This window comes from Arthrobacter sp. AIWTK1 (assembly GCF_056680535.1).
The window spans coordinates 4,203,442-4,315,499 of record NZ_CM155287.1; the positions used below are offsets into that span (position 1 = coordinate 4,203,442).

The window sequence follows — 112,058 nt, forward strand, 5'->3', positions numbered from 1 at the left end:
CATGGTTTTCGATGACCAAACCGGTGACAGCCACTGCCGCCCTGCGGCTATCCGACCAAGGGCTCCTGGACCTGCACGCACCCGTGCACGAATACCTGCCCTGGCTGCGCGCGCCCGGCCCGGCCCAGCCCACCGTGTGGCAGCTGCTCAGCCATTCGGCGGGGCTGGGCAATCCGCTGCCCGTGAGATGGATTCACCCCGCAGGCACAACGGGGCCGGACCAGGAACAGCTGCTGCGGGAACTGATGGCCAGGCGCCGCGCGTTCCGCTACCGGGTGGGAGGCGCCGGGCACTACTCAAACGTCGGCTACCTTGTGGCTGCGCAGGTCGTCAGCCAGGTGTCCGGCGAACCGTTCACAAGCTACGTCCAGCGCGAGATCCTCGGGCCGCTGGGGATGGATTCGACCGGCTTCTCCTATCCGCCGGCGCGTCCGGCGGCCACCGGCTACGTCCGCATCCGCCGCGGGCTCGCGCCTGTGCTGGCACGAATCCTCCCGCCAGGGACGCTGGGGCCACGGCACGGCGACTACTCGTCACTCACCCCGTTCCTGGTTGATGGCGCGGGCTACGGCGGCCTGGTGGGAACCGTACTGGACGCGGCCGAGTTTGCCCGGCTGCACCTCAATGACGGGCTGGCCGCGGCTCCCGGAACCACAGCCCCCGGGACTGCCGCCGGCCCCGCAGGGAACCGCGTCCTGCAGGAAGCCACGGCGCGCGCGATGCGCGACATCCAGGTCAAAGGAAAGCAGTTTGACCACTCTGCAGGCTGGTTCCGAAAGCACACAAGAGGGCCTCACGGTTCCTACGTTGAGCACTTCGGCACCGGGCTGGGGTTTTGGAACATCATGCGCCTCTACCCGGAACGGGGCAGGGCAATCGTGCTCATGTCCAACAGTTCCACGAGCTACGACTACGCCTCCCTGTTTTCCCTCATCCTGCGCATACCCTGGACCTGAGCGGGCGCGGACCCGAGCCGGCGCGGCGGCCCCCTTGCGCGCTCCCGTGCCTAGCTCTGCTTGACCAGGGCCGCCTCCACGTTGATCTTGACCTTGTCGCTGACCAGCAGGCCGCCGGCTTCGAGGGCCGCGTTCCACGTCAGTCCGAACTCCTTGCGGCTGATCTCGGCCTCGGCGCTGAATCCCGCCCTGGTGGCGCCAAACGGATCAACCGCCACGCCGGTGAATTCCACTTCGAGTTCCACAGGCTTGGTGATGCCGCGGATGGTGAGGTCGCCGGTGACCGTGTAGTCCTCGCCGGCGCCTTCGATCCCCGTGGCCCGGAAAGTCATCTCGGGATACTGCTCGACGTCGAAGAAGTCCGCTCCGCGTACGTGGGCATCACGGTTCGCGTCGCCGGAGTCGAAGCTCGCCGTCTTCACGGTGGCGTGCAGGCTGGAGGCCGCCAGGGACGTGCCCACGTGCGCCTCCGCCGAGGCGTCGGTGAAGCGGCCGCGGACTTTGCTGATGCCGGCATGGCGGACGGTGAAGCCGATCTCGCTGTGGGACATGTCGATTGTCCAGATGCCGGGGGTAATACCTTGGGGCAGAGTCACAACGGGTCTCCTTTGACTCGGTTGGCGGGCCTGGCCCGCCGGTTCTTCGGGGTGGTCCCCAGCTGAATGCTAGCGAACACCCTCAGCCACGGCTAGCCTCCGCACCCGGCACCTCAGCCGGGGCTGTAGCCGCAGACGCAGCCCACTTCGGCTGCCAGCCGATGGCCGGGGCGATGTGGCGGGCAATGTTACCCAGGAGTTTGGCGTTGAAGTCCACGCCCAACTGGTTGGGGACGGTGAGGAGCAGGGTATCGGCAGCCTGCACCGCGGCGTCTGCCGCCAGTTCCTCGGCGATCGCCTCCGGCTCGCCCACGTAGCTCTTCCCGAACCGTGCCACCAGCCCGTCGATGATTCCCACCTGGTCCCGCTTCTCCCGCAGGGCGCTGAGCCCGAAGTACCGGCGGTCCTCGTCGTCGACGATGGGCAGGACGCTGCGGCTGACCGAAACCCGCGGCGTGTGCTGGTGGCCGGCGTCGGCCCAGGCCCTGCGGAACATGCTGATCTGCTCCGCCTGCAGCTCGTCGAACGGCACACCGGTGTCTTCGGTCAGCAGGGTGGAGCTCATCAGGTTCATGCCCTGTTCAGCGGTCCACACCGCAGTGGCGCGGGATCCGGCACCCCACCAGATCCGGCGGGCAAGATCCGGCGAGTTCGGCTGGACCGGCAGCTTGCCGGGTCCGCCGCCATAGCGGGGATCCGATTCAGCCACTCCGGCGCCGGTAATGGCGTGGCGGAACAAGGCGGTGTGCCGGCGGGCCATATCCGCCGGGCTCTCGCCGTCGGCCGGAACATGGCCGAACACGGCGGCGCCGTCCCGGGCCGGTTCGGGTGAACCGCGGCTGACGCCAAGCTGCAGCCTCCCGCCGCTGATCAGGTCCGTGGCGGATGCTTCCTCCGCCATGTACAGCGGGTTCTCGTACCGCATGTCGATCACGCCGGTGCCCATTTCGATCCTGCTGGTGCGGGCGGCGATGGCGGCCAGCAGCGGAAACGGGGACGCATGCTGGCGGGCAAAGTGGTGCACGCGGAAATAAGCGCCGTCGATCCCCAGTTCCTCAGCTGCCACCGCCAGGTCGATGCCCTGCAGCAGGGCGTCCCGGGCCGTGCGGGTCCGGGACCCTTCAACGTTGCCCCAGTGGCCGAAGGAAAGAAATCCGATGCGCTTCATGCCTGCGGCAACAAGAACCGCGCGCCATCCATTCCGGCTGAAGCCGTGCATTCCGGTGGAAGGGTGTTACGCCTTCGCTGCCAGCACGAACGCCCTGATCTTCGCCAGGTCCTTTACTCCGCGGGAGCTTTCGACGCCGGAGGAGACATCCACTCCCCACGCACCGGCTTCCTTCGCGGCCCGGGCGACGTTAGCGGGGTCGAGGCCCCCTGCCAGCAGCCAGTTCCGGCCGGCCAGCCCTTTGGCCTGTACCGAGGCGTAGTCCCAGGCCTCGCCGGAGCCCGGAACGGCGGCGTCGATCAGCAGCAGTTCCTCGCCCCAGCTGCCGAATGCTTCCGGGGAGGCACCCATGGTGACGGCCCGGATCACCTTCATGCCGGCGTCGTGCGCTGCTGTGACGTCCTGCGGGGTGCGGTCCCCGTGGAGCTGGATCCAGTCCAGGCCGGCGTCACGGGCGACGGCGATAGCATCCGCCACCGCCTCGTGGCGGAACACGCCCACTGCCGGGGTGCCGGCCGGAACCTCGGCAAGGAGCTCCCGCGCGCGGGCAGGCGTGACCTCGCGCGGGCTCTTGGTCAGGACAAAGCCGACGGCGTCCGCACCGGCGCCGGCCGCTTCCCGGACTGACTCCGGCGTACTCAGCCCACATACCTTGACGAACATCCTTGGCTCCTCCTGCCGTATTTCCTCCACCTGACGTTAGCAAGCCCAAGAGTCCTCACGGACACCGCTTCCCCGACGTCACCGCCGCCGCGGCCCGGCGTCAGGCCGCTAGGCTGGGCGGATGGAGATCATCCGCTATGCAGAACTCAGGGCCGAACCGTGGCGCAACAAGGGCGGGGTCACCCGCGAACTGGCCAGCCATCCGAAGGCTGCCTCCGCCCAGGACGGCGCGTGGGACTGGCGGGTGAGCATCGCCGAGGTGTCCAAGGCCGGCGCGTTCTCCGTTTTTCCCGGCATGGACCGCGTGCTCACCGTGATCGAAGGCGAACTCCTCCTGCTGACGGTTGACGGCGCCGAACACCCGCTGGAGAAGTACCGGCCGTTCCGGTTTTCCGGCGACGCCGACACGGCCAGCGCACTGCCCACGGGCGACATCCGCGACCTCAACGTGATTACCCGGAACGGTGCCTTCAAGGGGTACACGTCCATCATCGAACTCTCCAAGAAGCGCGCCCACCCCGTCTTCGAAGGCCAGCTGGGCATCCTGCTGCAGGGCCAGGCCACGGTCACCCCCGGCACCGCCGGCGGCGGGGACGCGCCCGACGACGGCGAAGCACCGGAAGCAGCTGAAGCTTCCGGCGAGCCGGAAACGCTGGGCCGCTATGACGCCGTCGTCGGTTCCGACTCCGGTACGCCGGAAATCCTGGGCCGCGGCTTCCTGGCCGTCGTGTCGATCGACCGGGTGACCGGCTAGACCGGGTTACAGGCTGGCGGCCGACGCCTGCAGGTCCTCGCGCTGCGCCGGCTGTCCGTTCGGGGCGAGCGCAGCGGCTATCACCACCGAACTGGCCGAGGCCCACGCCTGCGGACGGCAGCTCGCGGGGAACGGCACGGGGGTGCGCATGGTGTCCGAGCCGTGTCCGCCGAAGAGCTCCGGCAGCCGCCAGTCGTTGGCTTCGGCCACGTGCAGCAGTCCGGCGGCGAGCTGCGCGGCTTCATCCGGGAAGCCGTCCGCCAGCATTCCGTTGATGATCAGGGCCGTGTCGTGGCTCCAGACCGCGCCGGCGTGGTACCGGGTGGGCCAGTAGCCCCCGTTGGTGGTGGACAGGGTCCGGACGCCGTAGCCGGAGAACATGGTGGGGTCCATGACCCTGCGCACCACAATCCGCTGTTCCTCTTTGTTGAGGATTCCGGTGCCGAGCAGGTGCCCCATGTTGGAGGTCACGCCGTCCACCGGGCGCTTGTCGGCATCCAGGGCGAGCGCGGGGTAGGGACCCAGCTCGTCTTGGCACCAGAACTGCGCCCGGAAGCGCTCGGCCATGCCGGCCGCGTAGTCACGCCATTCCTGTGCCCCCGGTCGCCCGAAGGCGTCCAGGATCTCGGCGCCCACCACAGCGGCCTCGTAGGCGTAAGCCTGGACCTCGGCCAGCGCAATCGGCCCCTTCGCCAGCGAACCGTCGTGCCAGCGGATGGCGTCGCCGGAGTCCTTCCAGCCCTGGTTCACCAGGCCCTGGCCGGAGGCGTCAAGGTATTCCAGGAAGCCGTCGCCGTCGAGGTCGCCGTGGTCCCTGAGCCATTCGAGGGCGTCCTGGAGGTTGGGCAGGAGTTCCTCCACCTCGGCATCCGGCATGCCGGCTTTCCAGGCATCATGCAGGAGGCAGATCCAGAGCGGGGTGGCGTCGATGGTGCCGTAGTACACCGGCGGCAGGCGCAGTGCCTGCCCGCTCTCGGCCATGGTCAGGACGGTCCGGCGGACCTCGTGCAGGATCTTGCCCGGCTGGACGGCCGTGGTGTGGTCCGTCTCCGTGCCCTGCCTGCCGGCGAGCGCGCGGAGCGTTCCGCCGGCAATGTCCGTGTTGATGGGCAGCAGCATGCGCGCCGCGATGATGGAATCGCGGCCGAACATGGTGAAGAACCACGGGGCGCCGGCCGCCAGGAACGTGTCATGCGGATGTGAGTGGTGGGCCAGGCGCAGGCTGTTGAGGTCGCTGACGGACCGTTCCAGGAGACGGTTGAGCCGGGGATCGTTTGAGGCCGGAGCAACGATGGGCTCCCCGTCCGCGGCGAGCATCGGGGAATCCTCGTCCGTCAGGTCCACCGCCCAGGCCAGCTCCACGGGCACTCCGGGAAGCACCTCAACGGCCCAGTCGATGGTCACCGTGCTGCCATGGATGCTGACGGTTCCGTTGTCCGCCGTGAGAGCCAGGGTGGTGTCCTTGTCCCGCCAGGACCAGGTGGTCCCCTGCGGCTCCACCGGGGCGTCGCCACGCATACCCTGCTTGATGGTCTCCATCGTGGTGTTGTCCGCGCCAAGGGTCAGCCGGACCGTCAGCGACACCGGCTCCCGCATGGCCGATTCAAGGCGCAACGTCTCAGCCACCCGGCCGGAGCAACCGGTGAGGGTTTCGGTGTCCCCGCCGGGACGGATGCGGCCGGAATCTGCTGTGCGCGTGCGCACCAGGGAGAGCAGGGGGTCCGCTACTTCGGCGTCGGCACGCACAAAGTAGATGTAGTCGGTTTCCTTGGAGGAACGCAGCTGCGTGGACACCCACTCCGGTTCCCGCCCGTCCACCGTGAGGACTGCGGTTTTGAGCACGCGGTCATCGCCACAGTAGATCCCCTGCGCGCCGGCGTGACGGATCTGGCCATGGGCGTCGGACCATGCCTGGATGGGGGCGCTGAAAACGCCGGAGAGATTGTGCAGGTATGGCTGTTCAGAGGCCACGGTGAAACAACTCCTGTGCTGCTGGATGTGGGTGCGGAGGCTGGTGTCCGCAGTACCGGGCGTGAACCTGGGCGCGGAAAATTTGATCGATCAAATTTGTGCGGTTAAATCGTCTCACACGTTAGTCTGTGAGGGAAAAGTCCGCCATGCCGCGGCCTTGCCGGGACGCCCGCCGGCCACTGCCTGCATGCCAACCGCCCAATACCCTCGCCCTAAGGAGTTCCCGCTTGTCCCGGCCCACCCTCGCCAGCCTGGCCAGCGAACTTGCCGTGTCACGGCAGACCATCTCCAACGTGCTGAATGCGCCGCACAAGGTCAAGCCCGCCACCCGGGCGCGCGTCCAGGCGGCCATCGCCGCGGCCGGCTACCGGCCCAGTGCGGCCGCCCGCCAACTGCGCACCCAGCGCTCCATGAACCTCGGCATGCGGCTCCTTCCCGCCACGGACGGCATCAACGGCGCCGTCCTGGACCGCTTCCTGCACGCGCTCACGGAAGCAGCCCAGTCGGCCGGCTACCGGCTCACGCTGTTCTGCGCCGACTCGGACGGCGACGAAATCCGCCAGTACGAGGAACTTCTGGACGTCGCCGGGCTGGACGGATTCATCCTCACCTCCAGCACCCCAAACGACGCACGGACACGGTGGCTGCAGGAACGCGGCACGCCCTTCGCCGTTTTCGGCCGGCCCTGGGACGCCGCCGGGCACCCGGCCGCGGCAGCCCACCCGTGGGTGGATGTGGACGGGGCTGCCGGGACGACGGCGGCCGTAGAGATGCTGCTGGCCCAGGGCCACTCGAGGATCGGATTCCTGGGCTGGTTCACGGGTGATGCCGTGGGCGCGGACCGCCGCCGCGGCTGGGAGCGCGCCATGGCTACGGCAGGCTACGGCAAGGATGTGCGCGGCCTCGGGGTGGAAGCGCAGGACACCGTTGCCGGCGGCGCGTCCGGCGCAGCACTGCTCGTCTCACGGGGAGCCACGGCCATGGTCTGTTCCAGCGACTCACTGGCCCTGGGCGCCATGGAGAAGCTCCGGGAATTACGGGCTGGCAGTTCCGTTTCCGGGCAGGCCGCGGAACCGGTCGCCGGACAGGCTGCCGGGCTGAATGGCCCAGGCGGCCTGGCCGCCGTCGTGGGCTTTGACAACACTCCCGTGGCTGCCGCGCTGGGACTCTCCAGCGTCGCCCAGCCCGTGGAGGAGGCCGCGCGGCACATCATCCGCGTGCTGGCCTACGAGCTGGCGGGAGGCGGCTCCCTTGCCGCGACGGACGCCGTCGGAGTTGACGCCGGAGCCGCCCCTGCAGCCCCCGCCCCGCCGGAAAGGCAGCTCCTCCTTGCGCCGCACGTGGTGGAACGGATTCCGCTGCCGCTGGCAGCAACCGGCAGCAGCCAAGGCCCCACGGCGGCGCCATCCACGCAGCCCCGGTGAGCTTGGCCACCAACGGTGGTCCCCCGCCGTCGGGCGTTGCTACGCTGGGAGCAAGGTTTCCCTCCCGACCTCCGGACGACGGTTCAGTACCCGGCACGCGACAAGACTGGCCAAAGGATCTGTCATGTCGTGGTTAATCCTCATCCTTTCCGGGGCGCTCGAGGCCGTGTGGGCCGCAGCGCTGCACCGGACGTCGCAGGCCACGGGCCGCCGGCGTGTGCTGCCCGCGGCGGTCTTCCTCGTATCAGTCATCGCCAGCACCGGCGGCCTCGCCGTCGCGATGCAATCCATCCCGACAGGTACCGCCTACGCGGTCTGGGTGGGTGTCGGCGTCGTACTGACCTCCGCCTACGCGATGGTCACCAAAGTGGAACGCGCGACGGCGGCGCGGCTGCTGCTGCTCGCCGGTATCGCCGCGTGCGTGGTGGGCCTGAAGGTGGTGGCGTAATGACCAGGAATGCCATTGCCTGGCTAATCCTCCTCGCTTCCGCCGTACTGGAGGCCGTCTGGGCCACTGCCCTGGGACTGTCCGACGGATTCTCGCGGGCGCTGCCGACTGCCGTCTTCGCCGTTACCGCAACACTGAGCATGGCGGGACTGGGAGTGGCCGTGAAGTCAATCCCGCTCGGGACCGCCTACGCCGTCTGGGTGGGCATCGGCGCCGCCCTGACCGTGGGCTGGGCCATGGCCACCGGCGTTGAGCCCGCCAGCCCGCTGAAGCTGCTGTTCATTGCCGGGATCGTGGGCTGCGCGGCGGGGCTGAAGCTGCTGCCGCAGGACCGGTAGAGCCGCGCACCACCAGGTCGGACGCCAGGACCACCGGCGAGCGGCTGGAATGTTCCCCGGCAATTTCGGCCGCCAGGGCATGGACGGCGGCGTGCGCGATTGCGGCCACAGGCTGCCGGAGCGTGGTCAGCGGCGGATTGGTGAGCGCCATCAGCGGAGAGTCGTCGAAGCCCACGATGGACACATCATCAGGCACGCGCAGCCCCCTGGCACGGGCCGCCCGGATGGCACCGAGGGCCATGACATCGGAAGCACACACAATGGCCGTGTGCCCGGAGTCCAAAAGCTCATTCGCCGCGCTCTGGCCGCCTTCCACGGTGAACATGCTGGTGGCCGTGTGCGGTTGCGGGTCCTCGGCGCCCAGGTACTCGGCAAGGGCGGAGCGGAACCCGGCCAGCTTCTGCCTGCTGGGGATGAAGCGGTGCGGGCCGATCGCCAGCCCCATCTTCCGGTGGCCCAGGCTGGCAAGATGCTGCACCGCGGTGCTGATTGCCGCGGCGTCGTCATTGGACACTGAGGCGGCGGCCAGTTCCGGGCGGGCGCCGTTGACCAGGACGAACGGGATGCCCCGGCCGCGCAGCCGGTGGTAGCGCTCCAGGCTGGCCTGTCCGTCAGCGTGCGAGCTGCAGATGAAAATGATCCCGGACGCCTCCTGCGCCACGAGCATTTCGATGTATTCGTCCTCGGAGCGTCCCCCGCCCGGCAAGGCGCACAACACCGGGATGAAGTCCTCCTGGGACAGCTGGGAAACCATAGCCTGCGCGATTGCCGGAAAGATCGGATTGGTCAGGTCCGGGACGATGATCCCCACCTGGCCCTTGGTGGTGCTCCGGGCACGGTCCGGCCGCTCGTAGCCAAGGTCGTCCATCGCGGCAAGAACCGCCTGCCGCACCTCGCGCGACACGCCTTTCCGGCCGTTGACCACGCGGGACACGGTGGCGATGCTGACGCCAACCTTCCGGGCGAGGTCCTCCAGCTTCGGCCGCTCCGGGGAGGCAGGTTCCGCGGAGGAAGGTTCCGGGGAGGCAGGTTCCGCGCGGCCCGCTGTCGTGCTCATATGGCTCCTTCACCGGAACAGCCGTCCGGACGTCATGGTGCTCCCAGTCTACGTAAATAGCACGTCACTTTTCATGAAAACAGGACGCAAAATTTTCCGTAAATGGTTGACGTGCGTCACAAGCGGTCCCTAGGCTCATCGGTATCCCCGCTCACCGCCGATGCCGTTCTGGGGCATTGCCAAGGAAGGTCTCCCATGATTCGCCACTCCCGCCCGCCCGGGTCCCCGCCCGCCCTCAGCAGGAAACTCCTGGCGGCGCTGGCCGCAGCCTGCGTCACCCCCCTCACCCTCGGCGGCCTCGCCCTCCCCGCGTTTGCGGACCACACCGCCACTCCGGGGGCGGTGGCGCTCGTCGGATCGCTGCAGTCCGAAGTCGGCTGCCCGGGCGACTGGCAGCCCGAGTGCACCGCCAGCAGGCTGCTGCCGGTGGAAGGGTCGGCAACCCTCTTCCGGGCCACCTTTGATGTCCCCGCCGGCACCTACGCCATGAAGGTCGCCCTCAACAATTCGTGGGACGAGAACTACGGCGCAGGAGGAGTGGCCGGTGGCGGCGACATCGTCCTCAACGCGCCGGGAGGACCGGTGACGTTCACCTACGATCACGCCACCCACGCCCTCTCTGACGACGTCCCGGACGCGCCGGGCGCGGACGCCGGGGCGCACTGGCTGACAGCGGACACCTTCGCCTGGAAGGCCCCCGTAGCCGAGGGTACGAGCTACCGGCTCTACAGCGCCCCCGACGGCGGCCTGGCGCTTGCAGACGGACAGGTCACCGGCGGTTCCGCCCTTCCCCTCGAACTCGAGGCCACGGGGTTGGATGCCGGCCTCGCGGCCAAGTATCCGCACCTGGCGGGCCTTGCCTCCCTGCGGTTGACGGAAGCCGGCGCACGCCAGGCCAGGGAACTGCTCAAAGGCCAGCTGCTGGTGGCCGCGATCGGCCCGGACGGCAAGGTCACAGCCACCACCGGGGTCCAGGTCCCCGGTGTCCTGGACTCGCTCTACCCCGGAGCCGCGAAAGCAGGAACTCGGCCTGACCTGGAAGGGCAAGCGGCCCGAGCTTTCGCTGTGGGCACCCACGGCCCGCAGCGTCACCGTCCACACCTACGCCTCAGGTAGCGGCGGCCAACCCGTGGCCAGCACGCCCATGAAGCCCGCCAGGGACGGTGTGTGGTCCGTCGCCGGGGACAAGGACTGGAACGGCGCCTACTACCTGTACGAAGTGGAGGTGTTCGTCCCGGAAACCGGCAAGGTTGAGCGGAACCTGGTCACGGACCCCTACAGCGTTGGCCTTTCCGCCAACTCCGAACGCAGCCTCTTCGTGGATCTGGATGACAAGTCGCTGGCGCCGGCCGGCTGGGCCAAACTTCAGAAGCCCGCGCTCAGCAAACCGGAGGACCTCTCCCTCTACGAACTGCACGTGCGCGACTTTTCCATCACCGACGACTCCGTTCCGGCCGAGCACCGCGGCACCTACAAAGCGTTCACGGACACCGGCAGCAACGGCATGAAGCGCATCAAGGAACTGGCGGACGCCGGGATGAACGCGGTCCACCTGCTGCCCGTCAACGACATCGGCACCATCGAGGAGCGCCGCAGCGAGCAGCGCGAACCGCTCTGTGACCTCGCCGCCCTTCCCGCCGACTCGGAAGAACAGCAGGCCTGCGTGGCCGGGACTGCAGCCAGGGACGGCTTCAACTGGGGTTACGATCCCCTGCACTACACAACCCCGGAAGGCTCCTACTCCACCAACCCGGACGGACCCACCAGGATCACGGAATTCCGCGGGATGGTGGCCGCCCTGAACACCACCGGCGCGCGGGTGATCCAGGACGTTGTCTACAACCACACGTCCAGCGCCGGCCAGTCCGGGAGCAACAACCTCGACCGGATCGTCCCGGGCTACTACCACCGGCTGAACGCCGTCACCGGATCCCTGGAGACATCCACGTGCTGCGCCAACACCGCCACCGAGAACACCATGATGGGCAAGCTTATGGTCGACTCGCTGGTGACGCTGGCCAAAACCTACAAGCTGGACGGTTTCCGCTTCGACCTCATGGGGCACCACTCAAAGCAGAACATGCTGGACGTGAGGGCAGCCCTCGACAAGCTGACGCTGCCCAAGGACGGCGTGGACGGCAAGAACATCACCCTGTACGGCGAGGGCTGGAACTTCGGCGAGGTGGCCAACAACGCCCGGTTCGTCCAGGCCACCCAGGCGAACATGGCCGGGACCGGCATCGGCACGTTCAACGACCGCCTGCGCGACGCCGTCCGCGGCGGAGGCCCGTTCGACCCCGACCCGCGGGTCCAGGGGTTTGCCTCCGGCCTGTTCACGGATCCCAACAATTCCCCGGCCAACGGCACCCCCGAACAGCAGAAAGCCGCCCTTCTCCTCGCCCAGGACCTGGTGAAGGTGGGCCTGACCGGCAACCTGAAGGACTACTCCTTCGTTGACCGCACCGGCGCCACCGTCAAGGGTTCGGACGTGCCGTACAACGGCGCCCCGGCCGGGTACACCAGCGATCCGCAGGAAGCCGTCACCTATGTGGAGGCCCACGACAATGAGACGCTGTTCGACGCCCTCGCCCTGAAGTTGCCGCAGGACACTGTCATGGCCGCCCGCACACGGATGCAGACCCTCGCGCTCAGCACCACGGCCTTCGGCCAGGGGATCTCCTTCTGGCACGCGGGCGGCGAATCGCTGCGCAGCAAGTCCCTGGACAGGAACAGCTACGATTCCGGCGATTGGTTCAACGTCCTGGACCATACGGATGCCACCAACGGCTTCGGCCGCGGCCTGCCGCCAAAGCCTGACAACGAGGACAAGTACGGCTACATGCGCCCGCTGCTGGCAGATCCGGCCCAGAAGCCGGCTTCCACGGACATGGCAGAAGCCCGTCAACGGGCCGAGGAGCTGCTGCAGATCCGCAAGAGCACGCCGTTGTTCCACCTGGGAGACGCCGGGCTGGTCCAGCAGAAGGTGTCTTTCCCGGCAGGCGGCCCGGCACAGACGCCGGGCGTTGTGGTGATGCGCATTGACGACTCCGTCGGCACGGACGTGGACAAGAACCTGCGCGGACTTGTGGTGGTGTTCAACGCCTCGGATGAGGCCACCAGCCAGACCGTGTCCGGCACGGCAGGTTCCGCCTATGCCCTGCACCCGGTGCAGGCAGGCGGCGTCGATTCCGTGGTCAAGGCCGCCGCATATGACGCGCAGTCGGGGACCTTCACCGTCCCCGCCCGCACCGTGGCGGTATTCCAGGCCAAGTAAGCAACGGGCAGGGCGACGCGAAACGGGTGAGGACCAGCACCGGATTAGGCTGGTGGCCATGGCAACTTCACCGGTGGACCCGAGCCCTGCCCCGCAGCCGGACGCCGCCGCGCTCCGGCATCCCGAGGTGGCGGCGGCCGTGGCGGACCTGCGCAGCCGCCTGGCGTCCGGGAACCGGACGCTGCTCGGCATCACGGGCGCGCCGGGGTCCGGTAAATCGACCTTTGCGGCCGCCCTGCACACGCTCTTCGGCCCGGAACTGGCCGTGGTGGTGCCGATGGACGGCTTCCACCTGGGCAACGCGATCATCGACGGCACGCCGCTGCGGCAGCGCAAGGGGGCGATAGACACGTTCGACGCCGGCGGTTACCTTTCGCTGCTGCAGCGGCTCGCGCGGCGGGATGAGCCGGTGGTCTACGCACCGGATTTCCGGCGGGAAATCGACGAGCCGGTGGCGGCCTCCATCGCTGTTCAGGCCGATGTGCCGCTGGTGATCACCGAAGGGAACTACCTGCTGGCGGACCACCCGGTGTGGCGGCGGGTCCGCGCGCAGCTGGACGAGGTCTGGTTCATGGATACTCCCCCGGGACTTCGCCTCGAACGGCTGGTGGACCGGCATGTGCACTTCGGCATGGACCGGCCGGCCGCGGAGCAATGGGCCGCCGGCTCCGACGAAGCCAACGCGCGGCTGATCGAAGCCACCCGCCCGGCCGCAGACCGGATCATCCCCTGGTCCTAGGAAATGGGCCCAGGAATACCGGCCTTCCCGCTGGAGTTCATGGCTAGGACGGCACTTCCCGGAATACACAAAGCAGCGAAATGGAGACTCCCATGGCAACGGCATCCGCAGCATCAGTCCACCTCGGCGACGGCCTGAACGTCAGCCCCCTGGGGTTCGGCGGCATGGCCCTCACCCCGGTCTATGGCGAAGTGGACCAGGGCGAGGCCCTGCGGACCCTGCACCATGCGGTGGATGCGGGCGTCAGCTTCATCGACACGGCGGACATCTACGGCGGCGGCAGCAACGAGGAACTGATTTCGCAGCTGCTCAAGGAGCGCCGGGACGACGTACAACTGGCCACCAAGTTCGGACTGGTGGGCACGCCCAGCAAGGGCTACACCGACATCCGGGGCGACGGCCCCTACATCCGGCAGGCGGTGGAAGCCAGCCTCCGCCGGCTGGGCACCGACACCATTGACCTGTACTACATGCACCGCCGCGACCTCCGCGTTCCGATTGTGGAAACCGTGGAGGCCATGGCGGCGCTGGTGCAGCAAGGCAAGGTGCGGCACCTCGGCCTGTCGGAAGTGACGGCCGAGGAGTTGCGGGAAGCCAGCAGCGTCCACCCGATCGCTGCGGTCCAGAGTGAATGGTCCATCTGGAGCCGCGATGTGGAACGCAACGTTGTTCCTGCGGCGGCCGCGCTCGGGGTGGGGTTTGTGCCTTATTCGCCGCTGGGCCGGGGATTCCTCACCGGCACAGTGGACGCTTCGAAGCTCGGGAGCGGCGACTTCCGCCGCAACATCCCCCGCTTCGCCGCGGATGCGGCGGATGCCAACCAGGGGGTGGTGGCCGCGGTTCAGGCGGTCGCAGCCGAGCTCACCGTCGCCGGCGAGCCGGCGACTCCTGCCCAGGTAGCTCTGGCCTGGCTGTTTGCCCAAGGCAAAAAGCTTGGCCTGCCCGTGGTTCCCATCCCGGGCACGCGCAAGGCGGAACGGATCGACGAGAACCTGGGTGCACTGTCGCTCAACTTCACCAGTGCGCAACTGGAGAAGCTCGACGCCGCCGCGGACGCCGTCGTCGGCTCCCGCTCTGCGGACCCCACGTGGGTGTCCCAGGGCCGCGAATAGTGTTTCCGTAGACTGAAGCCCATGGATTCCCTCATTCACGACCTGCGTGACATCACCATCCGCCGGATTTCTGTCAGCGAGATGGACAACAACGTTTATCTGCTCACGGCCAAGGCTTCCGGCGCGCAGCTCCTGATCGATGCGGCCGATGATCTGGCCGCCATCCAGCGGCTGCTTGCCGATGCCGCCGCGGATACCTCCGCGGCGCCAAAGCTGGCACTGATTGCCACCACCCACCAGCACTGGGACCATGTCCGTGCGCTGCCGGGCCTGGTGGCGGCCACCGGAGTGAAGACCGCGGCCGGGACGGATGACGCCCCGGAACTGCCGGTGAAGGTGGATGTGCTGCTGGATCACGGCGACGTCGGCAACTTCGACGGGTTCGACGTGACGGCGGTGCACCTTCGGGGACACACGCCGGGGTCGGTGGCGCTGGTGTACCAGGGCCCCGAAGGGCCTGCGCACATCTTCTCCGGCGACTCGCTGTTCCCGGGAGGCGTGGGCAACACCCAGAACGATCCGGAACGCTTCAACCAGCTCATCACAGATGTGAGCGAGCGGCTGTTCGACGTGTATCCGGATGACACCGTGGTGCACCCGGGCCACGGGAAGCCCACCACCCTCGGCGCGGAGCGCCCGCACCTTGAGGAGTGGCGCGCCCGCGGCTGGTAGGACCAAAAAACCTCATCGAGTGCTCCAGAAACGCCGTTATGAACCTTCTAAACGGCGGTTGCGGGGGCCCACGCCGGCAGGGTCCCCTGGCCGAGCTTGCGAGGCTAGGGTGCCGGTTGCGGAGCACTCGATGGTGGTTAAGCGGGCTTTTTAGCGGCTGCGGCGTTCGTTCGACGCCGGAGCCGACGCGCGGCGGGGTCCGCCGCTGCGTGCCGGACGGCCTTCGCCGGAGCGGCCGTTGCCGCCGCCGGAGTAGGATCCGCCCGAGGTTCCGCCCGTGTTGGAGGACCAGACCGCAGCGTTGCCGCCGGACTTGCTGCCGGCAGCGGCGCGCTGGCCCGTTGCCGGACGTCCGCTCCGCTGGCCGCCGGTTGCGCCGCCGGTGCGGGGCGCACCACCGCTGCGGGGTGCCCCGCTGCGCGGTGCACTGGTGCGGGTTGCGCCGCCGCGGGCATCGCCACGGCTGTCGGACGTACGTGCGTCAGATCCGCGGCCGGCCGATGCACGGCCACCTGCCGCGGGAACATCGTTGTGGTGCGAGTAGGCTGTGGCGCGGCCGCGGCCCCGGGCGTTGCGGCGCTCGGCGCGCTCGGCATCGGCGCGGTCCTGGTTCTTCTCCGCCACGCGCTCAGCGGCGTTGCGGGCAGCGGCCTGGCCTTCATAGGCCACGGCGCGGCGCTCGGAACGCGGAAGATCCGTGCGCGGAGCCTCGGCCGAAACCCGTCCGCGTCCGCCACGTCCGCCGCGGCCACCCGTAGTGGGTGCAGCCTGGCGGCGGGCGCGCTTGCGCTCGGCGTTGGCACCGGTGGACGTGCCGCCGCCGTGCTGCGCGGCCTTGGCGGCGAGCAGTGCGGCGCGGGTGCGCGGGTCGATCTTGTCGGCCATTTCGCCCACCAGTTCGGCGACCAGCGGTGAGTTGGCGGTGACGCGCTCGAAGTTGACCTCTACGCCGGCAGCCTTCATGAGCTTCTTGACGTCGGACTGCTGCTCCGGAAGGGTCAGCGTGACCACGGTGCCGTCGGAACCTGCGCGGGCCGTACGGCCTGAGCGGTGCAGGTACGCCTTGTGCTCCGTGGGCGGGTCGACGTGGATCACCAGTTCGACGTCGTCCACGTGGACGCCGCGGGCGGCGACGTCGGTGGCCACCAGGACGCGGACGTCGCCGGAGGAGAACTCGGCGAGGTTGCGGTCACGGGCGTTCTGCGAGAGGTTGCCGTGCAGGTCGACGGCGGGGATGCCGGCGTCGGTCAGGGTCTTGGCAAGCTTGCGGGCGTGGTGTTTGGTGCGCATGAAGAGCACGCGGCGGCCGGCACCCGAGGCGAGCTCAACGATCAGCTGCTTCTTGACGGTCTGGTCGTTGACGACGAGCACGTGGTGTTCCATGGTGGTCACCGCGGCCTGCGGATCGTCCACGGAGTGGGTCAGCGGGTTGGACAGGTAGCGCTGGACGATCTTGTCCACGCCGTTGTCCAGGGTTGCGGAGAAGAGCAGGCGCTGGCCCTGGCTGGGAGTCATGTCCATGAGCTTCTTGACCACCGGAAGGAAGCCGAGGTCGGCCATGTGGTCGGCCTCATCGAGCACGGTGACCTCGACGGCTTCGAGGGTCAGGATGCGCTGGCGGATCAGGTCCTCCAGGCGGCCCGGGCAGGCGATGACGATGTCGACGCCGGCGCGCAGCGCCTTCTCCTGGCGGGCCTGGGAGATGCCGCCGTAGACCACGGTGGTGTTCAGGCCCATGGCCTTGGCCATCGGCTCGATGGTGGCGTTGATCTGGGTGGCCAGCTCGCGGGTCGGCGCAAGGACCAGGCCCATCGGGCGGCCGGGCTTGCGGAAGTGCTTGGCTTCCCGCTCAGCGAGTCGTGCTACAAGCGGGATGGCGAAGGCGATGGTCTTGCCGGAGCCGGTGCGGCCGCGGCCCAGGACGTCGCGTCCGGCCAGGGTGTCCGGGAGGGTCTTGACCTGGATGGGGAACGGCTCGGTGATTCCCTGGGCGGTGAGGGTGTCGGCAAGTTCTTTGGGCGTGCCGAGGGCAGCAAAAGTAGTCATGTGTTTCAAAGGTCTTTCAGGCGGTATCCGTGCGGATATCGGCCCCCGGTGCCGGTTGGCCCAGGGGTTCGCCGAAGAAAAGTCAGGTGATCAACCGGGCTGCTGCAAACCTTGCGGTAGCGGCGGCCGGGACCAAATAGAACGCGTTCATCGACGCAGGATGTGCCTCTCACATGAAAAAAACCCACTCCCTGCCGGACAAATCCTTCGGGGAATCCGGTTGATGAACCGAATCAAAGTGGGCATCACTGCACATCAAGTTCCACCAGTCTAGCATCCGCACGACTCGGTCCCGTGTTCGGTGCGGCCCCGGCACGGCCACGCCCGCCTCAAGTGTGAGGCGGCTCATACAAAGTCCCGCGTGAGGATTGCCGTACGGGTTGCGTCTTACTGATGTCGGCACCACCGCGGTGCCTGCATCAGATGACCAGGAGTGATTGTTGTGACGACCCAGACCCAGGCCAAGACCCCCGCCGATCTGACCAAGCCCCAGGCCCCCGCCGCACCGGCAGCTCCCGCCACGCAGCTCAAGAACGCCGGCAAGGACGGCCGCGGCGCCACCACGGTTGCCGACGGCGTAGTGGCCAAGATCGCGGGCATCGCCATCCAGGAGATCGACGGCGTCTATGCCCTCGGCGGCGGCGCGGCCCGTGCCATCGGATCCCTGCGCGAGCGCGTGGGCCAGAAGGACCTCACCCAGGGCGTCAACGTGGAAGTGGGCCAGACGCAGGTGGCTGTGGACGTGACGCTGGTGGCGGAGTACCCGCACGCTTTGCAGAAGGTGGCAGTTGATGCCCGCGACGCCGTCTACACCGCCATCGAGGACCTCGTCGGCATGGAGGTCACCGAGGTCAACGTCACCATCACGGACATCCACGTCCCGTCCGACGACGACGACCAGGATGACCCCGCCGACCGCCGCGAATCGCGGGTAGCTTGAGCCCCGCAGTCGCCGGAGCCGCCATCGGAGCCGTCCTCGCGGTGGTGGCCCTGGCCTTCGGCTTCTGGGGCTTCCTCCTCACAGCCCTCCTGATGAGTGCGGGCGCGGCCGCGGGGCGTGCTGCGGAAGGCAGGCTGGACCTGCACGGAGTCCTGGACGCCCTGCGCGGCAAGCGCTCATCGTTGTGAGCGCCGGACTGACGCGCCCCCAGGGAACGCAGCCCCGGGGAACGCAGTCCCAGGGAACGCACCCCCGGCAGTCGCGGACGGGCCACACCAGGATCACGTCCAGGGCGCTGACGCAGGCCGTTGAGGCTGTCGCCGCGCAGGCCTTCGGACTTCCGCCCGGCACTGTCAAGGCAAAGCTGCGGGACGACGGCGGTCTGCTCGCCATCACGGTGGCGGTTCCGCTGCCCGTGCCGCCCCTCCTGGACCTGGTGGCAGCGGACCCTGCCGCGGACGAACGTGCTGAGCCCGCTATGCCCACCGTGTTTGAACAGTCGGACACGGCCAGGGCAGCCATCATCAAGCACACCGGTGCGGTCACCGGAACGGCAGTCCGCCGCGTGGACATCCGGCTGACGGATTCCCACCGGGCCGGCGGAAAGGCGCTGCCATGAGCGGAAAACTCCACATCAGCCGGACGGTCCGCCGGGAAATGCATTCCTCGCGCGCCGCCGCTTCCGCAGCCACGGCAACCGCTGCCGCCGGGCTCCTGCTGTGGCTGGCACTCGAAACCGCCCTGTCCGCGGTGGGGCAGCAGCCCCTTATCGTGCGGCCGCCGGATGCGGGAAGATGGCTCGCTGGCACCGCGGACTCCGCGGCCCCGTCCCTGCTGACTGCCGCCGGCGCCGGGCTCGGCCTTGCCGGACTGTTATTCCTGGCGCTTGCTGTCGCACCCGGACGGCGGCCGCGTCACGCGCTTGGCAGCGACCGGGCAGCCATCGTCGCGGACCACGAAGTCATCGCCGCGGCGATATCCCGGGCCGCGCGCCGGCAAGCGGGCGTCGCACCGGGCCAGGTCTCCACCACCGTCGGCAGCCGGACCGTGAACGTCACCGTCCACCCGACGTCGGGCATCCCGGTCGACGCTGACGCCGTCAAAGCGGCGGTCGACGTCGAAATCGGTACGTACGTGCTGCCCCGCCGGATGCGGAGCAACATCCGCGTCTCCACCAAGGGGGTGGTCGGCCAATGAGCGGAACACACCGCGGCCTGAACCGCTTCCTCCTCGCGCTGACCGGACTGATGCTGCTCGCGGCCGGTGCCCTCGGCGTGGCTGCCGGGACCCTTCCCGGAGTTGCCGCGCACTGGGCTGCGACCGGGCGGGACGCCTGGGGCCGGACCCGCGATCTCCTGGCGTCCGCCCCGCTGCCGGACGGCATCACCAGCTGGTGGACGATTGCCGCCGTCGGCGTCCTGCTGCTGGGGGTGGCACTGATGGTCGGCTGGCTGGCCTCCCAGGGCGGCGGCCGCACCAATGTTGTGGCGGAAACGCCCGACGCCGGCCAGGGAACCACCACCGTGGAAACGGGCCTGGTATCCGGGCTGGTCACCGAAGCATTGGCGGGCAACCGCCTGGTGCTGGCCGTATCCGTCACAGCGTGGCGGATCCGGGGCGGCGCCGGGAAGCAACCCGCGGTAAGAATCAGCATCCAGGCCCGCCATGGCGCCTGTCCTCGGGAGCTCGCGGACACCGTCGAACAGCTCGTCTCCGGACTGGACCGGTTGCTGGGCCATCCGTTTCCCGTCCTGGTTCGAATCACTGCCGGGACCAGGACGCGCCTGGCCCGGCCCGACCGCGCCCGCTGACAGCCACACCCGCACCACCACTTGAACCGAAGATCACCCGGCACCGGGAACATACCGGAACCATCACGAAAGGACATCCCATGGGACTCGAAGGCAAAGGCCGCAACACCGTCATCAACCACCTCGGCGGTGCCAAGGAGCAGGCCGGCCGGCTGACCGGCAACGAGGACCTGCAGCGCGAAGGCCAGGCGGACCAGGCCCGGGCGAAGCTCGGCGAGGCCGCCGAAGCCGCCAAGGACGCAGCAGCCGACATCGGCGGGAGCATCAAGGCAGCGGCACAGCAGCTCAAGGACGGCCTCGGCAAGGGCTAAGCGAAACGGCCAAACCCCTGGTGAGAGCCACCCCGCCTCAAACCCGCCGCGCCGGAGAGGAAAGCAGAATCAATTGGACGGTCCAACATCCGTGCCGCATGGCCTGGAACTCGTTCCGGACGCCATCCTTGCCGGGCGCGCCTCTGACGGGGACACCGCCGCTTTTGAAGCCCTGGCCCGCCGGTACGGGCCCCAGATGCGGGCATGCGCCCGCCGGATCACCGGGTCATACGCGGACGCCGATGACGTGGTCCAGGAGTCGCTGATGCAGGCGTGGAAGCAGCTGGACACGCTGCGGGACAACGGAGCGGTGAAGGGCTGGCTGCTGCGGATCACGGGAAACCGCAGCATCGACCATCTGCGGCGGCGGAAGGTCCACCCGGAGCTGGACGCGGAACCTGAAGCGGCAGCCGATGGCGCAGGCAACCACCACAATCCCGAATCGGCGGCAGTCAACGGATCCCGGGTAGCCGCCCTGAGGGCAGCACTGGCCCGGCTCCCGGAAGAGCAGCGCCGCTGCTGGGTCCTGAAGGAGTTCGGCGACCAGAGCTATGAGGAGATCGCGTCTGCCTTGAACATCAGTTCAGACAGCGTCCGTGGCCGGCTGGCGCGGGCGCGGGTCACGCTGGCCCGCGAAATGGAGGAGTGGCGATGAGCATCCCGGACAGGAACCTCGAATGCGGGCACAGCCTCGAAGAGCTCAGCACCTACCTGGACACCGGTGACATCCCCGATCCCCAGCACCTGGCGGAATGCCCGGACTGCCAAGCGGCACTCGCCTCCCTTCGCAACCTCAAAGTCCTGGGCACCGAATTCCTCGGCGAGGAAATCGCGGCTGCGGGCAAGGGGACGGACGACTGGATGCAGGCGATCCTGGACAACCTGCGCCTTGAGGTGCGTCCCGGCCGCACCATTCCGCTGCGGCCGGAGCACCCCGGGGACACCCTGTCCGAAACAGAGGGCGCCATTACGGCGCTGGTCCGCGCAGTGGGAGACTCGATCGCAGGGATTGCCGTGGGCAAGTGCCGGATCCGCGGGGATGTCACAGTTCCCGGCGCTCCGGTGACAGTGGAGGTCCAGCTGGCTGTGCTCTACGGCCACCCCATGCTCGGAAGGGCCGACGAACTGCGTGAACACCTCGCCGCCGCACTCGCCCGCCACACGGAACTGAACGTCGCGGCGATCGACCTGGCGGTTTCTGACGTCCTGCAGCCGCGTCCGGCCACGCCGCCCACCCCGGAGGAGCCCCAGCCATGAACCAGCCCCTGCCCGCGGCCGACGAACTCTATGAGGTCATCCGTTCCGTGGACGGCGTCACCGCCGTATATCCTGCCCGCCCGGCGTGGCAGAACATTGCCGGTGCAGCGCTGAGCGCAGTTACCGGCGTTCAGCTCCCGCCCGTCCTGGTCCTGCCAGGCGCGGAGGCGACCGGGGCACTGCCATGCGCGGAGGCGCTCGGCACGACGGCGGAGGCGCTCGGGGCACTGCCAGGCGCGGAGGCGCCCGGCACGACGGCGGAGGTCAGGACCCGGATCGGCGTCAGCTCCGCGCACCGGGCTCCGGACGTCTGCCGGGACGTGGCGGCAGCCGTCCGCCGGCACCTCGATCCGCTGACCGTCACCGTGGACGTGCAGGTCGCCGCAATCTCCGGTCCCCTGCCGATGCCCCGGTAGCCGCTCCCCCGCAGCCCACGCCTCCCCATCAGTGTTACGCCCAACAACGGACTACAGTTGATGCCTTGAGGCTCGACGTTTGTCGAGCCTCAAGCGCCACGGACTGCGGCCTTTCCGCGTCCCCGGGAGACGACGACAGGGAGGCCCCGCCATCGCCGGACAGCCCGCCACCGCGCCGGGGCACGCCCTTTCCCGCCGTGTGAGCCGTCGGCCGGCCGGAGCTTCCCGCCCCCGAAAGCCCGGGGTCCCGCCCCGCAGCACCGGGGGCACCCATGCGCCGGAGGGGCTTCCAGCCGGCCCTAGTCTTAATCCGCACCCCAACTGTTACCTACGTCACACCTGTGGCGGCTCCGTGCGGACGGCGGCGCAGCACCCTGCCCCACGGCAGTCCGCCTGCGACGCAGTTCGTCTGAGACAAGGAAAGAAGCACTGATGTCTGAACGCACCACCACGGTTGCCAGGAACACTGCAACAGAACCCGCCAGCGGAGGCCACAGCAAAGAACCGCACCTCGCCCGGGCATTGGGCAACCGCCACATCCAGCTGCTGGCCATTGGCGGCGCCATCGGCACCGGATTGTTCATGGGCTCCGGCAAGACGATCTCCCTCGCCGGCCCGTCCGTCATCTTCGTCTACATGATCATCGGCTCCATGCTGTTCTTCGTGATGCGCGCCATGGGCGAAATCCTGCTCTCCAACTTGAATTACAAGTCCTTCAGCGACTTTGCCGGAGACCTGCTGGGCCCGTGGGCCGGGTTCTTCACCGGCTGGTCCTACTGGTTCTTCTGGGTTGTCACCGGAGTGGCGGACATCGTGGCAATTGCCGGCTATGTGGACAAGCTGGCACCCGGCACGCCGCTGTGGATCCCCGCGCTCATCACCCCGGTGGTGCTGATCCTGCTGAACCTTCCCACGGTCAAGGCCTTCGGTGAAGCCGAATTCTGGTTCGCGATCATCAAGGTGGTTGCCATCCTGGCGCTGATCGGCACGGGCATCGTGATGATCGCCACGAACTTCACCTCCCCCAACGGCGCGGTGGCCAGCCTCGCCAACATCTGGAACGACGGCGGCATGTTCCCGCACGGCATGTTCGGTTTCATCCTCGGCTTCCAGATCGCCATCTTCGCCTTCGCCGGCATTGAACTGGTGGGCACGGCGGCAGCTGAAACCAAGGACCCGGAGAAGAACCTTCCGCGGGCCATCAACTCCATCCCCATCCGCGTCCTGCTCTTCTACGTGGGCGCCCTGGTGGTCATCATGGCGGTCAACCCGTGGCGGACCATCGACGCCGCCAGCAGCCCGTTCATCGGTATGTTCACTCTGGCCGGCCTGGGCATCGCGGCCGTGGTCATCAACCTGGTGGTCCTCACCTCGGCGGCTTCCAGTGCCAACTCCGGCATCTACTCCACTTCGCGCATGGTCTACGGCCTGGCCCAGGACGGCAACGCCCCGAAGGCCTTCGGCAAGCTGAGCATCCGCAAGGTTCCGCAGAACGCCCTGCTGTTCTCCTGCATCTTCCTGCTAGCCGGCCTGGTGCTGCTCTACTCGGGTGACTCCGTCATCGGTGCGTTCACGGTGGTCACCTCGGTTGCCTCCGTGCTAACCATGTTCGTCTGGTCCATGATCCTGGTCAGCTACATCATGTTCCGCCGCCGCCGGCCCGAACTCCACGCCGCGTCCGCCTTCAAGATGCCTGGCGGCGCCTTCATGCCGTACGTGGTGCTGGCGTTCTTTGTGTTCATGCTCGTGGCCCTTGCCCAGGCTGAGGACACCCGGCTTGCCTTGGTGGTGGCTCCCCTGTGGTTCCTGATCCTGGGCGCCGCCTGGTACTTCAACCGCAAGACGCCGCTCCAGCAGGCCCGGATCGTGGAGTGGCAGGCCGAGTCGGATTCGGACAAGGCAAAAGTCAACGCCCTGAGCTAAGACCTTTTACGCCCCGCAACCCGCGGCGAAACAACCACAGCGACGACGGCGATGGCGGCCGTGAGGGCGAAGACTCCTGCGAAGGAGATGCCCGAAACCCCGCCCGCCGTCGTCGTTGCCGTGTTAGCTGCCGACAACGCACCGAACACGATCCCGGTGGTGGCCAGGGCCAAAGCTCCGCCGAGGGAGTCGGCAATGGACATGGCCGAGCTGTTGAACCCCTCAGTGTCCGGCGTGGACATGGCCAGGGTCATGACGCTCAGGCGCGGATACATCAGTCCCATGCCGCCGCCGGCGGAAATCCAGCCGGCAAGCGCGACGGCGGCGGGCCAGCCCAGGAGCGTGGTCACCAGGGCAACGACGACGGCGGCAAGCACCATCGCTGACCCGATCTTCATGGCGCGGACATGGCTGAGCCTGCCGCCCAGCCGGCCCTGGACCGCGGACGCTCCGGCCCACGCGAGGGCGCCGCCGGTAAGGGTCAGGCCGGCGAACGTCGGCGAAAAGGAGTACCGCTCCACCAGCAGGTACGGAAGGTAGACCTCCGCTCCAAAGAACGCGGCGGAGACCAGCCCCCGGGCCAGGATGACGCTCGGCAGCCCCCGCCGGGCAAGCAGGGTGCCGCGGGGCACCAGCGGGCGTACCGCCACCAGTGCAATCACGACGGCGGCCGCCGCCAGGTAAGCTCCGGCTCCCGGGACCTGCGCCGACAGGTTCAGGCCCAAAACGGCCAGCGCCGCCAGGGCGGCCCACGCGAGCCGGCCGTAGGACCACCGCTGCGGGCCACTGGTTCCCTCCGGTGTGCCGGCTTCGGCAGGGGTGGCATTGGCAGGGTCATGGTGCAGCCCGCGCAGCGCGGGAACAATCATCAGGAGCGCCGGCACCACCAGGCCCACCACGCCCAGGAACACCCAGTGCCAGCTTGCCGCCTGGGCCACAATTCCGGCCGCGAACGGGCCCACCAGGGACGGAACCACCCAGGCCGCGGAAAACGCGGCGAAAATCTTCGGGTGCAGCGCCGGCGGGTATACCCGCGCCACCACAACGTACAGGGCCACGGTCATGGCTCCGCCGCCCAGGCCCTGCACCAGCCGTCCGCCCACCAGGGCAAGCATGCTTCCTGCCGTTCCGGCGATCAGCAGCCCCAGCACGAACAGGGCCACGGAGGCGTACAGCGGACCCACCGGTCCACGGCGGTCGGACCAGTTGCCGGACGCCACCATGCCGATCACACCGGTCGCGAGGGGCCCGGCGAAGGCCAGGGCGTACAAGGCGGCGCCGTCCAGCTCGCGGCTGACCAGCGGCATGATGGTGGTCACGGCCAGGGACTCGAAGGCAGCCAGGAACACCAGGGCGCACGCGCCGGCCGTTACCAGCAGGTAGTGGCGGTGGAGGATGCCGGCCGTCTCGGGGGCGGCGGCAGGGGCGCTTCGTTGCACGGCGGGAGCCTGATCAGTCGTCATGGATGGTGCCTGCCATTAAACACCCCGGGCCGCGTTGTTCGGGGTCATCCTGAACAACACGGCCTGGGGTGCGTGCCGGCAATCCGGCCCGACGATCTTGTGCGTTATCTTTTGTCGCCCCGTCTTTAGGGGGCTGCTGCCACAGTGTCCCCGGAGACAGGTTCCGCGTTGCTGTCGTCCTGATCCTTTTGCACAGCCGGCCGGCCACTTGACCTCGCGGCAAGTGGAACGAACAGGAAGGCCAGGGCGGCGATGATGCCCGGGATCGCGAAGAACAGGAAGTTCATCTCCACCGGAAGTTTGAGGGTCAGGAGAATGCCTCCAAACGTCGGCCCGACGATGGCCCCCATCCGGCCGACGCCAGATGCCAGCCCGATCGCCGTCGAGCGCATGAAGGACGGGTAGTACTGGGACACGAAGGAATACGAGATGTTCTGTGCTCCCATCGTGCAGGCGCCGGTGAGGGCCACCAGCAGCAGCAGGACCACCATGTTGTCGGCGAACCCGAGAAGGGTCAGCGAGACGGCGGAGATCACGAACATGGGGACGAGCACCCGCTTCACACCCCAGGTGTCCGCGAGCTTTCCGAGCAGCAGGGTGCCGACGATGGCCCCCACGTTCAGGACGATCATGAACGTCAGGCTGGAACCCAGGGCATACCCTGCCTCGACCATCAGCTTGGGGAGCCAGATGGTCAGGCCGTTGACCATGAGCAGGCACATGAAGAAGGCAACCCAGATCATGAGCGTCCCGAGCGCGCGGCGGTTCTTGAACAGCGCACCCACTGGGCTGCCCGGTTCCTTCTCCTGGACTCCGGTGAACTCCGTGGACGGTCCCGGCGCCGCCGCGGGGTTGACCTTGGACAGGGCGGAGCTCAGGGCCGCGAACTGCTTCTTTTCCAGCAGTACCGCGGGGGAGTCGAGGAAATACTTCATCATGAACGGCAGGCAGAGCAGAGGAAGTACGGCAACCCAGTACACGCTCTGCCAGCCGAATGCCGGAAGCAGGAGCATCGCAACGAAGGCCGCCAGGATGCCGCCCACCGAGAAGAAGCACATCACGATCGCTACCAGGGTGTTGGCGCGGTTCTTCGGCGCGTAGTCGGTCAGCATGGCGATGACACTGGGCAGGATGCCGCCAATTCCGAGGCCGCCCAGGATGCGCAGGACCGAGAATTCGACCGGTCCCGGGGCGAATCCGCTCAGCGCGGTTGCGGCGCTGAAGATAATGATGCTGGCCGTGAGGACCTTCTTCCGGCCGAACCGGTCCGCCAGGATCCCGAACAGGATGGCGCCGACCATCATCCCGACGGGGCCGTAGCTGCCAATGGCTCCCGCCTCGACGGGCCCCAGGGACCACTGTTTCATCAGGACGGGCAGCACCGATCCGTAGACCACCAGGTCGTACATGTCGAAGGTGATGATGAAGCAGGCCCAGAACAACATTCCGGCGTGGAAGCGGTTGAACCGCGCTCCGCCGATGAATTCCCTGATGTTGACCGTCGTCATGGCAATTGGCTTTCCGGTGTTGTGCTCTTTGCGGTGAACGGCAGGACCAGCCGGGAGTGGTGGGCGGCGTCGCGATAGATCTTGTGCGTGACGGGCCGGCCCACCGGCAGGTGGAAGGCGTCCGGCGGCAGCAGCGCATTGTGCTCATCGGCCAACGGCTCGGCGTTGGACAGCTCCACCGTCAGCTTGTGGCCCGGCATGAACGTGTTCGCGAACGGATAGAGGCGCAGCACGTATTCCTCGACCGTCCCCGGCTCCACCGGCACGGAACGGGTGTGCGGGTGGTACGGGTTGCCCTCGGTGGTGCGGTCGTCCAGTTCTCGGTGCGAAGCCTTGAGGTAGCCGCTGGTGATGAGCTGGCGCTTGCCGTTGGGCGCGTAGTCCCAGAGCCGCAGGATGAAGTTGGTGTCCGGCTGGTCAATCTCCGCGAAGATGTGGGCGGCACCGGCGCCGATCATCTCCGTTGCCTCCTCGAAGGGCGGAGTTGACCAGCTGACGATCTCCACTTTGTCGGTCACGGTCAGCGGCGCCTGGTAGAAGCCGTCCGGGGCGGCATATTCCACACCCATCGGCTCCGGCTCGGTGGACAGCGCGTGGCGCGGGCGCAGGTAGAGGGACGTGTACTCCACGTCCTTTGGCGGCCACTGGTCCGCGGTGACCACCTCGCGGGAGCCCTCCACGAAAACGCTCACGGCGGGTTCGTCCATGACGCCGTTGTCGATGCCCTTGATCCAGTAGTCGTACCACCGGAACATCTTGTCGTGCTCCTCGATGAAGGGGCGCGACTGCATCGGCGGGTACGGGCCGATGTCCAGTTTCTTGGGGCCCTTGAGCTCGTTGAACAGCTCGATGGTGCCGTCCAGGGTCCAGCCTCGGCCCTGGTCGAGCTGCAGCCACACCGGAATGTCGATGTTCGGTGCCAGCGTGATCGGGTTGCGCTCCTCGTACCACTCCCCGTCCAGCTCGTTCATGACGATGTCGAACCAGGCTTCATGGTTCTTCGGGTAGTTCAGGACGTGGACCAGGTTCGGCCAGGCGGCCACGTCAGGGTCCTGCAGCCGCTTCTCAACGAGCTTCTTCAGCTCGCCGGGCGGGTACTTCTCGATCATGCGGGACTTCACGTTATCCGTGAACGCCCAGCCGGAGTCGCCGCCGCGGCCTTCGCGGGCGGCACGGGGCATGAACCACATGACGCCGCCGTGGTAGGTGGTCTCGTAGAAGTCGTAGTGGCCGCCCGAGACGAAGATCGCCTTCAGGTGCGGCGGGCGCTCGGCTGCGGCCAGCACCTGCATGGAGCCGAAGTAGGAGATGCCCACCATGCCGACGCTGCCGTCGCACCACGGCTGCTCGGCGACCCACTCGATGAAGTCATATACGTCCTCGCCCAGCGAGACGCCGCCGGCGTTGTAGTTGCCGATGTGCTCACCGCCGGAGTGGCCGGAGCCGCGCAGGTCACCGATGACGTGGACGTAGTCCTCCTTGACGATGCGCGCAATGTCGCCGGCCTCGATGCAGCCGTCCCACATCGGGCTGGGCCGCCGCTGCGGCGGGGTGGTGAGTGCCAGCGCCTGCAGTTCCTTGCCGTAAGGGCTCAGGGCAACCAGCGCCGGGCGCGGCTTGTCATCGGTGCCCTGGTAGGCGTCGGCGGCGAGCTCGACGCCGTCGCGCATCGGGACCCGGAGGTCCTTGCGAACGGCAATCTTTTCCCCACCGGCATTGAGTAACTGGAAGTCATCCATGAGTTCTTATCTCCTCATCTTCGGTCAAGTGGTCCAACGTCGTGCGGTAGCCGTGGAGCGTCGTGAAGAACGGGGACGGCTCCAGGGTGGGGTCGGCGTCGTAATTAAGCGCCTCGGCAACGCGGGCGAAAGGCGAGTACGGCGAGTCCGTGTCCTGCAGTCCGGCAGCCAGGCAGCCGCAGGCAGCATCCTTAACGCGGGCCTCGACTTCCAGGCTCCCTTGGAGCGCTTCCCGGGCCTGCCCGGCGTCGAGCTCCACGCCGTAGGGCGTGCCGTCCGCGCGGCGGTACGGGTGCCCCAGGTAGAGGTGCCGCGGACGGATCTCATCGCTGAGGTACTGCAGGCTGGAGCGGTAGCCGGCCGGGTCCACAAATCCCGGGAAGCCGTTGGCCGCACCGTGGACCTGGACGGCGTCGCCGACGAACACGTCGTTTTGGCCGTCAATGACATAGGCGACGGACCCGCGGGTGTGCCCCGGAATCGAGTGGACCGAGACGGTGACGTCACCCCCGAGGGAGATGGTCTCACCGCCCCTGACGATCATGGTCGGCTCCATCTCGCCCGAGATGACGGCGTTCGTGGCCGCCGTCAGCTTCGCCTCACCCTCGGGGTCGTGCAGGTACTGCGCACGTCCGGAAAGGTATTCGTCCACGTGGGCCCGGCGCGAGCGGAGCATCGGCGCGTCGGCCTCGTGGATCACCACCTGCGCACGCCGTCCGGTGAGCTCCCACAGGGCGTACGCGCCGCCGATGTGGTCGATGTGTCCGTGGGTCAGGAAGATCCACCGGACGTCCTCGATCCGGCGGCCGATCGCCTCCAGTGCCGGCACCATGCCCTCTGCGGGCGAGGACGCGATCCCGGTGTCCACGATGGCGGGCTCCGGGGCGTCGATGAAGAAGCTGTAAAGGCCGAACCGCCCCCACGGGGAGACGATGGGATGGACAGCAACCGGCGCCGTCATTGCCCGGCCCTCGCGTTCAGGAATTCACCCGTCTCCTCGAACGCCCGGTAGAACTCCGGGATCCAGGCGAAGTTCTGGACAAAACCGTGGTTGGCCCCCTCGTAGCGGCTGACCGTTGCGTCCACGCCGGCCTCGTTGAGGCGCCGGCCGTAGAGTTCGCCTTCATCCCGCAGGGGGTCGTGCTCGGCCGTGATCACCAGGGCTGCGGGCAGTCCGGCGAGGTCCCCGCGCTTGATGGGCGAGACGAGGGGGTCCGCCGGGTCCGCCCCGTTCTCGAGATAGAAGGAGTTGAACGGCTTCAAGCCTGCTGTCTCCAGCCCGTACCCCTCAGCGTTCTCCCGCAGCGAGGGATAACGGTCGACGTCGAAGTCCAGGTCCAGCGACGGGTAGAACAGCACCTGGTGGGTGATCCGGTTGAACCCGTCGTCGTGGGCTTTCGCGGCGACGGCGGCGACAAAGTTGCCGCCCGAGCTGTCACCGGCGATAGCGAGGTTCTTCCCGTCCCAGCCCAGGCTGCTCCCCTGTTCGGCGGCCCAGCGGACCACGCCGTAGCAGTCGTCGAGGCCTGCCGGGAAGACGGCATCGGGGGCCAGGCGGTAGCCCACCGAGATGACCTTGTGGCCGGTTTCCTTGGCCAGCGACCGTGCCACGTGGTCGTGGGTGTCCAGGCTGCCCAGGAAGAACGCACCGCCGTGGAAGTAGACCAGCAGATCGTAGGAGTCCGCCTCGGCGGGCGTGTAGATGCGCACCGGCACCTCGCCCGATAGAGTCACAGCAGTGGCATCCTCGACGGCGTGCAGCGGCAGCCGCTGGTCGAGAGGGGGCACCTGGGCCGCCTCGCCGGCGCGCATGGCTTCGGGATTCAGGGGGGAACCGTCGGGTGCCGGCAGGGTGGCCAGGATTTTGGCGATTTCGGGATGGATGGTCATGGTGTCAGGCCTTCGCCGGCGCCGGTGCGCTTACGCTGGCAGGCTTCTGGGATGCGGGCTTCTGGCCCGGGAAGACGTCGTTGACTTCTTCCTCGGACCAGCCTTGGCGGGAAATGCGCTGCAGCTCATCCGTCACCGGCTTGCGGGTTGCCTGGAACAGAGCCAGCGCCTCCTTGACAGAATCGGCCTGGGCCAGCGCGTCGGCCAGGGCTCCGGCGTCCTCGATGGCGGAGTTCGCGCCCTGGCCCTGGTGGTGCAGCATGGAGTGGGCCGCATCGCCCATCAGGACTACGGAGTCGGTGTGCCAGGTGTCCACGGGGTCGATGTCGTAGACCGCGCGGATGTTCACGCTGTCCATGTCCAGGCCGCGGGCAATCGCCACGATCCGCTCGTCGAAGCCTTCCACCGTCTTCAGGAGTTCTTCCTTCGTGATCGTGGGCGCCCAGGTGCCATCCGGGTTCAGGGCGGTGATGTCGAAGGACATCTGGTTCCGGTGGCGCAGCGGTAGCAGGTAGACCTTCGTGCCCCTGCCCATGTACATCCGCAGGTTGTCGTCCGTCACCATCCCGTGGGCGTCGTCGGCGGAGATCACCACGCGGTAGGCGTGCTCGCCGGAGAACACCGGGCCCTTGGCGCTGAACAGCTGCTCACGCACCGCGGACTTGATGCCGTCGGCACCGACCACCAGGTCGGCCTCAACCGTCTCCCCGTTGGCGAAGGTCAGGACGGAGCGTCCGCCCTTGTCCTCAATCCTGTCGAGCTTGTGGCCTAGCTGGACCATGCCCTCGGGGAGCACGCCCAGGAGGGCCTCGATGAAGTCGCGGCGGTGGATGAGGTACGTCTGCTTCTCGTCGCCGAACTCCGGCCAGGTGTCCTTCGTGATCGGATCGCCGGTGGCCGTGAGGATCTCGAAGTAGTCGCTCGCCGAGCTCACCTTGGCCACCGCGTCGAAGATCCCCCACTGGCGGAAGCGGGCCATGGTGGCGGGACGCAGGCCGATGCCGGCGCCGACCTCGCCCATCTGGGGTGCCTGTTCGTAGACCGTGACGTCTGCACCCAGCAGGCTCAGGGCCTTGGCCGCGGCAGCGCCGCCGTAGCCTGCGCCGACGATGGCGATCTTGAGGTTCTTGATGTCCGAAGCCTTCATGGTTTCATCTCTTTCTTGACTGTGTAAGTTTTGGGGGTTGTCCGAGGTCAGGCGCTAAGCGACAGGAAGTCGGCCGGGTTGTCCTCGAGGAGGAGTTTGAGGGTGGCATCGTCTATGCCGGCCGCCCGCATGTCGGGGATCATGTCCTCGAAGATGTAGTTGATGGTGTGGCCCTTCACGCCCGGCCAGCCCAGCGGGCTGCAATTTGCATCGGCAGAGACCAGGAGCTTGTCCGCATAGCCCTTGTTGACGAGCTTGACGAAGTGCTCCATGCGTTCGGCGCGCTTGCGGCCCCAGAACGGCGGATCCGGCAGTTCGAGGTCGTAGCCGAAAGTGTCGAAGCCGATCCGGCCGCCCTGCTCGTAGATCCAATCGTGCGGGGTGATCGGAGCGTTGAGGCCGTCGTCGGCGTGGCCGAAGAGCACACGGTCCAGCGAGAGGCCTTCTTCGTTGAAAATGGTCACGGCCGGTTCGGGGTCGATGGCCAGGTGGGTCAGGATTGGTGCGCCCGTGACGACGGCGGCGCGGGCAGCGGCCCGGTAGATGCGCTTGTCCAGGTCGGTCATGCGTCCGCCGCGGCTGACGCCGACCTTGATGACGCCGGCCTTGGCACCCGTGTTGCCGATGCCGACGGTGATCTCGTGGATGAACACCTTCGTGAGGTAGTCCACGGTGGCGCGGGAGAAGTGGGGCAGGGCGGTGTCGCCGCCGACGAAGCCGGTGCAGGCCACGATGTGCACGCCCGTCTTCCTGGACAGGGACTTGTAGTAGTCGACGTCGCGCCCGTTGCAGATGCCCGTGGCGTCCACGAAGGTACCGCCGCCGTACTCGCGGAATTTCCGCAGCTTCGGCACGGTTTCCTCGTAGGCCTGCTCCGGCGACTTCCACCATTTGGTGTCAAGTTCGGACCCGGGCATGCCGTAGCCGATGTGTTCGTGGACCGCCACGATTTCCAGTTCTTCGGCCGGGATGGTTCCCAGCACGGTGTTGACCTTGGTCATTCGTTCACCTCAGGGTTCGAAAGCTTGTTTGTGGGTGGGCTGACGTGTGCTTAGCGCACGGTCAGCAGGTTGCGCGGGTTGTCCACGAGGATGCCCCGGGCGTCTTCTTCGCTCAGGCCGCGGGCCTTCAGGAAGGGCACGAACGTAGTCAGGACGTGGCTGTAGGGCAGGTTGTACTCCGGCAGGCCCTTTGCCACGCCGATCGAGTTGCCCGAGAGGATGATCTTGTCGGCATGGCCTGCCTCGACGAGCCCGAACACCAGTTCGGCGCGTTCGTGGTCGGTGAGGTAGTCCGCGTCGTCGTTCAGGCCAACATGGTCGATGCCCACGAAGGCTCCGCGGCCAGCCACCTGGAGGGCGGCGCCGGCAGCGTCCCTGCGGTCCAGGTCGCCGACGAGCACCCGGTCGGCACCGATCTGCTCGTCCAGGACGATGTCCAGATCGTGCAGGGCGTCGGCGCCGAAGCGGACGGAGACCGGGACGCCGGTGTCCTTGGCCGCGCGGGCGGAGCCGCGGAAGAGGCTTTCCTCGGTGGGGGTCATTCCGTCGCGGTCGGCGATGGTGGCAACGATCCCGGCGGCGGCACGGCGCTCCACCCGGGGAACCACCATCCCCTCCGTGACCTCCTTGCCGAAGAGATCGCTGAACTTCTCTGCCGGCCAGGGGGTGGGCGGGTTGGTCTGCGGCGTCAGGAAGTACCCGCCGAGCTCTTCTTCCGGGCCAAGGCCCGTGGAGGCGACGATGTGGACTCCGGTGGAGCGGGACAGGGCCTCGTAGAGCTTGAGGTCGCGGCCGTGGAACATGCCGGTGCTGTCCACGATCGTCTGCCCGCCGTTCTCGCGGAACTCTTTGAGCTTCGCGGCCAGGGCTTCGAAGATCTCCGCCCGGTCCATGGAGATATCGGGTGCGTACTGGGCTCCCGGGAGCACCGACAACAGGGCCTCATGGACCGCGACTACGCCCAGTTCAGAAGCAGGTACGGGGCCCAGGACCGTATTGACGGTTTTCCCGGCCGTGGCATGGAACGCGTCACCGGTATCGACGGGTGTGGTGTGACTCACTTGGCTTCTCCCTTGGGGATCGGGTGCTGAATGCAGGGGCTCCGCGGGAGTTCGAACGTGCCGTCGCTCCCTTGCGGTGTAGCCAGCATCACATGTTTCTTTACATCATGTCAAGGAAATAATCGGAGCGTATGGGTTTTTAGCTTCGACGCGTTCATGAAGAGGACGGTGCGTAAATGCTCTTGACACTATGTAAAACTTTAGCCCAGACTGTGGGGAGCGCCACATCTAATCCGAAACAAGGGAGTTTCATCGATGAGTCAGACCACCTCGATAGCGAGCCGCGGCTCGGTACGGGCCACCTTCGTCGCCGCCTACAGCGCGGTGACGCTGGCCCAAATCACCAACGCACTGCCCGGCGCGCTCAACGGCACCTTTGCGGTGGAATTCCACACATCGGGCGCAGGCCTGACCTGGATCGCAGGCATGTTCATGATGGGCATCGTGGTTTTTGAGCTCAGCTGGGGGCTTCTGGGCGACCTGTTCGGCCGCAAGAAGCTGCTGTACGCAGGCGCTCTGGTCAGCGTCGTCGGCTCCGTCCTGGCGGCGCTGGCGACAACCACCGAAATGATGATCGCGGCGCAGGCGGTCGGCGGCATCGGGGCGGGCATCCTCTTCCCCATTTCGCTGTCCATGATCGCGGCGATCACCCCCGATCACCGCGCCCGGGCAAAGGTGATCGCCACCTGGGCCGGGTTCCTGTCGCTTGGTGCGGTGATCTCCCCCGTGCTGGCAGGCCTGACCTCCCAGGCTTTCACCGTGGCCGGTCCCGCGGCGGGTGCGCCCAACACCTTTAGTGGCTGGCGGGTGGCTTACTACATCGCTGCCGCGATCGCCGTCGGCGTCATTATCGTCGCGGTCCGCGCGAAGGACTCCGCTGCCGCCGAGGGCCGCAAGCTGGACCTGCCCGGCCAGTTCACTCTCGCGCTTGGCCTGATCGCCGTTCTCTTTGCCACAGTGACGGCGGTCGACGCCGGTTTCGGCAGTGCCGAGGTCATCGCAAGCTACATCGTGGGCGGCGTCCTCCTGATCGCCTTCGTGATCATCGAAACACGCACCCAGCAGCCCCTGATCCACCTGGCGCTGTTCAAGAACAGCGCCTACTCGATCACAGGCGTTGTTGCCGTCACCGGCATGTTCGCCTTCCTCGCAATCGCCTTCAGCACAAGTGTCGCCGTCGGCGGGCTCGCCCTCGCCGAAGCGTGGAAGGTCGGTGTGCTGTTCATCTTCATCCAGGGCCCGGCCTTCGTCTTCATCCCGGTGGTTGGCTGGCTGATCCACCACGTGGCCCCGCGCTGGGTGCTGACCGCCGGCTTTGCCTTCATGGCCGCCTCCGGATTCTGGCTCTCGACCTTCGCCCTGGGCACGCCGGAGGCCTTCGGCGGAACTCCCTGGACCGCTTTCATTCCGCCGCTGCTGCTGCTGGGCATCGGGTTCGCGCTCACCGTCGGCTCCATCACCGCCGTCGCCATCAACACCGTCCCGCCGCAGCAGATCGGCATGGCTTCGGCAACGACCAACCTCCTGCGCGACCTGGGCTTCGCCCTGGGGCCCGTGATCGGCTCAGCCATCGCATTCGGCGTCGGCGCCACGGCCTTCGCCGGACCCCTCGCCTCGATCCTCGGCGGGGCAGGGCTGCCCGCCGACGCCGTGGCCGGACTGTCCAACGTGCCGCCGCTGGGCTACCTCTCAGGCTGGGACGGCGTGATCGCGCAGTTCACCGGCCAGGCAACGGCCGGCGGCGCACCCGCCCAGGCCGTGGACGGGATGGTCAATGCCCTCACCTCCGCGCAGCCGCAGATCCAGGGTGTGGCAGGGACCTCCCTCGGACAGGGCTTCCAGACTGTCTACCTCGCTGCCGGCGTCGCGGCGAGCCTCTCGGCTGCCCTCACCCTCTTCATCTCCGCACGTTCCTCGGCGCCCACCCCTGATGCCATCGCGGAGAGCACCGAAGCAAACGCCGAAGCCGCCGTCTAAGACTGACGGCCTCCGGCGTCGACCAATCACTTACCATCCACAAGGAGAACACCGTGACTGCACCCCTCGAATCGGACATCGACATCTGGGATGACGATATTCTTGTCGACCCGTACCCCACCTATGCCGCACTCCGCGAGCAGGCCGCCGTGGTGCACCTGCCCAAGAACGACCTGTATGTACTGACCCGTTACGACGTCATCCGCGGCGCCCTCGGTGATCCGGAAACCTTCTCGTCCACCAGCATCGGCTTCAACCCCATGGTGAACGAGGCACTGCAGGGCACCTCGCTCGCCTCCGACCCGCCCATCCACACGCAACTACGCGCCACGCTGTCACAGAACCTCACCCCGCGCGCACTCCGCGGCCTGAAGGTGATCATCGACGAAAAGGCGGACAAGCTCGTTGCAGAGCTCGCCGCCAGCGGCAGCTTCGAGGCCATCGATTCCCTGGCCCGGGCCTTCCCGATCGAAATCGTTGCAGACCTCATTGGCTTCCAGGGGCACGTCAAGGACAACATGCTCCGCTGGGGCCAGGCCGCGATGCAGGTCATCGGGCCGCTGAACCAGCGCACGCAGGAGAGCTTCCCGATCGCCGGCGAGCTCTACGGCTGGTGCTCATCGGTCACAGCCGAAGACCTGGCACCCGGCTCAATCGGCCGCGGAATCTTCGACGCCGAGACACGCGGCGACATCCCCCAGGGCTCTGCGGGACACATCATCCACCAGTACCTGGGGGCGGGCGTCGACACGACCATCGCCTCGATCGGGAACATCATTGCGCTGTTCGGCCACCACCCCGAGCAGTTCGAGCTGGTCCGGGAGAACCCGGACCTCGTCCCCGCAGCTTTCGCCGAAGTGCTGCGCTACTGGGCGCCGGTCCACATCTGGGGCCGCAAGGCAACCCGCGACGTGGAAATCGACGGAGTCACCATTCCTGCAGGCGCCCAGGTGGGCATCCTCTTCGGTGCCGGCAACCGGGACCCGCGGCACTACGAGAATCCGGACGTCTTTGACGTGAAGCGCAACCCGGTGGACCACCTGTCCTTCGGCTACGGACCCCACGGCTGCGCCGGCCAGGGCCTGGCGAAGCTGGAAGCGCATGCCATCATCGAGGCGCTTGCCCGCAGGGTGAAATCACTGACGATCTCGGATGAGGTCCGGGAGCCCAGCAACATTACGCGGAGCTTCGAGTTGCTCCAGGTCGAAAAAGTGGTGGCAGCATGAGGATCGAACTGGACCGTCCCCGCTGCGAAGGACACGGCCTGTGCGAAGAAGCCGCACCCACGCTGATGCATCTGGATGACGACGGCGAACTGGTCATCGATGTGCCGGAGGTGGACGGGGCTGACCTGGACGCCGCGAAGGCGGCGGTCAGGGTCTGCCCGGTCGCCGCGCTGCGATTGGCCGCGGCATGACGATGCGCAGGATAGTGGTGGTTGGCAACGGCATCGCCGGGCTCACGGCCTGCGACTCGTTGCGCTCGGCGGGCTTCGACGGCGAACTCACGGTCGTCGGCGCCGAGCCCCACCATCCCTACAGCCGCCCCGCCCTGTCCAAGGCCCTGCTGCATGGCGACGATGCCCTCCAGGCGCACCAGCTACCCGAGCCGACCCATGACGCCACGGAGCTGCTCGGCGTCAGTGCCACGGGCCTGGACCCCGACGCCCGGCTGGTCCGCCTGGACGGGGGCGGGGAGCTGCCGTATGACGGCCTCGTCATCGCCTCCGGCTCCCGGGCGAGGCGCCTCGCCTCCGGGCAGGGAGGAGTCGGCCAGGGAGCAGGCGGACCAGGTGCAGGAGGACCGCAACGGGACGGCTTCCCCCGGGAGCTGACCCTGCGCACCATCGAGGATGCGGTCCTGCTCAAGGAACGCGTCGCAGCACGGCCCTCGGTCATCGTGATCGGCGGCGGCCCGCTGGGCATGGAAGTTGCGTCCGGCTGCCTGCACATGGGCTGCGAAGTCACCCTCGTCTCCGACGTCAAGCCACTGTCACGCCAGCTCGGCGGCCACCTCGCGGACATCTTCACCTCCGCCGCCGTCCGGCGCGGACTGCGGGTGGTTGGCGGCGGGCAGGCCCGCCTTGTGGATCACGGTACGGGGACACGGGTTGTCCTCGCAGACGGCACGGAACTTCACGCGGATCTGGTGGTCACCGCCGTCGGGGACGAGCCGAACATTGAGTGGCTTGCCGGCTCAAACCTCCTCACCGACGGAGCCCTGCGCGTCGATTCGCGCGGCCGGGTCCGGCGGGAGATCGTGGCCGCCGGCGACGTCGCGTTCTTCCCCACCCTCCGCGGCGTGCAGCGGGTTCCCTTGTGGACGAGCGCCATCGACCAGGCCAAGGTGGCGGCCGTCGGCCTGCTGCAGGGCGACGCCGCACCCGAATTCAACTTCCAGCCCTATTTCTGGACGGAGGGCTTCGGGTTGTCACTCAAAGCGGTCGGTTTTATGCCCGTGGCAGGTGAACCCGACTTCTGCGAACCGGGCACCGGGAACGATTCGCTGCTCCTGCGCTGGGGCAACGTGGACGGTTCCGGAACCGCCGCAGCGGTCAACTACCGGATCCCGGTCCCCAAACTGCGCCGGCTGGCCGACGCGGGCCCGGCCGCGCTGCGGCCGGCGGCGCCCGCCCGGGCGGAGCCGGCCCGGGCCTGACCCCGCACACCACCGTTAGGATTGATCCATGTCGTCGTTGCGAGAAGCCCACAAGAAACTCACCCGCGACATGATTGTGGAACGCGCGCTTGAGCTCTTCACCGAGAAGGGTTACGCCGCGACCACCATCGACGAGATCGCCGCAGCGGCCGGTACCACCCGTGTGACCTTCTATGCCTACTACCCCTCACGCAGCGATCTGATGAGGGACTTCATGGCACGGGTCAACGAGGTACTGGACCGTGCGGACGGCCCGGAGAGCGGCTCCACTGCTCCGGACCTCGTTGACGTGGTGCGCGCCGGCAAGCTAGCGGGCATCCTGGCCTGGCTGGAGTCGCGGGCGGCGCTCTGGCCGGTCTTCCGCCCCTACCTCGACGTGCTCGACGAGGCCGCCGCCGTCGACCGCGAGGTGCGGGCCATGGTCGAGGGATGGCATGAGGAGGTCATTTCCGACCTGGTCCGCGGAATGCAGCTGGCCGGCCGCTTCTCGGAGGAAACACACCACATCCGCGGAACCCTCGCCTTCACATCCCTCGACTACGTGGCCACGCTCTGGACACGGCGCAAGTTTGAACCAAACCGCGAACACGCGCTGGAGGTACTGGCGGACAACTGGTACCACCTGCTCTGCGACGAAGGCTGAACCGGGCCCTCCCGCGGACGGCTCACCGTGCCTCTAGGCCTCCGGCCCCAGGCCGGCGGACGGCACAACCGCTCCGGTGGCGGTTGAATCGGGGTTGAGCATCCAGCCCACCCGCTTGGCGGCGCTCAGGACCACAACGCTTTCCGCCAGTTCGATCTCTGGGATCCGCTGCTGGAGGGCCAGCTCTGCATTCATCACCTCGGCCAGGGAGTGCAGCCACATGATGATCACAAAGTTGGTCCGCCCGGTGGTGGAAGCAGCGAGCCGGACGTTGCGAAGGCCGCGCAGCTCGGCCGCGGCGGCCTCGTGCCGGCCGGGCGGCACGTTGGCGAACCACTGGCACGTCACCGGGTAGCCGGAGTACTGCTGCGCTATCTCGCAGCGGAAGGATAGCAACTGGCTGGCCAGCACCCGGTTCAGCTGCCGCTGGACCGTGGCCGGACTGCGGCCCAGGCTGCGGGCGATCTCCGCCGCCGTGGCCCTCCCGTCCTGCGCGAGGAACGGAATCAGGTCCAGGTGGCTCTGCGGCAGCGGGGCGCCGGGGCCGGCGGCGGGCACGGAACCGGCCGCCTCAGGTCCGGCGAGCGCGCTGAGGGCGTTCTGCTGTGCCTTGCTCAGGACGTTGAGCCGCCAGGCGTAACCTCCCACGTGGAGCCGCGTGCACAGGGAGGTCCGATATTTAAGCAGGCCCGGGATCTCCTTGAACTGCGGCACCACGGAGTCGCTGAAGCGGCCCAGCGTGGGTGTGATGACGGTCAGCATCAGGTCGCGGTTGCTGGCAGCTTCCTCCACGGTGACCACCTCCGGGATGGCTGCGAGCGCCGCGGTGACGTCAGCGCGCTGACGCATTTCGCAGTCCACGTCCACCAGGGCCAGGCACATCTGCTTGGGATCGCCGATCAGGTGGGCCGTTGTCCAGGCTGCACCGGCAGCCCGCAGCCGGTCCCATCGCGCCGCCAGCGTGGTGGCGTGCACCCCCAGGATGCCGGCAGCATCGGACCAGCTGGCGCGTGGCGCGATCTGCAGGGCGTTGATCAGTTCAAGATCGTCCTCACTGACCTCCACCTCAACGCCATCCTCTCTCCACTGCGCTCTCCACTGCACGAATCCTGTCGAATCAATTGTACTTTTGATTTTTTCGAGCTATTTGCGGGGATGTGAACCAGCTCACTCCAGAATGGAGCAGGTCACTTACCAATCGTTCGGGAAAGAGGAAAATACATGTCGATCACCTCCGATGCCAGGGAACTGCAGGGCGACATCGCCCGGTTCCGCCACGAGCTGCATCGGGAACCGGAGATCGGGCTGGACCTCCCCCGGACCCAGGAAAAAGTCCTCAAGGCCTTGGAGGGCCTGCCGTTCGAAATCACCCTCGGTGAGAGCACGACGTCGGTCACTGCAGTCCTGCGCGGCGGCGCGCCGCACGCGTCGGCCGAGAAGCCCGCGGTCCTGCTCCGTGCAGATATGGACGGCCTGCCCGTCCAGGAACGTACCGGCGTGGACTTCACGTCACGCATCGACGGCGCCATGCATGCCTGCGGCCATGACCTCCACACGTCCATGCTGGCCGGTGCCGCCCGCCTCCTGGCCGACCGCCGGGATCAGCTGGCCGGCGACGTTGTCCTGATGTTCCAGCCCGGCGAAGAAGGCTTCGACGGCGCCTCCCACATGATCCGCGAAGGCGTCCTGGACGCTGCGGGCCGCCGCGTGGACGCCGCCTACGCCATGCACGTGTTCTCCGCCCTGGAACCGCACGCACAGTTCTGCACCAAGCCCGGCGTGATCCTGAGTGCCTCGGACGGACTTTTCGTCACCGTCCTGGGTGCCGGCGGCCACGGCTCCGCACCCCACTCCGCGAAGGACCCCGTCACGGCCGTGGCTGAGATGGTGACCGCACTGCAGGTGATGATCACCCGCCAGTTCAACATGTTTGATCCGGTGGTCCTTACCGTGGGCCTCCTGCAGGCCGGCACCAAGCGCAACGTCATTCCCGAATCCGCGCGCTTCGAAGCCACCGTCCGCACCTTCTCGGATGCATCCCGGGAACGGATGATGACGGCCATTCCGGTGCTGCTCAAAGGCATCGCCGCCGCCCACGGCCTGGAGGTGGATGTCGACTACCGCTCCGAATATCCGCTCAGTGTTACGGACGAGGACGAGACGAACACCGCCGAAAAGACCATCCAGGAGCTTTTTGGAGATTCGCGCCTCACCCGCTGGGCCACCCCGCTCAGCGGCTCGGAGGACTTCTCCCGGGTGATGGCGGAGGTGCCCGGAACCTTCATCGGGCTCAGCGCCGTTGCCCCGGGGGCGGACCATAGGTCCACCCCTTTCAACCATTCCCCCTACGCCACTTTCGACGACGGCGTCCTCTCCGACGGCGCAGCGCTCTACGCGGAGCTCGCTGTTTCCCGCATCGCGGCCCTTGCGGCTGCCGGCAACTGACCTTCCCACCACTTTTGGAGCATCACATGACTTCCACCGTAGGCATGCCAGCCGAGGTCCAGGTTCACAAATCGCACCTGCGGACCCTCATCGGGACGGGCATCGGCAACGCCGTTGAATGGTACGACTGGGCCATTTACGCCACCTTCTCACCATTCATCGCGAGCGCGCTGTTCAGCAAAGCGGACCCGACGTCGGCCTTCCTCGCCACCCTGGCGATCTTCGCCGTCGGCTTCGTGGCCCGCCCGTTCGGCGGTTTCGTTTTCGGCTGGATCGGTGACCGGATCGGCCGCAAGACGTCCATGACATTCGCCGTCGGCCTTGCCGCCCTCGGCAGCCTGCTGATCGGCGTTGCCCCGACTTTCGAAGCCGTGGGAGCCTTCGCATCCGTGATGCTGCTGGTGGCCCGCCTGATCCAGGGCCTGGCCCACGGCGGGGAGCTGCCGTCGTCGCAGACGTACCTGTCCGAAATGGCCCCGAAGGAAAAGCGCGGTTTCTGGGCAACGCTCATCTACACCTCGGGCACCGCGGGAATCCTGGCCGGGACCTTGCTCGGAGCCATCCTGTCCAACGTCCTCAGCCAGGGCGACATGAACTCCTGGGGCTGGCGCATCCCGTTCCTGATCGGCGGCGCCCTCGGGGTCTACGCCCTCGTGATGCGGGCACGAATGAAGGAGACCGCCGCCTTCGAAGCCGAAACTCCCACAGAGAAACACGACCCGATGTGGCCGCAGATCTGGCGGCACCGCAAGCAGGCCCTGCAGGTGATCGGCCTGACGGTGGGCCTCACCGTGAGCTACTACATCTGGGGCGTCGTGGCGCCGAGCTACGCTGCAACGACGCTGAAGATGGACCGCGGCGAAGCACTCTGGGCCGGCGTCATCGCCAACATCGTCTTCATCGCCGCCTTGCCGTTCTGGGGCAAACTGTCCGACCGCATCGGCCGCAAGCCGGTCCTGATCATGGGCTCAGCCGGAGCAGCGCTGTTGCACTTCCCTATGACCTGGCTGCTGAAGGACTCCCCCTGGCAGCTGGCCGTCACGATGTCCGTGATGCTGTTCTTCATCGCAGCCAGCGCCGCCATCGTTCCGGCTGTCTACGCCGAGCTCTTCCCCACCAAGATCCGCACGGTGGGCGTCGGCGTCCCCTACTCCATCTGCGTCGCCGTCTTTGGCGGCACCGCCCCTTACCTGCAGACCTGGCTGGGCACTGTCGGGCAAGCCAACCTGTTCAATGTCTACGCCGTGATCCTCCTGCTGGTGGGCATCGCGTTTGTGTTCACCATCCCGGAGACCAAGGGCAAGGACCTGACGCACTAGCAGTCCCGGCGGCGTCACAGGCCGGGTACGCACACCGGAAGCCCAGCGGGATCTGCGTACAATCGACCGACAGTCATCTATCAAGGGAACCATGAAGAAACTCACCACGGCCCTGCTCGCCGCCGGGCTCATCATCTCCGCTTCCGCTTGCTCCGCGCCGGCAAAACTGACCACCGCTGAAACCTGCGACCGGCTCAAGATCGTTGTGACGGATCCCAGCGCCAACGCCGGCAAGACCGGCATGGTCATCCTGGGCAACAAGCTCCGCCCCCTGGCGGGAGGCGCCTCGGACGAGATGAAGCCCGCCGTGCAGGCAATTCTGGACTACGCGGACGAGAACGCCAAGGAGAACCCCGACTCTGAAAAGGTGGCCCAGCTGCAGGCCGGGTACCAGAAGGCCGGCGCCACTTTCGGGCAGCTCTGCAACAACTAAGGAACGCCCAGGGGCGGCCGGACATGCTCCGGCCGCCCCTCACCCCTGCAGAGAATCACCCGGCCCCTTAACCCAAATGGACGGGTGCGCCGTCGGGGTCGGCGCCGGTGAACGTTTTCCGGTCGATGGTGATCAGCAGGAGCGCAATCGGGATGATCAGGATTGACACGGCCGCCGCCCCCAGGAAGACCGCCGCATAGCCGGTGGTCAGCGCCGCCATGGATGCACTTCCGACGGCGGCCGTGGCCGCCGCAGCGATGGTGCTGAAAAGGGCGATGCCCAGCGAGCCGCCGATCTGCTGGGAGGCGTTCACCAGGGCACTGGCAACGCCGGCATCGTCCTTGTCCACGCCGAAGAGGGCAAGGTTCTGCATGGGAACGAACACCATGCCCAGGCCCAGGCCCATCAGGATCAGCGCGGGCAGCATGTTCACGGCGTAACTGCCCTCGGCGGTGACCCGGGTCAGCCACAGCATGGCTGCCGCCATAAACACCGGCCCGACGGCGGTGGGAATCTTGGCGCCCAGTTTCGGCAGGTTCTTCGCCACCACAGCTGCAGTGACGATCAGCACCACAGTCATGGGCAGGGAGGCAATGCCTGCAGGGAACGGCGCGAAGCCGAGCACGATCTGGATGTAGAAGTTGATGAACAGGATGCCGCCAATGAGGACGGCGCCGGAGAGGAACGAGGCGAGGAACGCTGCCGCGCGGTTGCGCTCTGTTGCGACGCGGAGGGGCAGCAAGGGGTGTCTGACCTTCTTCTCCACCAGCACGAACAGCACCAGCAGCACCGCGCCGGCGAGGATGAAGCCCCAGGCTTCCGGGGCACCCCAGCCGTGTTCGGCGTTGGTGAAGCCATAGACAAGTGAGCCCAGGCCGAGCGCAGCGAGGACGACGCCGGGCCAGTCGTATTTGGTGGACCCTTCGGCCTTGCTTTCGCGCACCGTGAGCCAGACGCCGGTGAAGGCAATGATCGCGATGGGGATGTTGACAAAGAAGCACCACCGCCAGGACGCGTAGTCCGTCAGGTAGCCGCCCAAAAGGACGCCGATGGCTGCACCGACTCCGCTGATGGAACCAAAGATCGCGAAGGCCGTTCCGCGGTCCTTGCCGCCGGGGAACGCAACGGTCAGCAGCGCCAGCGCCGCAGGTGCCAGAAGTGCTGCGAACACACCCTGGAGGGCGCGCGCGCCGATCAGCTCCCACGACTCCTGCGCGATGCCGCCGATGAACGAAGCCACGGCGAACCCTGCGGCGGCAACGATGAAGGTCCGCTTCCGCCCCCAGAAGTCAGCAACCCGGCCGCCCAGGAGCAGGAAAGCACCAAACGCCAGCGCGTAAGCCGTCACCACCCATGACCGGGTCGAGTCGCTGATCCCCATTTCGGTCTGCAGCCGGGGGAGGGCGAGATTCACAATCGTGCCGTCCAGGACCACCATGAGTTGCGCCAGGGCGAGGAAGATCAGTGCCCACCACGCCTTCTGCGGCTTTTTCTCCTGCCGCACATGCGCAGTCGCCGTATCCAATGCCATTCCTTCACACCTTCCAATTAGTAATACTTATACAAGTATAACTAATTAACTGCTTACGCCGGCTCCCGGTGCGGTGTGGTGATGGCTACGCGGGTTCGTCGAGGATCGAAGCGAGGCGCTGGAGCACCGGAAGGCTCGCGGCGATTTGCTCTCGTTCCGCAGGGAGGAGCTTGGAGCTGGCCGCCGCCAGCGACTCCGCCCAGGCGGCTTCCAGGAGGTTCTTGATGCGCTGGGACTCTGCGGTGGGGTGAAGGGTGACGTACCGCTTATCGGCGGCGTCGCGCGTGCGGGTCACCAGGTTTCCGGTGACGAGTTCGCGCACTTGGACGCTGACGTTGCTGAATTGCCGGCCCAGGCGGTTAGCCACTTCAGCGACGTTAATACCGGGATGGCTTTCGATCACCCGGAGGATCTCGAGGAGACCGTTGGGCAAGGGGCGGACCCCGGTATTCTCATGGGACTTCCGCCGGACGTCGGCGGAGATGTCGAGGAGGGCCACGGCGAGGGCGAGATGGTCAACGACCTGCGCTTCCCCTGCACCAACATTCTCCATCCCACCAGCATAGGCGCGGGAGCCGTGCTCCAGTCCGCGGTAGCAACACACGAAGGCCGGGGCAGACCGTATCCTCATGGAACATGACAGGCGCGACACCCGCACCCGACATGACCAACAATACCCCTTGGGGTATATTGGAGTGATCCCCGGCACGAGGGGAGCCACGCGCCGGAGCCCAGAAGGATCAGCATGAACACACAGGATCGGCCGGAAGGCATGAGGCTGGACGGAGCCGCCGCGCCAGGGAAAGCCGCCACCCCGGTCCAGCCGGGCCCGGAAGATCACAGGCTTCAACGCCGCGTGGTGTCCGTCCTGGTCGGCGGCCAGATCCTCGGCGGCATCGGCATGGGCGCGACCCTGTCCCTGGGCTCCCTGCTGGCAGCCCAGCTCTCCGGTTCCAACGCATGGTCCGGAATGGCCGCCACGATGAGCACCCTGGGCGCCGCCCTCGCCGCTGTGCCCCTGGCCCGGCTGGCCCAGGCCCGCGGGCGACGGGTCTCGTTGTCCACCGGCGCCCTCATTGCCGGGACGGGCGCCGTGGTGGCCATCGCCTCCACGGCACTTGGGATCTTTCCGCTGCTCCTGCTGGGGCTCATGCTGCTCGGTTCCGGCTCCGCAGTAAATCTGCAGGCACGTTTCGCGGCGACCGATCTTGCGCTCCCCGGTTCACGTGGACGGGACCTTTCGATTGTGGTCTGGTCCACAACCATCGGAGCCGTCCTGGGACCGAATCTCTTCGGTCCCGGCGAGGCGGTGGGTGCCGTGCTCGGCCTGCCCCCGCTGACCGGCGCGTTCGCCTTTTCCGTGGCCGCCCAAGTCGCCGCCGCCGTAGTTTATGGCACGGCCCTGCGGCCGGACCCCCTGCTCACCGCGATGGCCGCGCGCGTGCCCGACCTCGAAGCACCCCAGCCCAAGAGCGGCCTGCGGATCCTGCGCAGCAACCCCAGGGCGAGGTATGCGGTGGCCGCAGTCGCCCTTAGCCACGCCACCATGGTGGCGCTCATGTCCATGACCCCCGTCCACCTGCGCGACCACGGGGCCAGCCTCACTGTGGTTGGACTGACGATCAGCCTGCACATCGCCGGCATGTACGCGCTGTCCCCCGTTTTCGGCTGGATGGCGGACAAGGCCGGCCGGCTGCGCACCATCCTCCTGGGCCAGGCCATGCTGCTGTCGTCGCTGGTGCTGGCAGGACTGGCGGCGGAATCAGGCACAGCCGTGACCGCGAGCCTGATCCTGCTGGGGCTGGGCTGGTCCGCGTCGGTGGTGGCCGGGTCCGCCCTGGTGGCCGAATCGGCGCATGTGCAGGACCGGCCGGCCATCCAGGGCGTTTCGGACCTGAGCATGAACGCAGCCGGGGCCACCGGCGGTGCGCTGGCCGGTCCGGTGCTGGCCGCCGTCGGCTATTCCGGGCTCGGCTTCCTCTCGATAGCCCTGGTCATTACCGTGATCATCTGGACCGCGCTGCAGCCGCGACGTCCCCTCCAGGACCTGGACTAGCCATGACAACCAACACCAAACCCACACACGGCATCCTCCCTGTCGCCGCAGGGACGCCCGCGGGCCACGGGCGCGTGCGCCAACTGGCTCACGTGCTCCGCAACTGGTCCAAAGCGCGCGCCGCCACGGCCATCGCCGCGGCCGGCCTCGCCGCCGTCTTCCTCGTGTCCGCCAACGGCATGATTGCCGGTGGCGGCACCGGCTGGGCGGGCTACGCCCTGGTAGCTGCTGGCTCGATCCTGGCCGGCTTCCTGGTTGGCAGCTACGTGAACGCACCGATTGGCGCGGCGGGCACCCTGTGCGATCTGCGCTGGTTCGCCCTGGGCCTCTTCGGCGCGGTGTGGGCGAGCTCGGCGAGGGAAGCCCTGCCGTCAGTCCAGATCGCCGTCGGCCTGCTGTCCGTGGGGGTCATGGCGTGGGCCCTGCACGGCCGGCTGGAGCTGGAACGCAAGGTGACGCGCGGCCGCAGCGGATCGGAAGATCCCGACGTCGACGCCTGCACCGACTGCCGCCCGCTGTTTCCCGCCAGGCCGCGGCCGCAGGACTGACGGCGCATCTTCGACAACTTGTAGAATTACCCTGAGCGAGGAGGAACAATGACGGCACGCGGCCTGCGCCTTGTACGCGGCTGGATCGGCGCCGTCGTGGCCACCTCCATCGCCGCCGGATCGCATCTCGCGGCAGGCGGGAACGCCCCCGACCTTCCGTTGCTGCTGCTGGCACTGGCCCTGTCAGGATTGGTGTGTACCGCACTGACGGGCCGCGGACTGTCCCTGTGGCGGCTCTCCTTCGGCGTAGTCCTGAGCCAGGGCCTTTTCCACTGGCTCTTCAGCGGGGCAGCGGCTGCGCACGGGTCCGGCGCTACGGACCGCGGCCACCTGGCCCACTTGTCCGTGCTGGAACCTGCCACCGGCACGATCTTCTCCTCCGCGACGGACCACGCCTCGCCGCTGATGTGGCTGGGACACGCTGGTGCCGCTGCCCTGACCGTGGCCGTCCTCCGCCACGGCGAGACCGCCGTCGTACGGCTGGTGCGGGCCATGCGCCTGCGCGTGACGGCCTTGCTCCCGCTTTTCCGTCCTTTGCCGGTACGCCCGGCCGCCCGGGCACTGCCTGCCAACCGTCCGGTCAGGCCGCTGCGCAACCTCGGCGCGCCCTTGCTGGTGATGCGCCACCGCGGGCCGCCCCTGGCTCCGCCTGCGTCCTAGCCGCCTTTCACCACAGCCAACAACACCTTTCCGCGCCGGCCCGCTACGGCCTCCCGCGACCATTCAGGAGCTCCGCCATGTCCAAAAAACTTGTCTACCCCGCCCTTTCCCTTCTCGCCGCCGCGTCCCTGGCGCTGACGGGCTGTGCTGCGCCGGCGTCCACGCCGGCACCGGCTGCCGCCGCAACCGCCCCGGCCAATGCGGCCGCCGCGCTGGCCGTCAGCCAGCCGTGGGTCAAGGCCGCCGCGTCCGGCATGACCGGCGGCTTCGGCGTCCTTAAGAACACCTCCGATGCCGACATCACCGTCACCGGTGCCTCCACCGCGGCGGCCCGGACGGTCGAGCTGCACGAAACAGCCATGGGAGCCGACGGCGCCATGCGGATGCAGGCCAAGCAGGGCGGCTTTGTGATCCCGGCCCGCGGCGAACTGAAACTGGAGCCGGGTGCCAACCACCTCATGCTGGTGGGGCTTACCGCGCCAGTCACCGCCGGCGCTGATGTCACCTTCACCCTGGAGCTGGCCGGCGGCGGCAGCTTCGAATTCACCGCCGTGGCGAAGGACTTCAGCGGCGCCAACGAGAGCTACGTCGAAGAAGAAGGGGGCGCCGGCATGTCCCACGGCCAGCCCTCCAGCACCGGGAGCGCACCCGGTTCCGCACCGTCGTCGACCTCAAAATGAGCGCCGGGGACCAGCGGCCCGCGGGTGCAACCGCGGACAGCGACGAGACGGGTGCACCGCGGAAACTGCCGCGGCGCGGACTGCTCTTCGGCGGCGCCGCCGCGGGGCTGGGGGCCCTGGCCGCAGCCGGCGCCCACCTCTCCGGCGCAGGAATTCAACAGGCGGCGAACCCCGCGGCGGCTGACCCCGCAGCCAACGTCCACGGCGGCGGGGTTGTTGCGTTCTACGGCGACCGCCAGGCAGGAATTACGACGGCGGCGCAGGCCCACGGCGTTTTCGTCGCCCTTGATTTACGGCCCGGTACGACGCGCTCCGGTGTGAGGGCGCTGCTGCGGCTGCTCAGTGACGACGCCGCGAACCTTTGCGCGGGACAACAGGCACTGGCCGACACGGAGGGCGAGCTGGCCCGGGTGCCGGCCCGGCTGACGGTGACGTTCGGTTTCGGACCGGGACTGGTTGCGGCGGTGGACCCCGCACGGGCCCCGCGCTGGCTGCAGCCGCTGCCGGCCTTCGGTGTCGACCGGCTCCGGCCCGAATTTTCCCACGGTGATCTGTTGCTTCAGATCTGTGCGGACGATCCGTTGACCGTGGCGCATGCCCAGCGGATGCTCCTCAAGGACAGCCGGAGCTTCGCGACCGTCCGCTGGGTGCAGACCGGCTTCCGGCGTGCGTATGGCAGCGAGAAGTCCGGGACCACCATGCGGAACCTCTTCGGCCAGGTGGACGGGACCTCGAACCCGGCGCCGGACAGTACGGACCACGAGCACGTGGTCTGGGGCGGAGGGGATATTCGCCCGTGGGTGGATAACGGCACCTCGGTGGTCATCCGCCGGATCGCGATGAACCTGGACAAGTGGGACGAGGTGGACCGCGTCGGCCGGGAGGAATCCATGGGCCGCCGGCTGTCCAACGGCGCACCGCTGACCGGCACCCAGGAGCACGACGAGCCGGACTTCAAGGCCGTCTCCAAACTCGGTTTCCCGGTGATTTCGGACGTCTCCCACCTGCGCCGGGCCCGGCCCGAGGACAGTTCCCAGCGGATCTTCCGGCGGGCGTACAACTACGACGCCGCACCGGGCGCCGGTGGCGTTTCGGACTCGGGGCTGATCTTCGTGTCCTTCCAGGCCGACGTGGACAGGCAGTTCACTCCCATCCAGCGCCGGCTGGATGAGATGGACATGCTCAATCAGTGGACGACGCCGGTGGGCTCAGCTGTGTTCGCCATCCCGCCGGGTTGCCGTGAGGGAGGTTTCGTCGGCGAGGGCCTGTTCGCCTGATGCCAGTCCCTAGGCAGTTACGCGGTGCGCCGCTTGAGGAACCTCACGACGGCGGCCGTTACCTTACGTGACGCCCGGTGACTTTTTGGCGCTCCGGGCCTGCACCTTGCGGGGTTTGGATGACGCCGCGAGTCACCCTGTGAACGCCGGTGAACGCAGGCGTCGCGGCCCGTTGTTCGTGCCGCCGGACGGACCGTAATCTCAGTCCAAGCGCTGGGACCGGGGCACCGGACAAGCTCCACAAGAGCAACAGGCCCGGCTGCTGGCCCATGACGGAGGGCGGCAGGAATGCCGCCTCGAGCCTCCGTCCTCCGACTGTCGTCCGGCGGCAAACCCTGTGCGGGCACGCCGCAATCGTGAAGGAATCCCCATGTCATCGCATCAAAACCCAGAAGGATCCACCCGCATCGTGGCGGGCCAAAGCACCAAACCACAAAACTCCGCAGCAAAGCGCAAGCGCGCACTCGGAATCGGCATTGCCGCGGGCCTCGTCGCCCTGATAGCCGGCGGCGCGGCAGCGGCGTCGAATCTCAACCGAAGCCCCGAGGCGCAGCCCGCGGCCGCAGCTGCCGCCGGCACGCCTGCTGCTGAGTTGAAACTGGGCTATTTCGGCAACGTCACCCACGCCGCGGCCCTGGTGGGCGTGAAGGAAGGCTTCATTGCCAAGAGCTTGGGCGGTACAAAGCTCAGCACGCAGGTATTTAACGCCGGTCCGGCCGCGATCGAAGCCCTGAACGCCGGTGCCATCGATGCCACATACATCGGCCCGAACCCGGCGATCAATTCGTTCGTGAAGAGCAAGCGCGAGTCCGTCAGCATCATCGCCGGCGCCGCGGCCGGCGGCGCGCAGCTGGTGGTGAAGCCGGAGATTGCCGCTGCGGCGGATCTGAAGGGCAAGACCCTGTCCACGCCGCAGCTCGGCGGGACCCAGGACGTGGCGCTGCGGGCCTGGCTGGCCGGCCAGGGCTACAAGACCAACACTGACGGCAGCGGCGACGTGGCCATCAACCCCACCGAGAACGCGCAGACCCTGAAGCTGTTCCAGGACGGCAAGCTCGACGGCGCGTGGCTGCCCGAGCCCTGGGCGTCCCGGCTGGTGCTGCAGGCCGGCGCGAAGGTCCTGGTGGACGAGAAGGATCTGTGGGACGGGTCGCTGACGGGCAAGCCGGGCGAGTTCCCCACCACCATTCTGATCGTTAGCAAGAAGTTCGCCGCGGACCACCCGGAAACCGTCAAAGCCCTGCTGAAGGGCCACGCCGAGTCCGTGGCCTGGCTCAACTCCGCGGCCGCCGACGAGAAGTCCACCGTTATCAACGCCGCCCTAAAGGACGCATCCGGCGCCGAGCTGAAGCCGGACGTCATCGACCGGTCCCTGAAGAACATCGTGTTCACCGTGGACCCGTTGGCCGGGGCCTACAAGAAACTGCTTGAGGACGGCGTGAAGGCCGGCACCACCAAGCAGGCTGACATCAACGGCATCTTCGACCTCGCCGCCCTGAACAGCGTCACCGCCGAAACCGGCGGCAGCAAGGTCAGCGCGGCCGGCCTCGGCAAGGACTAAGGCCGGCTGACGCCGCAGGGGGCTGAGGGGGCGGCAGGTGCCGCCCCTCAGCCGGCTAACCGCCGATGAAGCGGTCCCGCCCGGCCCGGAAACCGAATACCGCGGCGAGCGACCCCACCACCAGGAACAGCACACCCGCCGCGGCGAAGGATCCCGTGGCCTGGTGCAGTTGGCCCACCATCAGCGTGCCCGTGGAGCCGACGCCGTAGCCCACGCCCTGCATCATGCCGGACAGGTGTGCCGCCGTGTGCCCGTCCCGGGTGCGCAGCATGATCATGGTGAGCGCCACGGCCGTCAGGCTGCCCTGCCCGAGGCCCAGCAGCCCGGTCCACACCCAGATGAAGTCCAGCGGCCCGAAAATGCTCAGCGCGAACCCGCCGCCGGTCATCAGGGCCACCACCGTGTTGATGGCCCGCTGGTCGCGGAACCGTGCGGCCAGCGCCGGCGCGAACAGCGAACCGAGCATCTGCAGGACGATGGACGCGGAGACGATCAGCCCGGCCGTCCCGCCGTCCACTCCGCGTTCCCGCAGGATGGGTGCCAGCCAGGCGAACACGCTGAAGGACATCATGGCCTGCAGCACCATGAAGATGGTCACCTGCCAGGCGACCGCCGAGCGCCAGACGTTGATGCCGTCGGCAACGGCCTGGTGCCGCGGGTGCCGCTGCCGGAGCGCCAGCGGAAGGAACAACAGAAGGACGACGGCGGCGGGCAGCGCCCAGAACCACAGCGCCGCCGCCCACTCCCCCGACGCACTGAAGACCGGGTAGGTGAACCCCGCACCCAGGGCGGCCGAGGCGCAGATTGCCGTGGTGTACAGCCCGCCCATCAGGCCCAGCCGGTGCGGGAAGTCGCGCTTCACCAGGCCGGGCAGCAGCACGTTGCACAGGGCGATCGCGGCACCACAGGCCGCTGTCCCGGCCAGCAGCGCCGGAAGGTGGCCGGGACCGGGCAGCTCAACCGGGCGCAGCAGCAGGCCGGCGGTGAGCACGGCCATGGCTCCAAGCAGCACCCGCTCGGCACCGAAACGCCGTGCAAGGACCGGCGCAAGCGGGGCGAAAACGCCCAGCAGGGTCACGGGCACCGTGGTGAGGACCACCACCGCCCAGCCCGGAAGACCGGCGTCGGCCGTCACTTCGGGCAGTACCGCGGAGAAGCTGGAAAAGACGGTGCGGAGGTTCAGCCCGATCAGGACCAGGCACACGCCCAGGTAGGCCAGGGCGCGGCGGCTGCCCACCCGGGTGGGCTCCGCTGCGGGGTCGTCATCGATCTCGGCGTCCACCAGCGTTCCGGCCCGGTCGCCCGGGCCGGTGCCGCTCAGGGAGGAGTCGTGGGAGCTTTTCGGTATGGTCACGGACCCCATTCTGGCAGGCCCCGTGGCGGCTGCGGTGTCAACACATCGTCACCCTCGGCGGTCCCGTCAGCTTCGGCTCAGGATCAAGTAGCGTTCGTCGCTGATCTCCTTGCCCCACAGCGCGGGGTCTGTCAGCGGCACCACCTCGGCGTGGTGGCGGTGCCGACGCACGAGTTCACTGCATTCTGCCGACGGTATGCCGGCGCCGGTCCCCCACAGCCCTTCCACGAGCAGCAATGTCCCTGGCTCCCGTAATAGCCTCGCCCACCGGCCCAGGGCGGCATCCGGATCGGGGAGTGCCCAGAGGACGTGGCGGGCCAGCACGACGTCGCAGCTCGCCGGAGGGTACGGCGGATCCGAGGCATCACCCTGCTGGAACTCCGCCGCCGCAGGCATCCCGGCGCCAGCCGCCTTGGCAGCCTTGACCCGGGCCGCATCCACCATCCGGCCCGACAGGTCCAGGCCCCGGACGCGGTGGCACGCCTCCGCCAACAGCAAGGACAGGCTGCCGGTGCCGCAGCCCAGGTCGGCGACCTCGCTGCCGGGCAGGGGAATCAGGGGCAAAAGCAGTTCCGCCCACGCCTGGCGGACGCCGGGATCGAGCAGGCCGTGGTCTGCTTCCCGGTCGAAATCCGCCGCCTGCCCGTCCCAGTAATCGCGCGTTGCGTCATCCATGCGGACAGTCTGCCACGGACCTCGGACAGGGAAAGCCGGCCCCTACCCATGCGGGCGGACGCCGGGACTCCTCTATTCTGGAAAGGATGAGTGAATCCCCAGAAACCCCCGAGCCCTCCCCTGCCCAGTCGCCGGAGGCCGCACCGGAGCAGCCGCAGGCAACACGCCCGGTGACTCCCGGCAGCCAGGCCTCGTTCGGTACGTACGGCGGCCGACCGGTCAGTTTCGTGCGCCGCGGAACCCGGCTGCAGGGCCGCCGCCAGCAGGCCTGGGAGGAACACTCGGACCGCTGGGCCGTGGATGTCCCGCGGCACATCGCCAACACGTCGGTGCACCCGGACTACGTGTTCGACGCCGAGGCGGAGTTTGGCAGGACGGCTCCTTTGATCGTGGAGATCGGATCGGGCCTGGGCGATGCCGTCTGCCACGCCGCCGAAGAGAACCCGGACTGGGACTTCCTGGCCGTGGAGGTGTACACCCCGGGCCTCGCGAACACCATGATCAAGATCAACAGCCGCAAGCTCAGCAACGTGCGCGTCGTGGAGGCCAACGCCCCGGAAGTCCTGGCCACCATGCTGCCCGCGGGTTCGGTCAGCGAGGTGTGGGTCTTCTTCCCCGACCCGTGGCACAAGTCGCGGCACCACAAGCGCCGGCTCATCCAGCCAGAGTTCGCCGCCCTCGTTGCCACGGCGCTGAAGCCCGGCGGCCTGTTCCGGGTGGCCACCGACTGGTCCAACTACGCCGTCCATGTCCGCGATGTGATGGCCGGCTCCGCCGACTTCGTGAACCTGCACGACGGCGAGCGCAGGGGCCCGGAAAGCCCGCTCACCCAGGTGTGGCAGTCCGGCGTCGAGTCCCTGGTGGGCGGGGCGCCGGTCAAGGAGGGCCGTGCCCCGGTGAGCACCGAACACACCGGCCCCAACGAAGGCGTGGACGAAACCGGCGGCTGGGCGCCGCGCTTCGAGGGCCGCATCCGGACCAGCTTCGAAAACAAGGCCCACGAAGCAGGCCGCCTCATCTTCGATCTGTGCTACCGGCGGCTATGATGCACCATGGCCTCCGCACAGCCCGCCGCCCCGCAACGCCCGTCCGCTGATTCGCGCGGGCTGGCGGCCGGCATCACCAGCCTGGTGTGTGCTGTGCTGGCACCGGTCGCGGCCATGGTGGGCCTGTCAACGTTCATCATGGCAGCCGCCGAGCCATTGATGGCGAACGTCCCGCTGGCGGACACCAGCGGCTATTGGGCGCTGCTGACCATTCTGGTGTGCCTGCTGGCCGGTCTGGTCCTTACCTCGGTGATCACCGGAATCGTGGCGATCAAACGGTCACGACGGATGAACGCAGGGAGGATCACCGGGCTCCTGGGCCTGGCTTTTACCACCTTCAACCTGACCGGCGGCATGTGGACCTGGGCGGGCCTGGCCGGCCCCTGGCCCCTCCTCGGCTAAGTGCCGCCTCAGCTCACCCTGATGGCGCCGACCACTTCCTTGAGCAGGCCGATCCGCGGCTCGAGCTGGGGGTCGACATACGGCCAGATCACCACCACACCGATGAACCGGTCCTTCTCCCACACGCCCACAGTGGCGGCCGCTTTCGCGTCGCCCCGCTGGTCGTCATAGCCGACGACGACGGCGTAGGCGGCTTTGCCGGGGAGGTTGAGTTCGCCCTCGGTCAGCAGGCTGCCGCCGCGCTCTTCAAGGTAGTGGGATGACATGAGGTGTGCCCAGCCGTTGGCCTCTGCCGGACCTTCAACGGAGGTGTCATCCTTGATGACGGTGACGAGGACGTCCCCCAGCAGCCCGTACTGTTCGGTGTTGGGGCCGGCGGTGGAGTCGTCCAGGATCAGGGTGTGCTCGGGGAAATCGGCCGTGAAACCGAGCGGGGATTCGATGTGGACTGTCATGGCTGGTGGTTGCTCCTTCAGCGGTAACTCAATATTTGCAGGGCAGGCGCGGCGTTTGCCGGGCAGGCGGCGGAACTACAGCCGGGACAGCTTGGTGTCGTTCGGGACCTTCTGGTACGTACTGACGTTGGTGCTGACCTGGTTCTCCGTGCTGACCTTGACCTCGCCGGCCTTGACGTCGAAACCGGCCTCGCTGGACGCCGTGACCACACTGTTCACCTGGACCGTGGCCGACCCGGCCTCGTAGAGCTTCGCGGCGTCCCTGGCCGCTGCGGCGTCGTTCCCCAGGGCCACGTTCTTCATGTAGCTGTCGATCACTGCGCTGTTTTCCGGCGTGTAGTCGATGTCGATCTTGACGGTGCCCTGCGTGCCTGCGGTCACGCTGGATTCCACGCTGCCGGCTTTGACATCCATGCCCTCCTTGACGCCCTGCGCCACGGTACCTTCCATGGACAGGGACACCGAACTGAGGTTGTTCTCCTTGTCCATGTTCAGCTCCAGGCCGCCCTTGCCCGAAGCCTCGAACGTCCGGCCGTCCAGGTCCAGGTTGCCTTTCGCGGACACTTCCACGCTGCCCTTGGATGTACCGTCACTGAGGTTCTTCTCATAGGCCAGTTCCAGCTTCGCGGAGGCGGCGGCATCGGCCGAATCGGCCCCTGCCTCAAAGCTCAGCGACCCCTTGGCTTTGTCCTCGTGGCCGCTGGAGCCGTTATCCGAGGCGGCCTCGTTCAGGGTGTCCAGGATGTAGTCCGGCGGGTTGCCGGCCACGTCCTTGATATCGCCCACGCTGTCCGGCGGAAGGTCCGCGTACATCTGGTTCCGGGCCGCCATGGCTTCTTCAATGCTGTCGAAGGTGTACTCGCGGGCCACTTCGCCGGTCAGGGTGGCACCGGCGGACCCCGTAGCGTCGTTCACGCCCAGGCCCATGTTGCCGTACACCTTCACGGTGGCCGAGCCGTCCGCGTTTTCCACCACCTCGGTGCCCACCTCGGCGCCGCCGTGGACCCACAGGACGCGGGCTTCGATGGAGGCCTTGCCCGTCTCGGTGTAGACGGGGATGTCTTCCTTGGCCAGCTCCAGCAGGTGCTGCCGCGCGAGGTCCTGCGCTGAGGCCGGGATACCGCCGTCCATGGCCATCAGGTCCCTGGCTAGCGGGCCGTCCGGGCCTTCGCCCTCGATCAGGTACTTCTTGTCCGCGGCGGAGAGGCTGTCCCACCACTTGGCCTGTTCCTCGGGGCTGGCCCCGGCCATCGTGTCCAGCTGGCCCCGGAGGTCGGCGCGGTGTTCGGCAGCCTCGCGGGCAGCTTCGAGTTTTTCCTGCACCCAATTCTTTGCCTGGTCAAGCAGGCCCGGGAGCCCGCCCGTCCCCGCGCCGGTTCCGCCGGTGCCCGCCGCGGAGGATTTTTCCTGTTCCTCGGCGTGCTGGAGGAGGATCTTCGAGTTCTGCCGGAGGCTTGCCACCACCCGCTCGATGCTGGGGCGGTGGCTGCCGGTCCACTCCTGCCGGAAACGCTCGCCGTCGCCGCCTTTCCACGGGGCGTTAAGGATCTGGCTCTGCAGCGAGGTGGCCCTGGTGCTGAGCTGCGAAGCAGCTTTGTCTGCGGCCTTGGCCAAGGCGCGAAGCTGACTGACGTCAGCACCGTAAAAAGTCATGGTGTCTCCCCAGAGAGTGATGCAGGTGCGAGGTGGTGGCTGGTCCATATCGTGCCACGTTGCACCAGGGGGTGCCATGGGCATCACTCCCCATGCGGCCCCTCCGGCAGGCAGGGGCACTCCGCCCCCACCGCCGTACCTCACGTCCCGGAGCGGGAAACGGGGCAGGTCACTTCGCCCGGACGGGGAGCTGTTCCGGAGCCGGTTCCCGTGGCACGATTGGCCTCTAACACCAACGGCGGGACAAACCCGCAGCGACGAGAACTGCACGAGGATCCGGACATCAAAAAAGAACTGAGAGAAGCCGCCGGGACGGCTGAGGAAGTCACCAATTCGCGTCCGCTGGAGATCATGGCCCGGGCCGGCTTCGCCGTGAGCGGCATCCTGCATTTCCTGGTGGGTGCCATCGCCATCCGCCTGGCGATGGGCGGCGAAGGCAAGGCGGACGTCAGCGGTGCCGTGGAGGAACTCTCCGGCCAGCCGGCCGGGCCCATCCTGCTGTGGAGCAGCTTCGCCGCCTGCGTTGCGCTCGCCATCTGGCAGACCAGCGATGCGATCTTCGACTTCAGCCACCTGCCAAAGCGCGAAAAAATCGGCAAGAAACTTAAGGCAGCGGGCCAGGCCGTGGTCTTTGCCGGCTTCGCCGTTACGCTCGCCTCGTTCGCCATCGGCACCGGGAAGGACAACAGCCGGTCCACCAGCGATTTCACCATTGCGCTGATGAAAGCCCCCGGCGGGGTTGCGCTGCTGATTGCCATCGGCGCCGCGGTGGCCATCACAGGGATTGTGTATGGGATCCGCGGCGTCCGGAAGTCGTTCGAAAAGAACCTCAGGATGCCTGCCCCGGGCACCACGCGTACTGCCGTCAGTGTCCTGGGCGTGGTGGGTTACGTCGCGAAGGGCTTCGCGCTGCTGCTGGTGGGCCTGCTGATTGTCATCGCCACCATCCGGTCACACCCGGAGGAATCCACCGGGCTCGACGGCGGCCTGAAGGCCCTGCGGGACCAGCCGTTCGGGCTCTATCTGCTGGCCGCCGCCGGAATCGGCCTGATCTGCTACGGCGTCTATTCCATGATGCGGGCAAAACTGGCCAAGATGTGAGCCGCCTGCGTCCGCCCGGGCCGCCCGGGCCGCCCCGCTAGGGTGGACGCATGCCCCAGGTACGCGCCGAACGATTCATCCGACTCGATCCTGAGACCGCCTTTGCGTTCTCCCAGTCCACCGGTGACTTCCGGTTGAAGTGGGATCCCTTCATCTGGTCGCAGGGCTGGCTGGACGGCGCCCGGGCTGCCGGCAAGGGCGTGCGCACCCGGACGGTGTCGAATATGGGCATGGTGATGGTGAGCGAATACGTCTCCTTCGCACCGCCCCGGAACGTGGGCATGACCATGGTGTCCGGGCCGTGGTTCTTCGGCAACTTTGGCGGCGGGTGGCGTTTCACCCCGGCCGACGGCGGGACCCGGGCGGTCTGGAAATACACCTTTTCCTGCCGGCCGGCATGGTTGCGGCCCGCGGCTGAGCGAATCGGCAGCTGGCTGCTGGGCCGCGAGATCGAAAAGCGCATCGAGGCTTTCGCCCGGGCGTGCGAGGACCCGCAGCTCGTGGCGGAGTTCCGCAGCCTGACGCCCTAGCACCCCGCGAAGTCGCCCGAGTTCGTGGCTCCGGGCCGCGAACTGCGTGACGTCACGCCGTCGCCGGGCCGAACCCGCGAACCGGTTCCGGGGCCTCCAGGGCGGCCCGTACCCGTGCCCCGATGCCCTGCAGCCGCGCCAGGGGTTCGGTGGCGTAGACCAGGCGCACGTACCTTGGCGCCACGTCCTGGCCCCACGCCGTCATGGGGGTCGCGGCGATCCGGCCGGCAGCCAGGAGCCGCCGGGAGAGTTCCGGTGCCCTCAGCCCCAGTGCCTCGGCATCCAGCAGCATCGACCAGCCGCCCTCGGGTATCACCACGGGAAGTCCGGCCAGCTCGGCGGCAACGAGGTCGCGGCGCGACTGCCATTCCTGGACGGCGCCGGCAATTCCGTCGTCGCTGTTGGTGAGGGCAGCGAGGACCCCGGCCTGGCCAAAGCCGCTGGCCACGGTGGTGTTGTAGATCGCCGCGAGGGCCACGTCGCCCATGACCTCCGCGGGGCCGGCCGCCCAGCCGACCCGCCAGCCGATCATGCGGTAGTTCTTGGAGACCCCGCCGAGCGTGATGGTGCGCGGCGCCAGTTCGGGGAACGACGCCGGATGCCGGTACGGCAGTCCGTCGAACAGGATCCGGTCCATGGCGGCGTCGTACAGCAGCCAGCAGTCCGCGTGCTGGCAGGCGTCGCGGACGGCGCCCCACTCGGCGTCGTTGAGAACGTGGCCGGACGGCATGGACGGGCTCATCAGGAGGACGGCCCGGGTGCGGGCGGAAACCGCCGCCGCCAGCCGTGCCGGATCGAGGCGCCAGCGTCCGCCCGAAACCACGAGCGGGACGAACACGGGCACTGCCCCTGCCAGGCGAACCCTGTTGATCATGCCCGCATAGGTGGGATCCGTGAGGATCACTTCGTCGCCGTGGTCCACGGTTGCCAGGAGCACGCTCAGCATTCCGGCGAGCGCGCCGCCGGTAATCACCACCTCGGAGCGTGGATCGTAGGAAAGCCCGGTCTGCTGCCGGAGGCGGTGCGCCACGGCCTGGCGGAGGGCCAGCGTGCCGGTGAAGGGGAGCCAGCTGTTCGCGGCCTTGTTTCCGACTGCCTCGCGGGTGGCGATGATGGCCGACGGCGGCGGCGCGATGTCCGTGTCCAGGTTCTCCATGCGGAGCACGTCGGGATCACCACCGACGGCGGCTGCCACCTTGTCGATGCCAAAGGGCTGAATCCGGGCGAACCGCCCGGTCCTGCCGCGGACCATGTGCCCAGCGTCCCACCGGCCGCGGAGCGCGTCAATGGGCTCCGGACGAGCCGTCCACCATGGAAATGACGGCCACTGTCTGCTGGCCCTCGTTGCGCAGTTCCACGCTGCTGATCCGGCTGATCTGGACGGGCGTGGCCCCCGTGATCCTGGACCGGCCACCGGGCGTCGCGGACCAGCTGCACGCCCGGTCCTCGGTGCCGTCCTCGCCCTTGACCCACAGGGACAGGGTGCCCTGGGTGGGAAGGCTGGTGCCGGAAAACGAGACCTCAGTCCCCCATGCCTTCTTCATCAGGGCAAGCTGGACCTGGAGGCCGCCCGGGGCCTCCACGGAGTAGCTCGCGTCCGGCCGGGGCGGCTGGTTGACCAGTGGCGCAGCCAGCACCCCCAATGCCAGGCACGCGGCGGCTACCGCCCCGACGAATGCCACCCGCCGCCGTCGCGATTTCCGCCGCCGTACTGCCAGTTCATCCAGCAGCGCGGCGGGCTCCCCCGCGGAAGCTGCTGCCCCCAACGAAGTAGCTTCCGCGGTTGCCGCCGCGGCCGACGGCCCGGTCAGGGCGACGGCGTCGGCAACAGGCAGGGCATCCAGCAGCGCCGGCAGGCTGGCGAGTTCGTCCAGCTCCCGGCGGCAGTCGGCGCACCCTGCCAGATGCTGCTCGAACCGCAGCGCTTCAGCCGGTTCCAGGCCGCCCAGCAGGTACGCTCCCAGCAGGTGGTGCACGTCCGCGCTGCTCACCGCTGCACCCCCCTTTCGTCCAGGATGGTCCGCAGCGCCCGCACCGCGTAGAACGCACGGGACTTCACCGTCCCGGCGGGGATGTTCAGCTCCACGGCCGTTTCCGCGACAGTGCAGCGGCGGTAGTGCAGTGCCACCAGGACGTCCCGGTGTTCGGTGCTTAGCCGGAGCAGGGCCTCCTCCATCAGGACGCGGTTGAGCAGTTCGTCAACGCGTTCGCTGGCTTCCGCGGGATCCGCCACATCCCGTTCGGCCCCCTCGAGGGGACGGCGCTGGGCCTTCCGGTAGTTGTCGATCATGATGTTCCGTGCGGTGCGGAAAAGGTAGCTCCGCAGGCTGCCGGTAATCTCCGGAGCCTGCTGCCAGACGCGGAGCACGGTTTCCTGGACGACGTCCTCAGCCAGGTGCGGATCCCGGCAGGCACTCAGCACAAAGCGCCGCAGCGCCGGGCCGTGCTCCCGGTAAATCGCTGCCACGACGTCTTCATCGAGCGGCATCCCCGCCCCTCCCGCTGTTCTGATGGTGCCCTGCATGGTGTGTGCTGCCTTGCGCTGCCGCGGCGGGCCGGACGCCCGCCATTCCCCACTTATGACGCCGTCCGGCCGCAAACGGTTCACCGGTGCACACGGTACGGAGCAGCCGCTGCCATCCGTTCCGCTTGTGAACCATTCTGTTCCCTGGCACGTCGTACCGGGTAGCGCCGGCCCGCATTGATTCCCGCACCGTTTTGGCCGGCACGAATCCAAGGAGCCGAACATGAAGAAACACTGGGGCACCGGGCTGTACATTGTGGCGCTGGCCGCGGCACTCACCGCCTGTGGCGGCGGAACCGGACCTTCGACGCCCACCACTGCGGGAGGTTCGACGACGTCGGCGTCCACTCCCGCGGCAACGTCGTCGTCCCCCGTCCCCGCAGGAGCAGCCGAACTGAAGACGGCGTCATCGGCCGCCGGCCAAATCGTGGTGGACGCAAAAGGCATGAGCGTCTACTTCTTCACCAAGGACGTGAAGGACTCCGCCACCAGCGCGTGCACCGGTGCCTGCATCGCCGCATGGCCGCCTGTGCTCACGGAATCGGACGCTCCCGCTGTTGAGGGCGTCACCGGCACCGTGGCAACAATCCCGACGCCGGAGGGCAAGAAGCAGGTGACGATCAACGGCCTGCCTGTGTACTACTACGTCAAGGACAAGGCCGCAGGTGACATCACCGGCCAGGGCGTCAACGATGTCTGGTACCTGGTCAGCCCGGCGGGAGACATGGTGAAGGCCGCCGCCGGCGGCTACTAGCCGCCGGTTGACCCGGCGCCTCCCCGGCACCCGCGATCAGCGGCTCGGGGACGGAACCGGCAGCTCGGGGACGGGCAGCTCCACCGGCGGCGTGGGAACAAGCTCGGACGGATCCGGGCTCACGGGGGCAGCCGGGAGCGGTTTCCCCGTGGACAGGTGCCCCGGAACGGTTCCCGGGTCGAGGGGCTCGGGTTCCCCCGGCAGGGTGTGTCCGGGCGTGCGGGCCGTGCCCGGCGAGGGTGCGGCGGTTTCCCCTGCGCTGCCCTGACCGGATTGCCCGCCGCCGGCTGACCCGCCGTCCGCCGGCGACGGCACCGGTGAAGCGGGCGCGGGCGAACCCGGCGTCGTTCCGCCGGTCCCCGGCAACGGCTGGCCGGAAGTGTTGCCGCCGTTTCCCGGAGTCAGGGTCCCCACGAAGAAGGTCACGGCATGACCGACGTTGCCCAGGGTGTGGCGGAAGTTTTCATCGGAGGCTGCCGCAGCGGCACCTCCGGCGGCCAGGGCAGCCGCGACGGATAGGGCCGTCAGAGGCAGCCGGCGTTTGCGCCGCCGTCGGGCAGCCAGTTCATCCACGGCCGGCTGGCCAGGAGCAGGTTCGTCGGAGGCCGCAGCGGCGGCCGGCAGCGCCCTGGTGGGTGCGGCGGCGGGCAGCGCCCTGGTGGGTGCGGGAACGGCAGCTTCAGCGGGAACAGCGGGAACCGCTCTCAGCGTTGCGGCCGGCGCCATCAGCGCTTCCACCGCGGCGGACGGCCGGGGGCTGTCGGCGGCCAGTGCACGCAGTTCCAGCAGAACGGGGCCAAGATCGCCGGCGTCGTCCATGCCGGCGTCGGCCAGCAGTTCGTCGATGATCCGCTGGTTCCGGGATGAGGAGTTGTCACTCATGATGTGCCTGGCTTCCTGTTGAGGCGCGTTCCCTGAGGGCGCTGAGCGCCCGGCGATGCAACTGTTTGACTGCTCCCGGCGTCCTGCCCATGACCTCGGCGGCCTGTTCCACGGACAGGTCCGCCACCACTCTCAGGGCGAGGACTTCCTGGTGGTCCGGGCTGAGTCCCTCGAGGAGGGCTCCCGCACCGCCGCCGTCCACCTTCGCGAGCGCCAGCTCCTCGGCCGAGGCCGAGCTTCGTCCGTCGAGGTCTGACTCATAAGGACTGAGGACCGGTGTGCGCTCGTTGCGGCGGTAGTGGTCCACCATCCGCGCGTGCGCAATGGAGAAAATGAGCGACTTGGCGCCCTGAAGTCCGCCGCTCAGGCCCTTAAGCTTCGGATAGAAGGCCAGGAACACGTCCTGCGTGACCGCCTCGGGATCATCCACTCCGCGCGCCCTCAGGTAACCGAGGACGGCGCCGGAGAACTTTCGGTAGACAAGGGTGAACATCACGGCGGGGTCGGCCCCGTCCGTGTGCACGTATTCATCTGCCAAAGTGTTGAGCACCCTAAGGCTCCTCCATCCCGCGCAGCGCGGTCACATTTGTCCGAGGTTCGGAAGGCTGCGAACCTGCGCCGGTTGCACCGCGGGACTTCCGCCACAGCGAAAAGTCCCGCGGTCCACCATAGGTGCCTGTGTTACGGACGGCCAGCTGAGGTGGGCAGCTCCGGGAGCTGGGTGGGGACCTCGGCGGGGAGTTCCGGGGCTGCCGGAACCGCTGCCTGGGTGGGCAGCTCGGGGGCTTCCGGAACCTCCGGAGCCTCAACGTCGGCTGCGGCCTCGCCAGAGCCTGCACCTTCTACCTTGTTGCCCTCGGACTTGGCAGCTGCCTTGCCTTCGGCCGTCACGTCCGCGCAGTAGCCTTCGATGTTGGCTTCGCCCTCAGCGGCGATGGCCAGCGACTTGAAGCCGGTGGAGGATGCGTCCAGGCCGCCCTTGGTGAAGGCGGTGCACAGGCCGTAGGCGGCGGGGCCGGTGGCGTCCGGGCCGACGGCGGTTGCCGAGGCGTCTGCGCTGGCGTCCTCATCGGAGCCGGTTGCTGCGGCATCTGCCGAAGCGGACGGCGTGGCAGAAGCGGAAGCTTCGGCGGTGGCGTCGGCCGTGGCGGTCTCGGACACGCCGCCGACGTGCGGGGCGGGGGCGCCGAGCAGTTCGTGGGCGCTCTGCTGAACGTCAGAAGGAAGCGCTCCGGCAAAGGCGGCTGCGCCGGTGCCACCGACCGCCAGCGTACCGGCCGCCAATGCGCTCGCGGCAACCTTACTAGTGGCAAAAACAGTGAACAAGGACATGAAACCCTCCGAAAACATATACAACAGTGTCAGTAACGGCCAGGTTGGATCCGGCCACTCAAGCGGTGCGGACGAGGTCCACACTCCCCTTACATCGCTGCGGGTTCCGGAAAAGTTACGCGGTGCCCAAAATTCTTTTGCGGGCCCCGGGCGGGCAAGGGGTACCGGAGCGGCATCAGGATCAAAAGACGGGCAAGCCGACCGATCCTAGGAACGCCGCGAAGACCCGGCAGACCCGGCTGCGGCAAGCTCAAACGCAGGTGCTGTCCTGCCCGGGCTGTGAAAAGATCAAGCATGCGTCCCATGCAGCACTCCAGCAAACTCCAGAACGTCCGCTACGAACTCCGCGGACCCATCCTCCAGGCGGCGAAGGAGATGGAAGCCGAAGGGCACCGCATCCTCAAGATGAATCTTGGCGACACCGCGCCTTTCGGGCCGGAGACCCCCGAGTCGGTGGTGGTGGACATGATCCACCACCTGCGCGGGGCGCAGGGCTACAGCGATTCCAAGGGAATCTTCTCGGCGCGCACGGCCATCTCGCAGTATTACCAGACCCGCGGCCTGATGCAGATCGGCGTCGAGGACATCTTCATCGGCAACGGCGTCAGCGAACTCATTTCCATGTGCCTCCAGGCCTTCATGGAAAACGGCGACGAAATCCTCATTCCGGCCCCCGATTACCCGCTGTGGACAGCGGCCGTCACGCTGACCGGCGGCAAGCCGGTGCACTACCTGTGCGACGAGGACGAGCACTGGTGGCCGGACATGGCCGACGTCGAAGCAAAGATCACCAGGCGCACCAAGGCAATCGTGATCATCAACCCGAACAACCCCACAGGGGCCGTGTACCCGCGGCACATCCTGGAGCAGTTTGCGGCGTTGGCGCGCAAACACCATCTGGTGCTGTTCTCGGACGAGATCTACGAAAAGATCCTGTACGAGGAGGCCCGGCACATCCATACCGCCTCAGTGGCCGAGGACATCTGCGTCCTGACTTTCAGCGGCCTCTCCAAGGCCTACCGGATGCCGGGGTACCGCGCAGGCTGGGTGGCCGTCACGGGCCCGCTTGCGGCGACGCTGGCCTACCGGGAGGGCCTGGAGCTGCTGGCTTCCCTGCGCCTGTGCCCCAATGTGCCCGCCCAGCACGCGATCCAGACGTGCCTTGGCGGCTACCAGAGCATCGAGGCCCTGGTCCGGCCGGGCGGCCGTCTCCGCGAGCAGCGGGACCGCGCCCACAAGCTGCTCACGGCCATTCCCGGCGTCACGTGTGTCCCCGCGTCGGCAGCCATGTACCTGTTTCCCCGCCTCGACCCGGAGCTCTACCCCTTCAAGAGCGACGAACAGTTTGTCCTGGACCTCCTGCGTGAACAGAAAATCCTGGTCTCGCACGGCACTGCGTTCAACTGGCCCCGGCCGGACCACTTCCGCTTCGTCATCCTCCCGTCGGTGGAGGACATCGAGGAAGCAGTCCGAAGGATCGCCGCGTTCCTCGCCTCGTACCGGACCGGCGTGGAGGACTAGGAACCGCCGGGGACCAGCGACGCCGGGGTGGTCCTGCCCGCCGCGCTCTGCCGTGCCTTCTTCGATCTGTCGCGTACCAGTCCGTTGACTTGTCTCGTGGACTTAATTTAGCGTTCCCTCCACTGACAACGTTGTCTTTCTGGGAAAGGCACGCGCGATGAAGGGCGACCTCAGCACTATGCACACAACACGAAGCCTTGGCCTGCGGGCAGTCACCGCCGTGGCACTGGCAGGCCTGGCCCTTGGCGGCGCCTTGGCCGGGGCCATCCCGGCCGGAGCGTCAACCACTCCGGGTGAAGAACAGTACCGCCCGGCCGTCCATTTCTCGCCGGAGAAGAACTGGATGAACGATCCCAACGGGATGGTCTTCTACAAGGGCGTCTACCATCTCTACTACCAGCACAACCCGTCCGGGAACACCTGGGGGAACATGTCCTGGGGGCACGCGACGTCCACTGACCTGGTCCATTGGAAGGAGCAACCGCTGGCGATCCCTACGGATGACCAGCAGGACATCTTCTCCGGCAGCGTGGTGGTGGACAAGAACAACTCCTCCGGCTTCGGCACCGCGACGAATCCTCCCCTGGTGGCGATTTTTACCAGCGCCTACAAGGACGCATCCCCGCACCGCGGGCTGCAGGCGCAGTCCCTGGCGTACAGCCTGGACCAGGGCCAGACCTGGACCAAGTACGGCCAAAACCCTGTCCTCAACCGCAACTCAGCCAACTTCCGCGACCCGAAGGTCTTCTGGTACGACACCCCCGACGGTGGCTACTGGGTGATGACCGCCGTGGAGGCACTGGACCACAAGGTGCTCCTCTACAAGTCCGATAACCTCAAGGACTGGACCGAGCTGAGCTCCTTCGGGCCGGCGAACGCAACTGGGGGCCTATGGGAATGCCCTGACCTGTTTCCATTGGCCGTGGACGGAAATCCGGATAACGTCAAGTGGGTCATGGTGGTGAACATCAATCCTGGCGGCGTAGCGGGCGGTTCTGCAGGGCAGTACTTCGTGGGTGACTTTGACGGCACCGCGTTCACTGCGGACACCACAGACCCCGTGGATTCCCTCCCGGCCGGAACTCCGCTGGCCGGTTTCAACGACGGAAGTTATGGCGGCTGGACGGTCAACAACGAGCAAGGAAACTGGAAGAACGGTCCGTTTGCCATACGCCGGCACAGGGAACACTGGCAGGACAGAACCAGGTCACCGGCTATGCCGGAGCCGGCCTGGTCAATTCCTTCAACGACGGCGACTGGCCGCTGGGCTCCATGAGTTCACCGGCGTTCACGGTCGGCAGTGACTACATCAACTTCCTCGTGGGCGGCGGACAGCATCCCCGCATCTCGGACAAGCTGGATAACAATGCCCCGGCCGGGGACCTGTTGTTCAACGGCTTCGAGGTTCCGGACGGCAGCACACTGGCCGACGCCGGCTGGACCGGAACCGCGGACCTGGAGCCCGGCTTCCAGCCGGCCACGGCAGGCGGCGACTACTTTATCGGGGCCAAGCGGATCAACACCTTCGAAGCGGGCGGCGCCCCGGGTGATGACCGCCAGGGCACCCTCACGTCCCCGGCTTTCACCGTCTCCCGAAACTTCATGAGCATGCTCGTCGGCGGCGGGCAACGCGCCACTGACTCCGGGGAAGTCCTGGAAGCCCAGCTCCTGATCGATGGCAACGTTGTCAGAAGGCTCAGCGGAGACAACACCGGCTCGCTCAACTGGAAGGGCTGGGACGTTTCGGAGTTCGCCGGCCGGAGCGCACAGCTCAGGGTCGTGGACCAGGCCGCCGGTGGGTGGGGACACCTCACCCTTGACCACGTCATGCTGACCGACCAGGCGGCCATCCCCCGCTCGGACGAAACCACAGTCAACCTCGTGGTGGACGGGCAAGTAGTCCGGTCCGCCACGGGAGCCAACAGCGAAGTCCTGGACTGGGCATCGTGGAATGTCGCGGAGTTTAGGGGCCGCCAGGCCAGCATCCGGATCGTGGACAACAACCGCTTCGGCTGGGGGCACATCCTGGCCGATGAGTTCATTGCCTCGGCACAGCCGGCCCAGCCGCGGCTGCAGGCCTATGACTGGCTGGACTACGGCCGCGACTACTACGCCTCGGTTTCCTTCAGCAACATGCCCCAGAGCAAGCGGGTCATGCTCGGATGGATGAACAACTGGGATTACGCCAACCTCGTCCCCACTTCCCCTTGGCGCAGCGCCATGTCACTCCCCCGCGAAGTGGGCCTCACGCAAACGGCTGACGGGCCCCGGCTGACTCAGAAGGTGGCGAGCCAGGTGGACAAGCTGGCCGCCAAGTCTTCCTACAGTGAGAAGACGGCCCGCAGCATTGCACCGGGCGTCCACCCGCTCCCAGCCTCGGCGTCCGGCGATGTGCAAAGGATCGATGTCACGTTCGCCCCGGGAACGGCAGCCAAGTCCGGCATAACGGTCCTGGGAGACGGAACAACGTCCACTGAGATCGGCTACGACGCAGCAACCGGCGAGGTCTACGTGGACCGGAGCAATTCCGGCAACACCGGCTTCCACCCACTGTTCACGTCGGTGGACTCGGCGCCGGTGACCGTTGATGGACGCGGCAACGTGACCCTGCGGATCTACGTCGACCGCGCGTCGGTGGAGGTCTTTGCCCAGAACGGCCTGCGAACCATTACGGACCAGGTGTTTCCGGGTGCCGGCGCCGGCCAGGTGGCCCTCTTTGCCGAAGGCGGCACGGCCAGGGTCACGTCGCTCACGGTAACCCCGCTTCGGCCATCCATGTTTGCCCCCGCACTCAGTACGGGGAAGAACAGCAAGTAGTTGCACCACCCAACGGAAAGGACCGGTGCCCGCGGGATCCCCCGCGGGCACCGGTCCTCTCGCTCGCGGCCGCCTTAGTCCTGCGGCTGCAGCCAGGTCAGGACTGAACCGTCTTCTTCGATGTGGCGGACCAGCTCTCCGTTGAAAGCCGCACCGTAGTCCGCGCTGATGTGTTCCCGGAACGCGGCCTCGTCCCGGTACACCTCGAAAACGAAGTACTCCCTCGGGTTCGTCTCACGCGTGTAGGGCAGGAACAGTTCGTTGCCCGGTTCGCTGCGGACTTTCTCGGTGAGCTCGCGCATCATTTCGGCCACCCGGGCTTCGCTGCCGGGCTTGACCGTGAATTCGGCGTAAAGCGTTTTGGTCATGGTGCTCCCTTTCAAGGATGTGTTTGCATTTGGGCTCTGTTGGGCAAGGCAAAGGTGGACGAGGCCGGTTGCTCAGGACGGCGGGATCTCACCGGACCCCCGCCGGATGAGTTCCGACGGCACGATGTATGTTGTGGGGGCAATCCGGTCGCCGTCGATGCGGGCCAGCAGGCGCTCCGCAGCGAGCTTGCCTATCCGCTCCGGGTGCTGGGCAATAACGGTGATCCCCGGTTCCATCATGTCCGCCAGAGTGAAGTCGTCGAACCCCACCAGCGCCACGCGTTTGCTGGCACCCAGCTCCTTGAGCGCCCTCATCACTCCAAAAGTAACCAGGTTCTGACTGGAAAAAATGGCGGTGGGCGGGTCGTCGGAGGCCAGGAGCTCCCGTGCCGCCAGCCGCGCCGACTCCTCGTCATGCAGTCCTTCGCGGACGGGAACAGCTGACGTGGCGAGGCCGGCCCTCCCGAGTTCCTCGATGAATCCCTGCCTCCGCTCCCGCGCCGTCTGGATTTCGGTGCGGTCGCCCAGGTAGGCGAGCTTCCTGTGCCCGTGGGCCAGCAGATGAGAGGCCGCTGTAGCGGCACCGACTGCATTGTCCGTCACCACGGCATCGGCGTCGATGCCTACGGGTTCGCGGTCGATGAACACCATGGGCAGGTCCCGGGAGTGCCCCGGGATGACGTATGCCTGGCTCTTGGCAATCGGCGTCAGCACCAGGCCGTCCACCCGCCGGCCCAGGAATGCGGCGACAAGTGCTTTCTCACGCTGGGGATCGTCGTCCAGGCTGGCGGCGAACACCGCGATCCCGCGTTCAGCGAGTGAGTCCTCCAGCGCCCGGTGGATCTCTCCGCTGAATGGGTTGGACACGCTGGGCAGCAGCAGGCCTATGCTCAGCGTCTGCCGCCCGGTCCGCCGGAGGCTTCCCGCGGCCATGTCCAGCTGGTAGTTGAGCTGCTGGGAGGCCCTGAGTACCCGGAGCCGGGTGGACTCGGATACGCCCGGTTCATCGTTCATGACGCGCGACACCGTCTTGATGCCAACCCCGGCCAGCGCCGCCACATGGCGCATTGTGGGCCTGCCCTGCGTCGCCTCTGCCTGGTAACGATTAGACATCGTTGTCAAACCTCGTCCTTCATTATCGATTTATCCCTTGACTGTAACTTGTGAGCTTGGTTACATGTTCCATGACATCGTTGTCAGGCACAACTCGTGCCACGGAAACAGGAGATTCAATGTTGAGTTCCACAGCCCCACGGACCGTCGCTACCCGCTTGTTCGCCCTCGGCGCCGTCCTGACGCTCGGCACGCTCAGCCTGACGGCGTGCGGCGGAAACACCTCCTCCACCGGCTCCACCGGCGGTTCGTCGTCGGACAAGATCGGCGTCTCGCTGATCGTCAAGACCACCTCGAACCCGTTCTTCGTCTCCATGCAGGACGGCGCCAAGAAGGCCGCCGAATCCGGCGGCGTGGACCTCAAGCTGGCTGCCGGCAAGGCCGACGGCGACGAGGACACTCAGATCCAGGCCATCGAAAACGCCATCTCCAAGGGCGACAAGGGCATCTTGATCACCCCCAACGGCCCGTCCGTCGTCGACGCCCTCAAGAAGGCCAAGGACGCCGGGCTCTTCGTCATCGCACTGGACACTCCACCGGACCCGGCGGATGCGGCTGACATCACCTTCGCCACGGACAACTTCGCCGCCGGTGAACTCATCGGCAAGTGGACCGCGGCCCAGCTCGGCGGCAAGAAAGCCACCATCGCCCTCGTGGACCTCTTCGACGACAAGATTGTCTCGGTCGACTACAACCGCGACCAGGGCTTCCTCACCGGACTCGGCATCGACACCGCCGACGCGAAGAAGAACGGCGACGAGGCCAAGACCGGCAAGTACACCGGCGGCAAGGGCGGCGACTACGAGATCGTCGGCAGCCAGGCGTCCCAGGGCAACGAGGACGGCGGCCGCACGGCCATGGAAACCCTCCTCGCCAAGAACCCGAACATCAACGTTGTCTATACCATCAACGAACCTGCCGCTGCAGGCGCCTTCGAGGCACTGAAGTCCGCCGGCAAGGAAAAGGACGTCCTCATCGTCTCCATTGATGGCGGCTGCACCGGCGTCAACAACGTCAAGTCAGGTGTCATCGGCGCCACTGCACAGCAGTACCCGGTCAAAATGGCCGAACTGGGCGTGAAGGCCATTGTTGACCTGGCCAAGACCGGCAAGAAGCCCGCCAACTCCGAGGGCCTGGACTTCTACAACACCGGTGTCGAACTCGTCACTGACAAGCCGGCCGACGGCATCAAGAGCATCACCACCACCGCGGCATCCGATATCTGCTGGGGAAAGTAGCCACCCTGTTTCACTGAGTGCGGGGAGGTCGGAGCCCGTCGGGCCGCCCCGCACTTCATCTCCCGAGCTAGCTACGAGCTAGCAACCATCATCGAAGATCAGGACCTATCGTGACCCAGCAACAGACCGCCGGCCCGCCCAGCGCCGGGCATGCCGACCTGGCGGAGGAATTCCTCGACCGGCAGACGCCGCTTAGCCGGATACGCAACATCCTCCACCGTTACCCCGCCGTCAGCCCTGCCCTCGTCCTGCTCATTGCGGTGGTCGTGTTCGGACTGCTCAATGACAGGTTCCTACGGGTTGAAAACCTCTCCCTGATTACCCAGCAGGTCTCCGTCGTCGGCACCCTGGCCATCGCCCAGACCCTCATTATCCTCACGGCAGGCATCGACCTTTCCGTTGGGGCCGTCATGATCCTCTCCTCCATGGTCGTGGCCCAACTTGCCGTCAACAACGGACTCCCCGCGCCCGTCGCGCTGCTCGCAGGCCTGGTCATCGGACTCGCGGCCGGAGCCCTGAATGGGTTCCTGGTCACCAGGTTCCGGCTCCCCCCGTTCATCGTCACCCTGGGCACACTGAACATCTTCATCGCACTGACACTTCTCTACTCCAGCGGGACGACCGTGCGCGGCTCCGCAATGCCGGACATGCTGACCTGGACCGGAACCACCTTCCCGGTGGGCCCGGTGCGGATCTCCACCGGCGTCGTCGTGATGCTGCTGCTCTACATCGCCATCGCGTTCATCCTCGGCAAAACCGCCTGGGGACGGCACGTCTACGCCGTGGGCGACGACAAGGAAGCCGCCCGGCTGGCCGGTATCGCCGTAAACAAAGTCCTCATGAGCGTCTACCTCGCCGCCGGCGCCGTCCTGGCCATCGGCGCCTGGATCCAGATCGGCCGGACCAACGCCGCCAGCCCCAACGCCGGCGTGGACCTGAACCTGGACTCCATCACCGCCGTCGTCATCGGCGGAACCAGCCTCTTCGGCGGCCGCGGGTCCGTCTGGGGAACCCTTTTGGGCGCCCTGATCGTCGGTGTGTTCCGCAACGGCCTGTCGCTGGCCGGCCTGGATGTGCTCTACCAGACCCTCGCCGTGGGCGTCCTCATCATCCTCGCTGTGTCCATCGACCAGTGGATCCGAAAGGTGAAATCATGACTGCCACCCAATTCCAGCCTGCCAACACCGGGCTCCGCCAGCCCATCCTGCAGGCTAGGAACCTGGTCAAGACCTTCGGCCGCGTAGTGGGCCTGGACGGGGTCAGCCTCGACCTGTACCCCGGCGAAGTCCTGGCCATCATCGGTGACAACGGCGCCGGAAAGTCCACGCTCATCAAATGCCTCACCGGCGCCGAGATTCCGGACTCGGGCGAACTCATGGTTTCCGGCAAGCAGGTCCACTTCAAACGCCCGCAGGACGCCCGAGCGCACGGCATCGAAACGGTCTACCAGAACCTCGCGGTGTCCCCGGCACTCGACGTGGCCTCCAACCTCTTCCTGGGCCGAGAGGAACGCCTGCCCGGGCCGCTCGGCAAGATCTTCCGCGTCCTCGACACCAAAGGCATGCGCCGCAAGGCCAAGGAAGAGCTGACCCGGCTGGGCATTTCGACACTGCAGGACGTGACAGTGCCGGTGGAAAACCTTTCCGGTGGCCAGCGCCAGGCCGTCGCCGTAGCCCGGGCTGCGGCGTTCGGCTCCAAGGTGGTGGTCCTGGACGAGCCGACGGCGGCGCTCGGCGTGCGCGAATCCAACCAGGTTCTGCAACTGGTCCGGGACCTGCGGGACCGCGGGCTCCCCGTGATCCTGATCAGCCACAACATGCCGCACGTGTTCGATGTCGCGGACCGCATCCACATCCAGCGGCTAGGCAAGTGCGCGGCCACCATCACACCTCAGTCCCACAGCATGACCGACGCGGTGGCCATCATGACCGGCGCGGCCACGGCCTAACGCCCCCGCAGTATCCCCAACTCCGTCCACGAAAGAGACCAAATGTTCAACTCCGGTTCGCATCCCTCCACTGCCGAAAGCCTCGATGTCGTCGTCGTCGGCGAGGCGCTGATCGATGTCGTCAGCCGTCCCGACGGCAACGTGGAGCACCCCGGCGGCTCGCCGGCCAACGTCGCCTACGGGCTCGGTCGCCTGGGAGTCAGCGCCGGGCTGCTGACGGCAATCGGCGACGACGCCCGCGGGGCGGCGATCGAAGCCCATCTGTCCAGCGCGGGAGTGGTGCTCCTGCCGGGGGCCCGTTCCCTCGAACGCACTGCCTCGGCAACGGCCACAATTGCCGCGGACGGTTCGGCCAGCTACGTCTTCGACATTGACTGGCGGCTGAAGCCACTGGCGCCGGCCTATTTCCCGAAGGTCCTTCACACCGGCTCGATCGCCACCTTCCTGGCACCCGGCGCCGCCGCCGTCCGGACCCTGCTGGAGCAGGCACACCGGGACTGCATGGTCACCTACGACCCCAACATCAGGCCGGCCCTGCTCGGCAGCCACCGTGAAGCGAAGTCCCTCTTCGAGGAACTCGTCCCCCTGACCGACGTCGTCAAGCTCAGCGACGAAGACGCCCACTGGCTGTACCCGGGGCAGGACCTGGAGCAGACGGCGGAGAGGATCCTGGCCCTGGGTACCGGACTGGCTGTCATCACGGCCGGAGCCGAGGGGTCACTGCTCCGAGCAGCTGAGGGCAGCCTCCATATTCCGTCCGTGACCACGTCCGTAGCGGACACCATCGGCGCGGGGGACTCGTACATGGCCGCCCTGATCCTGGGGCTGCTGACCCGCGGCACCGCCGGGCTGGCCCCTTCCGTGCTTGAGGCCATCGGCCGGACAGCATCGGCGGCGGCCGCCATCACGGTAAGCCGTCCCGGCGCCAACCCCCCCACGCTCGACGAACTTCGGGCGGCGCAGGACGGGGCGGCCCAGGACCGGTCCGATCATCACGGGGCCGATCAGGACGCGGCGGCCATCGGCGTGTAGCTGAAGGACTTCAGCGTCAGCGTCCCGTCCTTGGCCAGCGCCTTCAGCCCCTTGGGTGCCCCGGCGGGGAAAACCAGTGACGATAAGGTCCGTTCGCCGCCGTTGACGAACACTTCCACAGAGCTGTAGTCCACGTAGACGGTCAGCTGGACACGGCCCTCGCGGGGTGCGGAGGCCGCCCGCCGGAGCACGCCGTAGTCGGGCGCGAGTCCGGCAGTTTCCCTGGCCGCGCCGTCCCGGGAGACGAAGGCGGTTTCCGATGCGAAGTCATAGCCCACCGTGGCGAAGACCCCGTTTTCGGCCAGCAGCTCCACCTTGGCCTCGGAGCCGTCGTCGCCCGCCGCGCGTTCGAGCGTCAGGTCGAGTCGGTACGCCCCGCCCGCCGAAGCGGGATGGCTCGTCGCGGGAAGCCCGGCTGCGCCGTCCGGCGTCAGTTTCCGGTCCTCCACGGTGGCAGTCTCCCCTTCCAGCGACTTCAACGCAGTGGTGGGCGTGGAGACGAGCGTGGGCTTTCCGGAGACTGTCTTCAGCCGGATATCCCTCACCACGGTGTCGGCGCCGCCGTGCCAGTCTTCGGTAGGCAGTTTGCGTGCGTAGGCCCAGTTGTTCAGCCAGGCGATGGCGTGGCGCGACCCCATGCGCTGGGCGTCGGTGAGCCGGGGGTCGTCCCAGGTCACTGCGGCATAGAAGTCAGAGCCGTCATCCAGCCACTGGTGCTTCTGGTCCGACGGCTCGAAGCGGGTCCCGTCCCACGTCCCGGTCCAGTAGGCGACGCCGGTGGACTTTCCCTCCTCGGCCCCGTTGGCGCTGGCAGCAAGCACCCAGGTCCTCTTGGCGGGATCGCCGTCGACGTCGAGCTGGAAGAGTTCGGGGCATTCAAGGATCCCCAGGCCCTTGCGTTCAAAGCCTGACAGGTAGCGCCACTCCTTCAGGTTGGCCGAGGCGTACAGGCCGATCTTTTCACCCTCCGCCAGGGCCATCACCCACTGGTTGTTCGCGTCATCACGGATGATCTTCGGGTCGCGCCAGTGCTGCTCCCCCGGGTTGTCCATCACGGGGTTCCCGTCGTAGGGCTTGAACGAATAGCCCTTGTCAGTGGAATAGAACAGCGACTGCCTTTGGACGCCGTCGTCCTGCTGGGTCATGACGGCGATGACGGCGCCTTTGCCGAACCCTGCTGAGTTCTCGTAATCCACCACGGCACTGCCGGTTTCAATGTCGCCCAGGCCGTTCTTGTACTTTTCAATGGCCACGCCCTCGTCTTTCCAGTGGACCAGGTCGGTGCTGGTGAGGTGGTACCACTCAGTGCCGTTCTGCTCCGGGTAGCCGGCGTTGTAGAGGTAGTAGTAGTGCCAGAGACCGTCCAGCCAGAACGGACGCTGGGGATCGTTCATCCAGTTTTCGCGCGGGGTGATGTGGTAGCTGGGCCGGTAGGAGGAGGCTCCGTCCGGCCGGGCGAACGCAGACTCCGCCGGCAGGGGCAGTTCCGGCCCGGCACCCAGGTCGGCCAGCATGGCCTCCACCGCGACAGGTGTGACACAGTCCGGGCGGGGAATGCCCGCGGCCCCTGCCCGCACTGCCTTTGCCTGTACACCGGAGTCCTGCCCGCTGGAACGGGTGAAGACGTCCTCCCCCACCCGGACGGCGGCAACCCATCCGTCGGCGCATTCAATGGCACGCAGGTCCGAGACGCCGTCGGTCCGCAACGGACGCGCCAGGTTTTCGAGGCTGCGGTCTCCTCCTGCCAGCCAGAACGAGCCATAGTGGCCGGAGTTTTTCTTGGCCTCGGCCTGGGCGTCAGCGACGTCGGCCAGTGCGTCATCCGCAGGCCCGGCCGCCTCAGGCTTCGGCCCCGAACCCACCACCATGGCCACCGCCACCAGCACGAGCGCCAAGGCAGCGGCCACCGCGGCCCACAGGGCCCGTGGCGTGAGTTTGCTGGGAAGAAACCTGAGCGACATGTCCACCGATCATCGTGATGCAGAAACGCCGGCGCCGGTATAAGCCGGCGCCGGCGTTTGTGCATGTTGGTCTGATTTCGCTCAATTTTACAGGTGGCGCACGGCCGCGTTGCCGCCGGGTGTCCTTCAGATGTCCCCCGGCGACCCGTCCGGGGTTGTGCGGGGACCCTAGGCGTCGGCCTCTTCGAACTCCACAGCGGCAACGATCTCCTTTGTTGCGGGGCTGATCATGTAGGCCTCCTCGTCCTCTTCCACCATGATGAAATCACCCCGGTCCGTGGTGAAGTGCCAAGCGAGGACGGTCTCGCCGTTGTGCTCGTAGTTGGGATCGCCCATGGTGATTTTCTGCAGCTCCTGGCCGGCGACGTCGCACAGTTCGCGGATGATCAGTTCGAACTCCGGCGCGTTCTCCAGGGCCTCCTCCGCCGCCTCGGCCTGGCGTTCGGCGAGGTTGGGGATCTGCGCCACGCGCTCGGCGATGTGCAGTTCCAACTGCTCATCGTCCAGGAGCAGCAGGCCGTCCTGGCCGCGGAGCCAGTTGGCATTGAGGGCCAGGATGTCCTCGGTCTCCAGCAGCGACTCGAAGGCGTCGTCGAGCTCTTCGAGGTCCCTGACCGCCTCCGGGGTGGCGGTCTCACCGTCGGCGTCTCCCAGCGCTTCCCCGTCGGCGTCCCCCAGCGCGTCCCCATCTGCGTCCCCGTCTAGGTAAGCGTCGGCGTCGTCCTCGGAGAGCGCGTCGAAGGCCGCGGCGGTGCGGTTGAACAGCGCCAGGTGGGCAACGGCACCCATGCCTTCCAGGCCTTCGCGGACGTAGGCGTCGATCTCTTCGCGTTCCGGAACCGTGAAGACGTACTGGGCGAAGCCTCCGGCCAGCGCCTGGGTGAGGTAGAAGTCGACGTAGTAGCTGCGCAGGGCGTTCGGCGCGATTTCCGGGGCGTCGAGGAGCTCCGCGTACATGGCGTTGACCACGGTCACGTTGGAGTCGACAACGTCCTCGTTGGCTGCCTCGGTGCTGTCGATTGCCAGGACGACGGGGTGCTTGCTGGCGGTCTGACCGGTGCTCATGGGAAATCCTCACTGCTGAAAGCGGGTGGTGCTCAGGACCCTTTCACGCTATTCGCCGGACCGGTCCGCAGGTTGAGGCGGAGTTGAACGTTGGGCGAAGTTTCAGGGCCTCTTCCGGCTCGGTAAGATGGATCAGATAACCTGCAGATTTTTGACCTGCTGAAAGTAGCGCGCACCATGCCATCCCAACCGGACGAGAGTGCGGCACTGGCAATACAGACCCCCGCGATCAACGACCGCTCCCTCGCGGCCGGACTCGCCTACGCCATGGGCAGCCGGGTCTCGGGGATCTCTTTTGATGCCGCCACCGGGCTGATGCTCGGCAAGGTCCGCGGCGGCTCGGACGCGCCCTATTCAACCACCGCGAAGCTGGTCCGCAAGGCGGGCGGCTGGAGCTGCACGGTGGGAGTGTGCAGCTGCCCGGTGCGCAAGGACTGCAAGCATGTGGCCGCGCTGCTGTTCGCGGCCGAGGACAGCCCGGCCATCCGCGTCCAGCTCCTGGCCCCGGCCGAGGCCACCCGCCTGTCCCGCGAACCCCTGGCGCAGGATATGCCGGACTGGGAGCAGGCGCTGGGCCCGCTGATTGCCCGGCCGGGAATCACCCCGTCCACCAACGGCATCCCGCTGGCGCTGCAGTTCGACATTGAAGAGCCGGCCCCGCACTTTTCCTACACCGGCCGGCGTGATCCGCTCCGCAGTGTCCGCCAGCTCAAGGCGCGCCCCGTGATCATGGGCGCCAAAGGAAAGTGGATCCGGGGCGACGTCTCCTGGAACACCCTGAGCTACCTGAATTACCGGCGTGAATGCAACGAGGCCCACGTGGAGTGGATGCAGGAATTCCTCGCGTCCCACACCGCGCTCGCCAACCGGCAGCACAATTCCACCGCGCCCTGGCTGGGGCTGAACACCTACGCCGGGAAGAACCTGTGGAGCCTGCTGGCCCAGGCCCGGAAGATCGGCGTCGCGCTGGTCCACGCCGGCAGCCAGGAGCCCGTCCGGTTCGTGGAGGAGCCGGCCTCGGTGGGGCTTAACCTGACCCGTTTCGGCATGTCCGGCGGGGAGACAGGCTCCGGTGCCGGCGCCGTTCCCGCCGTCGAACCTGCCGCCGTCGCACCTGCCGCCGCACCTGCCGCCGTCGCAACCGTGAAAACGTCCGACGACGGCGGGCTGACGCTTGCTCCCACCATCACCGTTGAAGGGGAAGTGGTTGATCCGGCGTCCGTGGGGACGATCGGCCGGCCGGCGCACGGGATCTTCCTGACGTCCGGAGCGGACGCCCTTCCCGGCACGGGCAACGGATCGATCATCACGCTGGCTCCCCTGGAAAGCGGCCTCAGCGAGGAACTCCTGACGTTCGTCACGGCCGGCAGCACCCTGCACATTCCGGCGCGGGACGAGACCCGCTTCCTCACCGGCTTCTACCCCAAGCTCAAGCAGGCAGCCCGCGTCACGGCGTCGGACGAGTCCGTGGAGCTGCCCACGCTGGCCGTGCCCACCTTGTCCCTGCTGGCCAACTACGGCGCCGACCACAAAGTCCGGCTGCACTGGGAATGGCACTACACGTCAGGGAACCTGGTCACGGCACAGCCGCTGTGGCGGCACCCGGGCGACCACGGCTACCGTGACGACCCCTCGGAGGCCCGCATCCTCGAGGCCGTGGGGCAGCCCTGGGAAGTTGTCCCCAAGCTGGGTGAATCCGCCACCGGCGGCTGGGGCACTCCGCGGCTGGCCGCCTCGGCCGAACTGAGCGGCCTGGACACCCTTGCCTTTACCGAGGAAGTGCTCCCCCGGCTCCGCAACACCCCGGACGTGGTGGTGGACACCTCAGGTGAGATCGCCGACTACCGGGAGGCCGAAGAAGCCCCCGTGGTGGCCATCTCCACCAAGGCCACGGACCAGCGAGACTGGTTCGATCTCGGGATCCAGATCTCCCTCGAAGGCCAGCCCGTTTCCTTCGCTGCCGTGTTCTCCGCCCTTGCCGCCGGCCAGACGAAGATGCTCCTGCCCAGCGGCGCCTACTTCTCGCTGGACCTTCAGGAACTCCATCAGCTGCGGGCCCTGATCGAGGAGGCCCGTTCCCTCCAGGACAACAAGGACGCGCCTCTGCAGATCAGCCGGTTCCAGGCCGGGCTCTGGGACGAACTGGCACACCTCGGCGTTGTGGACGAGCAGGCCGCCGCCTGGCGCGAGGCCGTGGGCGGGCTGCTGGAAGGCGGCATCAAGGGGCTGCCCCTGCCGGCGACCCTGAACGCCGAGCTTCGCCCGTACCAGCTGGAAGGCTTCAACTGGCTCAGCTTCCTTTACAAGCACGGGCTGGGCGGGGTGCTGGCGGACGACATGGGCCTGGGCAAAACCGTCCAGGCCCTCGCACTGGTCTGTGCTGCCAAGGAAGCCGCCGCGCCTGAGGGGACAGCGCCTGAGGGGACAGCGGCCGACGGCGCCGCACCCTTTCTCGTGGTGGCCCCCACCAGCGTGGTGGGCAACTGGGAAGCCGAAACCGCGCGGTTCGCTCCCGGACTGACCGTCCGCGCCATCGGCGAAACGTTCGCGAAGAACGGGGTGGACCCGGCCGAGGCCATGGCCGGCGCGGACATCGTGATTACCTCCTACGCCCTGTTCCGGATCGACTACGAGGCGTATGCCTCGCGGGAGTGGGCCGCCCTGGTGCTGGACGAGGCGCAGTTCGTCAAAAACCACCAGTCCAAGGCCTACCAGTGCGCGCGCAAGCTGCCGGCTGCGTTCAAGCTGGCCATCACCGGCACGCCGCTGGAAAACAACCTGATGGAATTCTGGGCGCTGACCTCGATTGTGGCGCCGGGCCTGTTCGCGAGTCCCAAGAGGTTCGCCGAGTACTACCAGAAGCCGGTGGAAAAGAACGGCGACAAGGGGCAGCTGGACAAGCTCCGCCGTCGTGTCCGTCCGCTCATGATGCGCCGCACCAAGGAACAGGTCATCCACGACCTGCCGCCCAAGCAGGAGCAGATCCTTGAGGTGGTGCTGAACCCGCGGCACCAGAAGGTGTACCAGACCCACCTGCAGCGGGAGCGCCAGAAGATCCTGGGCCTCATTGAAGACGTCAACAAGAACCGCTTCACCATTTTCCAGTCGCTCACCCTGCTCCGCCAGCTCAGCCTGGACGCATCGCTGGTGGACCCCTCCCTGTCCGGGGTCCGGTCCAGCAAGCTGGACGTGCTTTTCGAGCAGCTGGAGGACCTGGTCGCCGAGGGGCACCGGGCCCTGATTTTCAGCCAGTTCACCGGTTTCCTGGGCAAGGTCCGTGAACGGCTGATCGAGGAGAAGATCGAATTCTGCTATCTCGACGGCGGGACCCGCAACCGTTCGGACGTAGTGAACGAGTTCAAGAACGGCTCGGCCCCCGTTTTCCTGATCAGCCTGAAGGCCGGCGGCTTCGGCCTGAACCTGACCGAGGCGGACTATGTCTTCCTGCTGGATCCCTGGTGGAACCCGGCTTCCGAGGCGCAGGCGGTGGACCGTACCCACCGGATCGGCCAGGCCCGCAACGTCATGGTCTACCGGCTGGTTGCCAAGGACACCATCGAGGAAAAAGTCATGGCGTTGAAGGCCAAGAAGTCGCAGCTGTTCGCGGATGTCATGGAGGGCGATGCGCTTTCCGGCGGTTCCCTGACGGCCGAGGACCTGGCCGGCCTCTTCAACGACTGACGGGGACCGGGTCCCCGGTTCGGAACTGGCGCCGGGGGCTGCCCGTCAGCCCATGACCGGGGCCAGGGAACGTCCCGAGGACAACTGTTTCCGGGCCCAGCGGGCGAGTTTCTTGCCCTTGCCCTTCCACCAGTTGTCCTCGTCCTTGTCGTGATGCAGGCGGAAGATGATCATCACGATGACGAAGACACCCATGGCAACGTCCATCCACGACCAGAACACGGCGTCAACCAGCACGCTGACGCCCATGACGAGGACCGACGGCAGGGCCAGCGTCCGGAAGACGGTGCTGGCCACATAGCGCCGGTGGGACCTGGGCACGGACAGTGCCCGGACCATGTCAAAACAGAGACAAGCCACCACCATGGCCTGCCCCAGGGACAGGATGACCAACCCGGCCATCGATCCGGCGAACAGGGCAACGGATTCCATCCCCGCGCTCATCGGACGCCGCCCTGCATGGCAGGGCGCGGACAAGACACCATGGGAACGCACAAAACACACATGAGTAAAACCCCCAGAGACCAGAGACCAAGCTGTGAGACCAAGCTGTGGTCCATTCAAGCCGCTGGGTCCGCGGTCCGTCACGAGTAGTGTGTACTCTATTCTGCCGGCCGGGCCCTCCGGGTCCCCGCGCGGGTACTCAGTCCGGCGTCCCGCTCCCCTGCGGCGGCCCGCTCAGATCAGCATCGCTTCACGGACCTGCCCGGCGGATTCCGCTCCACCGGTGCCACGGGAGCTCACCCGGCCGGCGGCCAGCACGTAGTAGCTGTCCGCGGCGTTCAGCGCAAAGCCGATGTGCTGTTCCACCAGCAGGACCCGCATCCCGCTGCGCTGGGACAGCTTGATGATGGTTTCCTGGATTTCGGCCACGACATTGGGCTGGATCCCTTCGGTGGGCTCGTCCAGGATGAGCAGCGTGGGTTCGGTGATCAGCGCCCGGGCGATGGCAAGCTGTTGCCGCTGGCCGCCGGACAGGAGGCCGGCCCGGCGGGCCAGCAGCGGGTGCAGCGCCGGAAACATGTCCAGCGCCTCGGCCACGCGTTCCTTGGCGTTCCGGCGTCCGTCAGCCACGAGCTGGAGATTCTCCAGCGCGGTCAGCTGTCCGAACGACTGCTGGCCCTGCGGGACGTAGGCCATGCCGCGTGCCACCCGCTGGTGCGGCCGGAGGGCGGAGATGTCCTCGCCGTCCAGGGTGATGGTGCCGCGGGTGGGCTTGAGGAGCCCGACGACGGCACGCAGCAGCGTGGTCTTCCCGGCTCCGTTGTGACCCAGGATCGAAACCAGTGACCCGTCAGGGACGGTGATATCCACTCCGGAAATGACCTGGGTGCGCCCGTAACCGGTCTGCAGGTCCGTAATTTGCAGCATCAGTGCCCTTCCATTCCGGCGGTCCCGAGGTAGACTTCCTGGACTTTCTTGTCCGCCTGGACCTGTGCCACGCTGCCTTCGCTCAGGACCTTCCCCGCTGCGAGGACTGTCACGGAGGTGGCGAACTCCCGGACGAAGTCCATATCGTGTTCGATCACCAGCGTGATGCGGCTTGCGGCGATCCGGCGGAGCAGCTGCCCGGTTTCGTCACGCTCGTCCTGGCTCATTCCGGCGATGGGTTCGTCCAGGAGCAGCACATCCGAGTCCTGGACCAGCAGCATGCCGATTTCCAGCCATTGCTTCTGCCCGTGCGCCAGGGTTCCCGCCTGCTTGTCCGCGGCCTTGTCCAGCCCGATGATCTTCAGGGCTTCCTGCACGGCAGGGTCCACGCCCTTCCGCCTCCTCAGCAGCTGGCGGGCCTTCCGGGCCGGGCCGGCGGCGATGTCCAGGTTCTGCAGGACTGAGAGGTTTTCAAAGACACTGGCCGTCTGGAACGTCCGGCCCACCCCCAGCCGCGCGATCTTGTGGACTTTCCGGCCCAGGATCTCGGTGCCGGTGTGGTTCACGGACCCGGTGGCCGGAACCAGCCCGGTGATCGCATCAATGATGGTGGTCTTGCCGGCCCCGTTGGGTCCGATCAGGAACCGCAGGTCGCCCTGGGTGACGTCGAGGTTGACCTTGTCCACGGCGACGAAGCCGTCGAAGGCCACCGTAAGGTCGCGGACCTCGAGGTACTTGGGCCGGCCGTGGCGGAGGCCGCCGGCCTGTGGTTCGCCGTCGGGCAGCAGCGTGGGGGTGGTCATCGGCTTGCCCCTTCCGGGATGGTGGTTGGTGCCGTTGCGGAGTCCGGGGTCGCCGCGGGGGCAGGCGCCGTGCTGCGCTGGTCTGTCCGGCGCTGTTTCAGCTGCGAGATGAGCCGCGGCAGCGAGGCGAGGCCGCCGGGCATGAACCCGATGACCAGCACGAAGAGCAGGCCTTGGAAATAGACCCAGAACGACGGGAAGGTGGACGCCAGGCTGGTCTGCGCAATGGCTACGCTGAGGGCTCCCAGGACCGGGCCCAGGAGGGTGGCCCGGCCGCCGATTGCCACGCCGATCAGGAAGGCGATGGACGGGATGACGCCCACATCGGCCGGCGAGACGATCCCCACGATGGGTACGAACAAGGCACCGGCGATCCCCGCCATGACGGCTGCGATCACGTAGGTCACGGTCTTGATGGTGGCGGGGTCGTACCCCAGGAACCGGACCCGCTCTTCCTGGTCCCGGACCGCGACCAGGAGTTCGCCGAACCGGCTGCGCATCAGCTGCCGCGCCGCCGCCAGGGCCAGCAGCAGCACCACGGCAGCGATCGAATACAGCATGAGCTTGTTGGAGGGGTCCTTCAGGTCGAACCCGAAGAAGGACCGGAAGCCGCTGAGGCCGTTGGAGCCGCCGGTGGTTGCCTGCTGGCCGATCAGGAACACGGCGAAAGCGGCTGCCAGCGCCTGGCTGAGGATCGCGAAATAGGCGCCCTTGACCCGCCGTTTGAAGACGGCGAGCCCCAGGACGAGCGCCACCAGCCCCGGGACAAGGACGACGGCGATGAGGGTCACCACCGGGCTCCGGAACGGCTCCCACCACCCGGGCACCTCGCCGCTGCCATACAGCGACATGAAGTCCGGCACGCCGGACCCGCCGAAGAGGGAGGCGTCCGCCAGCTTGAGGTGCATGGCCATGATGTAGGCGCCGAGGCCGAAGAACACCCCCTGGCCAAGGGTCAGCATGCCGCCGCGACCCCACGCCAGTCCGATCCCCACCGCCACGATCGCGAAGCAGATGAACTTCCCCAGTAGGGCCAGGTTGAAGACCGAGAGCGCAGCGGGAGCCACCACGAGCAGCAGCACCGCGCCAGCGGCGAAGCCGGCCAGCACGGCCCACCGGGATTGCAGGAAGGTGCTCATGCCAGGCTCCTTGTCTTGAGGCTGAAGATGCCCTGCGGCCGCAGCTGCAGGAAGACCACGATCAGCACCAGGATCAGGACCTTGCCGATGCTGGCCGTCGTCGAAAACTCAAAGACGGACTGCAGCACGCCCAAGGCGAAGGCGGCGATGACGGCCCCCTTGATCTGGCCGACTCCGCCGGCCACCACCACCAGGAAGGCGTCCACGATGTAGTTGGTGCCGAGGTATGGGCTGGTGGAGCCGATCAGCGTGACGGCCACGCCCGCCACTCCGGCGAGGCCCGATCCGATGAAGAACGTCAGCTGGTCCGTGCGCCGGGTGGAGATGCCGCTGGTTTCGGCCAGGTCCCGGTTGAGGACCACCGCCCTGATGCGGCGCCCCAGCGGCGTCGCCTTCAGGATGAGGGCCAGTCCGGCCAGGCAGACCAGGGACAGCAGCAGGATGAAGAGCCGGGTGAGCGGGATGGGGGCCCCCAGCAGTTCGATGTTTCCCTGCAGCCAGGCCGGTGCCCGGACATCCACGCTCGGGGCGCCGAAGATGTCCCGGGCAGCCTGCTGCAGGATGAGGGCCACCCCGAAGGTGACCAGCAGGGTATCCAGCGGCCGGTGGTACATCCGGCGCAGGAGGACAGCCTCAAGCACCAGCCCCAGCAGGCCTCCCACGAGGAAGCCCACCGGAATGGAAACCAGCAGTGAGACGCCGGCGTCGGAGATGGTCCGCTGCACGACGAAGGCCGTGTACGCACCGGCCATCATGAACTCACCGTGGGCCATGTTGATGACCCCCATCTGGCCGAAGGTCAGCGACAGCCCCAGCGCGGCCAGCAGCAGCACCGAGCCGAGACTGAGTCCGGCAAACATCTGTCCAATCAGCAGTTCCATTCCAGCGGGCCTTTCCTCCGGGTTTCTTCAGGGTGGTGGAAGCTGCTACTTGGCCAGGTCCTTGGCCCAGTCGTAGCTGGCCAGGAACGGGTCGGGTTCCACCGCCTTGGGTGAAGACCAGACCGTGTCGATCAGGCCCTCGGAGTTGATCTTTCCGATCCGGGGGGTCTTGGTGATGTGGTTGTTCTCACCGTCCACGGTGACTGTTCCTTCGGGCGCCTCGAACGACACGCCGCCGGCCGCCGCCTGGACCTTGTCCACCTCAAAGGATCCGGCCTTTTCAACCATGGCCTTCCACAGGTACAGCGAGGTGTACGCCGCCTCCATGGGGTCGCTGGTCACACGGTCGGCGCCGAACTTGGCCTTAAACGCGGCCACGAACTTCTTGTTGGCAGGGGTATCAAGCGTCTGGTAGTAGTCCCAGGCCGTGAGCTGGCCCTTGACGTTGTCCAGTCCGACGCCGGGGACTTCCTCTTCGGCGATGGACACCGAGACCACCGGCATGGATTCGGCGGACAGGCCAACGCTCTTGTACTGCCGGAAGAAGGCCACGTTGCTGTCGCCGTTCAGGGTGTTGAAGACGGCGTCGGCTTTGGAATCGCGGACTTTGTTCACGATGGTGGAGAACTCCGTGGACCCCAGAGGGGCGTAGTCCTCGCCGAGGACCTTCATCCCGTGTGCTGCCGCGTAGGCCTGGATGATCTTGTTGGCCGTCCGGGGGAAGACGTAGTCGCTGCCCACCAGGTAGATGGATTTGGTGCCCTGCTCAGCGAGGTAGTCGAGGGCGGGGATAATCTGCTGGTTGGTGGTGGCCCCGGTGTAGAAGATGTTCTTGGAGGCTTCCAGGCCTTCATACTGCACGGGATAGAACAGCAGGGCGTCGTTGGCTTCGAAGACGGGGAGCATGGCCTTGCGGCTGGAGGAGGTCCAGCCGCCGAAGACCGCCGCCGTGCAGTCCTGCTGGATCAGCTTCCCGGCGCGTTCGGCGAATTTCGTTGGTTCGCTGGCACCGTCCTCGCTGACCACCTGAAGCTGTTTGCCCATGACGCCGCCGGCGGCGTTGATTTCCTCGGCCGCCAGGCTCAGGGAATCGAAGACGGTCTTTTCACTGATGGCCATGGTGCCGGAGAGCGAGTTGATGAATCCCACCTTGACGCTGCTGCCGGACGTGTCAACGCAGGAACTGCCGCCGCTGGCGGTGGAATTGGCGGACGCCGGGTCCGAAATCTGGCTGCCGCAGCCGGCCAGGGCGGTCACGATGGCCGCCGCGGCCAGCGGCATCAAAGCGCGCTTAGTTACTGAAACCCTCATGATTACCTGCTTCTCGCTCCGCGCTGCCTCGGGGCAGCGGCTGGTCTCCAGGGCCCTCACGTTGACCCGTGGGGCTCAATCTAGGAGCGAATTGTTTCGCCAGGCATGACGGTTCGTTTCCGCGCTATTTCACACCAGGGCCAGTCCCCCGGTGCGGCGCGGCGGCGACGGTAAGTTCGCTGACAAAATGGCGGAAACTGCGGGTGGCAAAGTTAACCTGAAGGAAACTTTTTCGCCGTCATCTTGGGATTCACGGCGACACATATCCCTAAGGAGCAACATGGCCAGTCAGCAGAACGCCGCAAGGATCCTGGTTGTCGGTGCCGGAGCCACCGGCGGATACTTTGGTGCGCGCCTGGCGCAGGGCGGCCGGGACGTGACGTTCCTGGTCCGGGAAGGGCGGGCAGCCACCCTGCGCCGGCGCGGGCTCCGCATCACGGGCCTCGGCCGGGATGACGTCATTGAACCCAGGCTGGTCACCGCGGCGGACCTTGACGGCCCGTACGACGTGGTGCTGGTTACGGTAAAGGCTTCCGCCCTGCCCCGGGCACTGGCAGATCTCGCACCGGCAGTAGGGCCGGAAACCGTCATCGTGCCATTCCTGAACGGCATGGCCCACCTGGACTCGCTGGTGGCTGCTTTCGGCGCCCGCCGGGTTCTTGGCGGGATCGTCAAGGTGGTCACCACCGTCACGGACGACGGCGACATCCTGCAGATGAATCCGCTGGCCACCCTCACTGTCGGGGAGCTGTCCGGCCCGCCGAGCGACCGTGTCCTGCGGGCTGTTGAAACCTTTACCGTGTCCGGGTTCAAGGCTTCGGCCACGGCCGATGCGCTCGCCTCGATGTGGCACAAATGGGTCTTCATCGTCGCGGCAGGGAGCGTGACCTGCCTGATGCGGGGACCCGTGGGCGCCATCGTGGCGGTGCCCGGCGGCACGGACTTCGTGCAGTCGGTGCTGGCGGAAGCCGGCGCCGTCTCGGCGGCTGCCGGCTATCCGGTGCCCGACCATGAAACCGAGGCATCCCTGGCGATGCTGACGCAGCCGGGGTCCACGTTCACGTCGTCCCTGTACCGCGACGTCGTTGCCGGCCTTCCCGGTGAGGCGGAACACCTGCTGGGCGACTTCACCCGGCGTGCACGGGTCCTCGGAGCGGACACCCCGCTGATCGACCTGGCCCTGATGCAGCTCAGGGTCCAGGCCGAAACCAGCTAGCGCCGCTCCGCCCTACTTCTTCAGGAAGGCCAGGAGTGCCTCGTTGATTTCCTTCGCGTGGGTCCAGCACATCCCGTGCGGCGCCCCCTCGATCTCCACGTAGTCTGCGTTGGGCAGTGCATCCTTGAACCGGCGGCCGGCCACGTCAATGGGCAGGATGTTGTCCGCGGTTCCGTGGACGATGAGCGCGGGGACATCGATCTTCGGGATGTCCGCCCGGAAGTCTGTCAGCCAGGTGGGCTGGGCAGCCACGGAGGCGTGCGCGGAGGACTTGCTGGCGGTGACCCAGTTGGCCCGCAGCGCTTCTTCGCTGAGGCGGCTGCCCAAGGTGTCGTCGGTGTTGAAGAAGTTCTTGAAGAACTCCGTGAAGAACGCGTAGCGGTCTTCCTTCACTGCACTCAGCAGGCCGTCGAACACGTCCTGGGGAACGCCGTCGGGGTTGTCTTCCGTCTTCAGCAGGAACGGCTCGAGGGAGCCGAGGAACACTGCCTTGGAAACCCGGTCCGAGCCGTAGGTGCTGAGGTAGCGGGCCACCTCGCCGGTGCCCATCGAGAAGCCCACCAGCACGGCATCGGTGAGGTCGAGCTCGGTGAGCAGGGTGTTAAGGTCGGCGGCAAAGGTGTCGTAGTCGTAGCCCTCGGTGGGCTGGCTGGACTTGCCGAAGCCGCGGCGGTCATAGGTGATGACCCGGTAGCCAGCCTCGAGCAGCGCGCTGGTCTGCCGTTCCCACGATGCGCCGTCCAGCGGGTAACCGTGGATGAGGACCACCGGCTGTCCCTGCCCGTGGTCCTCATAGTAGAGCTCAACGATGGTGCTGTTTTCTTTTCCGACAGAGACAAAGGCCATGAGGCGTTCCTTCCGGGACAGTGAAGACTGGCAGTAAACAGGCGTAACCATCCACTCTGTTCCGGCAGGCCTGACCTGTCAAGGCACGGGCGCGCTCCCGTCCGCGGTCACTCCGTGGGACGGGGCCGCCACACCACCACGGCCTGGGAGCGGGCGCGGGGCCGCTGGCCGCGGGCCAGGCTCACCACGTCGCCGGCTGCTCCGGCCGCGAAGATCCGCGAATCCAGGGGGCTGCGGCGGCGGCTCAGTTCCTCGGTCAATTCGGTCACCCGGCGCTGCAGGGCGGCCACCTGGTTTTCCAGCTGGAGGATCCGTTTGATGCCCTCCAGCGATACCCCTTCGTGCGAGAGCCGCTGGACCTCCCGGAGCACGTTGACGTCCCGCTGGGAGTAGCGCCGGGATTTGCCGGGCGCACGGCTGGGAGAGACGATGCCCAGGCGGTCATACTGGCGCAGCGTCTGGGGGTGCATATCCGCGAGCTCGGCCGCCACCGAGATCACGAAGATCGGCTGATCGAAATCAATGTCCACGCCCGGCTCCTCCCGCTAGTCCCAGTACGTACACGCGCGTTTCCTAGAGCCGCGCCTTGGCTGCAAGTCCGGCCCGCACGTCCTGGCCGCCGGTGGCCTCGGCGAACGCCTTGACGGCTTCTTCCGCTTCCTTGGTCAGCTTCTGCGGAACCACGACGTCGATGGTCACCAGCAGGTCGCCGGTGGCCTTCGCGTGCTTGACGCCGCGGCCCTTGACACGCAGCGTCCGTCCCGAGGGCGTCCCTGCGGGGACACGGACCTTGACCTTCTCACCGTCGATCGTGGGCACTTCAATGTCAGCGCCCAGGGCAGCTTCCGGAAAAGTGACCGGAACGTGGATGCGGAGATTGTCGCCGTCGCGCGTGTAGAAATCATGGCCTTTGACGTTGACCGTGACCATCAGGTCGCCGTTGCCGGCGGGGCCGTACTGGCCCTTGCCGCGGACGCGGACCTTCTGGCCGTCCTTGATCCCGGCCGGGACACGGACGTCGATCACGTCTCCGTCCGGCTCGCGCAGGCCGATGGTGGTGCCGCGGATGGAACCGGCGAACGAGATGGTGGTGGTGGCAGTACGGTCGGCGCCCTTCTGCGGGGCGCGCTGGAATCCGGCTCCGGAACCGGGCCCGCCGAACTGGCCGCCGAAGAGGTCGGCGAACTCCGGCGGGATGCCGCCCGAGGTGCTGTAGCCCCCGGAGTGGCGTCCGCCGCCACCGGTGAAGAGACCGCCGAAGAGGTCTTCGAATCCGGCCCCGCCGGCCGCGCCGCCCGCGCCGCCGGGAGCAAACCGTGCGCCGCCGCCCATGGCACGGATGGCGTCATACTGCTGCCGCTCATCCGGATCAGAGAGCACGGAGTACGCCTCGGAGATGTCCTTGAACTTCTTCTCCGAAGCCACGTCCCCCGCATTGGTGTCCGGGTGGTGCTGCCGCGCAAGCTTCCGGTAAGCCTTCTTGATATCGGCGTCGGAAGCGTCCTTGGCGACTCCAAGGATCTTGTAGAAGTCCTTGTCGACCCAGTCCTGGCTAGCCAATGGCGTTTCCTTTCAAATCTTTGTGCCGAGATGGCAGTTCGCGGCAATGTTCTTGCGAATCACTGCTGCGAACTGCCATCTCGATGGGGTAATGCTAAGCCGGAACTGCGACGATAACCTGTGCTGCCCGGAGGACCCGCTCGCCGGCCTTGTAGCCGGAGCGCAGGACCTGGCTGACGGTGTCGATTTCGACGTCCTGGCCGGGCTGCTGGATGAGGGCCTCGTGGATGGTCGGATCGAACTCCACGCCGGTCTCATCGATGCGCGCCAGGCCGTAGGTCTTCAGCGCGTTCTCCAGCTTGGCGGCAATCGCGGCGAACGGGCCGTCGGCCAGGTCGCCGTGCTGCCTGGCGGCGTCGACGTCGTCCAGTACCGGAAGCAGCGAGTTCAGGACGCCGACGACGGCCATCTCCCCTGCCACGGCACGGTCGCGTTCCACGCGCTTGCGGTAGTTGACGTATTCAGCCTGCAGGCGGCGGAGATCGTTCCTGAGTTCCTCCGCCTCCTCCGCGCCTACACCCTGGGCCACCGATTCCTCGGCCGGAACCTCAACGCTGTTGAGGATGTCCTCGGCCTGGGACAGTGCGTCCCCGGCGCCGGAGTGCCCGGCGGCAGCGGGTTCCTGGTCAGGGTGGCGGGCCTGGCCGGTCTTCGGATCAACCTTGCGGTTGTCGTGGATCACCGGCTTCTGCGGCTCGTTCTCCTGGCGCTCGTTCTCCCGGCTGTCGCGCGCGTGTTGCTGGCCTGCGGAAGAGTCGTGCTCTTCCTCGTTACCGTGATGCGGCATGATTACTTCTTCTCGTCTTCGTCAACGATCTCGGCGTCGACGATGTCTTCATCAGCCTTGGCGTCGCCGGCGGGTGCGCCTTCTGCCCCTGCGGCACCCGTGGCACCGTCCGGCGAACCGGCCTGTGCGTAGATGGCCTCGCCGAGCTTGCTCTGGGAAGCCTGCAGCTTCTCAAAGGCGGTCTTCACCGCGGCGTCGTCGGTGCCTTCGAGGGCCTTCTTGAGGTCGTCGACGTCGGCCTTGACCTCGGTCTTGACCTCTTCGGGCAGCTTGTCGGCGTTGTCGGCGATCAGCTTGTCCACGGAGTAGGCGAGCTGCTCGGCCGTGTTGCGGGTGTCGGTTGCCTCGCGGCGGGCCTTGTCCTCGGCTGCGTGCTCCTCGGCGTCCTTGACCATGCGGTCAATGTCTTCCTTGGAGAGCGCGGTGCCGCCGGTGATGGTCATGGACTGTTCCTTGCCGGTGCCCTTGTCCTTCGCCGAGACGTGCACGATGCCGTTGGCGTCGATGTCGAAGGTGACCTCGACCTGCGGAACGCCGCGCGGAGCCGGAGCGATGCCGGTCAGCTCGAACGTGCCCAGCGGCTTGTTGTCCCGGGTGAACTCGCGCTCGCCCTGGAAGACCTGGATCGCCACGGACGGCTGGTTGTCGTCAGCCGTGGTGAAGGTCTCTGAACGCTTGGTGGGGATGGCCGTGTTGCGCTCGATCAGGTGCGTCATGACACCGCCCTTGGTTTCGATGCCGAGGGACAGCGGGGTGACGTCGATCAGCAGCACGTCCTTGCGCTCGCCCTTCAGGACACCTGCCTGCAGTGCGGCGCCGACGGCGACGACCTCATCCGGGTTGACGCCCTTGTTGGGCTCCTTGCCGCCGGCGAGTTCCTTGACGAGCTCGTACACAGCGGGCATGCGGGTGGAACCGCCCACGAGAACGATGTGGTCGATCTCGGAGAGCTTGATGCCGGCTTCCTTGATGACGTCCTGGAACGGCTTCTTGGTGCGGTCCAGGAGGTCCTTGGTGAGGTCCTGGAACTTGGCGCGGGTGAGCTGCTCGTCCAGGTGGACCGGGCCGTCGGGGGTGACGGAGAGGTACTGGAGGGAGACGTTGGTGCTGGTGGAGGAGGAGAGTTCCTTCTTGGCCTGCTCGGCAGCTTCCCGGAGGCGCTGCAGGGCGATCTTGTCCTTGGAGAGGTCGATGCCCTTGACCTTGAGCTGGTTCAGCAGGTAGTCCACAACGCGCTGGTCCCAGTCGTCGCCGCCGAGGTGGTTGTCACCGGCGGTGGAGCGGACCTGGATGGTGGAGAAGTTGTCTTCGTCCTTGCCCACTTCCAGCAGGGAGACGTCGAACGTTCCGCCACCGAGGTCGAAGACGAGGATGAGTTCGTCTTCCTTGCCCTTGTCCAGGCCGTAAGCCAGGGCAGCGGCGGTGGGCTCGTTGACAATGCGGAGGACGTTCAGGCCTGCGATTTCGCCGGCTTCCTTGGTTGCCTGGCGCTGGGCGTCGTTGAAGTACGCGGGAACGGTGACGACGGCGTCGGTGACCTTTTCGCCCAGGTAGGACTCGGCGTCGTTCTTCAGCTTCATCAGGATACGGGCGGAGATTTCCTGCGCGGTGTACTTCTTGTCGTCAATGCCGACGGTCCAGTCGGTGCCCATGTGGCGCTTGACGGAGGCGATGGTGCGGTCGATGTTGTTGACGGCCTGGCGCTTGGCGATCTCGCCGACCAGGACTTCGCCGGACTTGGAGAACGCAACGACGGACGGCGTGGTGCGGCCACCCTCGGCGTTGGCAATAACGGTGGGCTCGCCACCTTCGAGAACGGAGACGACGGAGTTGGTAGTTCCGAGGTCGATACCTACTGCACGTGACATGTGTTGCTTCCTTCTTTCCTTGGAAACGCTGGTCGAGATTCAGGCACGCCCACTGATTGAGCGATCTACACTCAACTCTACTCAGGGGAGGAATTAAGTCAATCCAAAGTTGAGTCAACTGCGCTCAACTTAGCGGAACGCCGGTGTAATTTGGGCGCGCCAAGGGAGCGCCGAGACTCAAAAACGGCGATTTTCCGCCACACACGCCGACCCCTGGCTGCGGTTTCGCTGTGCGTGAAACCGCGGCCAGGGGTGGGTCAGGAGCCGGTTAGCGGTCAGGGAACGTCGCCGGACTCCTCGGCAGTAGCCGGCCGCCCGGCAGTATCCGGCCGCCCGGCAGTACCGGCGGTCGGCCCGGCAGTACCGGCCTTGCCGTAGTCGCCGTCCGGGTACTCGGATTCCTCGAGTGTCACCAGGTTCTCGCCCGCCGTGCCGGCCTTGCCGTAATCGCCGGCTTCGTATTCGCCTTCGACGGCGCCGGCAGGTTCCTCGACCTCCCCGGCGGTTCCGTAATCGCCTTCGGGATATTCGCCGTCGCCGACTGCCGCTTGGTCGTCGTGCGCAATTCCCGCCTTGCCGTAGTCGCCGTCGACATACTGGCCGCTGTCACCTCCGACTGCCGGCGCGGGTTCGGTGCGCTGCTTTTCCGCTTCGTCTTCGCTGTTCTGCGACATTTCGCTGTTCTCTGACACTGACGGTTCCCTCCTGGAAGCATCGGGCGCCCGGACGGGCGCAGGGGCAGTCTATCCATCCGCCCGGCGCTTCAACAGGGGTGGTCAGTTGCGCACGACCTCCAGTTCGATGGCCGCCCAGGACAGGGCAGGCAGGCTCGCGCGGACTTCGCCGCCGGCCGCCTTGACCCCCTCGAGCGGAGTCAGGCCGACGGCGCCCGGGTTGTCCTGCGTGTTGCTGATGAACCGGTCCGCGCCGTCGGGTATCCGCAGTACGTCGGCCCGGACCACCTGCCGGGCATCAAAGCCGCGGAGGACCACCTCGATGTCGGCGGCTTCCTCCAGCCCGCGGTTGGCGAGGAACAACGCGATGCGCCCGGTTTCCTCGTTCCAGGTGGCGCTGACGTCCACCAGGTCGGCGTCGCCGAATTTTGCGTTACTGTACTTGTCCGAGTCCACGGCGAGCCGGAGGATCTGCCCGTGCGCCAGCTCGGCCATGCGGGCGAAGGGATGGAAGATGGTCTGCTTCCATGCCGGGCCGTTTTCCTCGCTGAGGATGGGGGCGATCACGTTGACCAGCTGCGCCTGATTGGCGATCTTGACGCGGTCACCGTGGCGGAGGAGGGAGTTCAGGAAGGTCCCGACGACGACGGCGTCCGTCACGTTGTACTTGTCCTCGATGACGCGGGGGTGCTCCCGCCAGCCGTGCTTGCCCACCTGCTCGGGGCTGTCGGCGTCGCCGGGCCGGGTGTACCAGACGTTCCATTCGTCGAAGGAGAGGTTGATGTGCTTCCTGTGCTTGCCCTTGGCCCGGACGGCGTCCGCGGTAGCGATGACTGATTCGATGAAGTAGTCCATGTCCACGGCGCTGGCCAGGAAACTGCCGGCGTCGCCGTCGTGCTCCTGGTAGTAGGCGTGCAGCGAGACGTAGTCCACTTGCTCGTAGGTGTGGGTCAGGACGGTCTGCTCCCAGGCGCCGAACGTGGGCATGCCCGAGTTGGAGCTGCCGCAAGCCACCAGTTCGATGTCCGGGTCCACGAAGCGCATGGCCTTGGCGGCCTCCTGCGCCAGCCGGCCGTATTCCTCGGCCGTCTTGTGCCCGATCTGCCACGGTCCGTCCATCTCGTTGCCCAGGCACCACAGCTTGATGTTGAACGGATCCTCGTGTCCGTTCTTGCGGCGCAGGTCGGAGAGCCGGGTGCCGGACGGAATGTTGGCGTACTCCACCAGCTCACGGGCGGCATCGACGCCGCGGGTGCCCAGGTTGACGGCTTCCATGACCTCCACCCCGGCCTCGCGGGACCAGTCCACGAATTCGTGCAGGCCGAAGGCGTTCGTTTCCAGGGTGTGCCAGGCGCCGTCGAGCCGGCGCGGCCGCTCCGCCACGGGCCCGACGCCGTCCTCCCAGTTGTAGCCGGAGACGAAGTTGCCGCCGGGATAGCGGACCACGGTGGCGCCGAGCTCCTTGACGAGGTCCATGACGTCGCGGCGGAAGCCGCGCTTGTCCGCCCGGGGATGGCCCGGTTCGTAAATGCCGGTGTAGACGCAGCGGCCCATGTGCTCAACAAAGGATCCGAAAATCCGACGGGGAACCTCGGCTACGGTGAAGTCGCGGTCAATGGTGATGCGTGCGCGGGACATTTTTTCTCCAGTCCTGGTGGTTTGGCGGGTGGTGAAGCGGGCGGGATGAGTGGCGGTAACTAGGTGCCGGCGAGGCCGGTGGTGGCCACGCCCCTGATGATCTGGCGTTGGAAGAACAGGAACACCACAATCAGGGGAAGCGCGGCAAGCAACGCAGAGGCCATGTTCTGGGCGTACTGGATCCCGTAGGCGCTCTTGATGGTCTGCAGGCCCACCGGCAGGGTGAGCAGCGAGCTCTCGTTGGTGGCAATGAACGGCCAGAGGAAGTTGTTCCAGGCACCGATGAACACGAAGATGGCCACGGCGGCCAGGATGGGCCGGGACAGCGGCAGCACGATCGTGGTGAAGATCCGCAGTCTTCCGGCGCCGTCCATCAGTGCCGCCTCCTCGAGTTCCCGCGGGATCTGGTCGAAGAACTTCTTGAGCACGAACACCATGGGCGAGTGGATCACCTGCGGCAGGATCAGCGCCCAGTACGTGTCGATCAGGTTCAGCGACTGCATCTGCTGGAACAACGGGATGATGAGGACCGGCGGCGGAATGATGATGGAGGCCACGATCACGCCCATCAGCATCCTCTTGCCGCGGAAATCGATCCGCGAAATGGCGTAGGCCACGGACGCGGAAATCACCAGCGTGATGGCGGTGATCGCCGCGGACGTGAAGAGCGAGTTGAGCGTCCAGGTGGGGATGTTGCCGCTCTGCAGAACTTTGGCAAAGGCATCGAGGGTAAAGCCCGACGCCGGTATCCAGCCGATGGGGGTGGACGCGGCATCCGTTTCACTCTTCAGCGCGGTGACCGTGGCCCAGGCAAAGGGCACGAGCCACGCCACGGCAAGGACGGACACGACGACGGTGGCCAGGATGCGGGACAGCGGCGCCTTCGGGGGCCGGTTTGGTGCCGCTTCGGTGGAACCTTTGGGCTGGAGTGCGGGCCTGGAAAGTGTGGGGGTAGCCATGGCTAGGCGCTCCTTTTCCGTGTGATGAAGACCTGGGCCAGCGCGATGACCAGGATCAGGCCGAAGAAGATGTAGGAAATGGCTGCCGAATAACCCAGCCGGTAGCCCGTGAATCCGGCCTCGAAGACGTACTGGACGATGGACCGGGTCGCCCCGCCCGGGCCGCCCTCGGTCATCTGGTAGATCTGGTCAAAGACCTTCAGGGACGCGAGGATTTGCAGGATTACGATCATCACCGTGGTGGGGCCCAGCTGGGGAAGGCTGATGGAGAAGAACTGGCGCCATCCGCCGGCGCCGTCCAGCGAGGCCGCTTCGTAGTGTTGCTGCGGGATGTTCTGCAGCGCGGCCAGGTACAGCAGGAAGTTGAAGCCCACGGTCCACCACACCGTCGCAATCACGATGGCCCACATTGCCACGGCGGGATCGTTCAGCCACGCCACCGGCGGAATGCCCAGCTTGGCGAGCAGGTCATTGAACAGGCCAAGCTCCGGGTTGTACATCCAGGCGAAGAACAGCGACACCACCGTGGAGGCGAGCAGGAACGGGGAGAAGAAAGAGAGCCGCCACAGCCACTGCGCGGGAAGGCCCATGTTGACGAGTGCTGCCAGCGCCAGGGCGATGACCACCAGCGGCACCGTACTGATCAGCGTGAAGTACAGCGTGTTCCCCAGCGAGCGCCACATGTCCGAGTCGGCGAACGCCTCGGTGTAGTTGGCCAGGCCGATGAACCCGCCGTTGGCGCCGGTGAGGGACTTTCCGGTGAGGCTCATGACGGCTCCGGAAACCATGGGCCACACCAGGAACATCAGGAAGAAAGCCAGGAACGGGGCGGAGAAGGCCCAGCCGTGGATATTGTCACGCCTGGAACGCCGGGATCTCGCGGCGGGCGCTGTGGTGCGGGCGGTGCTCATGGGGACTCCTTTGTCACAAGCGGATTGGTGCTCACGTCGATTCTCAAGCGGGGTTCGGCGGCCTTGCCGCGCCTGGTGCTCACACCGGGTTCGGCATGGCGAGGACTGTATTGATGCGCTTCATGAAGGCATCCCAGCCGTCGGCGGCCTTGTCCCGTCCAAGGAACACGTTCTGGACGTTCTCGGCGAAATAGCCCTGGAAGTCGGACCCCGAACCGGTGAACCAGGCCTGGGGGTCGTAGTTGATGATGTCCGCCGCGTGCGCATAATCTGCCTGCGGGGTCAGCGCCGCGTACTCCTTGGACTTCACCACCGGCTGATAGGCCGGAATATGGCCGGCCTCCGCCCAGCTCAAGGAGCCTTTCAGCATGGAGGCGACGAACTGGTACACGCCGCGGCGCTTGGATTCGTCCAGCGAAGCCTGGTGCGGCAGCACGAACGAGTGCGAGTCGGCGAAGGCCGCAGGCGTCCCGAAGAGGGTGGGGATGGTGCTGGCACCGAGCGGAACACCGGCCGTTTTCATGGTGGGCAGTTCCCACACGCCGGTGAAAAGCAGCCCCGAACCCTGGCTGGCGAACTCCGCGATGGCCGTTCCGCCGTCGCCGCTTTTCGTTGAAATGGTGTTGTCCAGCAGGGACGTGATGAACTCCAGGCAGTCGATGGCCACATCCCGCTCCACCTGCGCGGGCGTCCCTGGATTCAGGACGAAGTCCGCGCCGTGCTGGCGGTAGAGCGTATAGAACAGGCGCCACATCTGCGCGCCGTCGCCCAGGTAACCGTAGGAGAGCCCGTGCTTGCCGGTCACCCGCTGCAGTTCGCGGCTCACCTCGAGGAATTGCGACGGCGATGAGATCTCCGCCAGCCGGCCATCCTTCCCCAGCACCCCGGCCTTGCCCGCCACGTCGGTGTTGTAGAGCATCACGAACGGGTGCGAGTCCAGCGCCAGCGAAAATACCTGGCCGTTGAACTGGCTCTTCTCCCAGATTCGCGGGGCGAAGTCCTCCGGACGGACCCCGAACTCCGCCAGCAGGTCCAGGTCCCAGGCATCCAGCAGTCCGCCGGGTGCATAGCCGGGCACCCTGGCCGCATGCATCACGGCCACCTCCGGCGGACGCCCGCCGGCGGAGGCCATGGCGAGCTTGGTGTAATACGGCGCACCCCAGGCGAGCACGGTGGGTTTGATCCTGAAGTCGGGATGGTCCGTGTTGACCTTGTCGATCATGGCCATCATCTTGATGCCGTCTCCGCCGGAGAGAAGGTGCCAGAAGCGGATGTCGTTCCCCGCCGCCTGGGCCGCGCCTCCGCATCCTGTCAGGCTCGCTCCGAGCGAAAGGCTGCCTGCCAGCACACCGCCCCCGAGCAGCAATTGCCTGCGGGTCATCTGCATTCGGCGTGTATCAACTTGCTTCACCGTCACTCCTTTGGACGTAGCCGTTGGAAAAAATCGCCGGCCGTCCGGCTCGTGCGGTCCCGTTGGACCGGGCCAGGCGGCTGTGGGCTGAGACACACTTTATATCGTTGTAAATTTAGATACAAGGAAAATTTGTTAGCGCTCACAAAGTGGTAGTTGCCACTCTGCTGTCCGATGCAGCAGCCGCTATTCGAGCCCGGCGATGCCGGCCAGCACCTGCAGGTGATGCTCGAACAGCGCGTCCTTCGCAGCGAACGTGTTTTCGCCATACTGGCCGAATACCTCGAAGCTGATGGCCCCGAAAAGCGACGTCCACACCAGCGCTCCCCGCGCCAGCATCCCGTCCGGAAGCCCGAGCCCCAGCTCCTCCCGGATCGACGTCAAGTCGCGGGCCAGGGGCGGAGGGATCACAGCCGGGGGCCCGGCGGCCACGGACGCGGGTTCCACCCGCACCGCGCCGGCCCGCCAGGCGGCGTCGAAGATGGCCATCAGGCTGTAGATCACCCGGGTCCCCGGCCCCGTGGTGCGCTCCGCCGGAGCCCGATACCCGGGCACGGGACTGCCGAAGAGCAGGGCATAGCGAGCGGGCTCGCGGACGGCCCAGCCGCGGACAGCGCGCCCCAGCGCATAGAAGCGCCCCGCAAAGTCCGCTTCCGCCACGCGGCCGACGGCGGCGTCCACCTCGTCCCCCAGCTCACCGTACGCGTCGATCAGCAGGAGGGTCAGCAGCTCGTCCCGGTTTTGCACGTACCGGTACACCGCGGAGGACACGACCCCCAGGTCCCTGGCCACGGCCCGAAGAGACAGCGCCGCGGCACCGTGGACAGCCAGGTGCTCCCGGCCCAGCCGGACAATGTCGGCGATGGTTTGCGCCCTAGCGCGCTCGCGCGGTGTGCGGGGCGCCGGGGTGGCGGCATCGGTAGCTGGCATGCCTCCAGCATTCCATTTTTCAGAGCGGTGTCAACAATTGAGAGCACTGCTCTTGACTTCGCCTGACGCGTGGAGCATTCTTAATTTCGAGAGCACTGCTCTCTGATCAATGAGCCCCCAAGCGAGCGCAGACTGAAGCTCCCGAGGAAAGAGAATCCAATGCCAGAACTGTATGTGGTGACCGGCGCCGGCCCCGTTGGCTGGACCGTGGCGGAGCAGCTGGCCCGCCAGGGCAAGCGAGTGCGGGTCCTGACCCGTTCCGGCAGCGGCCCGGAGCACGCGCTGATCGACAGATTGCCTGTGGACGTTTCCAACCCCGCACTGCTCGGCGAAGCGTTCGCCGGAGCGTCGGCAGTTTTCCACTGCATCCACGGCTCCGCCTATACTGCGGAGGCCTGGCTGCGGGAACTTCCGGCGGCGGAGGAGGCCGTGTTGGCGGCGGCCGGCGAGGCGGGCGCCGTCGTCGTATTTCCTGAGAGCCTTTACTCCTATAGCCGGCCGGACGCCGTGATGGCGGAGGACAGCCCGCGGGAGGCGCAGGGCGGAAAGCGCGGTGTCCGCACCGCGCTGCTGAAGGCGCGTGCAGCCTCCCCCACGAATACCGTGAGCGTGGTGGCGGGCGATTTCTTCGGCCCGCGGGTGCTGACCGCCCACGCCGGTGAACGCATGGTGCCGGCGGTGCTGGCCGGGAAGAGGATTCTGGTGATCGGCAGCGCGGACCAGCCGCACTCGTTCACCTATGTGCCGGACCTTGCCGCGGCCATGATCCGTACCGCGCAGACGCCCTCGCTGTGGAACCGGGTGTGGCACGCTCCCACCGGCCCGGCCGTCACGCAGCGCCAGCTTGCGGCGGCCTTCGCGGAAGCGGGCGGGGTGCCCGCGCCCGCAATGGGCGCAGTGCCCGGCTGGGTCCTCCGGGCCATGGGATTCTTTTCCGCCGGCACCCGGGAGCTGGCCGAGATGCTCTACCAGTTCGAGCGGCCCTTTGTGATGGATTCGCGGGCAAGCGAGGCCGCCCTGGGACTGCATCCCACTCCGCTGCCGCAAGCCGCAGCGGCAACGGTCGCGTGGTGGCAGGCCCAGGGCTGAGGCCGCAGCGCGCCTATCTGCGCGCGGCACCCTCCAGGTCGGTCTCCAGGCTGCCCTCGTCGCCGCGCGAGCCGGCGAGCGCACGCTCGTCGTCCTCCAGACGCCCCGGCTTGCCGGGCCACCAGATCCGCCGACCGAGGTCATAGGAGAGCGCCGGGACCAGCAGCGAGCGGACCAGCACGGTGTCCAGCAGGACCCCGAAGGCCACAATAAAGGCGAGCTGGACCAGGAACATGATGGGGATGACGCCCAGCGCCGCAAAGGTTGCGGCCAGGACAACGCCTGCCGACGTGATCACGCCGCCCGTCACGCCGAGGCCCCGCAGGATTCCCGGCCTGGTGCCGTGCTTGAGTGACTCCTCCCGCACCCGGCTCATCAGGAAGATGTTGTAGTCCACGCCCAGCGCCACCAGGAAGACGAAGCCGAACAGCGGCACGGTGGCATCAGCGCCCGGGAAGCCGAAGATGTTGTTGAACACCAGCGCGGAGACGCCCATGGCCGCGGCGTAGGACAGAACCACCGATGCCACCAGCAGGACCGGGGCCAGCACCGAGCGCAGCAGCAGCATGAGGATCACCAGGATGACGGCGAGGACCACGGGGATGATGACGATCAGGTCGCGCTGGGCCGTGGTGTTGGTGTCCAGTGCCGTCGCGGTCACGCCGCCCACCAGCGCGCCGTCGTCGATCTTCTTGAGGTCCTCGCGGAGCTTCACCACGACGTTCTCGGCGTCGCCGGAGTCGGCCGCGTAATTCAGGGTTGCGTTGATGAGGACCTTGCCGTCGCGGACGCCGGGCTCAGCGGGGGCGCCGGGGGCTCCCGTGATCGGCACGCTGCCCTCCGCCAGGAGGTAGGCATCGCCGACGCCGTCGGTCGCCTTGGTCTTGTCCAGTACCTCCTGCGCCTTCGCTTCGTCGGCGACGATCACTGCGGGACTGCCGGAGCCGGCGTCGAAATGGCGCGCCAAGGCATCCTGGCCGTCCACCGCGTTGGAGGCGGTGAGGATGACGTCGGTCTGCGGCACCCCGTTGGCTTTGAGCTGCAGGATGCCTGCTGAGGCCACCAGGAGCAGCAGCACCGAGGCGACCCAGACGGTCCGGGGCCGGCGGGACACCAGGGAACCGGTGGCGCGCCACAGCCCCTTCTGGCCTTCGAGGCCGGTGACGAACCGGGGTTCGCGTTCGGCCTCGGGCACCAGCTTGGGACGGAACGGCCAGAAGGCGGCGCGGCCCAGCAACGCCATCAGGGCCGGGAGCAGCGTGAGGGCCGCAAAGAGCGAACACAGGATGCCGGCTGCCGCCACCGGGCCCAGCGCCTTGTTGGAGTTGAGGTCGGAGAACAGCAGGCACAGCAGGGCGAGGATCACCGTTGCGCCGGAGGCCAGGATGGGCTCGAAGGACCCCTTCCAGGCGGTGAGGACGGCGGCGGTGCGGTTGGTGGTGTGGGTCAGTGCCTCGCGGAACCTGGCCACATACAGCAGGGCGTAGTCCGTTGCGGCGCCGATGACCAGGATGGAGAGGATGCCCTGGCTTTGGCCGCTGAGCTGGATCCAGCCGAGCTTGGCCATGCCGAAGACCAGCAGGATGGCCGCACAGAGCGCGAACACCGACGTGAAAAGCACTGCGATGGGCAGCAGTAGTGAGCGGTAGACAATCAGCAGGATGATGAACACCGCGGCGAGGGCCACGAGCAGCAGGATGCCGTCAATGCCGGCAAAGGCGCTCACCAGGTCCGCAGTCAGTCCCGCAGGACCGGTCACGAAGGTCTGCATTCCTTCCGGGGCTGACGCCTTGACCTCGTCGCGGAGCTCCTGGACGATCTCCTTGACCTCACCCGAGGAGGAAATGGGCACCACGAACTGGACCGCCTCGCCGTCCTTCGACGGGATGGGCCCGATGACCGTGCCGACCGCCTGCAGTTCCTCCAGCGTGGATTTAAGGGCGGCAGCCTCGCCCAGCTGCGCAGGCGTGAAGGCCGAATCGCTCTCGACGACGATGACGGCCGGAATCTCGTCCGAGTCCCTGAATTTTGCCTGCCAGTCCTGCGCCTCCGTGGCTTCAGCGCCGGAGGGAAGGAACGACGCCTGATCGTTGGACGACACTTCATCCAGCCGGCCGAAGGTGGGGCCACCAACACCGGCGACGGCCAGCCAGGTAAGGACTAGCAACATAGGCACCAGCCAGCGGAGCCAGAACGGGACGCGCTCCCGGGAGCGGGGTTTGGGTTTCATGGTTCCTTCTGGAGGTCGCGGACGGAGTAGAATTGGTTCCAGCATAGATTATCTCCTTCGTAGAGATAAGTGCCAGACTAGCTTGTTTTGAAAATATCCTCTCTAGCCGGAAATTGCCGCCCGGCCGGGAAGCAGTGCCGGGCCGGCGGAGCACCGGGCTGAAGTAAGATCCTCAGGACGGCGGCCGTGAAGAACAGCCCGGGAAACAGATGGAGGCAGGGATGGCAGACGACGACGCAGTCCGCACTCCCGGCGGCCCCCCGGCGCTCGTGTTGCTGCTTCAGGAGTTCACGCTGGAAGCCAACCGGTATGTGGACACAGCAGGCGGACGGAATGATATGCACCGCACGGACCTGAACGCCCTTGCCGTCATCATGCGGCATGCCGCCAAAGGCACGGTGGTCACACCCGGCGTGCTGCGGAAGGAACTCCACCTCAGCTCCCCCGCCACCACAGCATTGATCGACCGCCTGGACCAGTCCGGCCACGTGATCCGCGAGCGGCTGGGCTCCGACCGCCGGCAGGTCCAGCTCCGCATGACACCCAAGGCCTACCGCGACGGCGGCGCCATGTTCCTCCCGCTGGCCCGCCACATGGGCGCCGCGATGGCTGAATTCACCCCCGCAGAGCTTGAGGTGGCGGCACGCTTCATGGAGTCCATGACCCAGGCGACCATCCGCGCAGCCCAGGAAACGGCCGGGCCGGAAGCGTCGGGACCGGCAGCGTTGGGGCCGGAATAACCGCCCGATTTCCTCCCCTCGATTGCCGCGCATTTTCCCGCCGGAGCGGTAGCGTTTCCTTATGAGTGCGCAGCAGCCTGAAGACGTGTACACGCACGGACACCACGAGTCCGTGGTCCGCGCCCATGCCTCCCGGACCGCGGAGAATTCCGCCGCGTTCGTGCTTCCTTACCTCGCCCCGGGCACGTCCGTGCTGGATGTGGGCTGCGGGCCGGGCAGCATCACCTGCGACTTCGCCGTCCTCGTGGCACCGGGACACGTCACCGGGCTGGACCGCTCCCCGGATGTCATCGCCCACGCCGCTGCCCTTGCCTCCGAACGCGGGGTGGAGAACGTCGAGTTCGTGGCCGGGAACATCTACGACCTGGACTTCGACGACGAAACGTTCGACGTCGTCCACGCCCACCAGGTGCTCCAGCACCTGACGGATCCGGTGGAAGCCCTGCGCGAGATGCGCCGCGTGGCCAGGCCCGGGGGCATCGTGGCGGTGCGCGACGCCGACTTCCACGGCATGAGCTGGTACCCGGACATCCCGGAACTGGACGAATGGATGGAGCTGTACCAGCGCATTGCGCGCCGCAACGGCGCGGAACCCGACGCCGGGCGCCGGCTGGTCTCCTGGGCGCAAGCGGCCGGGTTTACGGACGTGGCACCCACCAGCAGCAACTGGCTGTACGCCACGGGCCAGCAGCGCCGGTGGCAGGCACGGGTGTGGGGCGAGCGCGTACTCCACTCGGCCTTCGCGGACCAGTCCCTGGAATACGGCTTCGCCAACGCCGCCGACCTGGCCAGGATTTCTGCCGGATGGCACCGCTGGGGTTCCACAGAGGACGGCTGGTTCCTAATTCCCAACGGCGAGGTCATTGCGCGGGCTTAGGTTCGACACGTCCAATTACGGGTGTGGCGTGATATCCACATAGGGCAAAATCCCGTGGATCGCGAGCAGAGCCGGCCATAGCCTCAGAGAATGATTATTCAAGCAGGTTTTGACCTCGAGATCCTGGCCCGGCCATTCATTGTCCGGGAAGGAATCGTGCTCCCCAGGCTCGTGGTGGTTGGCCTGGATGCCCACATGCAGCTGGACCGCGTAGAGGTTGTCAGTGAAGAATTCACCGGATCGCTGGAACCCCATTTCGATGCAGTCCTGGCTGCGCTGGACCCTGAATGGACAAAATACTTTGCGATCGCCCATGCCGGAACATGGACAGAGCGCGACTACTCCCCTCAGGATCCCATCCACCTTGAGGCGAAGAAGCTTGAGGGCGTGGCGGCGCAGCGCGGGTTCCGCATGATCGGGCACTTTGGCCAGGACGAAACCGGGTACATGTCTGCCGGGGCTCATCACTACTTTGACCAGTACCCCGGCCACGATGACCTTCCGTGCACCATGACTCACTGGGTGCACTCAATGTTCGGAAAATGTGACTGAGTTGCCGTGTCTGCTCGGAAGTCGCCGCACCCGTTCCCCGCTGGCCCATCCGCACCTAGGATGCAAGAAGACCACCAGCGAGGAGAATCACCATGCGCACATTGACGGCCGGCCTTTTCTACTCCGTGGACGGAGTGGTTGAAGCCCCCAACCTGTGGCAGTTCGACAGTTTCGACGACGAACTCGGCGCCGGCATGAACGAAATGATGGCCCGGGTGGACACCGGACTCCTGGGCCGGGTGGGTTACGAGCAGTGGGCGGGCTACTGGCCCGGCGCGGCGGCCGACGCCGGGTTTGGCGCATTCATCAATCCGCTGCAGAAGTTCGTGGCCTCCAGGACTCTTTCGGGCGAACTCGAGTGGCAGAATTCCCGGCTTATGGACGCCCCGCTGGAGGAGTTCGTAGCCAATCTAAAGAACACCGACGGCGGCGAGATTGCCGTGTTCGCCAGCATCTCGCTGACCCGGCAACTCCTGTTCGCGGGGCTGCTCGACTCGCTGATGCTCATGGTGCACCCGGTCATTGCCGGAAGTGGGCGGCGGCTGTTCGAGGACGGGGATCCGGTGACGCGACTGGAGCTGCAGGATTCGCAGCGGACCAGCAAGGGGAACATGATCCTCAGCTACGGCGTCCGCCCCTCAGGCCAACACCCGTAAACTGGATGGGTGCAACCCTCCCTTTGGCTGGCCCTGGCCGGCGCCGGCGTCCTGATCAGTTTCACCCCCGGAGCGGGTGCCATCAACACCATGAGCAACTCGCTGAACTCGGGCTTCCGGCGTTCCATCTGGGGGATCCTGGGGCAGCAGGCGGCGCTGGTGATCCACGTGGTGATCGTGGCACTCGGCGTCGGCGTCCTGGTGGCCAGCTCGCCGGTGGCGTTCAACGTGATCCGTTACGCCGGCGCCGCCTACCTCGTCTATCTGGGCATCCGCCAGTTCCTGCACAAGCCGGACCTGGACCAGGAGAAGGCGACCGAGCTCCGGAATGAACCGGCCGGGTCCATGTTCCGCCGGGGACTGTGGGTGAACCTGCTGAACCCCAAGGCCGTGGTCTTCTTCCTGGCCTTTATGCCGCAGTTCATCCGGCCGGAGCAGCCGCTGCTGCCCCAGTACCTGGTGCTCACCGCCACGGTTGTGGTGATCGACATTCTGGTCATGTGGTTCTTTTTCGCCGCCGCGGCCAAGTCCTTCCAGCGGTTCACGCACGATGCCCACGGGCAGAGGGTCCTGAACAGGACGTTCGGGGTGCTTTTCGTGGCCGTGGGCGTCATGCTGGCGCTGATCCACTAGGAGCGGGGCCCGCACGCCCAGGGCCGCAAGTGTCCGTTCGCGCTCAGTAACTGCGCGCTCAGTATGATTACCAGCTCCTGCGGACAGCCACCCTGACGGAGCTGGACGCCCGCTACGTGCTGCAGACCACGGACGGCCACCGTATCTACGTGCACAATTCAGCGCTGCGCCACGGTAATGCCGGGGATATTGCCCGGCTCAACCGCGGCGAAACCGTCGACGCCGCCTGCATCTATTTCCGCTGCTGGCCCCGGCTCACAACAGCCGCTCCTGAATGGGAATGGCTTAACGCACGCCTGGCGGTGGGAACCGGCGTAAGGCATCCGGACCATGTATTGATCCGGATCTTCCTCATCGACTGACGCCGGCCGTCATCGACTGAGGCAGCACGCGGCCCGGCCTGCAACGCGTCATGCGTCGCCGGCCGGGCCGCAACTGTCCGTTCGCGCTGCTCCCCCTTAAGCGGCCAGCAGCACCTCCGGGCTGCCGGCAGCCACCACCAGCTCCGGCCCGTCGGCGGAAACGATGACCTGTCCCCCGGCTGCCAGGCCTGAGCCCACCAGCAGATCGGCGATCCGGTCATCGAGTTCGCGCTGGATCACACGGCGCATCGGCCGCGCACCGTACTCGGGTTCGTAGCCCCGCTCGGCGATCCAGTCCACCGCGTCCTCGCCGACCACCAGTCCGATGCCCTGCGAGCGCAGGCGGGCTTCGGTGTCGTTCAGCATCAGGCGGACGATCTGCCGCAACTGGGCCTGGTCGAGCTTGCGGAACAGGACGATCTCGTCGATGCGGTTGAGGAACTCCGGCCGCATCGATTCACGCAGCCGCGCCAGGACGCGGTCCCGCAGGGCCTTCTCCGAGCCGAACGCGCTTCCTTCACCGGCCGCAGTGAACCCGGTGGGTCCCGCCTTGCTGGCCAGGAACTCCGAGCCGAGGTTCGAGGTCATGATGACCACCGTGTTGCGGAAGTCCACAGTGCGCCCGTGGCCGTCCGTCAGCCGCCCGTCGTCGAGAACCTGCAGGAGGAGGTTGAACACATCCGGGTGGGCCTTCTCGACCTCGTCGAGCAACACGATCGAGTACGGATTGCGCCGCACCCGCTCGGTCAGCTGCCCGGCCTCGTCGTAACCCACATACCCCGGAGGGGCACCCACGAGTCGGCTCACCGTATGCCGTTCGCCGAACTCACTCATATCGAAGCGGATCATGGAGTCCTCGCTGCCGAACAGCGATCCCGCCAGGGCCTTGGCGAGTTCGGTCTTGCCCACGCCGGTGGGGCCCAGGAACAGGAAGCTCCCGATCGGCCTGCCTGCGGCGCCCATGCCCGTGCGGTTGCGGCGAACTGACTTCGCGATCAGGCTCACGGCATCCTCCTGGCCGATAACCCGCTGGTGCAGGTCTTCTTCCAGCCGGGCCAGGCGTTCCCGGTCACCCTCGGTGATCCGGCTCGCCGGGATGCCCGTTGCGCGGGAGATGATCTCTGCGATCTCCGCTTCACCCACGACGGCGGACTCGGCGCCGGGGGCTTCCTGGCCGGCCGCGCCGCCGTCGAGCTTTTCCTTCAGCGCCTTCGCCTCGTCCCGCAGCCGGGAGGCTTCCTCGAAGGCCTCCGCAGCTATCGCCGCGTTCTTCGAGTCCTCGAGCACCGCCAGCCGCTCGCGCAGGGAGGCAGCATCCTGCCGGGAGCCGAGTTTCAGGCTCAGCCTGGCGCCCGCCTGGTCAATAAGGTCGATCGCCTTGTCGGGAAGGAACCGGTCCGTCACATACCGGGCGGACAGTTCGACGGCGGCCCGAACCGCCTCGTCGGTGTAGCGGACACCATGGTGTTCTTCATACCGTTCGCGCAGCCCGGAAAGGATCTGCACGGCATCCTCGATGGCGGGCTCACCCACTTGCACGGGCTGGAAGCGGCGCTCGAAGGCGGGGTCCTTTTCCACCTTGCGGTATTCGTTCAGCGTCGTGGCGCCCACCACGTGAAGTTCGCCGCGGGCCAGCCTCGGCTTCAGGATGTTGCCCGCATCCATGCCGCCTTCGCCCGCGCCGCCTGCACCGATGACGGTGTGGAGCTCGTCGATGAACAGGATGAACCGGCCCGGGTTTGCGGTGACTTCGTCCATCGCCTTGGTCAGGCGCTCTTCGAAGTCGCCGCGGTAACGGGTCCCTGCAAGCATGGCCGGGAGATCCAGCGAAATGACCCGCTTGGTGCGGAGCTGCTCCGGCACGGTGTCGGCGGCAATGGCCTGCGCCAGGCCTTCCACAATGGCCGTCTTGCCCACGCCGGCTTCGCCGATCAGCACGGGGTTGTTCTTGGTGCGCCGGGCAAGGACCTCGATGGTCTGTGCCGTCTCATCGGAGCGCCCGATGACCGGATCCAGGCGGCCTTCGCGCGCCAGGGCCGTCAGGTCCGTCCCGTAGGTGTCCAGCGTCGGAGTCTCCGAAGCGGCGCCCGGACCGTGCGCGGATGCCGCAGCGTCCGGGGTGCCGGCTCCGGACGGCTCGGTGCCGGCAGCCTCGCGCGCGCCGGCCTGGAAGGACTCGGGCGTGACGCCGGCCGCCGCGAGCACCTGCCCGGCGGGGGCATCCTGGTTCAGCACCAGGGCGAAGAACAGGTGCTCCGGGTCGATGTACGTGGATCCGAATGCCCGGGCAACCTGGTAGGCGTCCAGCAGTGCGCGCTGGGCGGACGGCGTCAGCGCCGGAGCGCTAGCCGCCGGCCGGCCGGACTTCTCCGGCAGGCGTTCTTCCGCGGCCTTGGCCACGGCCGCGGGGTCAGACCCGGCGCGGCGCACGTAACCGATGGCCGGTTCCGCCCCGGCCATCGTCCGCAGGATATGCAGGGCATCCACGTCACCGTGTCCCAGGTCCACGGCGAACTGACCGGCGAGCGAAAGCACCTCGTGGGTGCGGCGGCTCAGCAGCCGGGTGATGTCCGTGGGGCGCCCGGACCGGGCCGCGCGCTGGCCCTGCAGGTAGCGCGCAAGGAACTCGTCAAACGAACCGCTGCCGGTACCGGCAGGTCCAAAAAACGTTGGCATGTACCCTCCGTAGGTAAAGTTGAGTGCAATTGACTCAAGTCTCTAGCTACGAAGATTATTCCCGGTCCGGGGACGGGGCCGCAACTGTCCGTCCGCGCCCGCCCCCGGGGCCGCAACTGTCCGTCCGCGCCCGCCCCCGGGGCCGCAACTGTCCGTTCGCGCTACTGCAGCTGGCCGTTTGCGGGGGTCAGCTTCCGCAGGTCCGCCTTCCGGATCTTGCCGCTCGCCGTCCGGGGCATCTCGTCCACGAACACCACCGACTTCGGTATCTTGTACCGGGCCAGCCGGCCGTCCAGGTGGGCCCGTAGCTGCTCTTCGCTCAGCTGCGCCCCTTCCCGCAGGAGCACCACGGCACGCGGCACTTCGCCCCACTTCTCGTCCGGCACGCCGATCACGGCCACGCTGCCCACGGCGTCCAGCTCGGTGATAGCCTGCTCCACTTCGGCCGGATAGATGTTCTCGCCGCCGGAGATGATCATGTCCTTGAGCCGGTCCGAAATGAACACAAAGCCGTCGCCGTCCTTGTAGCCCATGTCGCCGGACTTAAACCAGCCGTCCGCGGTGTAGGAATCGGCCGTCGAGTCGGGCCGGTTCCAGTATTCGTGGATGACGTTGGGGCCTTTGATCTGAATCTCCCCGACCGTGCCAGGCTCCGCCGGGCCGGCGCCGGGATCAGCCAGGTCCGCGATCCGGACGTCCGTGAAGAAGTGCGGCAGGCCTGCCGATCCGGCCTTGTCCCGGGACCGCGCCGCCGGGAGGACCGTTGCTGCAGGGGCGGTTTCGGTCATGCCGTAGCCGGTGCCGATCTGGAGGCCTCGGGACTCGTAAGCGGCGAGTACCCGCAGGGGAATCGCGGAGCCGCCGCAGGTGAGCTTGTTCAGCGAGCTGAGGTCCGTGGTTGCCCACGCGGGGTGTTCGCAGATGAGCTGATACGTGGTGGGGACCCCGCTCATGGTCGTCACGCGGTGTTGCTCGATGAGGGCCAGGACGCGGCTGGGGTCGAACCTGGATTCGAGGATGACCGTTCCGCCTTTGAGGAGCGTCGGCAGGACCCCCATATCAAGAGAGGCCACGTGGAACATCGGGGAAATCATCAGCGCGACGTCCGTGGAGGAGAAATCGAAGTCCACGATGACGTTGATGGCGTTCCACGTGACATTCCCGTGGGTCAGCAGGGCGCCCTTTGGGCGGCCCGTGGTGCCGGAGGTGTAGAGGATCATGGCTCCGTCGTCCAGTGCCACCGGTTCATCGATGGGGCGGTCCGCGCCGGACGCCACCACAGCCTCAAAGTCCTCCACTGCCGCCGCCGGCTTATCCGCCGCAGGGGCAGCACCGCCGTCGTGATTTCCGGTTTTGTGGTGATTTCCTGTCACAGGGACGTCGTCGACGGCGATCCGGCCACCCACCGCAGTCCCTGCCGCGCCACGGACCGCCAGGTCCGAGAGGCTCGCCGCGTGCACCAGCAGCACGGCGCCGCAGTCCTCCAGCTGGAACTGGATTTCCGGGGGTGCCAGCCTCGTATTGAGCGGGACGAAGATGGCGCCCAGGGTGCCGCAGGCGAAGAGCGTCTCCAGGAAGGCCGGATGGTTCTCCCCCAGGTAGGCCACCCGGTCCCCGCGAGCCACGCCGCGGTCACGGAAGGCGTTGGCGAGCCGGGCGGAGCGTTCCGCCAGTTGCTCGTAGCTGACCTCCCGGTCTCCGGCGATGATTGCTGGCCTGTTGCCCGACTTCGGGCGGCGCCGTTGCAGCCACGAGCCGATGCCAAAATTTTCCATGGCAAGTCCTTTCTATTTAGACGGTAGTCCCTGGCGGCGGAATCAGGGCCGGACGGACTGAAGATCGTTGTTCTTGGGTTCCCGGGTCAGCAGGATGAAGACGATCGACACCACGGACATGATGGCGAGGTACCAGACCACCGAACCGGTGTTCTGGCCGGAATCCTTGAAGATCTGCGCCACGATGCCGGGCGTGAAGCCCGCGCCGAGCAGGGTTGCCAGCTGGTAGCCCAGCGAAGCGCCGGTGTACCGCGAGGTGGTGCCGAACTGTTCGGAAACGAAGGCCGCGAGCGGGCCGAACAGCATGGAGTGGATCATCAGGCCCACGGCGAACGCCACGAAGATCAGCATGATGTTGTTGGAGGACAGCAGCTGGAACATCGGCACAAGGTAGGCGATGAACACCACGAGCCCGCCCACCATCACCGGCCGCCGGCCCACCTTGTCCGAAAGCCGCCCGCCCATAACCACAAAGACGATGGAGACCAGGGAAGCCGCCGCGTAAGCGTAAAGCACGCCCTGTCGGTCGGCGCCCTTGGAGACGGCGAAGGTCACCGCGAACGTTGCCAGCACCACCTGCAATGCGAAGCCCGCGGCCCCGGCCAGCATGGTGAAGATCAGCGTCTTGGGCCGGCGGAGCACCTGGAGGAGGGGAATTTCACGGCGGACCGGGGCGGTGCCGCCCGTTCCGTTTGTGCCTTCCGCCCGCGCACCTTCGGCCTGTTCGCGCTTTTCCTGCTCGAGGGCGGCCTTGAAAATGGGGCTCTCGGAGACCTTGAGGCGGACGAACATGCCCACGCCCAGCAGCACGAAGGAGAGCAGGAAGGGAACCCGCCAGCCCCAGGCGAGGAACTGGTCGTTCGGCAGTGATGAGAACGCGCCCATGATGAACGTGCCCAGCACAGCGCCGGTCGGGGCACCGGCGTTCACGAACGACGCCGCGAAGCCGCGTTTGCCGGACTCCGAGTGTTCCAGCGCCATCAGGGCGGCACCGCCCCATTCACCGCCGACGGCGATGCCCTGGAAGACGCGCAGGACCACCAGCATCACGGCGCCCCACGGCCCCGCCACGGAGGCGCCCGGGACCAGGCCGATCAGGGTGGAGGCCACGCCCATGACCAGCATGGACACGATGAGCATCCCCTTGCGGCCCAGCTTGTCGCCGAAGTGGCCGAAGATGACCCCGCCGAGCGGGCGTGCCACGTAGCCGGCGGCGAAGGTGCCGTAGGCGGCCACCA

At 67.1% G+C, this 112,058-nt stretch carries 105 protein-coding genes, 1 pseudogene and 1 riboswitch (2 of these 107 only partly in view); of the genes and pseudogenes, 54 read left to right on the forward strand and 52 right to left on the reverse strand.

Going from position 1 to position 112,058, the window contains the following annotated elements; translation table 11 throughout:
* Positions 1-956 carry the 3' portion of a serine hydrolase domain-containing protein gene (locus AC1MDG_RS19245; RefSeq protein ID WP_479806105.1) on the forward strand. Its footprint begins 166 nt before the window's first position, so 956 of the gene's 1,122 nt are visible here — the last part of the coding sequence; its start codon lies beyond the left edge, outside the window; its stop codon occupies positions 954-956.
* Positions 957-1,006: 50 nt separating this feature from the next.
* Here AC1MDG_RS19245 and AC1MDG_RS19250 read toward each other — a convergent pair whose 3' ends face one another.
* The 3 genes from AC1MDG_RS19250 to AC1MDG_RS19260 form a co-directional block, all read right to left on the reverse strand.
* Positions 1,007-1,552, reverse strand: a complete 546-nt coding sequence (locus tag AC1MDG_RS19250; protein ID WP_479806106.1) for a YceI family protein — start codon at positions 1,550-1,552, stop codon at positions 1,007-1,009.
* Positions 1,553-1,634: 82 nt separating this feature from the next.
* Complete coding sequence (locus AC1MDG_RS19255; protein ID WP_479806107.1) at positions 1,635-2,720, reverse strand: LLM class flavin-dependent oxidoreductase; 1,086 nt, start codon at positions 2,718-2,720, stop codon at positions 1,635-1,637.
* A gap of 66 nt (positions 2,721-2,786) precedes the next feature.
* Positions 2,787-3,383: a phosphoribosylanthranilate isomerase gene (locus AC1MDG_RS19260; protein ID WP_479806108.1), complete on the reverse strand. Its 597-nt coding sequence runs from the start codon at positions 3,381-3,383 to the stop codon at positions 2,787-2,789.
* Between the two features lie 121 nt (positions 3,384-3,504).
* Between AC1MDG_RS19260 and AC1MDG_RS19265 the strand changes: the two genes are divergently transcribed.
* On the forward strand, positions 3,505-4,137 hold the full coding sequence (locus AC1MDG_RS19265) for a HutD/Ves family protein (protein ID WP_479806109.1): 633 nt from the start codon (positions 3,505-3,507) through the stop codon (positions 4,135-4,137).
* 6 nt (positions 4,138-4,143) lie between these two features.
* On the opposite strand, the gene AC1MDG_RS19270 is transcribed toward AC1MDG_RS19265, so the two are convergent.
* Positions 4,144-6,108, reverse strand: coding sequence for a glycogen debranching N-terminal domain-containing protein (locus AC1MDG_RS19270; protein WP_479806110.1), 1,965 nt, complete (start codon positions 6,106-6,108; stop codon positions 4,144-4,146).
* Positions 6,109-6,335: 227 nt separating this feature from the next.
* Here AC1MDG_RS19270 and AC1MDG_RS19275 point away from each other — a divergent pair, with 227 nt between their 5' ends.
* The 3 genes from AC1MDG_RS19275 to AC1MDG_RS19285 all read left to right on the forward strand — a co-directional run bounded on the left by AC1MDG_RS19275 (position 6,336) and on the right by AC1MDG_RS19285 (position 8,318).
* Entirely contained in the window at positions 6,336-7,532 is a 1,197-nt protein-coding gene (locus AC1MDG_RS19275; RefSeq protein ID WP_479806111.1) for a LacI family DNA-binding transcriptional regulator, read from the forward strand.
* A 50-nt stretch (positions 7,533-7,582) separates the two neighbouring features.
* A riboswitch (guanidine-III (ykkC-III) riboswitch) is annotated at positions 7,583-7,647 on the forward strand.
* A 9-nt stretch (positions 7,648-7,656) separates the two neighbouring features.
* Entirely contained in the window at positions 7,657-7,980 is a 324-nt protein-coding gene (locus AC1MDG_RS19280; protein ID WP_479806112.1) for a DMT family transporter, read from the forward strand.
* Complete coding sequence (locus AC1MDG_RS19285; RefSeq protein ID WP_479806113.1) at positions 7,980-8,318, forward strand: DMT family transporter; 339 nt, start codon at positions 7,980-7,982, stop codon at positions 8,316-8,318. Before AC1MDG_RS19280 ends, AC1MDG_RS19285 begins: the two co-directional genes overlap by 1 nt.
* On the opposite strand, the gene AC1MDG_RS19290 is transcribed toward AC1MDG_RS19285, so the two are convergent.
* Entirely contained in the window at positions 8,260-9,375 is a 1,116-nt protein-coding gene (locus tag AC1MDG_RS19290) for a LacI family DNA-binding transcriptional regulator (protein ID WP_479806114.1), read from the reverse strand. The two genes, AC1MDG_RS19285 and AC1MDG_RS19290, sit on opposite strands and share 59 nt — an antisense overlap.
* A gap of 195 nt (positions 9,376-9,570) precedes the next feature.
* Here AC1MDG_RS19290 and AC1MDG_RS19295 point away from each other — a divergent pair, with 195 nt between their 5' ends.
* The 5 genes from AC1MDG_RS19295 (at position 9,571) to AC1MDG_RS19315 (ending at position 15,172) form a co-directional block, all read left to right on the forward strand.
* Entirely contained in the window at positions 9,571-10,491 is a 921-nt protein-coding gene (locus AC1MDG_RS19295; protein ID WP_479806115.1) for a pullulanase X25 domain-containing protein, read from the forward strand.
* The gene (pulA, locus tag AC1MDG_RS19300) at positions 10,439-12,649 is read left to right on the forward strand and encodes a pullulanase-type alpha-1,6-glucosidase (protein ID WP_479809144.1); all 2,211 of its coding nucleotides are present in this window, start codon (positions 10,439-10,441) and stop codon (positions 12,647-12,649) included. Before AC1MDG_RS19295 ends, pulA begins: the two co-directional genes overlap by 53 nt.
* Before the next feature lie 139 nt (positions 12,650-12,788).
* Complete coding sequence (locus AC1MDG_RS19305) at positions 12,789-13,388, forward strand: nucleoside/nucleotide kinase family protein (protein WP_479809145.1); 600 nt, start codon at positions 12,789-12,791, stop codon at positions 13,386-13,388.
* Positions 13,389-13,480: 92 nt separating this feature from the next.
* Positions 13,481-14,500 carry an aldo/keto reductase gene (locus tag AC1MDG_RS19310; protein WP_479806116.1) on the forward strand — a complete coding sequence of 340 codons (1,020 nt, stop codon included), beginning with the start codon at positions 13,481-13,483 and terminating at the stop codon, positions 14,498-14,500.
* Between the two features lie 21 nt (positions 14,501-14,521).
* Positions 14,522-15,172 (forward strand): MBL fold metallo-hydrolase, encoded by a 651-nt coding sequence (locus AC1MDG_RS19315; protein ID WP_479806117.1) that lies wholly within the window; start codon positions 14,522-14,524, stop codon positions 15,170-15,172.
* Positions 15,173-15,322: 150 nt separating this feature from the next.
* On the opposite strand, the gene AC1MDG_RS19320 is transcribed toward AC1MDG_RS19315, so the two are convergent.
* Positions 15,323-17,218, reverse strand: coding sequence for a DEAD/DEAH box helicase (locus tag AC1MDG_RS19320; protein ID WP_479806118.1), 1,896 nt, complete (start codon positions 17,216-17,218; stop codon positions 15,323-15,325).
* Between the two features lie 436 nt (positions 17,219-17,654).
* Between AC1MDG_RS19320 and AC1MDG_RS19325 the strand changes: the two genes are divergently transcribed.
* From AC1MDG_RS19325 to AC1MDG_RS19370, 10 genes are all read left to right on the forward strand, one after another.
* Positions 17,655-18,158, forward strand: coding sequence for an Asp23/Gls24 family envelope stress response protein (locus tag AC1MDG_RS19325; protein WP_479809146.1), 504 nt, complete (start codon positions 17,655-17,657; stop codon positions 18,156-18,158).
* A complete protein-coding gene (locus tag AC1MDG_RS19330; RefSeq protein ID WP_479806119.1) occupies positions 18,155-18,346 on the forward strand; it encodes a DUF2273 domain-containing protein in 192 nt (63 codons plus the stop codon). Before AC1MDG_RS19325 ends, AC1MDG_RS19330 begins: the two co-directional genes overlap by 4 nt.
* Positions 18,343-18,777: a hypothetical protein gene (locus AC1MDG_RS19335; protein ID WP_479806120.1), complete on the forward strand. Its 435-nt coding sequence runs from the start codon at positions 18,343-18,345 to the stop codon at positions 18,775-18,777. Before AC1MDG_RS19330 ends, AC1MDG_RS19335 begins: the two co-directional genes overlap by 4 nt.
* Entirely contained in the window at positions 18,774-19,355 is a 582-nt protein-coding gene (locus AC1MDG_RS19340; RefSeq protein WP_479806121.1) for a hypothetical protein, read from the forward strand. Before AC1MDG_RS19335 ends, AC1MDG_RS19340 begins: the two co-directional genes overlap by 4 nt.
* Positions 19,352-19,969 (forward strand): hypothetical protein, encoded by a 618-nt coding sequence (locus AC1MDG_RS19345; protein WP_479806122.1) that lies wholly within the window; start codon positions 19,352-19,354, stop codon positions 19,967-19,969. Before AC1MDG_RS19340 ends, AC1MDG_RS19345 begins: the two co-directional genes overlap by 4 nt.
* An 80-nt stretch (positions 19,970-20,049) precedes the next feature.
* Positions 20,050-20,280, forward strand: a complete 231-nt coding sequence (locus AC1MDG_RS19350; protein WP_479806123.1) for a CsbD family protein — start codon at positions 20,050-20,052, stop codon at positions 20,278-20,280.
* A gap of 73 nt (positions 20,281-20,353) precedes the next feature.
* Positions 20,354-20,935 carry an RNA polymerase sigma factor gene (locus tag AC1MDG_RS19355; protein ID WP_479806124.1) on the forward strand — a complete coding sequence of 194 codons (582 nt, stop codon included), beginning with the start codon at positions 20,354-20,356 and terminating at the stop codon, positions 20,933-20,935.
* The gene (locus tag AC1MDG_RS19360; RefSeq protein WP_479806125.1) at positions 20,932-21,537 is read left to right on the forward strand and encodes an Asp23/Gls24 family envelope stress response protein; all 606 of its coding nucleotides are present in this window, start codon (positions 20,932-20,934) and stop codon (positions 21,535-21,537) included. Before AC1MDG_RS19355 ends, AC1MDG_RS19360 begins: the two co-directional genes overlap by 4 nt.
* Complete coding sequence (locus tag AC1MDG_RS19365) at positions 21,534-21,953, forward strand: hypothetical protein (RefSeq protein WP_479806126.1); 420 nt, start codon at positions 21,534-21,536, stop codon at positions 21,951-21,953. Before AC1MDG_RS19360 ends, AC1MDG_RS19365 begins: the two co-directional genes overlap by 4 nt.
* Positions 21,954-22,385: 432 nt before the next feature.
* Positions 22,386-23,876: an amino acid permease gene (locus AC1MDG_RS19370; protein ID WP_043484654.1), complete on the forward strand. Its 1,491-nt coding sequence runs from the start codon at positions 22,386-22,388 to the stop codon at positions 23,874-23,876.
* Here AC1MDG_RS19370 and AC1MDG_RS19375 read toward each other — a convergent pair.
* From AC1MDG_RS19375 to AC1MDG_RS19410, 8 genes are all read right to left on the reverse strand, one after another.
* Positions 23,873-25,339 (reverse strand): MFS transporter, encoded by a 1,467-nt coding sequence (locus AC1MDG_RS19375; protein WP_479806127.1) that lies wholly within the window; start codon positions 25,337-25,339, stop codon positions 23,873-23,875. The genes AC1MDG_RS19370 and AC1MDG_RS19375 overlap by 4 nt on opposite strands.
* Before the next feature lie 125 nt (positions 25,340-25,464).
* A complete protein-coding gene (locus tag AC1MDG_RS19380) occupies positions 25,465-26,847 on the reverse strand; it encodes an MFS transporter (protein WP_479806128.1) in 1,383 nt (460 codons plus the stop codon).
* The gene (locus AC1MDG_RS19385; protein ID WP_479806129.1) at positions 26,844-28,586 is read right to left on the reverse strand and encodes a CocE/NonD family hydrolase; all 1,743 of its coding nucleotides are present in this window, start codon (positions 28,584-28,586) and stop codon (positions 26,844-26,846) included. The genes AC1MDG_RS19380 and AC1MDG_RS19385 overlap by 4 nt, the downstream gene beginning before the upstream one ends.
* On the reverse strand, positions 28,579-29,547 hold the full coding sequence (locus AC1MDG_RS19390) for an MBL fold metallo-hydrolase (RefSeq protein ID WP_479806130.1): 969 nt from the start codon (positions 29,545-29,547) through the stop codon (positions 28,579-28,581). The genes AC1MDG_RS19385 and AC1MDG_RS19390 overlap by 8 nt, the downstream gene beginning before the upstream one ends.
* Positions 29,544-30,476 carry an alpha/beta hydrolase gene (locus AC1MDG_RS19395; protein WP_479806131.1) on the reverse strand — a complete coding sequence of 311 codons (933 nt, stop codon included), beginning with the start codon at positions 30,474-30,476 and terminating at the stop codon, positions 29,544-29,546. Before AC1MDG_RS19395 ends, AC1MDG_RS19390 begins: the two co-directional genes overlap by 4 nt.
* Before the next feature lie 4 nt (positions 30,477-30,480).
* Entirely contained in the window at positions 30,481-31,623 is a 1,143-nt protein-coding gene (locus AC1MDG_RS19400; protein WP_479806132.1) for an FAD-dependent oxidoreductase, read from the reverse strand.
* A gap of 47 nt (positions 31,624-31,670) precedes the next feature.
* The gene (locus AC1MDG_RS19405; RefSeq protein ID WP_043484666.1) at positions 31,671-32,624 is read right to left on the reverse strand and encodes a phosphotriesterase family protein; all 954 of its coding nucleotides are present in this window, start codon (positions 32,622-32,624) and stop codon (positions 31,671-31,673) included.
* Positions 32,625-32,674: 50 nt separating this feature from the next.
* The gene (locus AC1MDG_RS19410) at positions 32,675-33,685 is read right to left on the reverse strand and encodes a phosphotriesterase family protein (protein ID WP_479806133.1); all 1,011 of its coding nucleotides are present in this window, start codon (positions 33,683-33,685) and stop codon (positions 32,675-32,677) included.
* A gap of 255 nt (positions 33,686-33,940) precedes the next feature.
* Between AC1MDG_RS19410 and AC1MDG_RS19415 the strand changes: the two genes are divergently transcribed.
* Genes AC1MDG_RS19415 through AC1MDG_RS19435 form a run of 5 tightly spaced genes read left to right on the forward strand, consistent with a single transcriptional unit; the run spans position 33,941 to position 38,963 of the window.
* Complete coding sequence (locus AC1MDG_RS19415) at positions 33,941-35,662, forward strand: MFS transporter (protein ID WP_479806135.1); 1,722 nt, start codon at positions 33,941-33,943, stop codon at positions 35,660-35,662.
* A 53-nt stretch (positions 35,663-35,715) separates the two neighbouring features.
* The gene (locus tag AC1MDG_RS19420; RefSeq protein ID WP_479806137.1) at positions 35,716-36,888 is read left to right on the forward strand and encodes a cytochrome P450; all 1,173 of its coding nucleotides are present in this window, start codon (positions 35,716-35,718) and stop codon (positions 36,886-36,888) included.
* The gene (locus tag AC1MDG_RS19425; protein WP_043484674.1) at positions 36,885-37,079 is read left to right on the forward strand and encodes a ferredoxin; all 195 of its coding nucleotides are present in this window, start codon (positions 36,885-36,887) and stop codon (positions 37,077-37,079) included. The genes AC1MDG_RS19420 and AC1MDG_RS19425 overlap by 4 nt, the downstream gene beginning before the upstream one ends.
* Entirely contained in the window at positions 37,076-38,320 is a 1,245-nt protein-coding gene (locus tag AC1MDG_RS19430) for an NAD(P)/FAD-dependent oxidoreductase (RefSeq protein WP_479806139.1), read from the forward strand. The genes AC1MDG_RS19425 and AC1MDG_RS19430 overlap by 4 nt, the downstream gene beginning before the upstream one ends.
* 28 nt (positions 38,321-38,348) lie before the next feature.
* Positions 38,349-38,963 carry a TetR/AcrR family transcriptional regulator gene (locus tag AC1MDG_RS19435; RefSeq protein ID WP_043484680.1) on the forward strand — a complete coding sequence of 205 codons (615 nt, stop codon included), beginning with the start codon at positions 38,349-38,351 and terminating at the stop codon, positions 38,961-38,963.
* Between the two features lie 33 nt (positions 38,964-38,996).
* On the opposite strand, the gene AC1MDG_RS19440 is transcribed toward AC1MDG_RS19435, so the two are convergent.
* Positions 38,997-40,028: an Lrp/AsnC family transcriptional regulator gene (locus tag AC1MDG_RS19440; protein ID WP_479806142.1), complete on the reverse strand. Its 1,032-nt coding sequence runs from the start codon at positions 40,026-40,028 to the stop codon at positions 38,997-38,999.
* A 156-nt stretch (positions 40,029-40,184) separates the two neighbouring features.
* On the opposite strand from AC1MDG_RS19440, the gene AC1MDG_RS19445 reads away from it, so the two are divergent.
* From AC1MDG_RS19445 to AC1MDG_RS19455, 3 genes are all read left to right on the forward strand, one after another.
* Complete coding sequence (locus AC1MDG_RS19445) at positions 40,185-41,408, forward strand: M20 metallopeptidase family protein (protein WP_479806144.1); 1,224 nt, start codon at positions 40,185-40,187, stop codon at positions 41,406-41,408.
* 26 nt (positions 41,409-41,434) lie between these two features.
* Entirely contained in the window at positions 41,435-42,727 is a 1,293-nt protein-coding gene (locus tag AC1MDG_RS19450) for an MFS transporter (RefSeq protein ID WP_479806146.1), read from the forward strand.
* A gap of 91 nt (positions 42,728-42,818) precedes the next feature.
* Positions 42,819-43,160, forward strand: coding sequence for a hypothetical protein (locus AC1MDG_RS19455; RefSeq protein WP_479806148.1), 342 nt, complete (start codon positions 42,819-42,821; stop codon positions 43,158-43,160).
* Between the two features lie 67 nt (positions 43,161-43,227).
* Here the strand turns inward: AC1MDG_RS19455 and AC1MDG_RS19460 are convergent, their stop codons facing one another.
* Both AC1MDG_RS19460 and AC1MDG_RS19465 read right to left on the reverse strand, forming a co-directional pair.
* Positions 43,228-44,691 carry an MFS transporter gene (locus tag AC1MDG_RS19460; RefSeq protein WP_479806150.1) on the reverse strand — a complete coding sequence of 488 codons (1,464 nt, stop codon included), beginning with the start codon at positions 44,689-44,691 and terminating at the stop codon, positions 43,228-43,230.
* Between the two features lie 85 nt (positions 44,692-44,776).
* Positions 44,777-45,244: a MarR family winged helix-turn-helix transcriptional regulator gene (locus AC1MDG_RS19465; protein WP_479806152.1), complete on the reverse strand. Its 468-nt coding sequence runs from the start codon at positions 45,242-45,244 to the stop codon at positions 44,777-44,779.
* A gap of 192 nt (positions 45,245-45,436) precedes the next feature.
* Between AC1MDG_RS19465 and AC1MDG_RS19470 the strand changes: the two genes are divergently transcribed.
* From AC1MDG_RS19470 to AC1MDG_RS19495, 6 genes are all read left to right on the forward strand, one after another.
* Entirely contained in the window at positions 45,437-46,747 is a 1,311-nt protein-coding gene (locus tag AC1MDG_RS19470; protein WP_479806154.1) for an MFS transporter, read from the forward strand.
* 2 nt (positions 46,748-46,749) lie between these two features.
* Complete coding sequence (locus AC1MDG_RS19475) at positions 46,750-47,295, forward strand: hypothetical protein (protein ID WP_479806156.1); 546 nt, start codon at positions 46,750-46,752, stop codon at positions 47,293-47,295.
* Between the two features lie 48 nt (positions 47,296-47,343).
* Positions 47,344-47,955, forward strand: coding sequence for a hypothetical protein (locus AC1MDG_RS19480; RefSeq protein ID WP_043484819.1), 612 nt, complete (start codon positions 47,344-47,346; stop codon positions 47,953-47,955).
* Between the two features lie 77 nt (positions 47,956-48,032).
* Positions 48,033-48,635, forward strand: coding sequence for a copper chaperone PCu(A)C (locus tag AC1MDG_RS19485; protein ID WP_479806158.1), 603 nt, complete (start codon positions 48,033-48,035; stop codon positions 48,633-48,635).
* Entirely contained in the window at positions 48,632-49,912 is a 1,281-nt protein-coding gene (locus tag AC1MDG_RS19490) for a Dyp-type peroxidase (RefSeq protein WP_479806160.1), read from the forward strand. Before AC1MDG_RS19485 ends, AC1MDG_RS19490 begins: the two co-directional genes overlap by 4 nt.
* A gap of 370 nt (positions 49,913-50,282) precedes the next feature.
* Positions 50,283-51,473, forward strand: coding sequence for an ABC transporter substrate-binding protein (locus AC1MDG_RS19495; RefSeq protein WP_479806162.1), 1,191 nt, complete (start codon positions 50,283-50,285; stop codon positions 51,471-51,473).
* Between the two features lie 55 nt (positions 51,474-51,528).
* Here AC1MDG_RS19495 and AC1MDG_RS19500 read toward each other — a convergent pair whose 3' ends face one another.
* Positions 51,529-52,836: an MFS transporter gene (locus AC1MDG_RS19500; protein ID WP_479806164.1), complete on the reverse strand. Its 1,308-nt coding sequence runs from the start codon at positions 52,834-52,836 to the stop codon at positions 51,529-51,531.
* A 57-nt stretch (positions 52,837-52,893) separates the two neighbouring features.
* Positions 52,894-53,502, reverse strand: coding sequence for a class I SAM-dependent methyltransferase (locus tag AC1MDG_RS19505; RefSeq protein WP_479806166.1), 609 nt, complete (start codon positions 53,500-53,502; stop codon positions 52,894-52,896).
* A gap of 86 nt (positions 53,503-53,588) precedes the next feature.
* Here AC1MDG_RS19505 and trmB point away from each other — a divergent pair, with 86 nt between their 5' ends.
* Both trmB and AC1MDG_RS19515 read left to right on the forward strand, forming a co-directional pair.
* Positions 53,589-54,548: a tRNA (guanosine(46)-N7)-methyltransferase TrmB gene (gene trmB, locus AC1MDG_RS19510; protein ID WP_479806168.1), complete on the forward strand. Its 960-nt coding sequence runs from the start codon at positions 53,589-53,591 to the stop codon at positions 54,546-54,548.
* 6 nt (positions 54,549-54,554) lie between these two features.
* Positions 54,555-54,950 (forward strand): hypothetical protein, encoded by a 396-nt coding sequence (locus tag AC1MDG_RS19515; protein ID WP_052500640.1) that lies wholly within the window; start codon positions 54,555-54,557, stop codon positions 54,948-54,950.
* Between the two features lie 8 nt (positions 54,951-54,958).
* Here AC1MDG_RS19515 and AC1MDG_RS19520 read toward each other — a convergent pair whose 3' ends face one another.
* Both AC1MDG_RS19520 and AC1MDG_RS19525 read right to left on the reverse strand, forming a co-directional pair.
* Positions 54,959-55,405, reverse strand: coding sequence for a hypothetical protein (locus tag AC1MDG_RS19520; protein WP_479806170.1), 447 nt, complete (start codon positions 55,403-55,405; stop codon positions 54,959-54,961).
* Positions 55,406-55,480: 75 nt separating this feature from the next.
* Positions 55,481-57,058: a hypothetical protein gene (locus tag AC1MDG_RS19525; protein ID WP_479806172.1), complete on the reverse strand. Its 1,578-nt coding sequence runs from the start codon at positions 57,056-57,058 to the stop codon at positions 55,481-55,483.
* A 210-nt stretch (positions 57,059-57,268) separates the two neighbouring features.
* Between AC1MDG_RS19525 and AC1MDG_RS19530 the strand changes: the two genes are divergently transcribed.
* Both AC1MDG_RS19530 and AC1MDG_RS19535 read left to right on the forward strand, forming a co-directional pair.
* Entirely contained in the window at positions 57,269-58,159 is an 891-nt protein-coding gene (locus tag AC1MDG_RS19530) for a DUF1206 domain-containing protein (RefSeq protein WP_479806174.1), read from the forward strand.
* A 50-nt stretch (positions 58,160-58,209) separates the two neighbouring features.
* Complete coding sequence (locus AC1MDG_RS19535) at positions 58,210-58,689, forward strand: SRPBCC family protein (RefSeq protein ID WP_479806176.1); 480 nt, start codon at positions 58,210-58,212, stop codon at positions 58,687-58,689.
* A gap of 52 nt (positions 58,690-58,741) precedes the next feature.
* Here the strand turns inward: AC1MDG_RS19535 and AC1MDG_RS19540 are convergent, their stop codons facing one another.
* The 3 genes from AC1MDG_RS19540 to AC1MDG_RS19550 are packed head-to-tail and all read right to left on the reverse strand — an operon-like array spanning position 58,742 to position 61,177.
* On the reverse strand, positions 58,742-59,941 hold the full coding sequence (locus AC1MDG_RS19540) for a pyridoxal phosphate-dependent aminotransferase (RefSeq protein ID WP_479806178.1): 1,200 nt from the start codon (positions 59,939-59,941) through the stop codon (positions 58,742-58,744).
* 31 nt (positions 59,942-59,972) lie between these two features.
* Positions 59,973-60,680 (reverse strand): anti-sigma factor family protein, encoded by a 708-nt coding sequence (locus AC1MDG_RS19545; RefSeq protein ID WP_479806180.1) that lies wholly within the window; start codon positions 60,678-60,680, stop codon positions 59,973-59,975.
* Positions 60,677-61,177: a sigma-70 family RNA polymerase sigma factor gene (locus AC1MDG_RS19550; protein WP_479806182.1), complete on the reverse strand. Its 501-nt coding sequence runs from the start codon at positions 61,175-61,177 to the stop codon at positions 60,677-60,679. Before AC1MDG_RS19550 ends, AC1MDG_RS19545 begins: the two co-directional genes overlap by 4 nt.
* 259 nt (positions 61,178-61,436) lie before the next feature.
* Between AC1MDG_RS19550 and AC1MDG_RS19555 the strand changes: the two genes are divergently transcribed.
* Positions 61,437-61,967, forward strand: coding sequence for a COG4315 family predicted lipoprotein (locus AC1MDG_RS19555; RefSeq protein ID WP_479806184.1), 531 nt, complete (start codon positions 61,437-61,439; stop codon positions 61,965-61,967).
* A gap of 36 nt (positions 61,968-62,003) precedes the next feature.
* Here the strand turns inward: AC1MDG_RS19555 and AC1MDG_RS19560 are convergent, their stop codons facing one another.
* From AC1MDG_RS19560 to AC1MDG_RS19570, 3 genes are all read right to left on the reverse strand, one after another.
* On the reverse strand, positions 62,004-62,849 hold the full coding sequence (locus AC1MDG_RS19560; protein ID WP_479806186.1) for a hypothetical protein: 846 nt from the start codon (positions 62,847-62,849) through the stop codon (positions 62,004-62,006).
* Complete coding sequence (locus tag AC1MDG_RS19565; RefSeq protein WP_479806188.1) at positions 62,842-63,399, reverse strand: RNA polymerase sigma factor; 558 nt, start codon at positions 63,397-63,399, stop codon at positions 62,842-62,844. The genes AC1MDG_RS19560 and AC1MDG_RS19565 overlap by 8 nt, the downstream gene beginning before the upstream one ends.
* A gap of 131 nt (positions 63,400-63,530) precedes the next feature.
* The gene (locus AC1MDG_RS19570; RefSeq protein ID WP_479806190.1) at positions 63,531-64,181 is read right to left on the reverse strand and encodes a protein tyrosine phosphatase; all 651 of its coding nucleotides are present in this window, start codon (positions 64,179-64,181) and stop codon (positions 63,531-63,533) included.
* Positions 64,182-64,475: 294 nt separating this feature from the next.
* Here AC1MDG_RS19570 and AC1MDG_RS19575 point away from each other — a divergent pair, with 294 nt between their 5' ends.
* Entirely contained in the window at positions 64,476-65,702 is a 1,227-nt protein-coding gene (locus AC1MDG_RS19575; RefSeq protein WP_479806192.1) for a pyridoxal phosphate-dependent aminotransferase, read from the forward strand.
* Between the two features lie 157 nt (positions 65,703-65,859).
* Positions 65,860-68,519, forward strand: a pseudogene (locus AC1MDG_RS19580) (GH32 C-terminal domain-containing protein).
* 74 nt (positions 68,520-68,593) lie between these two features.
* Here AC1MDG_RS19580 and AC1MDG_RS19585 read toward each other — a convergent pair.
* Positions 68,594-68,887 carry a putative quinol monooxygenase gene (locus AC1MDG_RS19585; protein WP_479806194.1) on the reverse strand — a complete coding sequence of 98 codons (294 nt, stop codon included), beginning with the start codon at positions 68,885-68,887 and terminating at the stop codon, positions 68,594-68,596.
* A gap of 72 nt (positions 68,888-68,959) precedes the next feature.
* Entirely contained in the window at positions 68,960-69,955 is a 996-nt protein-coding gene (locus tag AC1MDG_RS19590; RefSeq protein ID WP_479809147.1) for a LacI family DNA-binding transcriptional regulator, read from the reverse strand.
* Positions 69,956-70,119: 164 nt separating this feature from the next.
* Here AC1MDG_RS19590 and AC1MDG_RS19595 point away from each other — a divergent pair, with 164 nt between their 5' ends.
* The 4 genes from AC1MDG_RS19595 to AC1MDG_RS19610 all read left to right on the forward strand — a co-directional run bounded on the left by AC1MDG_RS19595 (position 70,120) and on the right by AC1MDG_RS19610 (position 74,218).
* On the forward strand, positions 70,120-71,238 hold the full coding sequence (locus tag AC1MDG_RS19595; RefSeq protein WP_479806196.1) for a substrate-binding domain-containing protein: 1,119 nt from the start codon (positions 70,120-70,122) through the stop codon (positions 71,236-71,238).
* 110 nt (positions 71,239-71,348) lie between these two features.
* Positions 71,349-72,395, forward strand: a complete 1,047-nt coding sequence (locus AC1MDG_RS19600) for an ABC transporter permease (RefSeq protein ID WP_479806198.1) — start codon at positions 71,349-71,351, stop codon at positions 72,393-72,395.
* Complete coding sequence (locus AC1MDG_RS19605; protein WP_479806200.1) at positions 72,392-73,186, forward strand: ATP-binding cassette domain-containing protein; 795 nt, start codon at positions 72,392-72,394, stop codon at positions 73,184-73,186. The genes AC1MDG_RS19600 and AC1MDG_RS19605 overlap by 4 nt, the downstream gene beginning before the upstream one ends.
* Before the next feature lie 42 nt (positions 73,187-73,228).
* The gene (locus tag AC1MDG_RS19610) at positions 73,229-74,218 is read left to right on the forward strand and encodes a carbohydrate kinase family protein (RefSeq protein WP_479806202.1); all 990 of its coding nucleotides are present in this window, start codon (positions 73,229-73,231) and stop codon (positions 74,216-74,218) included.
* Here AC1MDG_RS19610 and AC1MDG_RS19615 read toward each other — a convergent pair.
* Complete coding sequence (locus tag AC1MDG_RS19615; protein ID WP_479806204.1) at positions 74,191-76,179, reverse strand: glycoside hydrolase family 32 protein; 1,989 nt, start codon at positions 76,177-76,179, stop codon at positions 74,191-74,193. The two genes, AC1MDG_RS19610 and AC1MDG_RS19615, sit on opposite strands and share 28 nt — an antisense overlap.
* Before the next feature lie 168 nt (positions 76,180-76,347).
* Complete coding sequence (locus AC1MDG_RS19620; protein WP_479806206.1) at positions 76,348-77,244, reverse strand: DMP19 family protein; 897 nt, start codon at positions 77,242-77,244, stop codon at positions 76,348-76,350.
* 177 nt (positions 77,245-77,421) lie between these two features.
* On the opposite strand from AC1MDG_RS19620, the gene AC1MDG_RS19625 reads away from it, so the two are divergent.
* On the forward strand, positions 77,422-80,925 hold the full coding sequence (locus tag AC1MDG_RS19625) for a DEAD/DEAH box helicase (RefSeq protein WP_479806208.1): 3,504 nt from the start codon (positions 77,422-77,424) through the stop codon (positions 80,923-80,925).
* Between the two features lie 45 nt (positions 80,926-80,970).
* Here AC1MDG_RS19625 and AC1MDG_RS19630 read toward each other — a convergent pair whose 3' ends face one another.
* The 6 genes from AC1MDG_RS19630 to urtA form a co-directional block, all read right to left on the reverse strand.
* A complete protein-coding gene (locus AC1MDG_RS19630; protein ID WP_479806210.1) occupies positions 80,971-81,369 on the reverse strand; it encodes a hypothetical protein in 399 nt (132 codons plus the stop codon).
* Between the two features lie 234 nt (positions 81,370-81,603).
* A complete protein-coding gene (urtE, locus tag AC1MDG_RS19635; RefSeq protein ID WP_479806212.1) occupies positions 81,604-82,296 on the reverse strand; it encodes an urea ABC transporter ATP-binding subunit UrtE in 693 nt (230 codons plus the stop codon).
* A complete protein-coding gene (urtD, locus tag AC1MDG_RS19640) occupies positions 82,296-83,099 on the reverse strand; it encodes an urea ABC transporter ATP-binding protein UrtD (RefSeq protein ID WP_479806214.1) in 804 nt (267 codons plus the stop codon). The genes urtE and urtD overlap by 1 nt, the downstream gene beginning before the upstream one ends.
* Entirely contained in the window at positions 83,096-84,238 is a 1,143-nt protein-coding gene (urtC, locus tag AC1MDG_RS19645; protein WP_479806216.1) for an urea ABC transporter permease subunit UrtC, read from the reverse strand. The genes urtD and urtC overlap by 4 nt, the downstream gene beginning before the upstream one ends.
* Entirely contained in the window at positions 84,235-85,119 is an 885-nt protein-coding gene (gene urtB, locus AC1MDG_RS19650) for an urea ABC transporter permease subunit UrtB (protein ID WP_479806218.1), read from the reverse strand. The genes urtC and urtB overlap by 4 nt, the downstream gene beginning before the upstream one ends.
* 45 nt (positions 85,120-85,164) lie before the next feature.
* Positions 85,165-86,430, reverse strand: a complete 1,266-nt coding sequence (gene urtA, locus AC1MDG_RS19655) for an urea ABC transporter substrate-binding protein (RefSeq protein WP_043484985.1) — start codon at positions 86,428-86,430, stop codon at positions 85,165-85,167.
* 280 nt (positions 86,431-86,710) lie between these two features.
* Between urtA and AC1MDG_RS19660 the strand changes: the two genes are divergently transcribed.
* Positions 86,711-87,646, forward strand: a complete 936-nt coding sequence (locus AC1MDG_RS19660) for a ketopantoate reductase family protein (RefSeq protein WP_479806220.1) — start codon at positions 86,711-86,713, stop codon at positions 87,644-87,646.
* 12 nt (positions 87,647-87,658) lie between these two features.
* On the opposite strand, the gene AC1MDG_RS19665 is transcribed toward AC1MDG_RS19660, so the two are convergent.
* From AC1MDG_RS19665 to AC1MDG_RS19715, 11 genes are all read right to left on the reverse strand, one after another.
* A complete protein-coding gene (locus AC1MDG_RS19665) occupies positions 87,659-88,492 on the reverse strand; it encodes an alpha/beta fold hydrolase (protein ID WP_479806222.1) in 834 nt (277 codons plus the stop codon).
* A gap of 107 nt (positions 88,493-88,599) precedes the next feature.
* Entirely contained in the window at positions 88,600-89,022 is a 423-nt protein-coding gene (locus AC1MDG_RS19670) for a heat shock protein transcriptional repressor HspR (protein WP_479806224.1), read from the reverse strand.
* Between the two features lie 43 nt (positions 89,023-89,065).
* The gene (locus AC1MDG_RS19675; RefSeq protein ID WP_043484996.1) at positions 89,066-90,052 is read right to left on the reverse strand and encodes a DnaJ C-terminal domain-containing protein; all 987 of its coding nucleotides are present in this window, start codon (positions 90,050-90,052) and stop codon (positions 89,066-89,068) included.
* Between the two features lie 94 nt (positions 90,053-90,146).
* On the reverse strand, positions 90,147-90,839 hold the full coding sequence (locus tag AC1MDG_RS19680) for a nucleotide exchange factor GrpE (RefSeq protein WP_479806226.1): 693 nt from the start codon (positions 90,837-90,839) through the stop codon (positions 90,147-90,149).
* A gap of 2 nt (positions 90,840-90,841) precedes the next feature.
* Entirely contained in the window at positions 90,842-92,707 is a 1,866-nt protein-coding gene (dnaK, locus tag AC1MDG_RS19685; RefSeq protein ID WP_043484998.1) for a molecular chaperone DnaK, read from the reverse strand.
* Between the two features lie 275 nt (positions 92,708-92,982).
* On the reverse strand, positions 92,983-93,399 hold the full coding sequence (locus AC1MDG_RS19690) for a hypothetical protein (RefSeq protein ID WP_479806228.1): 417 nt from the start codon (positions 93,397-93,399) through the stop codon (positions 92,983-92,985).
* 84 nt (positions 93,400-93,483) lie between these two features.
* A complete protein-coding gene (gene arfA, locus AC1MDG_RS19695) occupies positions 93,484-95,019 on the reverse strand; it encodes an arabinosylfuranosidase ArfA (RefSeq protein WP_479806230.1) in 1,536 nt (511 codons plus the stop codon).
* Between the two features lie 59 nt (positions 95,020-95,078).
* Positions 95,079-95,978 (reverse strand): carbohydrate ABC transporter permease, encoded by a 900-nt coding sequence (locus tag AC1MDG_RS19700; RefSeq protein WP_479806232.1) that lies wholly within the window; start codon positions 95,976-95,978, stop codon positions 95,079-95,081.
* Between the two features lie 2 nt (positions 95,979-95,980).
* Entirely contained in the window at positions 95,981-96,889 is a 909-nt protein-coding gene (locus AC1MDG_RS19705) for a carbohydrate ABC transporter permease (protein WP_479806234.1), read from the reverse strand.
* A gap of 79 nt (positions 96,890-96,968) precedes the next feature.
* Positions 96,969-98,300 carry an extracellular solute-binding protein gene (locus tag AC1MDG_RS19710; RefSeq protein ID WP_479806236.1) on the reverse strand — a complete coding sequence of 444 codons (1,332 nt, stop codon included), beginning with the start codon at positions 98,298-98,300 and terminating at the stop codon, positions 96,969-96,971.
* A 186-nt stretch (positions 98,301-98,486) separates the two neighbouring features.
* A complete protein-coding gene (locus AC1MDG_RS19715; RefSeq protein ID WP_479806238.1) occupies positions 98,487-99,230 on the reverse strand; it encodes a TetR/AcrR family transcriptional regulator in 744 nt (247 codons plus the stop codon).
* Positions 99,231-99,389: 159 nt separating this feature from the next.
* Here AC1MDG_RS19715 and AC1MDG_RS19720 point away from each other — a divergent pair, with 159 nt between their 5' ends.
* The gene (locus AC1MDG_RS19720; RefSeq protein WP_479806240.1) at positions 99,390-100,319 is read left to right on the forward strand and encodes an NAD-dependent epimerase/dehydratase family protein; all 930 of its coding nucleotides are present in this window, start codon (positions 99,390-99,392) and stop codon (positions 100,317-100,319) included.
* A gap of 13 nt (positions 100,320-100,332) precedes the next feature.
* Here the strand turns inward: AC1MDG_RS19720 and AC1MDG_RS19725 are convergent, their stop codons facing one another.
* On the reverse strand, positions 100,333-102,549 hold the full coding sequence (locus tag AC1MDG_RS19725) for an MMPL family transporter (protein ID WP_479806242.1): 2,217 nt from the start codon (positions 102,547-102,549) through the stop codon (positions 100,333-100,335).
* A 221-nt stretch (positions 102,550-102,770) separates the two neighbouring features.
* Here AC1MDG_RS19725 and AC1MDG_RS19730 point away from each other — a divergent pair, with 221 nt between their 5' ends.
* The 6 genes from AC1MDG_RS19730 (at position 102,771) to AC1MDG_RS19755 (ending at position 106,369) form a co-directional block, all read left to right on the forward strand.
* Positions 102,771-103,289, forward strand: a complete 519-nt coding sequence (locus AC1MDG_RS19730; protein ID WP_479806244.1) for a MarR family winged helix-turn-helix transcriptional regulator — start codon at positions 102,771-102,773, stop codon at positions 103,287-103,289.
* A 61-nt stretch (positions 103,290-103,350) separates the two neighbouring features.
* Positions 103,351-104,166, forward strand: a complete 816-nt coding sequence (locus AC1MDG_RS19735) for a methyltransferase domain-containing protein (RefSeq protein WP_479806246.1) — start codon at positions 103,351-103,353, stop codon at positions 104,164-104,166.
* Positions 104,167-104,256: 90 nt separating this feature from the next.
* Positions 104,257-104,718, forward strand: a complete 462-nt coding sequence (locus tag AC1MDG_RS19740) for a hypothetical protein (protein WP_479806248.1) — start codon at positions 104,257-104,259, stop codon at positions 104,716-104,718.
* Between the two features lie 92 nt (positions 104,719-104,810).
* Positions 104,811-105,374 carry a dihydrofolate reductase family protein gene (locus tag AC1MDG_RS19745; RefSeq protein ID WP_043485014.1) on the forward strand — a complete coding sequence of 188 codons (564 nt, stop codon included), beginning with the start codon at positions 104,811-104,813 and terminating at the stop codon, positions 105,372-105,374.
* 9 nt (positions 105,375-105,383) lie between these two features.
* Positions 105,384-106,007, forward strand: coding sequence for a LysE family transporter (locus AC1MDG_RS19750; RefSeq protein ID WP_479806251.1), 624 nt, complete (start codon positions 105,384-105,386; stop codon positions 106,005-106,007).
* A gap of 116 nt (positions 106,008-106,123) precedes the next feature.
* The gene (locus tag AC1MDG_RS19755) at positions 106,124-106,369 is read left to right on the forward strand and encodes a DUF3237 domain-containing protein (protein WP_479806253.1); all 246 of its coding nucleotides are present in this window, start codon (positions 106,124-106,126) and stop codon (positions 106,367-106,369) included.
* A gap of 96 nt (positions 106,370-106,465) precedes the next feature.
* Here AC1MDG_RS19755 and AC1MDG_RS19760 read toward each other — a convergent pair whose 3' ends face one another.
* The 3 genes from AC1MDG_RS19760 to AC1MDG_RS19770 all read right to left on the reverse strand — a co-directional run.
* Positions 106,466-109,045 (reverse strand): ATP-dependent Clp protease ATP-binding subunit, encoded by a 2,580-nt coding sequence (locus AC1MDG_RS19760; RefSeq protein ID WP_479806255.1) that lies wholly within the window; start codon positions 109,043-109,045, stop codon positions 106,466-106,468.
* Positions 109,046-109,206: 161 nt separating this feature from the next.
* Entirely contained in the window at positions 109,207-110,820 is a 1,614-nt protein-coding gene (menE, locus tag AC1MDG_RS19765; RefSeq protein ID WP_479806257.1) for an o-succinylbenzoate--CoA ligase, read from the reverse strand.
* A 42-nt stretch (positions 110,821-110,862) separates the two neighbouring features.
* On the reverse strand, positions 110,863-112,058 hold the 3' portion of the coding sequence (locus tag AC1MDG_RS19770) for an MFS transporter (RefSeq protein WP_479806259.1). Its footprint extends 184 nt past the window's final position; the window shows 1,196 of its 1,380 coding nt (coding positions 185-1,380); its start codon lies beyond the right edge, outside the window; the stop codon is at positions 110,863-110,865.

Excerpts from the sequence above, each read along its gene's own strand:
- AC1MDG_RS19255 (WP_479806107.1), bottom strand. The coding sequence starts at position 2,720 with ATGAAGCGCATCGGATTTCTTTCCTTCGGCCACTGGGGCAACGTTGAA.
- AC1MDG_RS19260 (WP_479806108.1), bottom strand. The coding sequence starts at position 3,383 with ATGTTCGTCAAGGTATGTGGGCTGAGTACGCCGGAGTCAGTCCGGGAA.
- AC1MDG_RS19265 (WP_479806109.1), top strand. The coding sequence starts at position 3,505 with ATGGAGATCATCCGCTATGCAGAACTCAGGGCCGAACCGTGGCGCAAC.
- AC1MDG_RS19280 (WP_479806112.1), top strand. The coding sequence starts at position 7,657 with ATGTCGTGGTTAATCCTCATCCTTTCCGGGGCGCTCGAGGCCGTGTGG.
- AC1MDG_RS19285 (WP_479806113.1), top strand. The coding sequence starts at position 7,980 with ATGACCAGGAATGCCATTGCCTGGCTAATCCTCCTCGCTTCCGCCGTA.
- AC1MDG_RS19290 (WP_479806114.1), bottom strand. The coding sequence starts at position 9,375 with ATGAGCACGACAGCGGGCCGCGCGGAACCTGCCTCCCCGGAACCTTCC.
- AC1MDG_RS19295 (WP_479806115.1), top strand. The coding sequence starts at position 9,571 with ATGATTCGCCACTCCCGCCCGCCCGGGTCCCCGCCCGCCCTCAGCAGG.
- AC1MDG_RS19310 (WP_479806116.1), top strand. The coding sequence starts at position 13,481 with ATGGCAACGGCATCCGCAGCATCAGTCCACCTCGGCGACGGCCTGAAC.
- AC1MDG_RS19315 (WP_479806117.1), top strand. The coding sequence starts at position 14,522 with ATGGATTCCCTCATTCACGACCTGCGTGACATCACCATCCGCCGGATT.
- AC1MDG_RS19320 (WP_479806118.1), bottom strand. The coding sequence starts at position 17,218 with ATGACTACTTTTGCTGCCCTCGGCACGCCCAAAGAACTTGCCGACACC.
- AC1MDG_RS19340 (WP_479806121.1), top strand. The coding sequence starts at position 18,774 with ATGAGCGGAAAACTCCACATCAGCCGGACGGTCCGCCGGGAAATGCAT.
- AC1MDG_RS19345 (WP_479806122.1), top strand. The coding sequence starts at position 19,352 with ATGAGCGGAACACACCGCGGCCTGAACCGCTTCCTCCTCGCGCTGACC.
- AC1MDG_RS19350 (WP_479806123.1), top strand. The coding sequence starts at position 20,050 with ATGGGACTCGAAGGCAAAGGCCGCAACACCGTCATCAACCACCTCGGC.
- AC1MDG_RS19360 (WP_479806125.1), top strand. The coding sequence starts at position 20,932 with ATGAGCATCCCGGACAGGAACCTCGAATGCGGGCACAGCCTCGAAGAG.
- AC1MDG_RS19365 (WP_479806126.1), top strand. The coding sequence starts at position 21,534 with ATGAACCAGCCCCTGCCCGCGGCCGACGAACTCTATGAGGTCATCCGT.
- AC1MDG_RS19370 (WP_043484654.1), top strand. The coding sequence starts at position 22,386 with ATGTCTGAACGCACCACCACGGTTGCCAGGAACACTGCAACAGAACCC.
- AC1MDG_RS19375 (WP_479806127.1), bottom strand. The coding sequence starts at position 25,339 with ATGACGACTGATCAGGCTCCCGCCGTGCAACGAAGCGCCCCTGCCGCC.
- AC1MDG_RS19380 (WP_479806128.1), bottom strand. The coding sequence starts at position 26,847 with ATGACGACGGTCAACATCAGGGAATTCATCGGCGGAGCGCGGTTCAAC.
- AC1MDG_RS19385 (WP_479806129.1), bottom strand. The coding sequence starts at position 28,586 with ATGGATGACTTCCAGTTACTCAATGCCGGTGGGGAAAAGATTGCCGTT.
- AC1MDG_RS19390 (WP_479806130.1), bottom strand. The coding sequence starts at position 29,547 with ATGACGGCGCCGGTTGCTGTCCATCCCATCGTCTCCCCGTGGGGGCGG.
- AC1MDG_RS19395 (WP_479806131.1), bottom strand. The coding sequence starts at position 30,476 with ATGACCATCCATCCCGAAATCGCCAAAATCCTGGCCACCCTGCCGGCA.
- AC1MDG_RS19400 (WP_479806132.1), bottom strand. The coding sequence starts at position 31,623 with ATGAAGGCTTCGGACATCAAGAACCTCAAGATCGCCATCGTCGGCGCA.
- AC1MDG_RS19405 (WP_043484666.1), bottom strand. The coding sequence starts at position 32,624 with ATGACCAAGGTCAACACCGTGCTGGGAACCATCCCGGCCGAAGAACTG.
- AC1MDG_RS19415 (WP_479806135.1), top strand. The coding sequence starts at position 33,941 with ATGAGTCAGACCACCTCGATAGCGAGCCGCGGCTCGGTACGGGCCACC.
- AC1MDG_RS19425 (WP_043484674.1), top strand. The coding sequence starts at position 36,885 with ATGAGGATCGAACTGGACCGTCCCCGCTGCGAAGGACACGGCCTGTGC.
- AC1MDG_RS19430 (WP_479806139.1), top strand. The coding sequence starts at position 37,076 with ATGACGATGCGCAGGATAGTGGTGGTTGGCAACGGCATCGCCGGGCTC.
- AC1MDG_RS19435 (WP_043484680.1), top strand. The coding sequence starts at position 38,349 with ATGTCGTCGTTGCGAGAAGCCCACAAGAAACTCACCCGCGACATGATT.
- AC1MDG_RS19445 (WP_479806144.1), top strand. The coding sequence starts at position 40,185 with ATGTCGATCACCTCCGATGCCAGGGAACTGCAGGGCGACATCGCCCGG.
- AC1MDG_RS19450 (WP_479806146.1), top strand. The coding sequence starts at position 41,435 with ATGACTTCCACCGTAGGCATGCCAGCCGAGGTCCAGGTTCACAAATCG.
- AC1MDG_RS19455 (WP_479806148.1), top strand. The coding sequence starts at position 42,819 with ATGAAGAAACTCACCACGGCCCTGCTCGCCGCCGGGCTCATCATCTCC.
- AC1MDG_RS19460 (WP_479806150.1), bottom strand. The coding sequence starts at position 44,691 with ATGGCATTGGATACGGCGACTGCGCATGTGCGGCAGGAGAAAAAGCCG.
- AC1MDG_RS19465 (WP_479806152.1), bottom strand. The coding sequence starts at position 45,244 with ATGGAGAATGTTGGTGCAGGGGAAGCGCAGGTCGTTGACCATCTCGCC.
- AC1MDG_RS19470 (WP_479806154.1), top strand. The coding sequence starts at position 45,437 with ATGAACACACAGGATCGGCCGGAAGGCATGAGGCTGGACGGAGCCGCC.
- AC1MDG_RS19475 (WP_479806156.1), top strand. The coding sequence starts at position 46,750 with ATGACAACCAACACCAAACCCACACACGGCATCCTCCCTGTCGCCGCA.
- AC1MDG_RS19480 (WP_043484819.1), top strand. The coding sequence starts at position 47,344 with ATGACGGCACGCGGCCTGCGCCTTGTACGCGGCTGGATCGGCGCCGTC.
- AC1MDG_RS19485 (WP_479806158.1), top strand. The coding sequence starts at position 48,033 with ATGTCCAAAAAACTTGTCTACCCCGCCCTTTCCCTTCTCGCCGCCGCG.
- AC1MDG_RS19490 (WP_479806160.1), top strand. The coding sequence starts at position 48,632 with ATGAGCGCCGGGGACCAGCGGCCCGCGGGTGCAACCGCGGACAGCGAC.
- AC1MDG_RS19495 (WP_479806162.1), top strand. The coding sequence starts at position 50,283 with ATGTCATCGCATCAAAACCCAGAAGGATCCACCCGCATCGTGGCGGGC.
- AC1MDG_RS19500 (WP_479806164.1), bottom strand. The coding sequence starts at position 52,836 with ATGGGGTCCGTGACCATACCGAAAAGCTCCCACGACTCCTCCCTGAGC.
- AC1MDG_RS19505 (WP_479806166.1), bottom strand. The coding sequence starts at position 53,502 with ATGGATGACGCAACGCGCGATTACTGGGACGGGCAGGCGGCGGATTTC.
- trmB (WP_479806168.1), top strand. The coding sequence starts at position 53,589 with ATGAGTGAATCCCCAGAAACCCCCGAGCCCTCCCCTGCCCAGTCGCCG.
- AC1MDG_RS19515 (WP_052500640.1), top strand. The coding sequence starts at position 54,555 with ATGGCCTCCGCACAGCCCGCCGCCCCGCAACGCCCGTCCGCTGATTCG.
- AC1MDG_RS19520 (WP_479806170.1), bottom strand. The coding sequence starts at position 55,405 with ATGACAGTCCACATCGAATCCCCGCTCGGTTTCACGGCCGATTTCCCC.
- AC1MDG_RS19525 (WP_479806172.1), bottom strand. The coding sequence starts at position 57,058 with ATGACTTTTTACGGTGCTGACGTCAGTCAGCTTCGCGCCTTGGCCAAG.
- AC1MDG_RS19535 (WP_479806176.1), top strand. The coding sequence starts at position 58,210 with ATGCCCCAGGTACGCGCCGAACGATTCATCCGACTCGATCCTGAGACC.
- AC1MDG_RS19540 (WP_479806178.1), bottom strand. The coding sequence starts at position 59,941 with ATGGTCCGCGGCAGGACCGGGCGGTTCGCCCGGATTCAGCCCTTTGGC.
- AC1MDG_RS19550 (WP_479806182.1), bottom strand. The coding sequence starts at position 61,177 with ATGCCGCTCGATGAAGACGTCGTGGCAGCGATTTACCGGGAGCACGGC.
- AC1MDG_RS19555 (WP_479806184.1), top strand. The coding sequence starts at position 61,437 with ATGAAGAAACACTGGGGCACCGGGCTGTACATTGTGGCGCTGGCCGCG.
- AC1MDG_RS19560 (WP_479806186.1), bottom strand. The coding sequence starts at position 62,849 with ATGAGTGACAACTCCTCATCCCGGAACCAGCGGATCATCGACGAACTG.
- AC1MDG_RS19570 (WP_479806190.1), bottom strand. The coding sequence starts at position 64,181 with ATGTCCTTGTTCACTGTTTTTGCCACTAGTAAGGTTGCCGCGAGCGCA.
- AC1MDG_RS19575 (WP_479806192.1), top strand. The coding sequence starts at position 64,476 with ATGCGTCCCATGCAGCACTCCAGCAAACTCCAGAACGTCCGCTACGAA.
- AC1MDG_RS19585 (WP_479806194.1), bottom strand. The coding sequence starts at position 68,887 with ATGACCAAAACGCTTTACGCCGAATTCACGGTCAAGCCCGGCAGCGAA.
- AC1MDG_RS19590 (WP_479809147.1), bottom strand. The coding sequence starts at position 69,955 with ATGCGCCATGTGGCGGCGCTGGCCGGGGTTGGCATCAAGACGGTGTCG.
- AC1MDG_RS19595 (WP_479806196.1), top strand. The coding sequence starts at position 70,120 with ATGTTGAGTTCCACAGCCCCACGGACCGTCGCTACCCGCTTGTTCGCC.
- AC1MDG_RS19605 (WP_479806200.1), top strand. The coding sequence starts at position 72,392 with ATGACTGCCACCCAATTCCAGCCTGCCAACACCGGGCTCCGCCAGCCC.
- AC1MDG_RS19610 (WP_479806202.1), top strand. The coding sequence starts at position 73,229 with ATGTTCAACTCCGGTTCGCATCCCTCCACTGCCGAAAGCCTCGATGTC.
- AC1MDG_RS19615 (WP_479806204.1), bottom strand. The coding sequence starts at position 76,179 with ATGTCGCTCAGGTTTCTTCCCAGCAAACTCACGCCACGGGCCCTGTGG.
- AC1MDG_RS19620 (WP_479806206.1), bottom strand. The coding sequence starts at position 77,244 with ATGAGCACCGGTCAGACCGCCAGCAAGCACCCCGTCGTCCTGGCAATC.
- AC1MDG_RS19625 (WP_479806208.1), top strand. The coding sequence starts at position 77,422 with ATGCCATCCCAACCGGACGAGAGTGCGGCACTGGCAATACAGACCCCC.
- AC1MDG_RS19630 (WP_479806210.1), bottom strand. The coding sequence starts at position 81,369 with ATGAGCGCGGGGATGGAATCCGTTGCCCTGTTCGCCGGATCGATGGCC.
- urtE (WP_479806212.1), bottom strand. The coding sequence starts at position 82,296 with ATGCTGCAAATTACGGACCTGCAGACCGGTTACGGGCGCACCCAGGTC.
- urtD (WP_479806214.1), bottom strand. The coding sequence starts at position 83,099 with ATGACCACCCCCACGCTGCTGCCCGACGGCGAACCACAGGCCGGCGGC.
- urtC (WP_479806216.1), bottom strand. The coding sequence starts at position 84,238 with ATGAGCACCTTCCTGCAATCCCGGTGGGCCGTGCTGGCCGGCTTCGCC.
- urtB (WP_479806218.1), bottom strand. The coding sequence starts at position 85,119 with ATGGAACTGCTGATTGGACAGATGTTTGCCGGACTCAGTCTCGGCTCG.
- urtA (WP_043484985.1), bottom strand. The coding sequence starts at position 86,430 with ATGAGGGTTTCAGTAACTAAGCGCGCTTTGATGCCGCTGGCCGCGGCG.
- AC1MDG_RS19660 (WP_479806220.1), top strand. The coding sequence starts at position 86,711 with ATGGCCAGTCAGCAGAACGCCGCAAGGATCCTGGTTGTCGGTGCCGGA.
- AC1MDG_RS19665 (WP_479806222.1), bottom strand. The coding sequence starts at position 88,492 with ATGGCCTTTGTCTCTGTCGGAAAAGAAAACAGCACCATCGTTGAGCTC.
- AC1MDG_RS19680 (WP_479806226.1), bottom strand. The coding sequence starts at position 90,839 with ATGCCGCATCACGGTAACGAGGAAGAGCACGACTCTTCCGCAGGCCAG.
- dnaK (WP_043484998.1), bottom strand. The coding sequence starts at position 92,707 with ATGTCACGTGCAGTAGGTATCGACCTCGGAACTACCAACTCCGTCGTC.
- arfA (WP_479806230.1), bottom strand. The coding sequence starts at position 95,019 with ATGTCCCGCGCACGCATCACCATTGACCGCGACTTCACCGTAGCCGAG.
- AC1MDG_RS19700 (WP_479806232.1), bottom strand. The coding sequence starts at position 95,978 with ATGGCTACCCCCACACTTTCCAGGCCCGCACTCCAGCCCAAAGGTTCC.
- AC1MDG_RS19705 (WP_479806234.1), bottom strand. The coding sequence starts at position 96,889 with ATGAGCACCGCCCGCACCACAGCGCCCGCCGCGAGATCCCGGCGTTCC.
- AC1MDG_RS19715 (WP_479806238.1), bottom strand. The coding sequence starts at position 99,230 with ATGCCAGCTACCGATGCCGCCACCCCGGCGCCCCGCACACCGCGCGAG.
- AC1MDG_RS19720 (WP_479806240.1), top strand. The coding sequence starts at position 99,390 with ATGCCAGAACTGTATGTGGTGACCGGCGCCGGCCCCGTTGGCTGGACC.
- AC1MDG_RS19725 (WP_479806242.1), bottom strand. The coding sequence starts at position 102,549 with ATGAAACCCAAACCCCGCTCCCGGGAGCGCGTCCCGTTCTGGCTCCGC.
- AC1MDG_RS19730 (WP_479806244.1), top strand. The coding sequence starts at position 102,771 with ATGGCAGACGACGACGCAGTCCGCACTCCCGGCGGCCCCCCGGCGCTC.
- AC1MDG_RS19735 (WP_479806246.1), top strand. The coding sequence starts at position 103,351 with ATGAGTGCGCAGCAGCCTGAAGACGTGTACACGCACGGACACCACGAG.
- AC1MDG_RS19740 (WP_479806248.1), top strand. The coding sequence starts at position 104,257 with ATGATTATTCAAGCAGGTTTTGACCTCGAGATCCTGGCCCGGCCATTC.
- AC1MDG_RS19745 (WP_043485014.1), top strand. The coding sequence starts at position 104,811 with ATGCGCACATTGACGGCCGGCCTTTTCTACTCCGTGGACGGAGTGGTT.
- AC1MDG_RS19760 (WP_479806255.1), bottom strand. The coding sequence starts at position 109,045 with ATGCCAACGTTTTTTGGACCTGCCGGTACCGGCAGCGGTTCGTTTGAC.
- menE (WP_479806257.1), bottom strand. The coding sequence starts at position 110,820 with ATGGAAAATTTTGGCATCGGCTCGTGGCTGCAACGGCGCCGCCCGAAG.